This window comes from Archangium sp., from assembly GCF_045802675.1.
Taxonomy (GTDB): domain Bacteria; phylum Myxococcota; class Myxococcia; order Myxococcales; family Myxococcaceae; genus Archangium.
On sequence record NZ_JBJMQO010000137.1, the window covers coordinates 57,672 to 168,830 of the forward strand.

Here is a 111,159-nt window from a genome sequence, read left to right on the forward strand (position 1 = left end):
AGCGCTCGAACCCGGGGCTGAGCTTCCGCAGGTCCTCGAGCTGCTCGGGCTTGAGGGCCTTGATGCCCAGCCGCTGGGCCATGGCCTGGCCCGAGGGCAGTCCGAGGGCGAGGCTCCGCAGCAGGTTGCGCTGCGCGAGCGACTCGGGGTTGGCGAGCGTGCCCGAGCCCGGGCCGGGCTGCGTACCCGCTTCTCCTCCGGGCATCGTGAAGAGCGGAGGGGACAGCCGGGTGTCGATCTTCTTGCTTTGCTGGGGCCTGCCGGTCACGAGGGGTTGATCTGGATCGAGGCGGAAGAAGTGCTCCCACTCCACGAACCGTCGCTCGGCGCGCCTGCCGCCGCGCAGATCGTTCGGGTCCTGGGGCGAGCCCAATGGGGCGGGGGGAATGTTGAAGAAGCCCGCGGCGAAGCCCGCCACGGCCGGCGGATTGCCGTTGAGCCGGTAGCCCGGGCGCACCTGGCTGTGCCCGAAGCGGTAGGCCGCCACCGAGAACTCCACCGGGATGAAGGGCTCGTGCCTCCACTGGAAGAGCCGGTCATTGTGGTGCGTGCTCAGCACGTCCTTCACGACCGCCTCCCCGACGATCTTCGGGAGGAACTCGTTGAGGATGATCCACTGGTAGTGCCAGCGCACCATCCGCTGCGCCTGGGCGAAGACCTGCGAGTCGTCGATCTTGTCGGCGCGCAGCTTGTCGACGAGCGCGTTGTGGAACTTCAGGATCGCGACGTGGAACTGGGAGACGATGACATTCTCGTCGTTGCGCGGGTCGGCGATGAGCGCGGTGTTCTGGCTATTGCGCGGCATGTCGTCCTGCGAGCCCAGCCCATTGAGCTTCTCGACGAGGAACTTCGCCGGGTCGGTGACATCGTAGAGGTGGCGCGAGGCCCGCGGGCCGGAGCCATAGACGTTGTCCAGCTCGAGCGACGGGGTGCGGAAGTTCTCGATGGCCTCCGGGTCGTTCTGCCGCTCCAGGATGGAGGTCGGATCGAACGTCAGGTCGTGGTCGACGAACTGCCCGAAGAACGTGAAGCCCGCGGGGATGGTGTCGTTGTCGATATTGGTCGCGCCGGGGGCGCCACCATCCATCAGCCCGCCCTTGGCGCCGAGCTCGAAGAGCTTGCCGCGAATCACCGGGTTGTCGGGAGCGAACGCCGGCAGTCCCTGGAAGAGCCGGCCGAAGCGGCCCCGGTCGTGGAACTGCGACTGGGGCGGGTTGGTGCCGCGAATATGGGTTTCACCGTGCAACATAGGTTTGTTGCTCCTGGGCTGGGTGTTCTTCAGGAGGCCCGTGCTGCGGCCCCAGCCATGAAGAGGTCTGCCTCCTGCACTGCCGGGGTAGAGGGACGCGCGCTCCGTTGTGATTTCGCGGGCGGGACGTTCACGGCGCGAGGCCGCCTGGCTACTCTCCAGGCGGGCTCCAACGTCGGCCCTGGGACTCGAGCAGGTGGCTCGCGGCGGCCGGGCCCCACGAGCCCGCGGCGTAGGGGAGCAGCGGGCTCGAATCGTGCGCCGAACCCCACGTCTCCAGCACGGGCATGACGAGCTCCCAGCCACGCTCCACCAGGTCGTTGCGCACGTAGTGCGTGGAGACGCCGAGCATGCAGTCCAGCAGCAGACGCTCGTAGGCCTCGGCCAGGCGGGTGTCGAAGGCGGAGCCGTAGCGGAAGTCGAGCGCCACGTCATGGTGGCGCGTGGCGCGTCCGGGCGCCTTCGTGGCGAAGCGCAGGGCAATCCCCTCGTCGGGCTGGATGCGCAGGAGGAGCTGGTTGGGGGTGCCCCGCGCGAGCGGCCCGTCCTTGAACTGGACCACCACCTCGGTGACACGCCGGGCCAGCCGCTTGCCGGAGCGCACGTAGAAGGGCACACCCGCCCAGCGCGGGTTGTCGAAGCGCATGGTGAGCATCGCGAACGTCTCGGTGCGCGAGTCGGGAGCCACCCCCGGCTCCTGCCGGTAACCGGGCACGGGCTGGCCCGAGAGGACACCCGGGACGTACTGGCCGCGCAGGCACTCGGTGCGGATGCGCTCGGGCGTGAAGGCACGCGCCGCCGCCATCACCTGACTCTTCGCGTCGTGCACGGCCTGGGAAGACAGGTCCGAGGGCGCCTCCATGGTCAGCAGCGCGAGCAGTTGGAGGAGGTGGTTCTGCATCATGTCGCGCACCACGCCCGCCTTCTCGTAGTAGCCGCCGCGGCCCTCCACGCCCACCGTCTCGGCGTTGGTGATCTGCACGTGGTCGATGTGCCGGCGGTCCCACAGCGGCTCGAAGATGCGGTTGGCGAAGCGCAGCACGAGCAGGTTCTGCACCATCTCCTTCCCCAGGTAGTGGTCCATCCGGTACACGCTCGACTCGTCGAGGTAGCGGTGGAGGTGCTGGTTGAGCGAGCGCGCCGTCTCCAGGTCGGTGCCGAAGGGCTTCTCCACGACGAGCCGCACCCAGCCCGGCCCGTGCGAGCGCGTGAGCCCCGTTTCACCCAGGTGCCGCACGGTCTCGGCGTGCAGCGTGGGCGCGAGCGACAGGTAGAAGATGCGGTTGCCGCGCGTGCCGTGCTCGCGGTCCACGGTGTCGAGCACCCGGCCCAGGTGCTGGTAGTCCTCGGCGCTGGAGAGGTTCATGGGGACGTAGTGGAGCCGTCGCGAGAACGCGCGCCAGGCGGTCTCGTCCACAGGGCCCACCTCCGAGTGCGCGAGCGCCTCGCGCATGCTGGCGCGGAACTGCTCGGTGCTCAGCAAGGGGAGCGCCGCGCCGATGATGACGGACTCGGGGGGCAGGTAGCCCTCGGTGGCCAGGCGGTAGAGGGCGGGGAGGAGCTTGCGCCGCGCCAGGTCTCCGGAGGCGCCGAAGAGCACGAAGGCGCACGGCTCGGCGTGCAGGGAAGCACTGGCCTCCACGTGCGAGGAATCTTCCATCCGAAGGGCGGCGGACTGCATGACGTGTCACTCCAAGGGGCACTCCCGGAGGGGGGCCGGGGAAATGGGTCTTTATGGAGAGGGAGCCCGCCGGGCGCACTTGTCACGGACTGGTACGACCATCGGACCAGTTGCGGGAAAACGCGACCGGCGGGCCCGCCGGGTCTTCACCTGAGCGAGGGGGTGCCTCAGGCCGCGGGTTGATCGGCGGCCAGCTCGAGCACGCCGTCCACCTGCTGGCGGGACAGGGCCTCGTACAGCGCGGTGCGGTACTGCTCCTGGCGCTCGTCCAGGCGGCCCTGGGAGTGCAGCCAGTCGAGCCGGGCGAGCAGGGCGGCGGCACGGCCCAGGGGGCTGCGCGCGGCCTCGTCGCGGATGGCGAGGATGCGCGTGATGTTCTCCGGCTGGAAGGGGCCGTGGTAGCCGGTGCGCGAGTCCATGTAGCGCAGGATTTGAGCGCCGCCGATGCCCACGCCGTCCACGCCGGTGTAGACGGCCAGCGGGATGTGGGGGAAGCGGAAGCCGGCGGAGAAGTAGGTGCGCAGCCCGCGCTCGTGCGCGCGGTGGACGAGCTCCAGCGCCTCGGCGTGGGTGAGCTGCTCCATCACCGGGACACTGGGGTACGTGTCCGCCGAGCCGTCCCACGTCACCTTGTCGAAGCCGCCCTCCTTGACGAGCTCGATGCCGAGCAGGCCGAGCTCCTTGCGCGCCGCCACCACGCGCGAGCCGCCGTTGCGGTCATCCACGATGGGGGTGTTGAGGTTGAAGGCGGCGGAGAGAAGCTGTGTGCGCGCGTCGCGCAGGATGTTGCTGCGCAGGCTGCGCATGAACTCGACGATCTGCGAGGCCGTCATGCGATCCATGGCGACCTTGCACTCGGAGACACCGAGCTGGAACATGGCGGTGCAGGTGCCGGCCATGGTCTGCACCGTCTTCCACAGGTCCAGGTGGAACTTGCCGCTGTCGAACATGGGGCGGCCGATGAAGCTGGTGACGGGCGCGCGCCCGGCCACGTGCAGCCGCACCCTGGCCACGTTGAGGATGCGCGGAATCCGGTAGGACTCCACCGACTCGCGATCCTGGTGTCCGCGCTCCAGGTGCTCCACGTGGACGAGTACGCCGTGCATCCACTCGTCACGGGTGGTGGTGCCCGCGAGGTGGCCCTCGCCCGGATCGGTGATGGACATGTTCGTCTGCGTGTCGCCGAAGCCCGGGACGGGCAGGGGCTTGTAGGGCAGGTGCACGCGGGCGCCGTTGGCGAGCTCCTCGTGCGCCATGTGGATGGCGAGCTTCTCGCGGCGGGTGGGCTTGCGGCGCTCGCGGCGCAGGTCGTCGATGAGCAGGGCGACCTCCTCGAGCTGCGAGGGGTGCTGCAGGTCGGTGCGCAGGCCGTCGGCGTCCTCGTCCGCCACGTCGCCGAGCCACTGCTCCGAGGCGTCCATCACCGCGTCGTACATCTCGCGGGGGCTGGCGGTGGGCAGCTTTTGCAGCAGCGCGCGCATGGCTTCCGCGAAGTCGCGGAGCTGGCCGTGCTCGGCGACGAGCTTGTCCAGGTCCGCGTCCACCAGGGCCATCAGCTCCTGGAGCGTCTGGGGGCGGAAGACGGAGATGGGCTCCTGCTTGCGGAACTTCCCGGTGCTGGAGCGGATGGCGGACGTCCTCACACCGTCGATCAGCGACACCATCTGTCCGAGGATCAGTCGGCGCGTCTCGTCCTCGTTCCACTTCATCATCGTCATTCGGATGCTCCGTAGGTATGTGGGAAGTAATGAGCGGGCGGTGCGGTTTTGCGCTCCGCGCCACTCGCCCCACATGGAGTTTCCGGGCCGCCATTTGTGAGCGCGGCGCGTGACGTGATTTTTCTCGAGGCCGTATGCCTCCAGGGCAGCCGGCCTGGCGTGCATTCCGGGGCGTGCCCGCGCCCCATGCGGTGGGGGCTAACCGGCGGTGTGGCGCAGCACGAGGGCCTCAATCCGGCCCAGGGCCTTCTCCAGCACCTCCATGGAGGGTCCGAAGGACAGGCGCACGTAGCTGCGGAAGCGCGAGGGGCGGGCGCGGCGCTTGCCGGGGTTCACGTCGAAGAACTCGCCGGGCACGGTGATGATCTTCTGCTCGAGCGCGGCGCGGAAGAAGCCCATGCCGTCGTTGAGCGGCGCGGGCAGTCCGGCCACGTTGCCCCAGACGTAGAAGGTGCCATCGGGCGAGCGGTCCGTGCGGATACCCAGCCGCTCCAGGCGCGAGTGGAAGCGATCGCGTTTCTCGCGGAAGTGGTTGTTGATGGCGAGCGTCTCCTTCACCACGGTCTGCTCGTCGAGCAGCGGAATGGCGGCGCGCTGCAGGGGCCGGCTGCCACCGCCGTCGAGGAAGCTGCCCGCGCTGGACACGGCGTCAATCACCTGGCGGGGGCCCACGGTCCACGTCATGCGCCAGCCCGGGTAGCGCCAGTTCTTGGTGAGGCCGTCGAAGAGGACGATGGGGTCCTTGTTGACGTCCTCCACGTAGCGCGCGGCGCTCTCCACGGGCAACTGGCCGGGGCGGCCCGTCCAGACGTAGTGCGAGTAGAACTCGTCGATGAGCAGGGTGCACTCGAGCTCTCGGGCCACGGACACCCAGCGCGCCATTTCGTCGCCCTGCACGAGCTTGCCGGTGGGGTTGCATGGGTTGGAGAAGAGGAGGGCGGAGAGGCCGCGGCCCTGTACCTCGCGGCGCAGGTCCTCGTGGGTGAAGGCGTAACCGCGCTCGCCCTCGAGGAGGATGGGGATGGCGGTGAAGGCCTTGAAGACGTCGAGCAGCTCCTCGTACGCGGTGTAGTCCGGGAGGAAGTGGCCGAGGTTGACGGTGCCGAGGCTCGCCGCGGCGCGGGTGAGGGCCGCGCGGCCGCCGCCGGAGAGCGAGACGTTCTCGGCGCTGTACTGACTGGGCAGGCCGCGCCGGTAGAGGCGGTTGTAGAGGGAGGCGATGGCCTCGCGCACCTCCCAGAGGCCGGCCACGGGGGCGTACTCCAGGTCGTTCACGTCGATGGTGACGCTGCCGATGCGCGGCGGGGCGCCGGGCAGGTCGCCTGTCTCGGGCTGGCCCTGGCCGAGGTTGCACCACTCGGGGTCGCCGGCCCGGTAGCCCCGGCGCATGGCCTCGGCGGTGACGTAGATGACGCCCGTGCGAGGCACGGTACGGAACGCTGGCAGGGAAATGTCGTCGCTCACCCCCCTACGCTAGCGGAGGACGGGCTCCGCCTCACGAGGAAGCGGAGCCTTGCCCGCGGACCCGTCAGCCGCGCACCAGTGTGGCGAGGATGTCCTTCCAGTGGGAATAGAGGGCGAAGTGCCCTCCGCCCGTCAGGAAGTGGAGCACCGTGTTGGGGATGCGCGCGTGCAGGTAGCGCCCCATCTGCAGCGGCACGATGGAGTCCCCCTCCCAGTACCAGAGGTGCACCGGGCCGCGGATGTCCTCGAGCGGGAAGCCCCACGGCGAGGTGAGCAGCCTCGCTTCCTGAATCATCCCCTGCACGCCCTGGCGCGAGGCCTCGAAGCGGAAGCCCTTCACCTGCGCGGCGATCCTCGGATCCGACAGCACCGCCCGGTCATCCGCCGAGCACTCGCGCATCAGCGTCTCCAGCGCGCGCTCGGGCTTGCGGCGCACCGTCTGGTCGTGCAGGCGCATCACCGGGTCCAGCAGCCAGCCCGGCCACATGGCCATGTTGTAGGCGGCCCGGTAGTCCCGGTTGACACCTGCCATGGCCCCGCTGCGGTTGAAGGGCGCCGAGCCCGAGACGATGGCCGCTCCCGTGAGCCGCTCGCCCAGCCGGTACGCGCAGGCCGCCACGTAGGGGCCTCCCGCGGACACGCCCATCACCGCGAAGCGGCCCAGCCCCAGCTCGTTGGCCAGCTGCTCGATGTCCGCCGGCATGTCCAGCAGGGTGCGGCCCTTCTTGAAGTCCGACAGCCCGTAGCCCGGCCGGTCCGGGGCGATGAGCCGCACGCCCAGGCTCGCCGTGAGCGCGTCGTCCGGGTGCCGCATGAAGCGCGAGCCCGGGTTGCCGTGCAGGAAGACGACCGGCATGCCCTCGAGGTTGCCGGACTCGACGTAGGCCAGCTTGCGCCCATCGCGCAGCCGGATGGAGCCTTCCCGAGACAGCACCGTGCCCTCCTGTACTCGCGCCTCGTTCATGCGCCTTCCTCCATCGTCCGCGAGCGCTGTGCCATCCACGCGTCGATTTTCGGCCACACCTTCGTCGGGGACTTGCTGGACGCCGACAGGCCGATGTGGCCCACCGGGAAGCGCATCGTCTCGCGGTCCCGCGTGCCCACCAGCAGGCCCTGGAGTGGCTCGCTCATGGCTGGCGGGGCGATGTTGTCCTGCTCCGCGATGACGTTGAGCACGGGGCAGTGGATGCTGCCCAGGTCCACGCGCTCGCTGCCCACCTCCATGCGGTTCTGGCACAAGAGGTTCTGCTGGTAGCAGTCGCGGATGAATTGCCGGTAGACCTCGCCCGGGAAGGGCACGGCATCCGAGCCCCAGCGCTCCATCGCGAGGAAGGTGGTGACGAAGGCCGGATCGTCGATCTGCCGGCACAGCTCGAACCACTTGGTGATGCGCTGCACGGGGCCGGCCATGAAGAAGCCGCTCTCCAGCACGTACGGGGGCACGTTGCCGTAGGCGTCCACCAGCGAGTCCACGTCGAAGTGCCGCTCCTTCGTCCACAGCGAGTAGATGCCGCCGTGGCTGAAGTCCACCGGGGTGGCCTGCACCACCAGGTTGCGAATGCCCTCGGGGTGGAGCGCGGCATAGGCCAGTGACATGGTGCCGCCCATGCAGTAGCCGTAGAGCGTCACGTCCTCGCTGTCGCTCACCCGCTGCGTCCAGCGCACGGCGCTGCGCAGGTGCCCGCCGAGCAGCTCGCTCAGGGTGAGGTTCTGCTCGTCCACCCCGGCCAGGCCCCAGTCGATGGCGTAGACGTCATAGCCCTGGCGGGTGAGGTACTCGATGAGGCTGCGGCCGGGCAGGAAGTCGAGGATGTACCAGCGGTTGATGAGCGAATAGACGAAGAGGATGGGCGTGCGGTAGCGGCGCCGGGGCGCGGCGTAGCGCAGCAGGCGCATGGTGCCGCGCGTGTGCACCACCGTGTGCGGGGTGGGGCTGATGGGCGGCTCGCGGACTCCGGCGGCCTTCTCGAAGAGGGGCTTGAGGTACGGGTAGGGGTTGATGGAGCGGTCCTGCAGGGCCTGCGCGAGCGAGCGCGAGACGTCGACCTGGGACGAGACGAACGAGCGGATCCGCTGGAAGGCTTGGGCGGGCCGATTCACGATGGGGCTCCGGGAGACAGGTGCGCGCTACCATAGCGCGGCGCGGCCCGATTGGGGCCTCAGGGCTTGAAGAGCCTCAGCACGGTGCCGGCCGAGGGGAAGGGCGTGCCGCCCAGCTGGGGCAGCAGCTGGGTCAGCGCGAGCCCCTGGACGGTGGCCAGCAGGGTCCTCGCGAGCTCCGGGGCCGGCACGTCCACCACCTGGCCCGCCTGCTGTCCGGCCTCGAGCAGCTCCACCAACTGCTGGAAGAACCGGGTGCTGTAGCGGGCCAGGGCCTCCTCCACCGGGCCGGGGGCGCTCTCGCCGGCGTACGCCTGCACGAGGATGAGGGGCACCGAGGGCTCCTCCCGGACGCGCTCCAACAGCCGGGCGCACACCCCGTGGAGCTGCTCCCAGGGCGTGCCGGGCCCCTGCCGTGCCGCGGTGATGAGCTGGAGGCCCTCCTGCACGGCCTCCTCCACCAGTGCGGCGAACACGGACTCCTTGTCCGGGAAGTAGTGGTAGACGAGCCCGTAGCTGATGCCCGCGGCCGCCGCCAGGTCCGTCATCTTGCTGGCCGCCAGCCCCTTGCGAGCGAACACTTCGCGCGCGGCCTTCAGCAGCGCGCCGCGCCGCTCCTGCTTCAGGAGCTGGTTCTGTTGCGGCGTCCGGGGCATGGGGGACCCTTCAGGGGCGCCGCGCTCTCTACCGGACGGGGGAGGCCCGGCGGCGGCGGGGCGCGGGAGCGGAGGCCGGAGGGGCCTCGGAGGCGGTGGGGGCCTGGGGCTGCTCCTGGCGCTCGAGCAGCTCGACGACGTGCTCGAGCTGCGAGCCGAGCGCCTCCACCTGGTCGCCCATGCGGCGCAGTTGGCTGCGCAGGGCATCGACCTCGGAGGAGGTGGGCACGCGCAGCGAGTGCAGCGTCTTCTCCATCATCGAGGTGCGGCGGATCTGCTGGGTGAAGCCGCGGCGCATGAGGCCGCCGCTGACGCGCAGGAAGGAGGGGCTCTGGGCGAGGCGCGCGGCCACTTTCGTGAGACCCCGCTCGGCCTTGGCGAAGACCTTGCCCGAGCGGGTCTCGGGGTGGGTGAGCTCGCCGACCTTCTTGAGGGCGCGGGCGAGCAGACCACGGGAGGGGCGGGAATCGGGGGGATTCATGCCGCCGAATCTACCTCGGACCGCGTCAGCGCACGATGGGCACCGTCACCGGGGCCTTGTCGTCGATCTCCACCTCCACCTTGCCCAGGCGCCAGAGCACCTCGCTGAAGTCCACCTTCACCCGGCGGCCCTGGGCCGTCTCGATGAGGGCCTGGCCCTTCTTGGGCAGGAATTCGCCCACGGCGTACTGGAGCTCGGTGAAGGTGATGCGGTCGGTGCCCAGGGGCCCGGACACCTCGGCCGGCCCGTCGAACACGAGCGTGGTGCCGCCGATGATGGGCAGGCCATCGCGCAGGCCCACCCGCCCGTCCACGCTGTAGCTGCTCCCGGCCCGCTCCGGCAGAGCGCCCGAGGCCTCGGTCCAGAAGCGCTTCTCGTCGCCGCAGGTGCCGTAGCCCACCTTGGCCTGGAGCGTGTGGCCGTCCACCGTCAGCTTGTGCAGGTCGGCGAAGACGTCCATCCGCTCCTCACCGCCCTGGTAGAGGAAGGCCGTCTGGCCGGACACGGTGTGCCCGTTCACCGAGCAGCCGGACTCGGGGAAGGTGAGCTCCACTGCGTCCGAGGAGTCGTCTACTGCCTTGGAGGTGGCGGTGACGCAGGCCACCTTCGTCTGGGCGCCCTCGGTGGTGCGGCCCACGAAGGTGCGGCGCGGCTCGCCGCAGGTGTAGACGGGGAGGATGCCGAGCACCTCGAGCGCCACGCGCGCCTGGTGGGCCGCGTGCACGGCGAGGTCCACCCGGGACTTCGCGTCGTCGATCTCCTCCTGCGTGGGCAACTCCCGGCCGCAGGCGGTGGCGAGGAGGAGGAGGGCGAGGCTGGCGTGGATTTTCATGGGGGGCATTCTCCGCTGAGGGGCACCCGGCTGTACAAGGGCCCCGGACGGAGGCACGGAAGAGCAACCCGCGTGCCCGCGTGCAAACCCGCGAAGGAGCGAGGCCCGTGCCGCGAGTCCGTGCATGGGGTTGCACAGCGACGGGGCGGTGGCGTCGCGACGGTCCATCCATCACGGGGAGTGGCTGGAGGGCGGCTCGGGCGGTTGTACCGGAGGGCGTGAAGACGGCATGCTCCCGGCGCTCTCAACCGGGGGGATGAGCTCGACCGTTGTCGCGCGGGCCTTGCCCCTCCTCACCAGACTTCCGACATGGCCCCCTCCGATATCGCGCTGTACCAGTTCCCCATCTCCCATTACTGCGAGAAGACCCGCTGGAACCTCGATGCCAAGGGGCTCTCCTACCGCATCGAGAACCTGCTGCCCGGCCCGCATCGGCAGGTGACGAAGCGCCTGACGAAGGGCCAGCGCGGCACCGTGCCCGTGCTGGTGGACGGGGGCACCGTCGTCAGCGACTCCACGGACATCGCCCTGCACCTGGAGCAGGCGCATCCATCGACGCCCGCGCTGATTCCCGCCTCGGGGCCCGAGCGCGAGCGGGTGCTCGAGCTGGAGGCGTACTTCGACGAGGCGGGCAAGCACGTGCGCCGCTGGGTGTACTCGACGCTCTTCACCAGTGGCGCGGACGTCAAGCCGCTCATGTTCGGCGCGTTCCCGCTGCCGTTGCGGCTGTTCGGGCATGCGTTGTTCCCGCTCATCAAGTGGGGCATCCGGCGCCAGTACACGCTGACGCCTCACAAGGTGGAGGAGTCGCGGGTGAAGATCCTGGAGGGCCTGGACCGGCTGGAGCGCGAGATTCAGGGAGACCCGTCGCGCTACCTGGTGGGCGCGTCCCTGTCGATCGCGGACATCACGGCGGCGTCGCTCTTCAGTCCGCTGGTGGCGGCCGAGGGCTCGCCGTACGCGGTGCAGCCCGGAGAGGTGGTGCCGCCGGAGATCGCCGGGTTTCGCGCGGCCGTGCTGGCGAGGCCCGCGGGCCAGTGGTTGCTGCGGCGCTACCAGGAAGACCGCCGGCGCGTGGCCCGGGGTTTCAGCGCACGCGCGGAGGCCGCGAACGGCTGAGGCCGGGTGGGCTCAGCGCCGGGTCATCGCCTCGAAGCGGCGGCGCATCTCCTCGTCGCTGACGTCCTCCACGCGCGTGGAGATGAGCCACTCGTTGTCGAAGGGATCGATGATCCGGCCGGTGCGGTTGCCGTACCACTTCAGCGTCACCGGCTCCTTCAGCGTCGCGCCGGCTTCCACGGCGCGCTGAACCATCGCGTCGCAGTCCTCGACGAAGAGTTGCGCGTGGAGTTGCCGGGGCTGCGTGCCGGGCATCACCTCGCCGACCACGAAGTTCGAGTCACCGAGTTGCATGTCGGCCTGGATGAGCGTGCCATCCGGCAGGGTGAAGCGATGGCGCTCCTCCGCACCGAACGCGCGCTTGAAGAAGTCCACGGCCTTGTTCGCGCCGCGCACGCTCATTCCGGGAGTGAGGGTCCGGTAGCCCTCGGGGATCGGTCGCACCGTCATGTCTGCCTCCTCGCGCGCGAATCTTCCAACGCTGTCATCCCCGCGCCATCGCCCCCCGCTCCAGTCGGGCTTTCACTTATTGACATAGGAGGCTTGCACGCAGTGTGTTGGCGAGCCCAGCCTCTGGTGGCTGGCAATTCCCCCTGGAGTCGCTCATGTCGAAGAAGAGCCTGGTGGTGGTGGCCGTGTTCCTCGCGGGTCTGTTCGGTGGCGCCACGGCGGCGCGCGCGTTCACGAAGCCCGCAGCTCCCCCGGCCCCCTGCGCGGAGGACATGTGCTGGGATATCAACAACCACTGCGTCGTCTGTCCGTGGTAACGGCTCCGTGAGTCGCGGATGAAGGCGCCACGTCTCGCGCCGACGTGAGTGCGCGGTGAGGCGCTGGGAGCCCGGGACCTCGGGCTCCCCCTCACCCCACCAGCAGACCCACCGCCGCGCCACCGAGCACGAGCCACGCGGAGTTGACGCGGTAGCGGATGAGCAGCACGGCGCTGGCGAGCGCGAGCCCCACCGTCCACACGTCCACGAGCGCGGCGCGCCCGAGCTGCCAGGTGACGCTGGCCATGAGCGCGAGCGAGGCCACGTTGACGCCATCGAGGAAGGCCCCGGCCACCCACGAGCGGCGCATGCGAGGCACCAGGGGCCCGCTCACCGCGACGAAGAAGAAGGCGGGCAGGAAGATGCCCACGGTGGCCACCACCGCGCCCGAGGGCCCTCCCAGCACGTAGCCGATGAAGGTGGCCGTGGTGAAGACGGGCCCGGGCGTCACCTGGCCCACCGCCACCGCGTCGAGCAACTGTGCCTCGGAGAGCCAGCCCCAGCGCTCCACGAGGTCCGCGCGCAGGAAGGCCAGCAGCACGTAGCCGCTGCCGTAGAGGATGGAGCCCACCTTCAGGAAGAAGAGGAACAGGCCTCCGAGGTTGAACCCCGACGCCGCCGTCGCCGCCACCGCTCCGCCGCCCAGGGGCAGTCCCGGGAGCAGCATCATCGCCGGGGGCACTCCTCCGCCCGCGCGTCTCCGAGCCACCCTCCGCCACAGCGCCACGAAGCCGCCCGCGAGCAGCAGCAGGAGCAGCTCATTCACGCCCAGGAAGCCGAGCGCCACGCACGCCACGCCCACCGCCGCGAGCAGCCGCGTCTTCACCGCGCCGCGCGTCAGTCCCCAGATGGCCTGGAGCACCACGGCGATGATGACGGGCTTCACGCCGTAGAGCAGGTGCCCCACCTGCGGCAGCTGGCCGTAGCGCGTGTACACCCAGCCCATGGCGGACACGATGAGGAACGCGGGGAGGATGAAGCAGGTGCCCGCGACCACCAGCCCGCTCCAGCCCGCGCGCCGGTGGCCGATGTGGATGGCCAGCTCCGTCGAGTTCGGTCCGGGGATGAGGTTGGCGGCTCCGAGCAGATCCAGGAACTCCTCGCGCGTGAGCCACTGGCGGCGCCGGACGACCTCGTCCTCCATCAGCGCGATGTGGGCCGCCGGGCCACCGAAGGCCGTCGTCCCCAGCCGCAGGAAGAGCAGCGCCAACTCGCGCAGGGCGTTGGCCCGGGTGGCTGCCTCGTGCGGTGGCGGGTGCGTCGCCTCGGTCACGTTCGTCTCCGTGCGTCATGGGGAGCCGCCGAGGCCCCGCGCCGCTGCGTAGCAGGAAGCGGGCGCGGGGTGACATCAGAAGTCTGTCACGACGCTCCGTGTCGCGAGGGGGGCGCACTGGGGGAGGGTGGACGCTGCGCTCCCGGCTCGGGCAGCATTCGCGCCGCCGAAGGGAGGTGGAATCCGGCGCGTCTCGGGGAATGCCCCACCGCTCCCGGGGTTACCTGCCTTCGTCTCACCTGACTCAGCACAGCGAGAACGCATGAACAGCATGAAGTTCCTCCGTAATTCCTGGGCTGCCGGCACGCTCGGTGCCTGCCTCCTCCTGGGGTGCGCGGCCCGCACCGGCAACCTCTTCGACAATGACGAGGAGCGCGAGCGCGAGGAGCGCGAGGCCGCCGCTCGCAACATGGGCCCCGCGCTCGGCGTCGAGACGAAGAACTTCGACCCCAACGTGCGCCCGCAGGACGACTTCTTCCGCTACGTCAACGGCAAGTGGATCAAGACGACCCAGATTCCCGCGGACAAGGGCCGTTACGGCTCCTTCATCGAGCTGCGCGACAAGAGCGAGGCCGCGCTGCGCACCCTCATCGAGGAGGCCGCCGCCAAGGACAACAAGGCCGGCTCCGACGCGCAGAAGGTGGGCGACCTCTACCAGAGCTTCATGGACACGGCGCGCATCGAGTCGCTCGGCTTCTCGCCGGTGCGCCCGGAGCTCGACCGCGTCGCCGCGCTCAAGGACAAGCAGGAGCTGCCCGAGCTGTTCGCCGCCCTGGCCCGCCTGGGCGTGCAGACGCCCTTCGCCACCTACGTGGGCCAGGACGCGAAGCAGGCGGAGCGCTACATCGTCTACGCCAGCCAGAGCGGGCTCGGTCTGCCGGATCGCGACTACTACTCCAAGCAGGAGCCGCGCTTCGTCGAGACGCGCGCCGCGTACCTCACCTATATCGAGACGCTGCTGCGGCTCGCGGGTGACGAGGATCCGGCGGGCGGGGCCAAGGCGATTCTCGCGCTGGAGACCTCGCTGGCGGAGAAGCACTGGGACCGCGTGCGCAACCGCGACCGCGAGGCCACCTACAACCTCAAGAGCGTGGCCGAGCTGGACAAGCTCACGCCGGGCTTCTCGTGGAGCCGCTTCCTCAAGGCCGTGGGCGAGGACAAGACGTCGGCCGTCATCGTCCGCCAGCCGGACTACTTCCAGTCCCTGGACGCGCTGCTGGCCAGCACGCCGCTGCCCACGCTCAAGACGTACCTCACCTTCAAGGTGCTCGACGAGTACGCGCCCCTGCTGAGCAGCCCCTTCGAGCAGGCCCACTTCGTCTTCGAGGGCAAGACGCTCCAGGGCCTCGAGGAGAACCGCCCCCGCTGGAAGCGCGGCGTGGAGACGGTGGACCGCGCGCTGGGCGAGGTGCTCGGCAAGCTCTACGTGGAGCGCAACTTCTCCCCCGAGAGCAAGGCCCGCATGCAGCAGCTGGTGAAGAACCTGCGGGTGACGTTCGACAAGGGCATCGACCAGCTCGAGTGGATGAGCCCCGCCACCAAGGCGCAGGCCAAGGCCAAGCTGGCGAAGTTCAACGTGAAGATTGGCTACCCGGAGAAGTGGAAGGACTACTCCGCGCTCACCGTCGACAAGAGCGACCTGGTGGGCAACGTGAAGCGCTCCAGCGAGGTCGAGTTCCGCCGCATGGTGGACAAGCTCGGCAAGCCCATCGACCGGCTCGAGTGGGGCATGACGCCGCAGACGGTGAATGCCTACTACAGCTCGACGATGAACGAGATCGTCTTCCCGGCCGCCATCCTCCAGCCCCCGTTCTTCAATCCCGCGGCGGAGGATGCCGTGAACTACGGCGCCATCGGCGGCGTCATCGGCCACGAAATCAGCCACGGCTTCGACGACCAGGGCGCCCGCTCCGACGGCGATGGCAACCTGCGCGACTGGTGGACCGCCGACGACAAGGCGGCCTTCCAGCAGCGCACCGGCATGCTCGCCGACCAGTACAGCGCCTTCAGCCCGCTGCAGGGCCTCAACGTCAACGGCAAGCTGACGCTGGGCGAGAACATCGGCGACCTGAGCGGCCTCACCGTGGCCCTCAAGGCCTACAAGATGTCGCTCGGTGGCAAGGAGAGCCCCGTCATCGAGGGCTTCACCGCGGACCAGCGCTTCTTCCTCGGCTGGGCCCAGGTGTGGCGCACGCTCAACCGCGACGATGCGCTCCGTCAGCAGCTGCTCACGGATCCGCACTCGCCCGGCGAGTACCGCGTCAACGGCGTGGTGCGCAACCTGCCCGAGTGCTACTCGGCCTTCGGGGTGAAGGAAGGCGACGGCGCGTACCTGCCCCCCGACAAGCGCGTGAAGATCTGGTGAGCCTCTTCTGAGGGCGCGCACCCGGGGGCGCTTCCGACGCGGCGAGTCATGCCGCTTTTCGGAAATACGCCCCCGGGCTGGTAGGTTCGCGCGCCACCATGCGAATCCGCTCTCTGTCCGCCGCTGCGTGCGCCCTCTGGCTCACGCACTGCAGCCACGCTCCGGCGCAGCTGGAGGCCCAGGCCCCCAGCGCGTCGACCCAGGCTCCTGCTTCCGGGGCCACCGCTTCCACTCCCTCCCAGCCCCAGGCTCCCGCGCGCCTGGCCTACCCGGCCGCGCTCAAGGGCGACGTGGTGGAGGACTACCACGGCACCCAGGTGGCCGATCCCTACCGCTGGCTGGAGAACCCGGACTCCCCCGAGTCCCGCCAGTGGATCGACGCCGAGAACAAGCTCACCTTCGACTATCTGGAGAAGATTCCCGCCCGCGCTCAAATCAAGCAGCGGATGACGGAGCTGTGGGACTACGAGAAGTACGGCGTTCCCTGGCGCGAGGGCTCCCGCTACTTCTTCAACCGCAACAACGGCCTGCAGAACCAGTACGTGCTCTACACGGCCGACTCGCTCGAGGCCGAGCCCCGGGTGCTGTTGGATCCGAACACGCTGTCCACCGACGGCACGGTGGCGCTCTCCGGCACGGCCATTACCCAGGATGGCAACCTGCTGGCCTATGGCGTGGCCACCGCGGGCAGTGACTGGATGGAGTTCCGCGTGCGCGACGTGCGCACCGGCAAGGACCTGCCGGACGTCGTCAAGTGGGTGAAGTTCTCCGGCGCCTCGTGGACGCGCGACGGCAAGGGCTTCTTCTACAGCCGCTACGACGAGCCCAAGGCCGCCGAGGCGATGAGCGGCGCCAACTACTACCAGAAGCTCTATTTCCACAAGCTGGGCACCGCGCAGAGCGAGGACACCCTCGTCTACGAGCGCAAGGACCAGAAGGAGTGGGGCTTCGGGGGCTCGGTCACCGATGACGGGCGCTACCTCGTCATCAGCGTGACGCACGGCACCGAGCCGAAGAACCTCGTCTTCTACAAGGACCTCAAGGACCCCAAGGCCAAGGTCGTCGAGCTCATCAAGGACTGGGATGCGGAGTACGAGCTCATCGGCAACGACGGCACGACCTTCTGGTTCAAGACGGACCTGGACGCGCCGCGCGGCCGCATCCTGGCCGTCGACCTGCGCAAGCCGGAGCGCAAGAACTGGAAGGAGGTCATCCCCCAGGGCGAGGAGACCGTCTCCTCGGTGAGCCTCGTCAACGAGCAGTTCATCGTCAACGTGATGAAGGACGCGCACTCCCAGGTGCGCCTGTACTCGCGTGACGGCAAGCCCGTGGGCGAGGTGTCGCTGCCCGGCCTCGGCACCGTCTACGGCCTCGGTGGCAAGCGCGAGGACACGGAGACCTTCTACGCGTACACCAGCTACAACGCGCCGACCACGATCTACCGCTACGACCTGAAGAAGGCGCAGAGCCAGGTGTTCAAGGCGCCGAAGGTGAAGTTCGACGCGTCGCAGTACGAGACGAAGCAGGTCTTCTACACGAGCAAGGATGGCACCCGCGTCCCCATGTTCATCAGCCACAAGAAGGGGCTGAAGCTGGACGGGACGAACCCCACGCTGCTCTACGGCTACGGTGGCTTCAACGCCTCCATGACGCCGGCCTTCAGCGTGGCCAACCTGGTGTGGATGGAGCGGGGCGGCGTCTACGCCGTGGCCAACCTGCGCGGCGGTGGCGAGTACGGCCGCGAGTGGCACGAGGCCGGCACGAAGCTGCGCAAGCAGAACGTCTTCGACGACTTCATCTCCGCCGGCGAGTGGCTCATCTCCAACCAGTACACCTCCACCCCGCGCCTGGCCATCAGCGGCCGCTCCAACGGAGGCCTGCTGATTGGTGCGGCGGTGACGCAGCGTCCGGACCTGTTTGGCGTGGCCCTGCCGGGCGTGGGCGTGATGGACATGCTGCGCTTCCACAAGTTCACCATCGGCTGGGCGTGGACGAGCGACTACGGCTCCTCGGAGAACCCGGAGGAGTTCAAGGCGCTCTACGCCTACTCGCCGCTGCACAACCTGAAGCCGGCGCGCTACCCCGCGATGCTCGTCCACACCGCGGACCACGATGACCGCGTGGTGCCGGGCCACAGCTTCAAGTTCACCGCGGCCGCCCAGGCGGCGCAGACCGGCGAGGCCCCGGTGCTCATCCGCATCGAGACCAAGGCGGGCCACGGCGCGGGCAAGCCCACGAGCAAGATCATCGAGGAATACTCCGACCTCTGGGCCTTCTCGCTGCACCAGATGGGCCTGGACGGGGATCAGGCCATCGCGGGTGACCAGACCCGCTGAGTCCTGAGGATGCGAGCGGGTCTACGGGCCCATCCCCCGAGTACCCGCTCGCTCCCTTGCCCCGGACTGGAGGGCATCCCATCTGTCTAGAGAAGACCCGGACAAGGAGATGCCCCATGAAGACGCTTACCCTGCTGGCCGCTACCGCTGCACTCAGTCTCTGGGGTTGTATCCACGACGAGTCGGCGCAGGAAGGCGATGAGCCCTCCATGCAGTTCCTCGAGAACGAGGTGAAGCGGGCGCAGTTGGACCGGATGGATGCCCCCACCGTCTACATGGGCGAGGCCACCGGTGCCCCCGGCCGCGCGGTGATGACGGACGATGGGCAGATCTGGTCCCCCGAGGAAGCCCCGGGCAACACCGTGACGCGGACCGCCTCGGACGTGGAGCGGAGCATCAAGAGGGACTCCGACGAGCCGTATGGCATCGAGATGAATGGTAACTCCGAGGTCATCGACGAGGGGCCGACGAAGCAGGCGCCGGAGCAGTAGCCCCAGGGCGCACCCGTCCACCGTGAGGGGGCTCAGGCAGGCTCGCGGAGCTCCTCCAGGGCGGTGGTGAGCACGGAGGTGGAGTCGGTGAAACCCTCGGGGGGTGCATGGCCGGGGCGGACGACCTCGCCCTTCTTGCCCACCACGCCGAAGCGCGCGCCGGGGGCCTCGAAGTACCGGCCCCACCAGGCGTCCTGGATGAGCTGGGCCTGCTGCTCGGGGTTCATCTTCCGCCACGGCGTGCCCGCGCGCAGCGCCTTCACGTAGTCGTAGCCGTCGCCGAAGCCCTGGGCCCACAGCGCCTCGGCCACGTAGCCCCAGCCGCGGTGCTGGTACTGCCAGATGTGGGTGCACTCGTGGACGAGCAGCCACGCCCGCTCCCCGCGCCCCAGGGCGTCGTAGTCGGCGGTGGGGAGGTTGAGGGTGTTGCCCAGCACGAAGGCCCGGCTGCCGTTGATGCCGGCGATGATCTGCGCCATCCGCACCAGGCGCACGGGTCCGTAGGCGATGCCCTCGCCGAACACCCCGCGCAGCAGCTGCTTCTCCGCGTCGGTCAGCGAGCGCTTGTCTCCGCCCGGGGCCGCCTGTGCGTTCACCGCGCGCAGCTCCGAGGACTCGTGCCGCGGGCCCTCGGGTGGAACGTCCTGTGGGCGGGGTGAATCCTGGCCTCCCATGACATGGCTCCTCGCGTTCGACTCGTCACACGAAGGTTAGCCCGTCACGGGAAGGCAGGTCATCCCGGTGGGGGCAGCGCATCGCCCAGGCGACAGTGCCCCCGGGGGCGTGAGCCTCAGCTCTCGAGCGAGGCGCGCAGGAACCAGGCGTGCTTCTCGAACTCTGTGATGATGCCGGTGAGCAGGTCCACCGTGTCCGTGTCCTGGTGCTGCTCGGCCACCTTGCGGCCCTCGCGCACGCCGGTGAGGTACGTCTCGATGCGCTCGGCCAGCAGCCGCACGTGCTCCAGGTCCTTCGAGGTCTCCTGCGGGTAGTCCGGCAGGCGGCTCGTCTTGGCCACGTGGCGGGTGGTGCCGTACGCCCTGCCTCCCAGCGTCACGGCGCGCTCGGCCACCGAGTCGTTGTGGTTGGCCAGGCTCACCGCGAACGTCTCGAAGAGCGGGTGGAGCGCCGCGAACTGCGGGCCCTTGATGTTCCAGTGGGCGACCTTGATTTGACTGTGCAGATCCAACCCGTCGGCCAGGCGCTCGTTGAGCGTGGCGGAGACGGCGGTGCGGGTCTGCTCGGAGAGGGGGCTCGGGCTGCGGTACATGGCTGGGTTTCCTTTCTCTGTCGTGATGGAGAGTCGGATGCGCGGGTCCGGAAAGTGACGCGCCCCCCGGCGTTTCCACCGGAGGGCGCGTCTGAAGTCAGCGTGAAGCGCGACGACTACGACTCGAGACCCACCGCCGCGGCGTGGATGACCGCCGCGATGCGGATGGCGTCGTGCACCTGGTCCTCGGAGATACCGCCCTCGAGGACGACGCGCTCGTGCGACTGCACGCACGTCTCGCAGCCGTTGATGGCGCTCACCGCCAGGCAGATCAGCTCGAAGTCCACCTTGTTGGTGAGCACCTGCATCATCCGGTTCATCCGCAGGCCCGGCCGCTTGGTGGCGTAGGCCTCCTTCTCCACCATGTGGCGGAACCGGTAGTAGATGTTGTTCATCCCCATCAGCGAGGCCGCGGCGCGCGCGTCCTCGATGACGGCCTCGGCCGTGTTGCCCAGGGCCTCGCGGGCCTCGTGGAGGAGGGCCTGCTTGAGCCGCTCGTTGCGGGCCGCGAAGGCACAGCCCACCGCCACCCCCCAGCGCTGCTCGGGGTTGAGGCTCTCCACCTGGAGCACCGACTGAAGGTTCAGGCGGGTGTCCTTGTGGACCTCCGCCAGCTCACCTCGAATGTCCTCGAGCGTCGGCATGGCGTGTTACCCCGCCTTCGCCAGCTTCTTGGTGAGCGTCTCCTCGCCCTTCTGCCAGTTGCAGGGGCACAGCTCGTCCGTCTGGAACGCGTCCAGGGTGCGCAGGGTCTCGCTCACGTTGCGGCCCACCGACAGGTCGTTCACCGACACGTGGCGGATGATGCCCTGGGGGTCCACGATGAAGGTCGCGCGCAGCGCCACGCCCGCGTCCTTGTGCAGGATGCCCAGGCCCGCGCACAGCTCGCGCTTGATGTCCGCCAGCATCGGGAAGGGCAGGTTCTTGAGGTCCGGGTGGTGCGTGCGCCAGGCGTGGTGCACGTACTCGCTGTCGGTGCTCAGGCCGAGCACCTGCGCGTTGCGGTCGTGGAAGTCCTTGTTCTTCTTCCCGAACTCGGCGATCTCCGTCGGGCAGATGAAGGTGAAGTCCTTGGGCCAGGCGAAGATGACCAGCCACTTGCCCTTGTAGGTGTCCTGGTTGATCTCCTGGAACTCCTTGCCCTTCTCCAGGCTCACCACCGAGGTGAGGTTGAACGCGGGAAGCTTGTCGCCAACGGTCAGCATGTGATTCGACTCCTTGGGGGTTGAGGCCCGCTTGCTGGCGGACCGGACAGGGTGTCTTCGCGTACTACCGAGAGCAGCGTCCGTGCCAGGGAAACTCCACCTGTGATTCCGAAGGGTTGACTGCTGCCCATTCCCCGGACGGGGCTCCCATTTCGGTGCATACCGAAATATCGGTGCCCGGCGCCACTGACATTTCGGTGGCACTCCGGTTATTTAAACCGACGCATGGCGGATGACATCGTTGCGGTGACGCGGGCCGAATTGCGCGGGGAAGCTCGGGACCTGATCGAGCTGGCGGCCTCGGAGGAGGCGGTGGCGGAGCTGCTGCGCCGGGGGCTGGACTGGCTCACCCGGGTGGTGCGCTTCGACCTCGCCAACATCTTCTTGCTGCGAGAAGGCAAGCTGGTGTCGGTGGCGGCGCGCGGGCCGCTGGCCTCGGAGAAGGTGCGGCGCCACGAGCTGCGGCTGGCCGACTTCCCCACGCTGCGCCAGACGCTGGAAGCGCGCCGGGCCCGCGCCTTCACCGAGGAGGAGCACGCGCACGGGGAGGGGGACCCGTTCGACGGGGTGCTGGATTTGCCGCCGGGACACTCGTGCATGGTGGTGCCGCTGTGCGCGGGGGAGCGCTGCTACGGGCTGATGACGTTGGACCGCACCGAGTGCGAGACGTACCCGCAGGCGGTGGTGGACCTGGTGGAGGTGTACGGGCAGATGCTGGCCACGGCGCTCCAGCAGGCCGAGCAGAAGAGCACCTTCGAGCGGCTGCACCGGCGGGAGCACGAGCACGCGCGGCTGCTGGAGGCGCAGCTGGGCGGGGACGAGGTGGGGGTGCTGGAGACCTCGCGCAGCGCGGCGGTGCGCGAGCTGGCGAGGCGGGGGCGGCAGGTGGCGGAGACGGACACGCCGGTGCTGCTGCTGGGCGAGACGGGCACGGGCAAGGAGCGGCTGGCGCGGGCGGTGCACCGCTGGAGCGCCCGGGCCGAGGGGCCCTTCGTGACGCTCAACTGCGCGGCCATTCCCGCGGGGCTGCTGGAGAGCGAGCTGTTCGGCCACGTGAAGGGGGCCTTCACCGGGGCCACGAGGGACAGGGCCGGGCGCTTCCAGATGGCGCACGGGGGCACGCTCTTCCTCGACGAGGTGGGCGAGCTGCCCGTGGAATTGCAGGCCAAGCTGCTGCGCGCCCTGCAGGAGAAGACCTTCGAGCCGGTGGGCAGTGACAGGACGGTGCGCGCGGACGTGCGGATTCTCGCCGCCACGCACGTGGACCTTCAGCAGGCCATTGCCCAGCGGCGCTTCCGCGAGGACCTGTACTACCGGCTGAGTGTCTTCCCGCTGCGGCTGCCCCCGTTGCGCGAGCGGCTGGAGGACCTGCCGCTGCTGTGCGCGTTCCTCCTGGAGGAGCAGGCGAAGCGCACCGGGCGTCGGGGCATGAAGGTGACGCCCGAGGGCATCGCCCGGCTCGCGGCATACGACTGGCCGGGCAACATCCGCGAGCTGGCCAACGCGCTGGAGCGCGCCACCATCCTGTCGCGCAAGCCGGAGCTGGGCGCCGAGGCCTTCGACGTGCCCCTGCGCGTGCCGGGGACGAAGGCGGCCGTGGAGCCCCCGCCGCTGAGCGAGGGCGCGGTGGCCACGCTGGAGGAGGTGCAGCGTCAGCACATCCTCCGCGTGCTGACGCTCACGCAGGGGCGAATCTACGGCCCCGGCGGCGCCGCGGCGTTGTTGGGTCTCAAACCGTCCACGCTGCAGAGCCGGATGAAGAAGTTGGGTATCGCCCGGCTGGAGCAGTACGTGGCGAAATAGGAGGGGAGTCGAGCTGTTCCCCCCACGCAACCCCCTGGAGGAATCATGAGCGTCCCGCAGCCGCAGCAGCCTCAGCCTGGCGCGCCCCTCGGCGCCCCCCCGCCGCAGCCCGCTTCCTCGCGCAAGCCCGCGCTCATCGCCAGCATCGTCATCGCCGTGGTGGTGCTGGGCGTGGCCGCCTATCTGCTGATGGGGAGAAAGGAGCCTGCCCCGGCCGCGCCTCCCGGGCCGGAGACGGTCCGCGGTCCCAGCACCAGCGAGGCCTCCATCACCACCGCCCAGAAAATGCCGCCGCTCACGCAGAGCGATCCGCGCGTGCGCGAGCTGGTGGGCCTGCTGTCCCCGGAGCCCGAGCTGCAGAAGTGGCTCGCCGGCACCGAGGACCTGGCCCGGCGCTTCACCACCGCCGTCAACAACATCTCCGAGGGGGAGAGCCCCCGCGCCTCCCTGTCCTTCCTGGCGCCTCCGGGGGCCTTCCAGGCCGTCGAGCGCAAGGGCCATACCTTCATCGCCCCCGGCAGCTTCGCCCGCTATGACGCCGTGACGCGCGTGCTCACCTCGCTCGACACGCAGGCCAGCGTGCTGACGTACAGGGCCCTCAAGCCCCTCTTCGAGCAGGCCTACGCGGAGATCGGCCGCCCGGGCCAGACCTTCGATCAGACGTTCACCAAGGCCCTCCAGAAGATGCTCGACACGCCCGTGCCCGAGGGAGAGCTCGAGGTGGTGCCCGCCAAGGGCGCCCTCTTCGCCTACGCGGCGCCGGAGCTCGAGCAGCTCAGCCCCGCGCAGAAGCACCTGCTGCGCATGGGGCCGGAGCACGCCCGCGCCCTCCAGGCGAAGCTGCGCGAGTTCCAGGCCGCGCTCGCGCAGCCCGACCTCGGACACCACTGAGGGGGCGCTCCCCGCGGGGGCTCAGTGCTCCCGCGGGGGCGCCATGTAGAAGTGGAAGCGCGTCACGGGCCGGTAGCCCATGCGCTGGTACACCGGCAGCCCCGCGGGCGTGGCGTGCAGCACCGTGCGCTCCATGCCCCAGGCCTGCTTCGCCTCGGCGAGCGCGTGGCGCATGACGGCCTCGGCACAGCCGAGCTGCCGGTGCGCGGGCAGAGTGGCCACCATGGCGATGTAGGCCACCTCGCCCACCCGGATGATGGCCGCGCTGGTGGCGGCCTCCACGTGGCGGTAGCCGACGTAGCCCTTGCTGTCCCCGGAGAAGATGCCGGGCACGTCGAAGGCCTCGCGCCCCGTGGCGATCGGCACGTCGTAACAGAGCGAGTTGACGTCGGCGATGTCGCGGCGCCCCCGCGCGTCCTCCGCGTGGCGGATCTCCATCGCGGGCAGCGGACGCAGGGGCGGGGCGAGGCGCTCGGCCACCATGCCGGTGGCCACCAGGGACAGCTTCAGCCCATGGGGAGCGAACAGCTCACCCGCGCGCTCGCGCAACCGGGGCGGCACCCAATCCTCGCACAGGGCCAGCATCCACCCCCGGCCCCTGGGGACGAAGAAGCGGGCGGCGGCGGCGGCGGCCCGCTCCAGCGCCTCCTCCGTCTCCACCGGGGAGGGGAGGAAGGCCGTGTTCATCATCGCCCAGGAGACGTTGCTCGACGCGATGCTCACCTCGGGCAGCTCGAGCACTTCTCCGGCGGCGCTGTTCCTGGCGAAGAAGCGCCAGGAGTCATGGAACTGGGTATTGGACTCGTGGATTTCGTCGATGGACATGGCGGGCCCGGTGTGAGCCCGCGGGAGGCTCACCGTGAGCCCGCATTATTGGAGCCGCGCTCCCCGAAGGCCAGCGTGGTGAAGGAGCCCGAGGCATAGAGGAGCTGGTAGGCCGCGGCGCTGCCGAGCACGCGCTTGACGTACAGGCGCGTCTCCTCCACGGGAATCTGCTCCACCCACTCGTCCAGCTCGGCGTCGGGGTTGCGCGACAGCCAGCGGTCCACCGCGCCCGGGCCCGCGTTGTAGCTGGCCACCGCGTAGGCCGGGTTGCCCGCGAAGCGCCGCTGCAGGCTGCCCAGGTACGCCGAGCCCAGGCGGATGTTCTCCTGCGGCTCGAGCAGCGCGGCGGACGTGGCCAGCGGCACGTTGAGCTGGCGCGCCACCGCGAAGGCCGTGGCCGGCATGAGCTGCGCCAGGCCCAGCGCACCCGTGGGCGAGCGCGCGTTGGGATTGAAGGCGCTCTCCTCGCGGATGAGGGCCTGCATCAGGTCCGGGTTCACCCGCGCCGCCCGGCTGTGCTGCACCACCAGGTTGCGGAAGGAATGCGGGTAGGCCATGGAGTAGATGAGGCGCGTCTCGGCCTCGGTGGGCGCGGCCAGTCCCTCGCGGCGCAGTGCCCAGGCGATGCTGCGCGCATAGCCCTCGTAGCCCGAGGCGTGGAGGATGTGGAAGAGCAGGCGGATGGACTCCTCGCTGCGGCCCCGGCGGTCCACGGCCAGCAGCTCCGCGGGCGCCTCGCGGTGCTCGAGCTTGAGCAGCTCGAGGCCGGTGACGAAGTGGGGGTCCTGCGCGAGGTTGCCCGCGTCCAGTGGCCAGACGTTGGAGGCGCTGGCGGGGCTGCGCAGCCGCTCCAGCAGGGTACGGGCCCGCTCGGGCGCCTCACGCGTCAGGCGGGAGCGCGCCAGCAGCCCGTACCACGTGGCCGCTCCTTCCGCCGCCACCCGCTCCATGAGGGCGTGCGACTCCTCGGCGCGGCCCATGGACAGCAGCACGCGCGCGCGCCAGTAGCGGGCCCGCTGCACCGACTCGTGCGTGGAGCCCCGGCCCTTGAGCTCCTCAATCCGCGAGAGGGCCTCGAAGGCCGCGGTGCTGTTGCCCTCGGCGCGGTACACCATGAAGCGCTCGAAGAGGGCCTCGGAGGCGAAGTTGCCGTCCGGGTAGCGGGCGATGAGCTGATCCAGGTAACCCATGGCCGCCGCCTTGTTGCCGCGCTCCAGCGCCTTGTGCGCCGCGTAGAAGAGCGCGTCATCCGCGTACGGGTGCTCCGGGTAGTCCTGCGCGAGCTTCAGGTAGGTGGCGACGGCACTGTCCGGCTCCACCACGCCCTCCGAATAGCCCAGCACATAGAGGGCGCGGGCGCGCAGGTTGGCGTCCTGGCACTGCTCGATGACGGGCCGCAGCGCCTGGATGGCCAGCGAGTGCTTGCGCTCCTTGCGCAGCGCCGTGCCGTAGGCGAACTGCGCGCGGCAGGCGAGCTCGTCCGGCAGCTGCATCTTCGGCAGCAGCCGCTCGAGGAGGTCCATCGCCTCGCGGTTGTGGTGCAGCGAGAGCAGCGTCTCGGCGCGCGCCACCTTCCACTTGGGCACGTAGGGCAGGTCGCGCAGGCCCTTCACCGCCGCGGAGACCTCCTTGGAGAAGGGGTGGAGCGCCCAGACGGCCAGGTGCGCGCGGTGCTCGCCGTTGTAGTCGGCCTGGTAGCGCGCGAGCCGGGCGATGGTCAGCCATGCCTCGGACTGGGCGGGGTTGTTGGGCTTGGGCGAGTCCGACTGCACGAGCGGGGTGAGCGCCGCCACGGCCCCGGCGTAGTCGCGCTTCTTCTTCTCGAGGAGGTACGCCATGCCGAAGCGCGCATCCACGTAGCGCCGCGCCGTGGGGGACACGGCCCCGTACTGCTGGACGGCCTCCGTCCACTTGCGCATGCGCTCGTAGGCGCGCGCCGCCTCGAAGTGACAGTAGTCGCGCAGGGGCGGATGGGCCTCCGCCAGCGCCGCGAATTCCTCGGCCGCCGTGGCCCACTGGCCCAGGCGCAGCGCGCTCATGGCCTTCAGGTAGCGCACCGGCGGCGTGGCGTCCTGCGTCTCCAGCAACTGCCGCGCGACGCGGTAGCGGCCCCGGTCATATGCGGCCTTCGCCTTCGCCAGCTCGCCCTCGGCGAAGTAGGACTTGAGGTCCGAGAGCTCGAACTTGCGCACCCACTGGCGCTCGCCGGGGGCCACCGGCTCCGAAGGCCCGATGGTGAACTCGGGCGGCGCTTCCTCGCTCTCGCTGTCCAGCGAGGAGTCCAGCTGGTGCTTGGAGGAGGCGCTCTCGGCGAGATTCGAGATGTCGCCTTCCGGCTTGTCCTGTTGCTGCTCCTGCTGCTGCACCGTGCTCTTGGAGCCCGTCGCCGGTTGCTCGGCCCGTGCGGGCGCCACCCAGAGGGCGGCCACCAGCGGCCAGCTCATCAACGGACTCGCGGACCGCAGGATGCCTCGGAGCGTCGCATGTTCCAGTCCCACACCTTCCCCCTTGTTCGAGGCACGCACAGCGCGTGAGGGCCTAGAACTAGGAATGGCTGGCAGGCACGGGGAGTGTGGGAGCGTGGAGCTAAGAGCGCGTGCGTTGTCTCGTGCACGGCGCACATGCCCGCCAGGGGGCAGGCGAGCGAGCTACGCGACAGGGTCACCGCGTGGCTCGCTCCCTCTCAGAATGCGGGAGTGGAGGTTTCTCACGCCGCGTGAGCGTTCACGGCCGGCGCAGTGTTACCTCGGAGGCGTTGGCGCTCTCGGGCCAGCGAGAGAGGCGCAGCTCGCGCCCCGGCGCCTCGCACAGCTCCAGCCGCCGGCCACCGCCCGGGTGGAGGAAGTAGAGCGAGCGCGGCGCGCGGAAGGACGCGGACAGCCTCGGGTCCTTCCCGGGCTCGAGCCGCCGGCCCACGTGCCACTCGCGCACCACGGGCTTCTCGCGCAGGTGGTGGTGCACGGACACCACCACGTGGTCCACGCCCTCCATCGTCCAGTACAGCCCCAGCTGCGTCCCCGAGTACCGCCGCTCGTCGAGCAGCGGGAAGGCGCGGCCCCCCGCGTACGCCACGGCGTCCACCTTCGCGCCGCGCAGGTCCTCGAGGAAGTCGAGCACCAACTGGTGCGCGTCGCGAGGCACCTGGAAGCGGTAGGCCATGCGGCCGGGGTGCTCCGAGTCGGCGCCGATATACGCGGAGGCGTCCTGCTCGAAGAGGAGCGCGGGCTCGCCGGAGCGGAACTGGTCCACGTCCGCCGGGGCGGCGAGCGCCGGGGCGCCCTCGGGCAACACCACGCGCTTCCACCCGGCCATCTGGTCCGAGGGGACGAAGCAAGAGGGCTCGGGCGAGCCCGCGGCGAGCAGCATCACGAGTGCGGCGAGGGGGCCCATGTCACGCGCTCCGGGCCGTGCGGTGGGAGGACAGCCACGCGCCGCCGAGCATCAGCGCGCCGGCGCCCGCGAGGCCCGCGACGCGCAGCGTGCCACTGAGGTGCGTGGTGTCGTAGGCGAGCGCCTTGCCGAGGGCCATGGCGATGAAGGCGAAGCCCGCGTCGCGGATGACGGATGCGTCGCGCATGCGGCCGTACACCACGAGGCCCACGCCCGCGGCGAGCCAGCCGAGGGTGAGCACGAGGCGGCGGCCGATGTCGTCGGCGGCGAAGCCCAGGGTGAAGAAGTGGAAGTAGAAGGCCCACGAGGCCGCGAGCACCGCCACCGTCAGGCCGTACCAGAGGAGGACGCCCTGCACCCTGTCCTCACGCGCCTCGGCGCGGCGCCAGGTGCGCGCCACGGTGATGGCCGAGGTGAGGACGGTGAGGCCGAGGCCCACGAGCAGCAGCCCGGACTTGGAGGCCGCATACCAGAGGCCGCCGCAGAGGCCGGTGAGGAGCAGGGCGATGGGGCCGACGAGCGGACGGTGACGAGGCACATCGGCCAGCGCCACCGCCGAGGCCAGCACCGCGGCCACCGCGAGCAGCAGCTCCTGGGGCACCTGCAGGTCGCGCCAGAGGAAGACGCCCGCGAGCGTCATCATCCCCGCGCCCGCACCGGCCAGCACCCGCACATCCCACTTCGTCGACATCGTTGCATTCATGGATTTGGACCCTCCGGGGAGAGGGTCCAATGCATCGCGTGCGCCAGCCCTGGCGCCGTGCGTCATGCAGAGGGAAGAGCGCGGGCGCGTGCGCAACGGCTGTGCAACGGCGCGCACAGGTGCGGGGGCGAGTGTGCAGCGCGCGTCAGTCGAGGAATCGGCGCTCCCAGCGGCGCATGTCTGCTTCGGAGAAACCAGCCTCGATAGGGCGTTGCATGTACAACCAGGGTTCCAGCACGCGCGCCAGCTCGCGGTAGGCGGGCAGCGTGTGACCCTTCTCCGTGTCCCCTGCCTCTGGCCATTTACCCAGCGTCACCACCACTCGTTCTCCACCGAGTTCCTGCACGGTGGTGTCGGGCGAGTGCAGGCGCGCGCGCAGGCCCGCGGCGCCCCCCAGTTCCCCCAACACGGGCGGGCCCAGGAAGTTCAACCAGTGCACCCCATCCACCCGTGTACCGATATAGCTGGTGGCGAAGCGTGCTTCCGGAATGTCCAGACCGGGGTAGCGGAAGCACAGGTCTCGGATGGGGCGGGTGATACCGAGGAGAGCATCCGGGAAATGGAAGCAGAGACCCGCGTGGCCAGAGTTGAAGGGCAGTTCCGCCGCCAATTCCATCGCCAGTTCCCGGACTGGGCCCGGTCCGTGCTCCTCCAGATATTCCGAGGGGAGGAAGAAGGACACCTGGCTGGTGGGATCCCGCTTGTAGGCTTCGAGCAGAAGGCCGTCGTAAAGGAGTTCGTATCCCAGGGTTTCACTGGGGGACTCGCTCAGCCAGAGGTGGGCGTCGGGTTGCTCGAGCATGTAGCGCTGGACATGTGCCCAGCCCTTGTCATCGAGTTCATCCCAGTCTTCGTTATCGGGGTTCGCGTACCAACCAAGTGCCTGGGATTTCAACGCGCGGCGATACACGTCCAGGGCTCGCAGCACCTGGTGCACCACCTCCCGGTGGGAGCGCTTCATGTAGAAGGTAATGCTCACGCTCTCCCGGATTTGCAGGAGACGTTGTTGAGCGAAAAACGAGTCGATACGAATGCGCGGATAATGCTCGCTCATCATTGGACTCCCTTGGGAGTAACGCGCTGGGGCTTGCTCTCTCCTCCGAGGAGCGCGTCTTCATACATCTTGCCTTGATCCTTTGGGAAATGAGGTTGGTCCGGGGTGGAGGGCCTCCACGAAGGGCTGTTGGTCGAAGGGCAAGGGAACTTGAAGTCGTAGACGTTCTGGAGTTGGTTCGGATTTCCCGAGGCGTGAATCACGATGTCGGGCACCAGTGCTCCCCAGAGTGCGCTGGTCAGCCCGAACTGCAACCACTCCTTCACCTGCTCGGGATCGACCCATCGCCACAGTCCCGTCGTGGAATCCTTCTGGTAGGTGGGCTCCACGCTGACGTGCTGTGCGAAGCGTCCGGCCAAGGCCTCGCGGGCGCAGTTCAGGGCCTCCTCGTGCTTCTTGGCCCCCAGTTCCATGGCGCGCGTCACTTCCTTGTTCCCCTCCATGCGCACCACCTTCTTGCATTGCTCCCGGGTGGGCTCCTGTCCCTGGAGTTCCTCATCCTCGTTGTTGACCTTCTGGTTCGCCTTCTGGGCGCAATCGGCGAGGATCTGCTCGACGAGCTTGATGTCCGCGCCCTCCAGCAACCTGGCCAGGGTGATGGCGGCGTGCGCGGCGTCCTCGGCACGTGACAGCCAGGGGATGGTCGCTTCTTCGCCCGGCAGCTTCGTGTAGCAGGCGGGGTTGCGGAGGCAGCCGGCCGTCGCCGAGTCCGTCGTCTGTGCGTAATGGCCTGGTGCTCGGGGCCCTGAGCCGGGCGTGCGCGTCGCCGAGAGGTCCGTGGCGCATCCCGTCAGCAGCAGGGGAACGAGCAGGAGCGGTACGCCAGGCGCGGGCACACGGGTGGACATGCTCCGAGCGTAGTGGATTCCGGTGGGAGGGAGCCCGGCGTAAGGTGCGGCGCCATGGCCATCACCCAGTTGGAGGTCGCCGGGTACCGCTCGGTGCGCGGGCTCGTGCTGCCCGTGGGTCCCCTCACCGTCATCGTCGGGCCCAATGGCAGCGGGAAGACGAACCTCTACCGCTCGCTCTACCTGCTGTCCGCCGCCGCCGAGGGCCGGCTCGCCCAGGTGCTCGCGGAGGAGGGCGGCGTGCCCAGCGTGCTCTGGGCCGGCTCGCGCGAGAAGAAGCCCGTGCGCATGACGGTGGGCGTCACCCTCGATGACCTCGCGTACGAGCTGAGCATCGGCCCGGTGCCGCCCGCGGGCGGAAAGGACCGGTACTCCACGAGCCTCTTCAACCTGGACCCCGAGGTGAAGGAGGAGCACCTGTGGGCAGTGGAGGGCAAGCGGCGCGCGGTGCTGATGGAGCGCAAACACCGCTCGGCCTTCCTGCGCGACTCGGAGGGACAGCGCACCTCCTTCCCCGTGCAGCTCTGGGATGGCGAGTCGGTGATGCCCCAGCTCGTCGAGCCCCACCGCTTCCCGCGCCTGTCCGAGCTGCAGCGCACGCTGCGGATGTGGCGCTTCTACCACCACTTCCGCACGGACCCGGAGGCGCCCCAGCGCTCGCCGCAGGTGGGCGTGCGCACGCCCGTGCTGGCCCATGACGGACGAGACCTCGCCGCCGCGCTGCAGACCATCATCGAGATCGGCGACGAGAAGGGCCTCGAGCGCGCTGTCTCGGATGCCTTCCCGGGCTCGCGAGTGGAGGTGCAGGCCCCCCAGGGCCGCTTCAGCCTCTTCCTCCACCAGCCGGGGCTCCTGCGTCCGCTGGCCGCTCGCGAGCTGTCCGACGGCACGCTGCGCTACCTGTGCCTCCTGGCGGCGCTGCTCAGCCCGAGGCCTCCCGCGTTCCTCGCGCTCAACGAGCCGGAGACCAGCCTGCACCCGGAGCTGCTGGAGCCGCTCGGCCGGCTCATCGTGGACGCCTCGCTGCACAGCCAGGTCTGGGTGACGACCCACGCGGAGCCCCTGGCACGCGTCATCGCGGAGCGCTCCGGGGCCGAGCCGGTGCGGCTCACCAAGGAGATTGGGGCGACGGTGGTGGAGGGCCGGGCTCCGCCGGAGGAGCCCGAGGAGTAATCCCCGTTCATGGGCGGACGGTAGAGGCCAAACGATGGCGGCGGCGGATTGTCTCTGTGGAGCCCGGGCCCCTCACCCTCTAGCATCGGCCCCGCGGAAGGCAGACCGCTCACCAGACGGGCCCGAGCTGCCCTGGACACGAGGCCCGCCAAAGGATGGACATGGAACTCGACAATCCCCAGTTCGCGCGTGACGGCTTCGACGCCGCGAGCTTTCGAGAGCTGCTCGCCAGATACAAGCGGGGCGAGCTGACCGAGGCTCCGCCCCTCGCGGGCTCCCTCCAGCCGCTGAAGGAGGGCGACATCCGGCCCCTCCCGCTCGAGGGCACTCCCGAGTACGAGGCGTGCCGGGCTCGCGGTGAGGAGGCGTTCCGCCAGGGCCAGGTGGCCGCGCTCGTGGTGGCTGGTGGCGCCGGGACGCGCTTCGGTGGCGGGGTGAAGGGGCTCGTGCCGATCATCGGCGAGCGCACCTTCCTGGACATCAAGCTCGAGGAGGCGCGCGCGCTGGGCAAGCGCCTGGGCCGCCCGGTGCCCGTGACGCTGATGACCTCCTTCCTCACCCACGAGGCCATCGCCGAGCACCTCGAGCAGAAGGGGTTGAAGGAGAACGTGTACCTCTTCCGCCAGCGGATGCTCCCGCGGCTCACGCCCACCGGAGAGCTCTTCCACGAGGCGGATGGGAAGCTCTCGTTCGCCCCCTCGGGCCACGGGGACGTCTTCCGCGCGCTGCGCGAGAGCGGGGTGGGGGAGCAACTGCGCCAGCGCGGTGTGCGCTGCATCTACTTCTCCAACGTGGACAACCTGGCGGCGACGCTCGACCCGGTCGTCATCGGGATGCACCTGCGGCTGGGCAAGGCCATGACGGTGGAGGTGACGCCGCGCGCCAACCCGAGCGGGGCGCTCGACGCGGGCGCGGCGCCGGTGCGCCTCAACGGCCAGCTCCAGCTCGTGGAGAAGGTGGACCCCACCAAGCATGGCTTCATCTCCACCAACAACATCACCTTCGACCTGGACGCGATGGTCGCCAAGGAGGTCCCCATCCCCTACCGCGTCGTCTCCAAGAAGGTGGAGGACCAGCCCGTCCTGCAGTTCGAGCAGGTGACGGCGGAGGCCAGCAGCCTCACCCGGCCGGATGGCCAGCCGCTCATGCCGGTGGCCTTCGTCGAGGTGAGCCGCACGGATCCGGCGACCAGCCGCTTCGAGCCCGTGAAGGCGCCCGATGACCTGCCGCGCGTGGCGCAGCGGCTCCGACCGCGGTTCATGTCCTCCTGACCAATGTGCCCCTCCCCGGCGCCCGGCGCTCCGCCTGCCTATCTTTGGAGACGAGAGACCGGAGAGCGAAGCGCATGGCACGCACGGCGGGCAGGAGCAGACGAGCAGCGAAGAACGGACACAAGGGCAACGGCCAGCGCGAGAGCATCGCGCTGCGCCGGACCCAGACGGAGCGAGCGAGCGATGACACCCACCGCCCCTCGGGGCCGTCCGAGCAGCGGCGGCCGGTCGCCGGGCGCCTCGTCATCATCGGGGGCCATGAGGAGAAGGAGGGCGAGCGGCTCATCCTTCGCCAGGTATCCCGATGCGCGAAGGGAGGCCGGGTGGTGGTCTGCACGGTGGCGAGCGACGTGCCCGGCGAGGTCTGGAAGGACTACCAGCGCGCCTTCCGGGACATGGGGTGCAAGGACGTCGTCCACCTCGACATCGAACGGCGCGCGGACCTGTTGATAGAGCCGCCGCTGGACCTGCTCGAAGGGGCCGAGGTCTTCTTCTTCACGGGGGGCGCGCAGTTGAAGATCACCACGCGCTTCGCGGGCACCCGGCTGTGCGCCGCGGTGGAGGAGTTCTACCACCAGGGCGGCACCGTGGCGGGCACGTCGGCCGGCGCGTCCGTCATGGCCGACACGATGCTCGTGTCCGGCCCCGGCCGGGAGACGCACAAGATTGGCGAGACGCTGCAGATGGCCCCGGGGCTGGGTTTCCTCCGGGACGTCATCATCGACCAGCACTTCGCCGAGCGCGGGCGCATCGGCCGGCTGCTGGGCGCGGTGGCGCAGAACCCGCGCTTCCTCGGGCTGGGCATCGACGAGGACACGGCCATCGTCGTCGAGCGGGAGGAGGCCTTCACCGTCTACGGCTCGGGCGCCGTCTACGTCGCCGACGCCGAGAACGTGACGTACACCAACGTGGCGGAGGAGGAGGAGGCGCGCACCCTCTCCATCTTCAACGTCCGGCTCCACGTGCTGAGCCAGGGCGACAGCTTCGACCTGCGGAGCCGCCACCCGTCGCACGAGTTCGCCAAGACGGTGGAGCGCCAGCTCGACAAGTCCGAGCACGCCTCGAGCGGCGCGGCCGTGCACTGACGCGGGCTCGTGCAGCGCTCATGAAACGAAGGAGGGGAGCGCCAGGGCTCCCCTCCGTCAGTCCTCAATCGGGTGGCTCCAGGTAGCTGCCGTCGCCGTCCATGATGGTGTCCACGGCGCGCCCGGCGATCTGCTCCTCGGGCCCCGCGTTGGCCTTGCCTCCGGGGGAGGTGGGCACCGCGTCCGCGTCCGCCGAACGCCCTTCCTCCTGCTGGACGCCCTCGAGGGGATTCTCCGGGCCGGGGGGCGCCGCGGAGCCCCGTTCCTTCGCTGGCTCTTTCATGGTGTGGACCTCTCTGCGCGAGCACTCCTCCCAAGCTGTTCACGCCCGCACCTTCGAGGGGACGTGCAAGCCCGCTCGCTCCCCCTCCTCACGGGCCACCAGGCGCTCCGCGTCGTGGCTGGGACTCGCTGCGGCCCCGCTGCCCGCTTCTCAACTTCTCCGGGTGGCCGAGCTACCGGAAGGACTGAGCTATCAACCCGACTTCCTCTCCGAGGAGGAGGAGCGGGCCCTGGTGGACGAGCTCTCGCGGCTCGACTACCGGGAGATTCACATGCACGGGGTGGTGGCCCGGCGCACCGTCATTCATTACGGCTGGGACTACGGGTACGAGTCCTGGAAGCTCACGCCCGCGCCGCCGGTGCCTCGCTTCCTCGAGTCCGTGAGGGACCGGTGCGCCGCCGCCGTGGGGCTCGAACCCGAGGCGCTCGAGGAGGTGCTCGTCTCGCGCTACCCCCCGGGAGCGAGCATTGGCTGGCACCGGGATGCACCCATGTTTGGCCCACGCGTCATGGGCGTCTCCCTGCTGGGCGCGGCGCGGATGCGCTTCCGGCGCAAGGTGGGCGACACTTTCGAGACCACCGCGCTCGAGCTCGCGCCCCGCTCCCTCTATGTCCTGGCCGGAGCGTCGCGCTCGCAATGGCAGCACACGCTCTCGCCGGTGAAATCCCTGCGCTACTCGCTGAGCTTCCGGACCGTGAAGCATTCCCCGGGTCGCGTTGCTCCGTCGCTTGAGTGACAGAGGACATGTCGGTGCCCACCCTTCATTGAACCCCGGGCCAAGTGCCCGCCGCGAAGGGCAGGAATACCTCTAAAAGCAGGCACACGGGCATGCGGCTTGTGTGAATCACCTGCTGTCGTCTGGAATCACCTCGACCCGGAATCCTTCCCATGAACACCCATGGCGTGACGGTCCGTAGGGTCCAGGCCCTTCGTGGGCCCAACCTGTACGCATACAAAACGGTGCTGCGCATCGAGTTGGACATTGGTCCTCTCGAGACGCAGCCGAGCAACTCCTTTCCCGGCTTCGTCGAGCGGTTGACGAGCTGGGTACCGGGGCTGCACCGGCACGAGTGCAGCGTGGGCAGGCCCGGGGGCTTCGTGGAGCGGCTGCGGCGCGGCACCTACCTGGCGCACATCGCCGAGCACGTCACCCTCGCGCTGCAGAACGAGATGGGCTTCGACGTGGCCTATGGGCGCGCGCGGGGTACGGGCGAGACCGGGGTGTACAACGTCATCATCGCCTACCAGGAGGAGGAGCCCGCGCGCGAGGCCTTCAAGACGGCGCTGGAGCTGACGCTCGCCGCCATGTTCGACGAGCCCTTCGACATGGCCGCCGCCCGCGAGCGCCTGCAGGACCTCGCCGACGAGTACCGGCTCGGCCCGAGCACCAAGGCCATCGTCGACGCGGCGCGCCGCCGGAAGATTCCCGTGCGCCGGCTCACGCCCACCGGCAGCCTGGTGCAGCTGGGCTACGGCGTGCACCAGAAGCGCATTCTCGCCTCGCAGACCTCCGACACGTCCGCGCTCGCGGTGGAGATCTGCCAGGAGAAGCCCCTCACCAACCGCGTGCTGCGCAACGTGGGCATCTCCGTGCCCGAGGGCCAGACGGTGCGCTCGGCGGACGAGGCCTGGGAGGTGGCGCGGGAGTTGGGGCTGCCCGTCATCCTCAAGCCCGAGGCGGGCAACCAGGGCAAGGGCGTGATGGTCAACCTGCGCTCGGAGGCCGAGGTGCGTGCGGCCTACGAGGTCGCCAGCCAGTACCGCGGCGACGTGCTCGTGGAGAAGCACATCGAGGGCGAGGACTACCGCCTCCTGGTCGTCAACGGGAAGATGGTGGCCGCGGCGCGCAGGGACCCGGCGCAGGTCATTGGCGACGGGCGGCGCACGGTGGCGCAGTTGGTGGAGCTCGCCAATCAGGATCCCCGCCGGCGCCCGGGCCACAGCAGCTCGCTCACGCGCATCAAGCTGGACGAGGCGGCGCACGTGGTGCTCGGCCAGCAGGGCCTCACCGAGGAGTCGGTGCCGGAGGCGGGCCAGACCGTCAAGCTGCGCCAGAACTGCAACCTGTCCACCGGCGGCACCGCCACGGACGTGACGGACGAGGTGCACCCGGCCAACGCGCGCATGGCCGAGCTCGCCGCGCAGGTCCTCAACCTGGACGTCGCGGGCATCGACCTGTTGTGCAAGGACATCCGGCGGCCGCTCGGGGAGCAGGCCGGTGCCATCGTCGAGGTGAACGCCGCGCCGGGCCTGCGCATGCACCTGCAGCCCACGAATGGCCAGCCGCGCGACGTGGGCGTGCCCATTGTCGAGTCGCTCTACCCGGATGGGGCGCCCTCGCGCATTCCCATCATCGCGGTGACGGGCACCAACGGGAAGACGACCGTTACCCGGCTGGTGGCGCACATGTTCGAGACGGCGCGCTCGTGCGTGGGCATGACGAGCACCGACGGCACGTACATCCGCGGCGAGCGCATCCTCGAGGGGGACTGCTCGGGCCCGAGGAGCGCCCAGGCCGTGCTGCTGCACCCACGCGTGGAGGTGGCGGTGCTGGAGGTGGCGCGTGGCGGCATCCTGCGCGAGGGGCTCGGCTTCGATTGGTGCAGCGTGGGCATCGTCACCAACGTCAGCCCCGACCACCTGGGCATCAGCGGTGTCAACACGGTGGAGCAGCTGGCGCGGGTGAAGCAGGTCGTCATCGAGTCCGTGGCGGAGGACGGCTTCGGGGTGCTCAACGCGGAGGACCCGCTCGTGGCGGAGATGGCGGCGGCCTGCCGGGGCAAGGTCGTCTACTTCGCCCGCAACGCGGACAACCCCATCCTCCAGGCGCACCTGGCCCAGGGCGGCCGCGCCGTGTTCGTGGACAACGGCTCCATCGTCACGGCCCGGGACGGACGGCGCCAGCTCCTGGTGGACCTGGATAGGATCACCTTCACCGGAGGAGGCGCCATCCGCTTCCAGCTGGAGAACGCGCTGGCGGCCACCGCGGCGGCCTGGGCGCAGGGACTCAACCCCGCGCTCATCGTCCGGGCGCTCACCACCTTCCGCTCGGACCACCGCATGGCGCCGGGACGCTTCAACGTGCTCGGGATGGCGGGGCGGCAGGTCATCCTCGACTACGGGCACAACGCGGCAGCCATGCGCGCGCTCGCCGATGCGCTGCCCCACGACGGCTCCCGCCGCACGGTGATGGTGATTGGCCTGCCCGGAGACCGGCGCGACGAGGACCTCCTCGCCACCGTCCAGGCCTCGCTCCCCGTCGTGGACGAGTACGTGCTCCATGACCTGAAGAACCGCCGCGGGCGCGCGGAGCTGGAGGTTCCCCAGCTGATGCGCAGCTGCCTGGGCCCGGACACGCCCCACCACTTCACCGCGGATCAGCACGAGGGCATCATCCGCGGCTTCCAGCTCACCCGGCCCGGAGACCGGCTGGTCATCATCGCGGACGAGGTGGACGCGGCGCTGCGGGTTCTGGAGGCGCTCGCCGACGTGGAGGTGGGCGAGGCCGGCGCGTGCGAGGCCCCCGTGTCGCGCAGCTACGAATAGGAGGCGCGCACCCGGATGCTCACCCTCCTCCGCAACGGAGTGCTCCTCACGCCGGCACCGGCGGCGGACGCGTCGGTGCTGCTCGTGGGCGAGCGCGTGGGCCGGCTGGGGGACGTGGACGAGGCCGCGCTGGCCGCGCTCGGACTGCCCTACGCGGTGGTGGACGCCCGGGGCGGCTTCATCCTCCCCGGCCTGGTGGATCCGCACGAGCACCTCATCGGCGCGGGCGGGGAGAAGGGCTTCGCCACCCGCAGGCCCGAGGTAAGCGTCGAGCAGTTGCTGCTCGCGGGAATCACCACCGTGGTGGGCTGCCTGGGCACGGATGGCGTCACGCGGCACCTGGGCGCGCTGGTGGGCAAGGTGCAGCAGCTCGTGGCCGAGGGCGTGAGCGCCTTCCTGTACACGGGCGGCTTCCACGTGCCCCCGCTCACGCTCACCGGCTCGGTGACGGAGGACCTGGTGCTCATCGAGCGCGTGCTCGGCGTGGGCGAGCTGGCCATCTCCGACGTGCGCTCCAGCCACCCCACGCTGGACGAGCTCGCGCGCGTGGTGTCCTCGGCGATGGTGGGCGGGCGCACCGCGGGCAAGGCGGGCGTGACGCACTTCCACGTCGGGCCGGGCCGCGGCCTGCTCAAGCCGCTGCATGCGCTGCTCGACAACTATGAAATCGTGCCGGAGTGCCTCTACATCACCCACGCCAACCGCAGCGACGAGCTGATGGACGACGCCATCGCCCTGTCGCGCCGGGGCGGCTACGTGGACGTGGACACGGTGGACCCCGGGATTGGCCGGTGGATCCGCTACTACCTGGAACACGGAGGAGCGGCCGAGCGGCTCACCGTGTCCTCGGATGCTCACACGGCGGGCGCGGAGCCGGCCCGGCTGCACCAGGAGCTCGTCTCCATGGTGCGCGAGCACGGGCTCCCGTTGGAGCAGGTACTACCTTTCTTCACGGCCAATCCCGCGGCGGCGCTGAAGCTGCGCGGCAAGGGCCGGCTCGCACCGGGCCTGGACGGTGACGTGGTGGTGCTGGACAGGCACTCGCTGGAGGTCGTCCACGTCGTCGCGCGAGGACGGTGGCGGGTGAGGGATGGGCGGCTGCTCGCGGGAGGGCAAGGAGACGAGGCATGAAGAAGCAGCCGGGGGAACTGCTGATCATCGGAGGGAGCGAGGACAAGGAATCCAACGAGGAGCAGGCAATCCTGCGGCAGGCGGCGAAGAAGGCGATGGCGGAGGGGGACGGGCACATGGTCCTGCTCACCGTGGCCACCATGGAGCCCGAGCAGACGGCGGAGACCTACCGCAAGGCCTTCTCCCGTCTGGGCGTGCAGCGCATGGAGGTGGTCGACATCCGCAACCGCGACCAGGCGTATGAGCAGGCCAACGTGGACAAGCTCACGGGCGCCTCGGTGCTGTTCTTCTCGGGCGGCGACCAGTTGCGCATCACCAGCCAGATGGGCGGCACCCCATTGCTCGAGCGCATCTTCGCGCTGCACCAGGAGGGGGTGGCCATCGTCGGCACCTCGGCGGGGGCGGCGGCCATGTCCGGGACGATGCTCTTCGGCGGCCCCAGCGCCGTCGTCGATGGCCGCAATCCCAGTCTGTCTTCCCTGGCCATGGCCCCGGGGCTCGGGCTGCTCCGGAGCGCCATCGTGGACTCGCATTTCTCCGAGCGCGGCCGCTTCGCGCGGTTGATGGCCGCCGTCGCGCAGAATCCTCGCAACCTCGGCATCGGCCTCGACGAGGACACCGCCATCCTCGTGCGGAACAACGACGAGGAATTCACCGTGCTCGGCTCGGGCGGCGTCTATGTCATTGATGGCCTGGGCATCCGCTACACCAGCCTCTCGGACATGCACACGCAGGGCATCCTCACCGTCCACGATGCGCGCGTGCATGTGCTGGCTCGCAATGATCGCTTCAGCCTGAAGGAGCGCAGGCCCCTGCCTCCTCTCCCGCTACCACCTCACGTGTGAGGGTTCTCGCGGCCGTGGATTGTCCACAAGTCCAATGCTGCACCGCGTGACGGGTACCTACCCTCATGTAACCCCTCTCGCAGTGAGGAAAGAACACATGAGGCACATCAAGGCGGTGTTGGTTGGCGCGGTGTCCGCGGCTCTGCTCTTTGGCGCGGGGTGCAGGGGCGGAAATCAGGGCACGGGCGGCGCGGGCGATCAGGGCGGCTCCACCACCACCCAAGGTGGTGGCTCGATGGATACGGGGAGCAACTCGGGTGGAGGTGACACCGGGTCGACGGGTGGCTCGGGAGGCTCGGGCCTGAGTGGCAACGGGAGTGGCGGCTCCGGCGCTGGCGGCAGCATGGGCGGCAGCGGAAGCACGGGCGGCTCGGGCGGCGACCTGGGTGGCAGCGGAAGCACGGGCGGCACGGGCGGCGATCTGGGCGGCAGCGGCGGCTCGGGCAGCGACGTGGGCGGCTCGGGCGGCGATCTGGGCGGCAGCGGCGGCTCGGGCAGCGACGTGGGCGGCTCGGGCGGCGATCTGGGTGGCAGCGGCGGCTCGGGCAGCATGGGCGGTGACGTGGGCGGCTCCGGCTCCGGCGACATCGGTGGCAGCGGCTCGGGCTCCGGCATGGGCGGCACAGGCTCTACGGGTACCGACGTGGGCGGCGGCTCGGGCTCCCAGACGGGCTCGGGCGGCAGCACCGGCCGTTAGCGACAAGGACTGACGCGCGCATCGAAGAGGTCTCCGGGGACCACGAGCCTCGGGGGCCTCTTCTTTCTCCTGTTGACCGGCCCGGGTCTCCACGACAATTGAGAGCAGGGGTCCCCGTCGGGACCCAATGGCTGGACCATGCTCATCGACACCTTGCTGGGCGATCTTCCCCGCTCCGTCTTCCTCCAGGAGCACTACCTTCAGCAGCCGCTCGCGCGGCGCTCCACGGCTGAGTCCCTGCGCGAGCTGGCGACCTGGGCCACGGCCGAGCGCCTCATCGAGCAGACCGGGTGCGACCTGCTGCTGGTCCGCGATGGCAAGGTGTGGTCCGGCCCGAGGCTCACCAGCGCCCGCGAGGTGCGCGCGCTCCATGAACAGGGATACTCGCTCGCCCTGAGGAACGCGGACCGGCATGACGCCGGCCTCGCCGAGCTGGGACGCAAGCTCTCGGGCGAGCTGCAGGGCACGGTCAACCTTCAGCTCTATTACACCCCGGCGGGCCACGGCAGCTTCGGGTGGCACTGCGATCCGGAGGAGGTCTTCATCTTCCAGACCGGGGGCTCCAAGCGCTACCAGCTGCGGCAGAACACGCTCAACCCGACGCCGCTCCTCGAAACCATCACCGACGCGCCGGACGTCTCGCGCGAGCGGACGCCCGTGCAGGAGTGCCAGCTGGAGGCTGGGGACTGGCTCTACATTCCCGGGGGCTACTGGCACAACGTGACGGCGCCGGAGCACGACGCCATCTCCATCTCCGTGGGCCTCATGCCCGCGACGCCCATCGACGTGTTGGACTTCCTGCGCTCGCAACTGCTGCGCTCGCGCGACTGGCAGCGGCGGTTGCCCATGCTGGGGCATGCCTCGCCGCTAGCGGACGCGGAGAAGATGGAGGCCTACCAGACGTTGTTCCGCGAGCTCGGGGACGAGCTGAAGCGGATGATGGAGGACCCGAGGCAGGTGCTCCGCTTCATGGCCGCCAGTGCCACCGCGGGCATGCGCTACAAGCGCTGAGCGCGCGTGCCTCCAGGTCTCAGGCCGGGGTGCTGGCGAATTCGAGGACGGCCCGGGTGAACTCCCGTGAATCGGTGACGAGCCAGTCGTGGCTACCGGCGCCGATGTACAGCCGGGCCCGCGGCAGGAGCGTGAGCAGCCGCTCCGCGCAGGACAGCGGCATGGTGTGGTCCCTGTGTCCCCACGCGAGCAGGGTGGGCATGCGCACCCGGGGCGCGCGGTGGAGCAGCGCCGCCAGGCTCCCCACCTTCACCTGGTGGAAGAAGGAGCGCGGGTGGCGGAGCACGTTGTAGAGGATGTGCCACCAGGCGCGCAGGTCGAGCCCCAGCTCGAGCAGTCCGTCGAGCATCCGCGCCGCCACCACGCGGGGAATGGAGCGCTTCCTCCGGGCGCCGATGGTGTCGGCGAGCACGAGCCTGTCCACGCTCGCGCCGTACCGGGCCGCCATGAGCAGCGCCACGCCTCCGCTGTTGGAGTGCCCCACCAGCAGCACGCGCCCGAGCCGCAGCTGCTCCACGAAGCGCGCCGTCCACCGCGCATAGGCCGAGAGCGTCCACGGCCGCCGCACCCGTGCCGAGCGCCCGGAGCCCGGCAGCTCCACGGTGAGGACGCGAAAGTGCCTCGCCAGCCTCCGGATGAGGGGCAGGTAGGTACGGCCTCGCACCAGCATGCTCGCGAGCAGCAGCAGCACGGGTCCTTCTCCGGCCTCGAGCACCCGGGCGCGCACGCCCTCCACCTCCACCCATCGCGCGGTGACGAGCGGCTGTCCTGGCCGCTTCAGTGGATTTTCCCCTCGGAGCCTCGCGCCTCGGCGCCGCGGCCGGGCCGAGGTGGCCTGGGCGGGGCCGGTGGCGCGAAGGTCCATGCGCACAACGTGCGCGGTGCGGCGTCACGGTGGAAGGGGGGCCTGGCTGCCAGGCGAGGCCCGTCTCCCACGGCCGGAGTGGGACACCGCCGCGGAGGCCGTCACGTGCCCTGGATGTCGGGCTCGTTCATGGGGCCGGCCACGGGGGTGTCCTCGCCCGCCATCTTGTCGAGCTCCATGCGCAGCTCCTTGAGGAACATCTCCTGGTCGCGCGCGTCCATGGCGCCGAGCACCCGCGAGGCCATCATCCGCATCACGCTGAGCTGGGCCTGGAAGGGGAGCTGGAAGAGCTGGTCGATGATGCGCGTCATGGACTCGTCCATGCCCTGCTGGGGCATGTCCAGGTTCATCATGCCCATGGGCATGCCGGTGCCCGTGTGCCGCTTCTCCGTCCCGGTGCCGTTGCCAAAGCCGTGCACCGGTGTGCCGCGCATGCTGGTTTCGACCTCTTGCTGGGAGATTTCCAGCGCGGCGGCGTCGCGTACGCTCATCGAGCCCTTGCGCTTGTCGATGTGCGTGTCGGGGGTGGTGGTGGTGGGGTTGATCTGGATATCGCTGTCCTTGTCGTACCGGGCCATGGGGTCACTCCTCGGGGTGGGGCCGGGCAAGGTGGACTCGAGTCCAGCCCCTTCCGCTGAGCTATGCAGGACCAGGGTCCGCACCCAGTCACGAGAGAGCGGCGGGGCCCCTGGATGCCCGCTAGCATCGGGTGCCTCGCTGCCCCCCGGCCGCGGGGACACGTGCAACCCGCCTCGGAAGGATTCACCTTTAGACACGTTATGAGCGCACGCGACGCCCTGGCCGTTCCCGCTGACGATTTCCAACTTCTCGTGGGCACCCTCCCTGAGCCGTTGCAGGCCGCGGTCCGGCAGTTGCCCCCCGGCGAGGTCCTCGAGGTGGTGATGGACCTGGGGCGCCCGCCCGAGGCCCGGCTCACCGGACGGGTGATGCGCCTGTCCGACTCGCCCATCACCCGCAAGGACCTGGAGCACGTGCTGGCGCAGGTGGGCACGGTGAGCGAGGACAACCGCGCCGGCATCGAGCGCACCCTCCACCGCGTCTCCGCCATCCGCAACCGGCAGGGCAAGGTGGTGGGCCTCACGTTGCGCGTGGGCCGCGCCATCTTCGGCACCATCGACATGCTCAAGGACCTCATCGCCAGCGGGCTCAACATCCTGCTGCTCGGCCGGCCCGGCGTGGGCAAGACGACGAAGCTGCGCGAGGTGGCGCGCGTGCTCTCGGATGACATCGGCAAGCGCGTGATGGTGGTGGACACCTCCAACGAGATTGGCGGGGACGGAGACATCCCCCACCCGGGCATCGGCGGCGCGCGGCGCATGCAGGTGTCGCGGCCGGACCGCCAGCACGACGTGATGATCGAGGCGGTGGAGAACCACATGCCCGAGGCCATCATCGTCGATGAGATTGGCACCTCGGCCGAGGCCTCCGCGGCGCGCACCATCGCCGAGCGCGGCGTGCAGCTGGTGGCCACGGCCCACGGCAACACGCTGGAGAACCTGGTGCTCAACCCCACGCTGTCGGACCTCGTCGGCGGCGTGCACACCGTCACGCTCAGCGACGAGGAGGCGCGGCGGCGCCGCACCCAGAAGACGATCAGCGAGCGCCGGGCCCCGCCCACCTTCGACGTGGTGGTGGAGATGGTGAGCCGCGACGAGGTGCTGGTGCACCGCGACACGGCCCAGGCGGTGGACCGGCTGCTGGCGGGCGAGAACGTGGGCGGCGAGCGGCGCCAGCTCGTCGAGGGCCAGATGGAGGTGAAGGAGGAGCCGGAGTCGGTGGCCCCCCTGCCGACGACCCGTCCCAGCCGTCCCATTCGGCCGGGGCGGGCCACTCCGCCCGGCCGGGCCGAGGCACCTTCGCACGAGCCCGTGTCCGCGGCGGCCCGGCGCGAGCCCGGCCTGCGCCAGGGCACCACTCGCATCTACGCCCACGCGGCCAGCCGGGACTTGCTCGAGCGAGTGCTGCGCGACATCGGCGCGGACGCGCGCGTGGTGGGCCGCCTGGAGAACGCGGACGTCGTCCTCACGCTGCGCTCGCGCGCCAATGATCCGAAGCTGCGCAAAATCGCCGAGAAGACGGGAGCGCGCGTGCTGGCCATCAAGCGCAACAGCTCGTCGGAGATGCGGCGGGTGCTGCGCGACATCTTCCTCATCGCCGAGGGCGTGGACGAGGAGCAGGTGCGCGAGGCGGTGCTCGAGGCCGAGCACGCCATCCAGCGCGTGCTGAGCGAGAGCGTGGTGGTGCCCCTGGCCCCGAGGCCGCCGCGGTTGCGCAAGCTGCAGCACCGGCTCGTCTCGCGCTACCACCTGGAGACGGTGAGCCACGGCAGCGAGCCGCAGCGCCACCTCATCATCTACCCGCTCGGCGCGCTGGTGGACATGCCGCGGGGCCACGACCACGAGCTGGAAGCGGAAGAGGAAGGCGCGGGGGGCCTGGTCTGAGGCCGGCGCGCCCTCCGGGGTAGGACGGGCCGTCAGGAGCCCATGTGGGGCTGATCGCCCTTCTGCTCCTTCGGCCGCTCCTCGCGTGGCTGCGTGGACTCGCGAGCCGCCGGCCTGTCCTCCATGGGCCGCACGCGCACGCGGTTGTGGACGTCGTGCACCCCGCGCACCTGGGCGGCGATGTCCTCGATGGTGCGCTTCTCCCAGCGCTTCTCCACCGCGCCGCTCAGCGTCACCTCGCCATTGCTGACGGTGACCTCCACGTTGCCCACGTCGACGGGGCCGTCCATGAGGAGCTCGCACACCTCCTCGCGGATGCGGTCGTCCGAGCGCTGGTAGCCCCGCGGCGGCCGCCCAGGGCCCTGCCCGCGCCGGGCTTCCATCTGGTCCAGCTTCTCGTCGTAGCTGCGGATGCGCTCGCCGCGCTGGTAGGCGCCGAGCCCGGCGTAGCCGCCCTGGTTGTAGCCGCGCTCGACGCCGTACGGGCCAATGCCCGGACGGCCCGGCTCGCCCCGGCGGGTGCCCTCGTCACGCACCGGGCGCTCCATGCGGCGCGCGCGCACGGGGTAGCGGGACTGCTCGCCGTAGAGGTCTTCATCTCGCTGTGCCATTCGTGGACTCCTCTCCTGTCGGATGCGTGGAGCGCCGCCTCACTGCAGCGTCCGGCCCTGCTGCTGCGAGCCCCGGTCCTCGCCCCGCCGCTCCTCCTGCTGCTGCTCGCGGGCGACGCGGATTTCGTTGTGCACGTCCTTCACCCCGAGGACGTCCTCGCACAGGTCCTCGATGGCGCGCTTCTCGTCGCGGCTCTTCACTGTGCCCGAGAGGGTGACCTCGCCCTTCTCCACGCGTACGTCCACGTCGTCGGCGTCCATCCACGCGCGCATGAGCCGCTCGCAGATGTCCTCGCGCATGCGGTCATCCGAGCGCTGGTAGTTGCGCGGCCCGCGGCCTTGCTGACGGCGGGGCAGCTCGGGGGACTGCTCGTAGTAGGGATACATCCCCTGCATGCCGCCGCGGCCGGCGCCATGGCCCATGTCGCGGTCCATGTCGCGTGTGGGGCTGGTGGAGTAGCCGGTGCGCGGGCGCGCCTCGATGAACGAGGACTGCACGCGGGGCGGCTGGTAGTCGTCGGCGCCGTAGCCGCGCGTGCCGAACGCGGTGTCGCGGCCCTGGTCCTGGCTCCAGCCCTCGCCCCAGCCGTAGCGGCGCATGTCCTCGGGGTCCCCCGAGGCGCCCAGGCCGTATTGGCCCGAGTGCCAGCGATCGGTGTCATAGGGCTGGGTGCGCGGGGTGCCGCGGGCGCCGTAGCGATTGAAGTCGCCCCGGGTCCGCTCGTGCGCCACCTCGCTCCAGAAGCCCTCGCCGAACTCCTCACCGGGGCCACCGGCGCGGCGCACGCCCGGCGCGCCCCTCATCAGGCCGTAGCGGTGGTACTCCTCGTCGCTGTCCTGGTCGAAGCGGCCGCGATCCTCGTCACCGCCGTACTCGTAGCCCCGGCCGTAGCGGCCGGCCTCCTGGTCGTTGAAGCCGCTGCCGCGCATGCCTCCGCCCCCGCCGAAGCGGCCCCGGTCCCGGTCCTCCTCGCGGTAGCCGAGGCCCGGCCCCCGGTCCTCGCCGCGCGTGTCGCGCGTGCGGCCCATGTCCCGCCCGCGCTCCGTGACGTCACGCCGGGTGCCGCGCTCCGGGTCCTGGCCCAGTCCCTGCCGCTCAAGTCCATGCCGCCGCCTGTCCGCCATCGCCGCCTCCTTGGGGTGTGGATCGCCCAGAGGGTCGTACCGGCTCGCACCCACGGCAAGGGGGCGCGGAGGCGTGGTTGGCCGGTTCTCCCTCCTCGAAGTTGGAGGGCTCCGCCCACTGCCGGACGGCTTCCGCGCGGGATATGTCGGGAGGTGAAATCCGAGGCCACTGATTGCAAGCCTCTGGCCCCGTCGGGAGGTGCGGGGTGTCTGCCTGGCGCGTTGGCTCGTGCACGCAACGCGAGCGGCGGCGCGCCCGGGCCGGCTCAGCCCGCCGAGCCCGGGGCCGCCGGGGAGCCGCCCTCCGCCGGGGTGGGGCGATGCGCCGACAGCACGGCGAGCTCCTGGGCCAGGCGTTGGATCTGCTTGCGCTGCTCGGCCACCTGGAGGCTCAAGCGGAAGATGAGCCAGAGCAGTCCGCCGCACGCGAACAGGAAGAGCGCCGAGGGCGGGTAGTAGATGCCCATCGCGCTGGCGAGCGCGTCGATGCCATTGCGCCAGAGCGCGAGCGAGGCCGTCACCACGGAGACCAGCAGCCAGCTGAAGGTGTGGTGCTCGGACGTGCGCCGGCGGCGCGCCGACATCAGCACGGCCAGGGCGAACGCGGCCGAGAAGGCGAGGACGATGAGGCTCGAACGAATCATGCTCACACCGCCCGGAAGCGCTCCATGAAGAGCGCGAAGGACACCTTGGCCATGTAGAAGGTCGACCGCCAGGCGGTGAGGGTGCTCTGCCCCGCGCGCCGCGCGCGCATCTTCACGGGCACCTCGACGATGGGCAGGCGCTGCCGTGACGCCATCAGCACGCTCTCCGGTTCCGGGTAGTCATGGGGGAAGTGGGTGGAGAAGTAGCGCATGGCCCGGGGGCCGAAGCCGCGGAAGCCCGAGGTCGGATCCGTCATCCGCTGGCGGCACAGCGACGACAGCAGTCGGGAGATGAGCCCGCTGCCCAGCCGCCGCAGCCACGTGGAGCGGAAGCTGCTCATCCCGGCGAAGCGGCTGCCCACCACCAGCTCCGCGCCCTTCTCCAGCGCCTCGAGCAGCGCGGGGACGCTGTGCGGATCATGCTGTCCGTCCCCGTCCATGCGCAGCGCGCGCGAGTAGCCGTGGCGCAGCGCGTACAGCAGGCCGGTGGACTCGGCCGCCGCCACCCCGAGGTTGATGGGGTGACGGAGGACGTGGGCCCCCGCCTCCCGCGCTCGCTCGGAGGTCCGGTCGCGCGAGCCGTCGTCCACTACGGCCACGTCCACGCCGGGCAATTCCCGGTGCAGCTCCGTCACGACGTCCGCGATGCAGGCCTCTTCGTTGTAGGCCAGCAGGATGATGAGGGTCCCTGCCATGGCCCCCTTGTCGCCGAGAAATCCTCCTCGGGCAATAGAGGGAAGGAGCTCGGACGCTCGGACACTCTGTGCGTGAAGATGCGACACACCCTCCGCTCTGGTATACGGCGCGGCCGTTGGAAACCATCGACGCGAAGCCTCGAGGGCTCGGGGCGCTGTTGTTGCTCGTGCTCCTGTGGCTGCTGCCTGGAGCGCTGGCGGGCGTGCTGCGGGCGGCGCTGGGACTGCCCCTCTGGGTGGGAGCGCTCGTGGGAGCCGGGGCGGTGGCCGGTATCACGTGGCGGGTGGTGTCGCGTGAGCGGCCGTGGCCCACGCATGCGCCGCTCGCGCTGCTGCAGGGGCTCTACCTGGCGGCCGTGGCGGGCCTGACGTGGCGGATGCTGGGCATCCCGGCCATGGGAGGCCTGGTCTCGGTGGGAGGAGGGGACGCGGGCAACCACGCGGCGCTGCGGGCCGACTTCGTCTCCCATGTGCCCGGGGCCTACCAGGGCTTCACCTTCTTCCACACGGTGACGTACGGGCTGGAGCGGCTCCTCGGCCTGGACACCTTCACCAGCTTCCGCGCCGGCTTCTACCTCGTGCCCGCGGTGCTCGCGGTGGCGCTCGCCGCCGGCCTCGAGTGCGCCGCCGGGCGGCTGTGGCGCTCGGGCCGTGCGCTGGTGGCGGCGCAGGCGGGGTTGCTCGTGGCCACGGCCGCGGTGTGGCCCTTCCTGCTGCTGCGCTTACTGCACTACCACCAGGCGGATGGCTTCTATCCCCATCTCTTCGGGCTGGTGCCGCTCGTGCTGGCGTGGCTCGCCTATGGCCTGCCCCGGTCGGTGTGGAGCCGGTGCGCGGCGCTCGCCGTCTTCACGGTGTTCTACCGGTACACCTACGGGCTGAACCTCGCGGACTTCCTCGTCACCTGCGGGGTGCTCGTCGCGGTGGAGGGCACCCGCTTGTCCGGCCCGAGGTACCGCTGGGGAGCGTGGCTGGTGGGGCTGGGGCTGCTCGGTGCCGCCGCGTTCGCGTACTGGCGGCTGCTGCCCCTGGCGCACCTGTCCGGCGGTCTGGTGCCCCACTCGCACGAGCGCGCCCTGCGGGTGCAGGGCTGGACGGTGGTGGCGCTGCTCGCCGTGCGCTGGCTTTCCCCGCGCGAGGAGTCCGTGGAGCGGCGGTTGCTCGACTTCGCCGTGCTGTTCGGCGGCGTCAACGCGCTCGTCCAGTGGGCCTACCTGCGCGCGGGGCTGCCCATCGACTACTACTTCCTCAAGTACGGCCTGCACGGCGTGGTGCTGCTGCTGTGCGCCTTCCTGCTCGCCGCCAGCTGCCGCGTGGGCGCGCTCTTCCAGACGGGCCTGCCGCGCGCGCGGCGCTGGGACATGGCGCTGGCGGTGCTCGTCGCCCTCGGGCTCACCGAGGTGACGCGCGGGTGGGGCCGGGCCTACAAGGCCTACGAGCCGAGCTACTGGGAGCGCGTGAGGGGCGAGCCTCCCTTCCAGGGGATGGAGCCGCTGGAGGACCGGGGTGCCACCGCACTCATCCGCCAGGTGCTGCGCGACGGGGACAAGCACTTCGGGGGATTGTTGAGCCCCTCGTGGCCTCGGGTGAATTTCACCAACGTCGCGCTGGGCTGGGTGCCCGAGGACTGGGGCACCGCCAACGGGCACTGGCCCCTCTTCAGCCAGGGCAGGGTGCGTCAGGGCCCGGGCCTGTGCGTCTTCTGGGAAGCCTCGCCGGATGACTGGGCGCGTTACCAGCAGGTCTCCGCGGACAACCAGTCGCCCCTGGTGGACACCGTCCGCGCGCTCCAGGCCCGGCCCGACACGGTGTGCCGGGACTACGCCGCGCCCTGGGTGTCGAGCGGCTCGCGGACGCTCTGCTACCGCTGCGACTGACGCGCGAATCTTGCGTGCAACTCTGGGGGCGGGGACGTGCTTGCGAGCCGAGCCAGCTCGCGAACATCATCTCCCGCCATGTCCTCTCCTTCCTACGTCCACGGCACCAGCACCACCCCGCTGCTCGGGGAGACCATCGGTCAGAACCTGCGCCGCACCGTCGAGCGTTGTGGCGATCGCGAGGCGCTCGTCGTCGTCGCGCAGGGCTATCGCGCCACGTGGCGCCAGCTCTGGGAGCAGACGACGCGCGTGGCCCTGGGCCTGCTGGCCTTCGGCGTGGAGAAGGGGGACCGGGTGGGGCTCTGGTCCCCCAACCGCTTCGAGTGGGTGGTGGCCCAGTACGCCCTGGCCCGCATCGGCGCCATCCTGGTGAACCTCAACCCCGCCTACAAGACGGCCGAGCTGGAGTACTCGCTCCAGCAGTCCGGCACCAGCGTGCTGCTGCTCTCGCGCGGCTTCCGCCAGACGGACTACCGCAAGATGCTCGAGGAGGTGCGCCCGCGCTGCCCGGACCTGCGCGTGTCGCTGGTGCTCGACGAGGACTGGGAGCTGCTCTTGAAGAACGGCGCCCACGTGAGCGAGCGCACGCTCACGGACCGCGAGGCCTCGCTCCAGTTCGACGACGCCATCAACATCCAGTACACGTCCGGCACCACGGGCTTCCCCAAGGGCGCCACGCTCAGCCACCACAACGTCCTCAACAACGGCTTCTTCGTGGGCGAGGCGCTCAAGCTGGGCCAGGAGGACCGCGTCTGCATCCCCGTGCCCTTCTACCACTGCTTCGGCATGGTGATGGGCAACCTGGCCTGCACCTCGCACGGCTCGACGATGGTGATTCCGGGCGAGGCGTTCGAGCCGCTCGCGGTGATGCAGACGGTGGGTGCCGAGCGCTGCACCGCGCTCTACGGCGTGCCCACCATGTTCATCGCCGAGCTGGATCATCCGCGCTTCGGCGAGTTCGACTTCTCCTCGCTGCGCACCGGCATCATGGCCGGCTCGCCGTGCCCCACCGAGGTGATGAAGAAGGTGCAGTCGCGCATGAACATGCGTGAAGTCACCATCTGCTACGGGATGACGGAGACCTCGCCCGTGTCCACGCAGAGCTCGCTGGATGATCCGCTGGACAAGCGCGTGTCCACCGTGGGCCGGGTGCACCCGCATGTGGAGGTGAAGATTGTCGACCCGGGCACGGGCGCGGTGGTGCCGCGCGGCTCGCCCGGCGAGCTGTGCACGCGCGCCTACAGCGTGATGCTTGGCTACTGGAACAACCCCGAGGCCACGCGCAACTCCATCGACGCGGCCGGGTGGATGCACACCGGGGACCTCGCCACCATGGACGAGGACGGCTACGTGAAGATTGTCGGCCGCATCAAGGACATGATCATCCGCGGCGGCGAGAACGTGTACCCGCGCGAGATTGAAGAGTTCCTCCACACGCACCCGGCCGTCAGCGAGGCGCAGGTGATTGGGGTGCCCAGCGAGAAGTACGGCGAAGAGGTGATGGCCTGGGTGAAGACGAAGCCCGGCGCCCGCCTCACCCAGGAGGAGCTCGTCGCCTTCTGCACGGGCCGCATCTCCACCTTCAAGATTCCCCGCTACTGGAAGTTCGTGGAGGAGTTCCCGATGACGGTGACTGGAAAAATCCAGAAGTTCCGGATGCGGGAGGTGGCGGTGGTGGAGTTGGGATTGGAGGGCGCGGCGGCGATTCGCACGGCCTGAGGCGCGGGGCGGGGGTTTTGCTGTCTAATGACAATCCCCCCTTGTCCCGCGGGCAGGCGAGCCGCCGCCGGACATGTCCCCAGGAGCCTCCGCATGACTCCCTCCGCCGTGCCCGCCCCCGGGCTGGAGCAACTGCTGAGCTTCACCACCCCCATGGACACCTGCCGCGGCATGTTCTTCAACGGGCTGCTCGAAGCCGTGCGCACGCTCGGCGGTGACGAGGCCCGGGCGAAGTGCTTCACGGCCGCCGGGGAGAAGCGCTTCGTGGACTTCTTCAGCTACCCGGTGGCGGACTTCCTCCAGGGCGTCTTCACGGCCGCGGAGCTGCTCGGCCCGGAGCATGGGGGACGCGACGCCGTGCTGCGCCAGCTGGGGCGGCGCGCCACCGAGGACTTCCTCCACTCCACCGTGGGCAAGACGATGCTGGCGCTCGCGGGCCCGGAGCCCTTCCGGTTGCTGTCGAGCTTCCCCAGCGCGTACCGGGCCTCGTTGAGTTACGGCGAGCGCTCCGTGGCGCGGGTGGGCGAGCAGCGGGCGCGGCTGATGGTGCGCCGGGACTTCCTGCCCGTGGCGTACAACGAGGGCGTGCTGATCGCCGCGATGGAGCAGTCCACGGCCCGGGAGCTCCACGTGGAGGGGCACCGCCTGGCGCCGCTCGACGTGGACTACGAGCTCCGCTGGGCCTGAAGCCCCGCGTCGCACGGGCCGGAAGGGGAGGCAGCGCCCGCCGGACTCCTCGCTCGTGGCCAGCACCCCATATCGGTTGCCTGCCTGCCCCCCGCCGTGGAGACATAATCGACCCGCCTCACCCGTTGCGTGGAGATGGAGCCCCAGCTCGAGGGAGGGGAGGAGAGGATGCGATGGGAGTGAAGCTGGTGCTGGCGGGGTGGTACGGAGGCGAGTCGCTCTTCTCGGCGCCCGAGGCCCCCCGGCCGTGGCTGCGGCGGGTGGAGGGCTGGGTGCGAGAGGCCGCGGAGGAGTTGCTGGAGAGCTCGCGCACGGTGGAGGGCCCGCAGGGTCCCATCCTGTTCCTGCGCCTGCACCCGGCCGCCGAGGAGGTGGCGGTGGTCGCCGCCGGGCAGGGGCGTGTGGTGGTGCTCGGCAATACCTCCATGGTGGGGCCCGGCTATCACCGCTACCTGTGCGATCTGCTCCATGCGCTGGGCGACGCGCTCCAGGTGGACTGGGCGGACCCGGCGCTCACCGTGGCGGGAGTGGGGGACCCCACGGGGTATTTCCACACGGGAGATCCGAGCGGCATCGCCCCGAGCATGCTCGCCTGGCTGAAGGAGATGGCGGGCCGGGTGCTGGACTTCCGCAAGCAGGGCCACTCGGGGGCGACGCTCTCGATGCGGGTGGGGCACGGCTTCCAGTACCCGGGCGCGCTGCTGACGCCGCTGGGCCCGCGGGACGAGTCGTGGCTGCGCGCGGTGCACGAGGAGCCACGGCGGGGCCAGGACATCTTCCCGTGGTGGGAGCCGGGATTGGGGGCCGCGACGAAGCTGGGCCGGGCGCTCAGCCGCATCTGGACGGAGATGGTGTGGCGGCCGCCGCTGCTCGAGGAGGAGCGTCACCTGTTCCGGGACGTGGCGAGGCTGCTGGAGACGGCGTGGCGGGAGCAGCCGGAGCTGGCCTATCCGTGGCGCGAGTGGCAGCAGGTATTGGGTTACCTGGGCGTGGGGGGCACGTTGGCGGAGGAGGTGTCGCGGCGCGCGGTGGAGGCGCCGTCGGGGCCGCTGCTCGGCTACCGGCGCGGGGAGGTGCAGGTGACGCTGCCGGAGGGATGGGAGATCCGGATTCCCGGCTCGCTGGCGGAGACACAGCTGGCGGACGGGACTTGGGTGGCGAGGGACCACCGGCGCAGCGTGCGTTTCGTGCCATTGCAGGACGTGAGAGGGATTGCGCCGGGGCCCGACGAGGAGATGCCGTACGAGTTCCAGTACCAGGGCGAGCGGGTGAGTGGACGGGCGACGCTGCACGTGGAGCCGGGGGAGTGCCGGCTCACGGCGCTGTGCGAGTCCGGGACGCACCGGGCGCTGTGCGTGGTGAGCTTCGATGACCCGGAGGAGCAGGACTGGGCGCTGGGGACGTGGCGCTCGCTGGACCACGCCGCCGCGGCGTGACGGTGCTGAGGGTCATTCCGGAAGATCACCTCCGTGTACCTTGGCTACGCGGGCGGGCTGTGGCACACCACGGCCACATCCATGCTCACCGGCGAACTTCGCAACCAAATTGAACGCATCTGGGACGCCTTCTGGTCCGGCGGCATCTCCAATCCCCTCGAAATCATCGAGCAGATCACCTACCTGCTCTTCCTGCGCCGGCTGGACGACCTGCAGACGCTGGAGGAGAACAAGGTCGCCCGCCTCAAGCGCCCCTTGGAGCGCCGTTACTTTACCGGTGAGTTGCGTACGGTCGCTCAGCCGACCCTGAATATCAAGCAGTTGTCCGAGACGCCTGTTGTGCTGCCGCCGATTGAGCTGCAGCGCGAGTTCGAACGCCGCGTCGCGGCTGTGGAGAAGTTGAAATCGGCTCAGCGAGCTTCGTTGGTAGAGATGGATGTACTCTTTGCCGTCCTCCAACACCGTGCCTTTCGGGGAGAGTTGTGACCGCACTCCCTCCAACAGTGCTTCACTCCAAGAAAGGCTGCACGTCTGGCTATAGCCTGCTTGCGCCAGTCCTTGTCCTTTTGCTGTTGGCCTGCGGGAGTACGCGCTACGTCACTCCCCCTCACGCCGAGGAACTCCCCGACTTCGTGCTCCTCATAAGGCAAGAACCGGATGGCCGAGTGAGCCACTCTTGGCAGCGTGCTACCGAACTCGATTTCTCGCCGGATGTCCATTCATTCAGTAATGGCAGCGAGGCTGGACGCATCGTGCTCGCTTCACGTCGTCCCAGGGATTGCGACCAGGAGCAGATCGAGTGCGTCCAGGACTGCATGAAGCGCAGGCTCCCTTCCCATCAGAGTCACATCACACGTGCGGACGGCAGCAAGAAGAGATTCTGCGAGAGAGAATGCTTGGATGAATACCAGGATTGCTTGGAGCTGCAGAAGGCGCGTGGCCTGCAATTCACCGCGGTGGATGACGCGGTCGAATGGCTCAAGCGGAACCGCGAGCAGCTCCTCGTTGGCACGATCGTCGTCATCGCTGGCGTCGCATTCGTGACCATTTCCGCAGGTGCGGGAGCCGTCGTCCTGGCACCCGTGGTGCTCGTCGCAGGTTGAAAGAGGGGCGCGCCCTTCGGCGCGCCGGAGTACATGATGAACCCCGATCTCATCACGAGCACCCTGAGCCAGCTTCATGCGGTGGAGCGGTATGCATCCACCTCGGAGCAACACGCCGCGCTCGAGAATTCCAGGCTCACACTCCACTTCATCATGGGAAGAGGGGACACAGGTGCGTTCTCGGATTATCTCAAGAACTTCAACACGCATCTGCCTCCCGTTCTCTCTTTCGCGACGAAGGAAGAAGCCGATACCTGGCTGCGCAATCACCCCGCCCCGCCCCACGGAGCCACCATCGGGGCAGCGGGTGCTCGCTACTCTCTCTCGTATTTGCGCGAGCTCGACCACCGGAAGTTGCTTCGTCTTCCCTCGGAAGAAGAGTATGCGCGAATGGAGGAGGCCGGGGAGGAGACTGAAGAAGAGGCGGCAGAGGAAGTGTTGAGCCCTCCCCATCCGAGCCACGGCACGCGGTTCAGCTTCTTCGACTTCTTCAATTGGACCTGCTTCCACCTCTACGAGATGGAGAAGCGTATGTCGTCCCCCGAGGAACTCGAGGCCATGAGGGCCGCCAAGATCGCCTTTAATTTCGTGATGGAGGTGGGCGAGTACCATGGCTTCGAAGAGTACCGGGAGACCGTCCACTCCTCCCGGACCTCGAGCCCCCTCCAGTCCTTCGCGAACCAGGGAGAGGCGGATGCATGGCTGGCGAAGCAACCCGAGCCCCCGCCTCCGGAGGTGGTCGCCATCGGTAACGAGCTCTACTCCGTGGGGTACAATCGTTTGAGGGCTCTGCGCGTGCTGATCCGCATCCCTACGCCACAGGAATTGAACACCGGAGCGCCGTGACATGAGCCACTTCGCCTTTCTCCAGTCCGAATGGCCCGCGTGGGCTTGCCCCGGTTACGTGGACAGTAGGGTTATGCTGCCAACTTTTGCGGTAAGGCCGCAAGCTCAAAATCCACGGGACTGACGTAGCCCAGCGAAGAGTGCCGCCGCTGGCGGTTGTAGAAGACCTCGATGTATTCGAAGAGGGCCAGCCGGGCCTGTTCGTGCGTGGCGAAGTCGGTGGTGTAGACGAGAGTGCCCCCTGACTCGTAAGCTGGGCCTGGGAGGCACTACTTGCCCGGGCTCTCCAGCGTGCGAGGAAGTGGCGAAGTGAGATGGACTGCGGTGATGACGGCCGTGGCAATGGCGTGTGCCGGGTGTACCCACGTGCAACGGCCAGAGTCTAGAATCTATGTCATTTCCGAGAGTACGGAGGGTGTCGGCACCTCGCTCGCGAGTGGGGGCTCTGGTCATGATTGCCAGAAAGAGCACGAGGAGTGTGTGGGAAGGTGCTGGAACAAAAAGAACTGGCCCTACCCCCACAACAAAGAACAAAGCGGATGGTACCTCGAGCGCTGCGAGCATGATTGCAGCCAGGAATTCGCAAAATGCGAAGAGGAACAGGAGGAAGCGGCGCGCAGCAGAGGAAAGAAGCTCGAGTTCTCGGGCATGAGTGAGGCGGCTGCGTGGATCCGGGAGCACAAGGCCGAGGTGGCGATTGGAACCGTAGTCGTTGTCGCCGGAGTCTCCTTCGTCCTCGCGACGGGTGGTGCTGGTGCGCTGGTTCTGGCTCCTCTTGCCCTTTAGTCTGGATACGACAATGAAATACAATCCGAACTTCGACGTCGACTCCGTGCTCGACCTCCTGCGCACCGTGAACGAGAAGTACCCAGAAGGCTCTCCGGAAGACGAAGCGCTCCGGATTGCGGCGGTGGCGCTGTTCTACGTCCGTGAAAAGCAGCGGCTGGAGGATTACCGCGAATTCTTTCGCTCGTTCTATACCCCCGCCATTGATTACATCGTCGTCGCTCAGACGTTCGCGACGAGAGAAGAGGCGGACGGCTGGCTTGCAAGTGGCAAGGCCCAAGAGGGCGAGCGGGTCAGGATCGCTGGCGAGGGCTTTCGAGTCATTCCCGAGCGCAAGGGGCCAGGATTGAGGTTTCTCCGGAGCCCCCTGCCGGAAGAGTTGATGAAGAAATATCCCCCAGAATCAGAGTGAGATGCTCCACGCCTCCTACCGCCTTCAGCCACCCGTGGCGGGCAGTTTCTCCGGGTGGAGCAGCGGCGAGGCGGGTGGTGTCCAGCGGCCCGTCGAGGCGTTCGTCCCGGCCGCCTCTCCGAGGAAGGTGTCCAGGAAGCTCGTGGTCGCCGCGGCCATGGCATCCCAGGCGGCCGCGGTGCGCGAGTCCGCGGAGGTCCTCTCGGCGAGGGCCGGGAGGCTCCGGACGGCGATGCCCAGGCTCGTGAAGTGCACGTGGCGCATCCCATCCACCTTGACGAGCCAGCGGTTGGCGCGGTCGAGCGAGCGGATCAACTCGTGGTCGGGCACCATGAACCGGTCTCCCACTTCATACAGGTGGAGCAGGGGAAGCTTCGCCTTCGCGGGGTTGAAGCTTTTCATGCGCTCGAGCTGGCCCTTGCCGGCCTTGCCTCCGATTCCCCCATCGAGGCTGACGAGCGCGGCGGCATCGGGATCCTTCATGGCCAGCAGCAGGGCCGAGCGCGCGCCGAAGCTGTGCGCGACGAGCCCATATTTCCCGGAGGCGCGCACCTGCGGCTGGGAGCGGAGCGCGCGCAGGGCGAAGGCGAGGTCCGCGGCCTGTTGCGTCGCCTGCGTGGGGATGTCCTGTTCGCCCTGCATGACACCGTCGAGCCTCGATTGAGAGGGGACGGTCGCGACCACGTAGCCGTGTGCGGCGAGGGCTTCAGCGAGGAAGGCCTGGTCATGCGCGGACTGGCCATTGCCCTGGGCCAGCAGGACGAGCGGGAAGCGTCCGGGAAGCGGGGCCGCGTTGAGCGAGGCGCGCATCTTCGTGGACAGGAAGGACGCGACCTCGTCGGGCTTCACGCCCGCGGCGAGGAAGGGAGAGGTGAACTCCGCGAGCGCCTCGCGCTCCATGGCCGGTTCCGCGGGCGCGAAGGCGAGCTCTCGGGTGGAGAGCAGGAAGTAGTCGCGGTACGTGAGCGGGGCGGTGCTGGACGCGGCCGGGTACCAGAGGGCGATCTGCAGGGGCCGCCCCTGGGGGAAGCGCGGGGAGGTACGTGAGGCGTCGGTGCGCTCGAGGACGCGGAACCCGACGGAGGCGCCGGGCTTCTCGGCCGCAGGAGCGGCGGCGCTGGCGGGGGCGGTGGCGAGCGCGCACACGAGCGCGAGGAGGACTGCACGGAGGCGCGAAGGGAAGCTCGTCATGCCGGCAGTGTATCTCGGCGCCAACGGCCAGGACGGGCGGGAGCGTGTTGAAGGCGCGCGAGCTCTCCTTCGAGTAGCCGCGCCGTCAGGGATGCGGCGGCACGGGGTTGGGGGGCTCCAGGGGGGCGCCCACCAGCTCCGGGTACTTCGCTCCCGTGGCGATGGGCCCCTGGTGCTTGAGCAGCTCCAGGGCCGCCTCCTGGAAGGCGCGCTCGTTGGGGGCCCTGGGCTGCCGCTTCGTCGGGAGCGGCGGGCCCGCGGGGATGGCGAGGGGCTCGCGTTGGGGAACGGGCCGCTGTGCCGGTGCGTCGGCGAGTGCCTCGGACAGGCTGCGGATGCCCTGGGCCCTGCGGTGCGACACCGAGGCCGAGTACCCATCCGGTCCCGTCCCGAACTTCTCGGCGAGCAGCTGCAGCCAGGACGTGTGGTCGACGTTGCCGTGGAAGGCCTTTCCCGGCTGCACCCAGGGCGAGACGAGCAACCCGGGAACGCGGGGCCCGGTCGTCTTGAAGCCTTCCGTGAACCTCGCGCCGGTGGGCACGGGGTTCTCGATGGGCAGGGGCGGCACGTGGTCGAAGAAGCCGCCGTGCTCGTCGTAGGTGTGGATGAACAGCGTCCGCGCCCACTTCTCCGGGTTGCTCGTGAGCGTCCTGTACACGTCGTACAGGAGCCGCTCGCCCTGGGCGACGCGGGCGAGCGGGTGGTTGCAGTTGGGCTGCGCGTCCGACCAGAAGAAGTCGAAGTAGCGCGGCTCGATGAAGATGACCTGGGGGGCCTCGTCCGCGGGTTCGGTCTGGAGATCGTGCTCGAGCTGGCTGAAGGGGCGGTACTTCATCCCCACCAGCTCCTGGAAGCGGCCGAACAGCAGGAAGAAGGGCGGCCCGTGGGTGTAGACGCGCCAGCGGACGTTGTGGGCGTTGAGCCAATCGAAGACATGCTCCCGGTGGGGGATGAGCCGCGAGCCCGTGTCGTCGATGAGCGTGGTGCCCGTGAAGGCCATGCAGCGGTTGGGCTGCGTGTCCGAGGGCAGTGGGCAGAACCAGCGATCACACACGGCGTATTGCCGGGCCAGGAAGGACGTCATCCAGGCCCCGTTCGAGTCGAAGTACCCCATGGGCGGTGGCTGCTCGGCGCGGTGCTGGGTGTAGTCGACGTAGGCCTCGACGAAGCCCGACATGCGGAACTTCTTGCCGCTCGGGCTCCGCGCGAGCTGCATGTTCACGTGGTGCCGGCTGTGCGGTGGGTCCCGGATGGCCGACGCCTCGTCCTCGATGAGGAAGGGCCGGTAGAAGCGCTGCTCGAAGAAGTTGGCGTAGCGCGGATTGGCGTCGGGCTCGCGCAGCCCGTCCACATCCCACTCGGGGTGCTCCAGCGACAGGTGCCCGAGCATGTGGTCGAAGGACCTGTTCTCCAGCATCAGGAAGACGATCGTCCGGATCTCATCGAGCGCGGCCATGGTGTTACCTCCGGCGGGTTACCTCGGGCATGAGAGCTGGAACTTGATGATCAACCGTCCATCCACCGCCTCGAGCGCGTCCTCGCAGCTCTCGCCCTCGTCGAGCGGGACGCGCAGCTTCCAGAGTCCCTGGGCGGGCTGTCCCTCGAAGCCCGGGGCACTGGCGAGCTCCCCTACCGTCTCGGAGACCTCGCCCTTGGTGATGACCAATGAGCGCGCGTTCATGTTCCGCACCTGCCCGATGCGCACGTTGGACGAGAGGTGGTTTTCATCGAGCTGGAAGGAGGACTCCAGGGCCCCCATCTGCGCCGAGCACGTGAAGTGGCTCTGTTGTCCGGCATCGACGATGCCGTACTCGAGCTCCTTGGGCGGGGAGAGCACCTCGTTCTCGGTGAGTTCCTTCTTGAGGCCGAAGACGCGGTAGGTCTCGATGTGGAAGCGCGTGGGCCCGCTGATGGTGACCTTCTGCGTGCCCGAGAGGCCCTTGGTGCCGAGAGACGGCACCAAGGGCGTGGACTGGATGTGGACGGGCCCGTTCGTCTCCCAGCGCAGGGTGACCTCGTCGCCAGGGCAGGCCACCGCGGGCGTCGCGGTGAATTGATAGATTTTCGGTTTGGGCAGGCAGCCGCTCGACAGCGTGGCGAGCAGCAGGCACACCAGCAGCCCCAACGGGCGCTTCTGGAGCCGGCTCCGGGGAACCTGTCTCGATGCCGCGCTCATACCTCTCCCTGGGCACATTGGAAAAACCAGGCGCCCCCCAGCATGAGCGAGCAGGCCCCCGGTTGTGACGAGGCACCGCCTCCAAGTCTCCTGTACCTGACAGGAGAGCGGCCGGGCCCATGCACCCCGGCTACCGGGCCGCGGTGGGCGGGGTGCGCTTCCACACCACGGTGCCGCCGCAAGTGACGCTGGAGTAGCAGCCGGCGCGAATCACATGGGTGCCGCCCCGGCCCGCGGGCACGGTGTACTTGAAGTAGGACGACAGGCCGCCGCAGGAGTCATCGTTGGAGGCGACCTGGGCGCCCGAGCCGTCATTCAGGCGCAGGTACGTGTCTCCATTGGCGCTGGCGCCGGTGAGGTTGCACGTGCCCACCTCGACCACGTCGCCCGCGTTGAGGGCGATGCTCTTGTTCACCGTGTTCTGCTGGGCGCTGCTGGTGTTGGTGGCGCTGTAGGTGAAGGCGTTGGCCGAGGGAGGAGGCGGGGGCGGCGGGGCCTTCGCGCCAAAGGGATCCGGGCACGCGTCGCTGCGCAGGGCGCACTGCGGGAGGCTGCTGCCCAGGTGGGCGATGATCTCCTGGATGGGCACGCCCCGGTTGGGACAGTTGGAGCAGTGGTGCAGCGACACCACCTGATGGTCGGTGTAGGCGAGCACCGGCGAGCCCGAGGAGCCTCCCTGCGTGTCCGCGTAGTAGCCCACGTCGTTGGGACCGCCGCTCAAACAGGCCGGCTCGTTGAGGCTGTACACCTCGGCGTAGCCCGAGGCATCGGCCGCGGCGCCCGAGGTGACGGCGATCTTCTTCCCCCACGCCACCGGGTGCTGGGGCACGTAGATGCGCTCGTCCACCACCGCGCCCGTGGGCCGCAGCTGGAGGAAGCCATAGGTGGGAGTGGGGTTGGTGGGCAGCCGCACCAGCGTGTAGTCCCTCGGGCCGTCCGTCTTCACCAGCGTGGCCCCCGTGGCCACCACCGTGCCCGGACATGCGCCCCACGAGCCGCAGCTCGTCGTGCACGTGGCGCCCTCGGCCATGAATTCGTAGGTGGTGTTGCGTGCGTCCGTATCCGTGGCGATGCAGTGGTTGTTCGTCAGCAGGTGGCCCTGGTTGCCCACGAGCCAGCCGGTGCACGCGCTGGTGCCGTTGATGAGCAGGCGCGCCACGGCCCGGCTGTGATTGTAGATGAGCGGCTCGCTCGTCTCGTAGCACCGCGCCTGGCCCGAGTCGTCTCCCCCGCACAGGGCCTCGGTCCGTAGGCCGGCGGCTCCCGGTTCCTGTTCGCCATGGCCGCGCGCGTACTTGTCGATGCGGTAGCCGTACTTGTCGAGCACGCCCTGGCGCTCGGCCATCGGGCTGTGCAGCTCGATGACGGCGGTGTCTCCGGGGATGGGGATGCCCCAGAAACCCTCGCGCGCGCCCGGGTGCGAGTTGTCATAGCGCCAGGAGCGTGCGCCATCCGGGGAGCGGACCAGCACGTAGTCCCCCTCCTCCAGCTCGAGCGTGGCGAAGTGGGGAGCGATGTACGAGGCCCCCGGGTGGTGGAGGCTTTCGGTGTGGAGCGCTCCATAGTGGGTGCGTGGCTCCCCCGTCGCATACGGATGGGGCGACTCGAGGCGGCGCTCCACCTCCTCGCCCACCTTCCCGAGCGCCTGCGAGGCGGGCCTCGCCGCGCATACCGGTCCGCGCTCCGCCACCGCATCCCTCGCGGTGGTCCCGAGCGCGAGGCTCACGGTGAGAGCTGCCAGTCGGAGGGAGGTCATCGGGCCTCACCCGGAGATGTCGAAGCTCTTCACCAGGCGGACCTCCTCGACGGTGATGGAGCCCCGGCCGACCCACGCGCCCGCCGTGGCCGAGCCGCTGGCACCCTGGCTGGTGACGGTGATGCGCGCCTGCACGCGCAGGTCGTGCGTGCCGGTGTCGATGTCGTCCAGGGCGAAGGAGACCGCGTGCAGGGCGAGCGCTCGCAGCAGGCGCCGCTGCTCCTCCCCGGTGAAGATGCACTCCTCGGCGACCACGGTGCCGTCACCGTCGTTGTCCGAGCAGCTCGTGGCGAGCATGTCGCCGTAGCGCGTCATCGCCTCCTGGGCGCTCTCGGTGAGCACGAGGGGCCCGGGGGCCACCGCGTTGCCGTCCACGAGCAGACGCAGCTCCAGCGTTCCCCGGGCCGGCGAGCCCTCCGCGGGGGTGCCGCGAGGGCGCGCGGGGGCGGGGGCTGTCGTATGCAGACCGGCCTCGAGTGCCACCACCATCACCAGGTTCTTGCGCTGCGGTGTCGTCAGGGAGGTGTGGAGCAGGTCCTTCCATTCGCCGCTGGCGGTCTGGTTGGTGGTGAGGGTGGACACGGGGGGCATCAGCACCAGCTCGCTGAGCCGCACGGTGTGCTTGGCGGATTGGGCCTGGCACACCCCGCTGGCGAGCAGGGCGCCCGTGGCCACCAGGGCGAGGAGCGACTTCATGGGGGACCTCGGTACAGGGTGGGAGTCGGCTGGAAGTTAGGAACGGGCAGGCAGGCGTCCAGCCCTCCCGGGAGTACAGGGAGTGCGTGTCTGCCATGACGGCCGCTGGATGGTTTTAAAGTGGGCGCCACGATGCCGGATGCGTTCACTCTCGCGGAATGGGGCCTGCCGGGGCTCTTCCTGGTGGCGGCGGTGGCCGGCTCGATTCTCCCCGCGCCCTCCGAGGCGGTGCTGGCGGCGCTCGTCTATGGCGGGGTGGCTCCGGCGCCGGCCGTGGCGGTGGCCACCGTGGGCAATGTGCTGGGAGCCCTCACGGTCTATGCGATGGGCCGGTGGGTGGCGCGCGGGGGGGGAGGCGCGGTGGGCCGCTGGGTGCAACGCCGCGCCGCCAGCGAGGGCCCCCGCCTGGCTCGGGCCCAGGAGCGGCTGGCCAGGTGGGGCTCCCCCCTGCTCGCACTCGCGTGGGTGCCCGTGGTGGGGGACGTGTTTGTGCTCGCCGCCGGCTTCGTGGGCGTGCGCTGGGCCCCCTTCGTCGGCTTCGTCACACTGGGGAAGGGGCTGCGCTACCTCTTCGTCGCATGGTCGGCCGCCGCCGCGGCCCATGCTGGAATTTCACCGTGAGGCTGCGAGACGGCGAGGGGCTTCCTGGACGAGAATGGGGCCGCCGTATCCCCCAATCGCCCGCCCGTCGCGGGCAGGAAGTCGCAGATGGAACAGTCCCCCTGCTTCAAGCGTGCCGGCCTCGGCTCCTGGCTGATGGCCCCGCTGCTGTCTCTCGTCCTCGCCGCCTGCGGTGAGGGCACTCCCGCGGACTCGCAGCAGCTCGCGGACGAAGACGTGTCCACCACGAGCGCCCCGCTCACCGACGTCCGGGTGCGGCTGATGGCCGCCAACATCACCAGCGGCAACGGCCAGAGCTACGATCCGGGTGAAGGCACCCGCATCTTCCAGGGCACGAAGCCGGACATCGTGATGATCCAGGAGTTCAACTTCGGCAACAACTCGGCGAGCGCCATCCGCGGCTTCGTCGACACCGCCTTCGGCACGAACTTCTATTACTACCGCGAGGGCGGGGCGCAGATTCCGAACGGCATCATCAGCCGCTACCCCATCCTCGCCGCGGGAGAGTGGGACGACACGCAGGTGACCAACCGGGACTTCGCCTGGGCGCGCATCGACATCCCTGGCCCCAAGGATCTCTGGGTGGTGAGCGTGCACCTGCTCACCTCGGGCAGCGGCGTGCGCAGCACCGAGGCCACCAACCTCACCAACCTCATCAAGGCCAACGTGCCCGCGGGGGACTACGTGGCCATCGGTGGCGACTTCAACTCCGACACCCGCACCGAGCCGCTCTTCAGCGCCTTCAGCCAGGTGGTGACCACGAGCGGCCCGTACCCGGCGGACCGGAACGGCAACGTCAACACCAACGCGGGCCGCAGCAAGCCGTACGACCACGTGCTGGTGAGCTCGGGGCTGCGCGCCTACCAGACGGCCACGGTCATCGGCGCCAGCTCGTTCAGCGCGGGCCTGGTGGTGGACACGCGCGTGTACTCGCCCATCTCGGAGATTTCTCCCGCGCAGTCGAGCGACAGCGGGGCGACGAACATGCAGCACATGGGCATCATCAAGGACTTCCTCATCCCCGATGACGGCACGACGCCCCCCCCCACGCCCTCGGGCAACGTGACGGTGGTGGCGCCCAATGGCGGCGAGGTCTGGGCGGCCGGCAGCACCCAGAACATCACCTGGACGGCGAGCAACACGAGCAACGTGAAGCTCGAGTACACGCTGGATGGGAGCACCTGGAACGTCATCTCCGCGAGCACTCCGGCGCTGGCGGGTGGCTACACGTGGACGGTGCCGTCCACGGCCAGCAGCACGGTGGCGAAGGTGCGGGTGAGCGACGCGGCCAACGCGACGAGCACCGACTCCAGCGACGCGGCCTTCTCCATCACCACCTCCACGCCCACGGACACGACGCCCGCCATCACCAAGGAGACGGAGAACAACGACACCGCGGCCACCGCCAACGCGCGGGTGGGGGAGAACCTCGCCGTGAGCGGCGGCCTCTCCTCGAGCACGGACGTGGACTGGTTCAAGTTCACGGTGACCACGCCCGGCACCGTCACGGTGTCGGTGACGATGCCCGGGACGGCGGACCTGGACTGGTACCTCTACACCTCGTCGGACGTGAACCAGTACGCGGCGCGCGGCTACACCGCGTCCAACCCGGAGGTGGGCTCCTACCAAGCCCCCGCCGCGGGCACCTACTACGTGAAGGTGGTGGGCTACGCGGGCGCGATGAGCAGCTACACGCTCAAGGTGACCGGCGCCGGCGTCGTCCAGCCGTAAGGCCCACGCAGGAGGCAGGAGCGCCCCCGCTGAGCACAGGGGGTCAGTGGGGGTGCTCCTCCACCTCGCCGTGGGTGTGCAGCTCGGAGGGCTCGAACTCCTCGCCCTCGGCCAGGGTGGGCTGGGCGGGGACGGCCCGCGTCTCCGGCGGCGTGGCCGGGTCACCCGGGCGGGGCGAGGGCCGGCCGTAGTCGCGCTCGTAGATGCGCACCACGGTGAGGAAGAAGGCGACGATGAGCGGCCCCAGCAGCAGGCCGATGGCGCCGAAGACGGCCAGGCCGCCGAGCAGCGAGAAGAAGACGATGGCGCCGTGCATCTGCATGCCGCGCTTGGCCAGCAGCGGCTTGACGACGTTGTCGGAGAGCCCCACCACGATGATGCCCCAGAGCGCCAGGAAGAGGGCGAAGCCGGGGTGGCCGGTGGCCAGCAGCAGCAGGGCGGCGGCGATGCACACCACGGCGGCGCCCACCGCGGGGATGAGGGCGAAGAAGAACGTCACCGCCGCGAAGAAGACGGGCACCGGCACCCGGGCGATGAGGTAGCCCGCGAAGGCCGCCAGCGCCTGCACGCCCGCGGTGAGGATGGTGGACACCAGCACCGACTTGGTGACGCGGCGGAACTCGGTGAACAGCTCCGTCGTCTGCCCGCGCTTGAGGGGGGACACGCTCTCCACCCACGTGACGAGCCGCTGGCCCTCCCTCAGCAGGAAGTAGAGCGCGATGAGCATCATCGCCGTCTGGAACACCGCCGTGCCCGTGGTGGCCACCACCCCGCCCACCGTCTGGGCCGCGCTGGCGCCCCGGGTGCTCAACTGCTCCTGCAGCGTCTGCCACACCCCGGCGCTCTCCGACTGGAAGCGGTCCAACATCCGCCCCGCGGGCCCCTGCAGCGGGCCGGGGACGTAGGCCAGCAGCCCCTGCAGCCCGCGCTGCTCCACGATGTTGGAGATGACGTTCACCCCCTCGATGACCTCCGAGACGATGAAGGCGGTGAGGGCGGCGAGCGGTGCCAGCAGGGCCAGGACGGTGCCCACGCAGATGAGGCCCGCCGACACCCCGTCATGCCCCCGGACGCGCCGTGTCAACCAGCGGTGCAGGCCCTGGAAGGCCCCGGCCAGCACCGCCGCCAGGAAGAAGGCCTCGAAGAAGGGCGAGGCAACCACCAGCACCAGGGCGATGGAGACGAGGATGAGCCCGACGAGGGTCCGCCGGGCGCTTTTCTCAGTGGCCATGGGGGCAGGATGTGGGTGCCCCCCGGAGGTCGGAAGGGGTGGGGGTTGCCTGCTCGACTGTGCTGCCCGAGTGCTCGGTTCTTGGGGAAGCAGGCAGGCCGGGTAGAGTGCGCGCCCCATGTCGCCCTTCGACTCGCCCCTCTTCCCCCTCTTCGTCGTCCAGGCGCTGTGCGCCCTCTTCCTCGCCATCACCTTCCTCCAGTCCGGCCTGGACAAGGTGCTCGACTGGAAGGGCAACCTGGGGTGGCTCACCGGACACTTCGCCAAGAGCCCCCTGCGCGGGGTGGTGCCGCTGATGCTGGCCTCCCTCACGGTGCTGGAGCTGGCCTCGGGCGCGGTGAGCGCCGTGGGGCTGGTGACCCTGGTGCTCACGGGCGGCGCGCGGGTGGCCATGTGGGGCGCGGCCCTCTCGGGGCTGTCCTTCGTGGCCCTCTTCTTCGGCCAGCGCATGGCCAAGGACTACGCGGGCGCCGGGGGCCTGGTGCCCTACTTCCTCGTGAGCCTCGTGGGCCTGCTCACCATGCGCGGCTGAGGGGGTCCGCCGGTGGGCACTCGCCCCGGACGCTGACGGGATACCCGGGGGCGCGGGCCGTAGTAGGCTTTCGCCCCGCCCATGGAACGCCTGCGCTTCTTCCTCAATGATCAGCCCGTCGAGGAGACGGGGCTCCCGCCCACCACCACCCTGCTGCGCTACCTGCGCGAGCGGGCGCACCTGACCGGCACGAAGGAGGGCTGCGCCGAGGGCGATTGCGGCGCCTGCTCCGTCGCGGTGCTGGAGCACGACGGCCAGGGGGCACCGGCCCTGCGCGCGGTGAACGCGTGCCTGGTGCTGCTGCCCATGGTGCAGGGCAAGCGCGTGTACACGGTGGAGGCACTCAAGGAGGGCGGGAAGTACCACGTCGTCCAGGAGACGCTGGCGCGCGAGCTGGGCTCGCAGTGCGGCTACTGCACCCCGGGCGTCACCATGGCGATGCTCGAGGCCTGCCACCGCCGCGACCTGGACGAGCCCTGGAAGCTGGACGCGCAGATGTGCGGCAACCTCTGCCGCTGCACCGGCTACCGGCCCATCCGCGAGGCCGCGAGCCAGGTGGCCGGCCTGCGTCCCCCGGACCGCTTCGCCCGCGCCCTCCAGGAGACGCAGCCCGAGCCCATGGACCTGGCCTACGAGGCCGGGGCCCAGCGCTTCTTCACCCCCGGCTCGCTCGAGGCCCTCTGGGACGTGCTGGACAAGCACCCCGAGGCGCGCTTCGTGGTGGGCGGCACGGACCTGTCGCTGGAGGTGACGAAGCGCTACGCCGAGCCGCCGCTGCTCGTGTCGCTGGAGGCGCTCTCCGCGCTGCGCGTGTTGGAGCCGCGCGGCGGAGGGCACCGCATCGGCGCCACGGTGTGGCTGACGGACCTGGAGGACTACTCGCGCGCCACGTGCCCGCCCCTGGAGCGGATGCTGCGCTACTTCGGCTCGCGGCAGATCAAGAACCGCGCGACGGTGGGCGGCAACCTGTGCACGGCCTCGCCCATTGGAGACATGGCGCCGGTGCTGCTCGCGCTGGGGGCCGAGGCGGTGCTGCGCTCGCGCGCGGGCGAGCGCCGGATGCCGCTGGAGGACTTCTTCCAGGGCTACCGGCGCACGGCGCTCGGGCGCGGCGAGGTGCTGGCGTACGTGGACATTCCGGCGCAGCCCCAGGGCGCTCGGGCGCTCTCGTACAAGGTGTCCAAGCGGCGCGAGCTGGACATCAGCGCCGTGTCCGCGGGCTTCCGCGTGGTGGTGGACGGGGAGGGGAAGGTGACGGAGGCACGGCTGGCCTACGGCGGCATGGCGGCGACGCCCGCGAGGGCCCGGCACACGGAGGCCGCGCTGGTGGGCCGGCCCTGGACGGAGGCCACGGTGGAGGAGGCCCTGGCCCGGCTGGACGAGGACTTCAAGCCGCTGTCCGACCATAGGGGCTCGGCCTGGTACCGCGCGCGGGTGGCGAAGAATCTCCTGCGCGGTTTCTTCCAAGAGACGCTCTCGGAGCCGAGGCCCCGGCTTACGCAGGGCCACACGGCCACGGTGCAGGTGAGGTAACCCGGATGAGCACGCTTCCTTCTACTTCCAATAGCACGCGCGCCTGGCAGCCCGCCGAGCCGGCTCGCACACCCCTGCACGCCCCGTCCCCGCACGAGAGCGGCCTCAAGCACACCAGCGGCGAGGCCCGCTACGTGGACGACCTGCCCGAGCCGCCGGGGATGTTGACGGGGCACCTCGTCACCTCGCCGCACGCGCACGCGCGCCTGGTGCGCAAGGACGCCTCGCGCGCCCGCGCCCTGCCGGGAGTCCACGCGGTGCTCTTCGCCGAGGACATTCCCGGGGAGAACCAGGTGGGCCCCGTCATCCACGACGAGCCGCTGATGGCCGAGGGCGAGGTGCACTTCCTCGGGCAGACGGTGGCGCTGGTGCTGGCGGAGAACGCCACGGTGGCCCGCAAGGCCGCCGCGCTGGTGGAGGTGGAGTACGAGCCGCTGCCCGCGCTGCTGTCGCTGAAGGCGGCGGTGGAGGCCGGCTCGTTCCTCACCGCGCCGCACGTCATCGGCCGGGGAGACGCGGACGCCGCGCTCGCCGCCGCGCCGCTGCGCCTCACGGGTGAGTGCTCGACGGGGGCGCAGGACCACTTCTACCTGGAGACGCAGGTGTCGCTGGCGGTGCCCGGCGAGGACGGCGCGGTGCACCTGTGGAGCTCCACGCAGCACCCGTCCGAGGTGCAGGCGATTGTCGCCGGGGTGCTGGGCGTGGGGCGGCACCAGGTGGTGGTGGAGGTGCCGCGCATGGGAGGCGGCTTCGGCGGCAAGGAGACGCAGGCGGCGCCCTTCGCGGCCATGGCGGCCCTGGGCGCGCACAAGCTGGGGCGGCCGGTGAAGGTGTGGCTCAACCGCGACCAGGACATGGCCTTCACGGGCAAGCGCCACCCCTTCTGGGGCCGCTACGAGGCCGGCTTCGACACCGAGGGGCGGCTGCTCGGGTTGAAGGTGGAGCTCGTCTCCGATGGCGGGTGGAGCACGGACCTGTCGCACGCCATCCTGGACCGGGCGCTCTTCCACCTGGACAACGCGTACTTCATCCCGGCCCTGCGCTTCTCCGGCCGGGTGGCGCGGACGAACCTGCCCTCGAATACGGCCTTCCGCGGCTTCGGCGGGCCCCAGGGCATGTACGTGATGGAGGAGGTGCTCAACCACGCCGCCGAGCGGCTCGGGTTGGACCCGGCCGTGGTGCGCGAGCGCAACTACTACCAGGACGCTCCGGCGAACCTCACCCCGTACGGGCAGGCCGTGGAGGGCAACCGCCTGCCGCGCATCCACGCGGAGCTGATGGCCTCCAGCGACTACGCCCGGCGCCGCGCGGAGATTGACGCCTTCAACGCCTCGTCGCGGTGGACGAAGCGGGGCCTGGGCTTCCAGCCGGTGAAGTTCGGCATCTCGTTCACCACGAGCTTCCTCAACCAGGCCGGCGCGCTGGTGGTGGTGTACACGGACGGCAGCGTGCAGCTCAATCACGGTGGCACCGAGATGGGGCAGGGCCTGCACACGAAGATGCGGGCCGTGTGCGCGCACGAGCTGGGCGTGCCTGCCGAGCGCGTGCGGGTGATGCACACCGCCACGGACAAGGTGCCGAACACCTCGGCGACGGCGGCCTCGAGCGGCTCGGACCTCAACGGCCAGGCGGTGAAGCATGCGTGCGAGGTGCTCCGGGACCGCTTGCGTCCGGTGGCCGCGCGGCTGCTGCAGCTCGAGCGCGGCGGAGAGGCGGACTCACTCGCCTTCACCGGGGGCCGGGTGTTCCTGCCCGCGCGTCCGGAGCGCTCGGTGACCTTCGCCGAGGTGGTGCATGCGGCCTACCTGGCGCAGGTGTCGCTGTCGGCCACGGGCTACTACCGCACGCCGGACATCTCGTACGACCGGGTGGCGGGGCGCGGCAAGCCCTTCCACTACTACGCGTTTGGCGCGGCCGTGGTGGAGGTGGAGGTGAGTGGCCTCACCGGGGAGCACCGGGTGCGCCGCGTGGACATCCTCCACGACGTGGGCACCTCGCTCGTGCCGAGCATCGACGTGGGTCAGGTGGAGGGCGGCTTCATCCAGGGCCTGGGGTGGCTCACGTGCGAGGAGGTGCTGTTCGACGCGAAGGGGCGGCTCCTCACGCACTCGCCGGACACGTACAAGATTCCGGCGGTGGGGGACGCGCCCGAGGACTTCCGCGTGGCCCTGCTGGAGCGCGCGCCGCAGGACAACTCCATCCACGGCAGCAAGGCGGTGGGAGAGCCGCCGCTCATGCTGGCCATCGGCGCGGTGACGGCGCTGCGGCACGCGGTGAGCGCCTTCGGGCCGCCGCGCGCGCCGGTGGAGCTGGCCTCGCCCGCCACGCCGGAGGCGATTCTGCGCGCGGTGGAGCTGGCCCGGGCCGCGCCGCGCTGAGGTGCCTCAGAACACCTTGCGCGGCTGGAAGAGGGCGTTGGAGAAGAGCAGCCCGGCGACGAGGGCCACGGCCACCATGAGCATGGAGAAGGCCGTGTCCACGCCGGCGAGTACGTCCCGGGCGAGCAGGGACTCCATGCTGCGGAACCCGATGCTCCCGGGCACCAGCAGCATGATGGCGGGCACCAGGGTGATGACGGCCGGGCGGTTGCGCACGCGGGAGATGAGGTTGGTGACGAGCCCCACGCTCAACGCTCCGAGGAACGCGCCGAGCTGCGGCCCCAGGACCTGGGTGCCCAGGCGCGAGCCCTCGTAGGCGAGCGTCCCGGCGACGGCGATCCACCCCCAGTCGCGGGGCCGGGCGCGGAAGAGCACGCTCACGGCGAACATCATCAGCACCAGCCCGAGGGGCTCCGTCCACCCGGGCAGCGCCGGAAGCGGACCGTGCCGGGCGGGCAGGGGGAACCACTCCGTCAGCCGGGTGCCGAGCGCCACGCCGAAACCGAGCTCCAGGAACACCAGCGCCGCGCCGGTGAGCCGGGAGGTGCCGGAGATGAGGTTGCGCGTGGCGAGCTCGTTGATGGCCAGCGTGAGGCTCAATCCGGGCAGCAGGACGATGAGGCCCGCGAGCGTGACGACCTGGATGGACAGGGGGCCCACGAGGCTCGCCGCCACCACCGCCAGGGCCGAGGAGAGCAGGGCCGCCACCGGCTCGAGCACCCAGACTGTCGAGGGCTGCCGCCGCGTCCACACATCCAACCCGCCGATGAGGAGGCTGATGAGCGCGGCCACGCCCATCTCCCGAAGGCCGCCGCCGAAGAGCCGCGCGCCTCCCGTGGCGGCCAGGGCCCAGCACAGCAGGTGCAGACCGTTGCCGTAGCGAGGGGGCTCGGCGAGGACGGCCTCCACGCGCTCGGCACCTTCCTCTGGGGAGAGCTCGCCGCGGATGACCGAGTCCGCCAGCGCATCGAGGCTCGCCAGGCGGCCGAGATCCATCTCCCCGGGCTCCACGCGGATGAGACAGGTCTGAAGGGCCTCGGGAGGGCCGAAGGAGGCGAAGATGGAGGTGGGCGTGGAGAAGAAGCGGGCCTCGAGCCCCAGCCGCTCGGACACGCGCCGCATCTGCTCCTCCAGCCAGTGGGCGGGAGTGCCATAGCGGTGCAGCGCCTGTCCGAGGCGCAGCGTGAACGCCACCGCCGGGCCAGGAGGCGGCGGCTGGAGCGCGACGAGCTGTTCTGCCGGGAGCACGAGGCGCACATGGCAGAGCCCCCCGGGCGAGTCAAACGAAGCCTTTGTCACTCCTGCTGCCCGCTCGCTTCATCTCCCGCGTCCCGGCAGGAGACCGACCGTCTCGGCCACGAGTCACGGTCCATGCGTCGAGGGGCACGAGTTCTCTCGGGGAGCCCGACTGGCGAGCAGCTTGCAGTCCGCCCGGAGAGCAGGCGGGCGCAGTTGCGGTTTCTCCAATAGTTGGTATTTTCCCAATGAGTGACGTTACATGTCCCCTCCGGGCAGGTGACGCGAAAAAGCGGATCCGGTTCATTCTGAACGAGGGATGGTTTCGCTTCAGCAAGCATGCTGAAGGCGAGATGGAGAAGGACGAACTCTCACCGGCAGATGTGGAGAACGTGCTCCGCGGAGGTGTGGTGCGAGAGCCGGAGTGGGAGAACGGGAGTTGGCGCTACCACGTCGAGACTTCGAAGATTCGCGTGGTCATCGCCTTTCGCGACGAGAGCACGCTCGTCGTGGTGACCGCAATGAGGAGGAACCGGTGAACGACAAGTGTCTGACGTGCGGCACGCCCATGAAGGGGACTCGGGAGAACATCAAGGACCACCTCCTTGGGCTCGACGGTGTCACTTTGAAAGGGGTGATGGTCTACCGGTGCCCCAAATGCGGCGAGCGTGAAGTGGAGATCTACAAAATCGCGGAGCTGCACCGCCGCCTGGCCATGACGGTGGCCCGGCGCCGGGAGAAGCTCGGCCCGAAGGAGATCCGCTTCCTGCGGAAGTACCTCGGGCTCTCCAGCAAGGACTTCGCGGACAAGATGGGCGTGGACAAGACGACCGTCTCCAAGTGGGAGCGCGTCGATGCTCCCGCCCCCATGGGGCAGCCCGCGGAGAGGCTCCTGCGCCTCATGGTGATGGTGGACAAGCCCATCGAGGAGTACCCGCTCGAGGAGACGGGGGTCGTCGAGGCGAAACCCGTCCGGATGGTCGCCGAGGGAAGCACGGGCCCCCAAGCATGGCGGATCCTTCCTGCCTCTTGACGAAAGCGCCGCTTCGCCATCGTCTTGCCCCCCATGAGTGACACCGCGCAGGGATTCATCGTGTTGGGGGCCGCCCGCACCAAGGTGCAGCGCTGGCTCGGGTCGCGCCGGTTGCCGGCCTTCCTCGCCGCCGGTCCGGGCAAGGCGCTGCGGCTGTGGCCCCAGATCGAGGGCGAGGCCGCCGAGGAGGCCGCGACGGCCCTCTCCCGCGAGCTGCCCAAGAGCCGCGTCCTCGTCGTCTCCTCGGGTCCGGACACCCTGCGGGTCAGCGTCCACGTGGACGGCACCTGTCCCGCGCGCGAGGAGGTCGCCCTGCGGATGCGCACCGCGAAGCAACTCTCCCAGGCCCACGCCGCCCTCCAGCGCGTGTCCACCGCGCTCGACTTCAAGGGCCACCGGCCCACGTTGCTGCGGGATGGGGACAGCCGCCCTGGTTTCCTCGCGCTCGCTGGCGTGAAGGAAGAGGACATCTCCGGCCTGTCGCATGCGCGGCTCGCGGAGGCCCGCCAGCACCCGGAGGCTCCCGAGGCCTCGCGCTTCCAGGATTTCGCCTTCGTGGACGAGCAGGGGAAGGCCACCTCCTTCTTCCCTGGCGCCTCGGGCCCGGAGTCCTGACCCCCCGGTCCGGGCGAACGGTGGATAGAGCAAGGCCGGGCGAGGCGTTCGTGCGCCCCGTCCGGCCTCGTGCGCTCCGTTCCAGGCCCCCGCTCAGGGGGCGCTTGGCTCAGTGGACGGAGGTGTAGTCATTGAGCGGCGGCAGCGGCGGGATGGTGCCCCGCTCGTTCTCGCTCTCGGAGGAGGCGGAGGCCTGGAACTCCTCGTCCTGGCCGCTCACGTCCTCGTCGTGGCCCGACAGCTTGCTCTCGAGCTGATCCCCGAGCGTGGAGATCTGCTCGCGCACCTTGCTCTTGGCGGGCTCGATGAGCTGGCGCTCGCGCTCGGTCACCGGGATGAGGCTGGCGAACAGCGCGCCGATCGCCAGGCCGCCGATGGCCAGCAGCACCGGGTTCTCGGACACCGTGCCGTACCAGTCCGTGGCCTTGTGGGTGATGACGTCGCGGTCCGGAATGCGCTCACGCAGCCCGTGGGTCTTGTCCATGGCCCGGTCCACCAGCCCGCTGGCGCGATCCTTCAGCTCCGCGGCCTTGTCCTTCGCCATGTCCATGACGTCCGAGGCGCGCTCCTTCAGGTGGGTGTCCCCGGCGCTCACGCCCACGTCCGTGCTGGTGCGCACGCCGACGTCACTGCTCATGCCCCGGATATCCCCGGTGGGCCGCATCAGGCCGCCATCGGGCGCCGGCACGAGCGGCGGGGCCTCCAGGTCATACTCGCTGTACATCCGGCCGCGCGGGCCCGAGGCCAGACTCGACCGCTCGCGCACGTCGAAGGCCTTGCGCATCAGCAGCGAGCCCACGCCCGCGCCGAGGATGGCCCCCAGCATGCTCCAGCCCTTGGGCGTATCCGCCCGCTCCGTGACTTCATGAGTCCTGCGCATCACCGCCTCCTTGGCTTGTGTCTTGAGTTCGTCTGCCTTTTCCGTGACCCGTTCCCGGGCCTGCTCCTTGAGCTCCGTGACCTTCTCCGAGGCGAGCGCCTTGATGTGCTCTGGCTCCATGCGGCGGGCCAGCTCATCGGCGAGCTCGCTCATGCGTGCCCGTGCATCTGAGATTTCACGGATTGGAACGTCCTGCTCGCCCATTGCCCGTCCTCCTTGAGGGTTTGAATCGTCTTGGTGGGTGCGTGGAACTCCTTGATGCGTTTGATGCCCGCGAAGGCCACGCCCGCGCCGATCGCCAGGAACAGCACCGTGACGATGAGCGCCGCGGCCCAGAAGGGCATCACCAGCGCCAGCGCGGCACAGGCGAAGAGCATGAAGGCGATGCCGCCGATGAGCAGCAGCACGCCGCCCACGCCCACCATGGCGCCGCCGGCCTTGAACTTCGTCATCTCCTGGCTCAGCTCGGTCTTCGCCAGGGTGATCTCCGCGCTGATGAGCCGTTTGCCCTGGTCGAAGAACTCGCCCAGGAGCGAGCCGAACGCACGGTCCGGCATGCCGTCGCCGGGGACGGTGCGGCCTTCGTAGTCATAACCGCCGCGAGTGTTGGGATTGCCCGGTTGCATCGTGTCCTCCCTATTCCTTCAGGATACGGGCGGCGAGGAACCCCAGGGCGACGCAGCCAGCGAAGAACGGCGCGGGCTTCTCGCGGATGAACTGCCTGGCGTCCTGCATCAGCTCCTCGGTGGAGCCGTTCTCGATGCGGTCCGAGACCTTGCGGATGTAGCCCACGGCGCCGTTGAGCACCTGCTGCGAGAAGCCATCCGAGTTCTGCGAGGCGTTCTCGAGCGTGGAGACGAAGCCCTGCAGGCCCTTGATGAGGTCGTCCTTGCGCGAGTCCACCTGGTGGTAGACGCGATCCCGCGTCACGCTGGTGACGCGCTTCACCTGCTCCTTGCCCTGGGCCGCGAAGCCGGTGTCCGAGCCCTGTGTCGAAACATCACTCGTTCCGATATTGGGACTGGCGCCGGTAAAGCTGGAACCCTGGATTCCTCCTTCAGTAACAGTTGCCATGTGGTCTCCTCCGAAGTGGGTTGGAAACGTCGTGCTAGGAAACAAGCTAGGCACGCTCAGGCAGGCGCCAGGAATGCAGTGGGAATCGCTCGTGAAGCAGGCGGCGGAAAGAGGAATTCGCGCGTGGGGAATGGGAATAAAGGCAGGAAACAGAAAACCCCCAGGTGGTTGGAGGCCGCGCGCCGACGCCAGGCGCCGGTGCCGGAGGGGAGCCGCGCGGACTGGTTGGTGCGGGCGCTCGGGCGTGCGGGGGTGCTGCCCCGGGCAGAGGCCGAGCGGGCCGTGCGCGAGGGGCGTGTGGAGGTGGACGGGCGCGTGGAGACGGAGCCCTTCGCGCCGGTGCTCGCGGGCAGCGCGGTGCGCGTGGACGGACAACCCTGCTCCCTGGAGGCGCGGACGCGGGCGTTGATGTTCCACAAGCCCCCTGGCGTGGTGGTGCACGGGAGCGATCCCGAGGGCCTCGGCACCGTCTTCGAGCGGCTGCGCGCGGTGCTCACCCCGGAGCTGCGCGGCTACGAGTGGTTGGCGGTGGGGCGGTTGGACCGGGACACCACGGGCCTGTTGCTCTTCACCAATGAGGAGCGGCTGGTGGCGCACGCGACGGCGCCGCGGACGCACCTGCCCAAGCGGTACGTGGCGGACGTCGAGGGGAGTCCCTCGGTGGAGGCCCTGCGGCAACTGCGAGAGGGCATCGTCCTGGAGGACGGACCGACGCGGCCGGCGGGGGCCCGGTTGCTCGCTCCCAGCCGGGTCGAGCTGGTGCTCACCGAAGGGCGGCACCACCAGGTGAAACGGATGCTGGCGGCGGTGGGGCACCCGGTGCTCACGCTGCACCGCGAGGCCGTGGGCACGCTGTCCCTGGATGTGCCCGAGGGCGCCTGGAGGCTGCTCTCGGACGCCGAGGTGGAACAGGGCCTCGGCTTCCGCGCCTGAAGACACGAAGGCCCCTCCTGGCGAAATCTCCAGAAGGGGCCTCGGGGGGGACCTACCTTGGATTACGGCACGAGGTAGGTCTGCCGGATGGGGTAGATGCCGCCACCGCCGCAGCCGCGGCCACCGTAAACGCTCGTCACTGCCTGCAGACCACCCCGGACCGTCGTCTTGATCTTCATCTGTGTGCTCCCTGTTCGTGCTGCGTTTCACTCCTATGGAGCGAAGGGATATTTGTTTGTGATTCGAGCCGCGTCCGATCCTCCGTATTTTCGATGACGAGGCCCAGCTCCTCCCGGAACACGTCCAGCAGGTAGGGCAACACGCCGGGGGTTCCCACGCGCAGGCGGTGATGGAGCGCGAGGTCCGCGCTGGAGAACTTCCGAGCCGGGTGGGGGCGCTGGAGCAACGCGTTGACCTGGCGCTGGACCTCTTCCAGGGCGCGCAGCGCCGGGCGCTCGATGGCGAGGTACTCCGCGGTGGCGTCCGCCACGGCATCCAGGGCATCTCCCCAGGCCCCCGAGGGCGAACCCGCACGCGAGTGGAGCAACTCCCGCAGCCGCAGGTGGGCCTGCTCGTCCACCTCGTCGCGCGCCGGGGTGAATGCGTCCCGCAGGGGCAGCAGCGCCTCCTCCCGGAAACCTCTCAGGCCCCGCTGGGCGCGCTCGTACATCTCGATATAACGGGCCTCGGCCCAGTCCCGCTGGGTGGCGTCGTGCAGCCGGGTGGGAAGGATGAGCTCCCAATCGCGCTCGATGCGCTCGCGCAACCGGCCGTGGATCCCCCCCGGCTCGTCCTCCAGCTCGAGCAGCGCCGCGCGAATCACTTCGTAGGCGCGGCACATGTGGCTCCACAGGTTGAACTGGAGGCAATAGAGCTGGAGCCCGCGCAGCGCATAGTCCACCGCGGCGGGAATTTCGGCGTGCCACTCTGGCTGGGACGGCGAGGGAGCGCCCGCCACGGGCCTGCCCTCCATCAACGTCGCGAAGAGCTCTTCCACCATGGGGGGAGGGCCAGCGCAGACGCCCCGGTTCGAGAGGAAGTAGCCGTCATGCTCGACAGCGCGGAACAGCTCGGCCGCCGACAGGGGCGTGTCGTACGTCATGGGCCGCTCGGGGAGGAAGAGCATGTAGGCCATCGCCATGCGCACGCCATCCGTCACCCGGAACATGGAGGACAGCACCGGATCCAACCCGCCGCTGGAGACGGGCTCGTTCGCTCGCATCAGCAGCAGGGTCGGCAGGGCCAACACGCTACAAGCCACGGCGTGGAGATCTCCCATCCGCCAGCGGCCGTCCGGGAGCAGGGAATAGCGGTGGAGGAATTCCTCGCTGACCGCGCCTACCCCCCTCAACACGGGCTTCCAATACTGAGACATCGCCTTGAGCGCCGTGATGTTCATCATCGCGTCGTTGCGATAGCGGCTGCCCGGGTAGAGGCACATGCGCCATTCGGTCTGACGCTTCATGCGCATGGCCTCGGGGAAGACATTGCTCTCGCCGACGTGGCGTCCCTCCGCGTCGAGCGCCGGGTGGGCCAGGCGATGGACCGGGACCACCGCCTCGACGAAGCCCAGCTCCAGCGGCCGTCCCGCCAATCGCTCCATGACTCGGGGGCAGTCCGGGTTCCACCACAGGGGCTCGGTGGGGGCCTCCCGCAGGGCTTCGTCCTCCAGCATCCGGCGATGAAACCCACTCTCGGATGAGAGCCGCGGCGCCTCGCGCGAGAGGATCTCCTCGGCCAGCAGCGCCTCGAGCAGCCGGCGGATGCGCTCCCAGGAGTGGGGCTCGCCCGCGCTCCACGTGGTGGCGCTGCCCGCCATGAACTGGTCCTGTTTGACCAGCATCTCTCCGAAGGGCAGCAGCTCCGGCTCGTCGAGGGTGATCTCCTTGAAGCCGTAATAGATGTGCAGCTCCCGGACGCCCTCGGGCGTGGTCTCGTACTCGGTGCTGAAGCGGCGCCGCATGGGCACGTACAGCGTCTCGTGCGGCTCAATCGGTACGGCTTCCTGACTCATGTGAGCGCTCCTCGGAGCAGGCCCGGGAGTTTCAGGCGCGCGGGGAACTGCTCCCATGGGGTTTTCCGGGACGGACTGAGCAGGGGGTGGGGCCCTTGTGATTCGAGTCACGCCGCGAATGCCCGCCCGGGGGCCGAGCGGGCTGCTCGCGGTGGCCGTGGCCCTCACGACAAACCCGCCGGGAGTCCTCCATCTCCGACGAGCGCGCAGCCAAGGGGGTACTTCCAATGAAGGGTGAGGGGCTGTTCCCACGCACCATGCGAGCGCTGGTGCGCGGGCGGGGGCGGCCGGCGTTCTGGCTGCTGCCGGTGGGACTGCTGGCCGCCTGGGGAGTCTGGTTCCTCCTGGCGCACGTCACCGTCTACGAGCGCAGCGCGCAGTCGCGGCTGGAGCTCCATCGCGAGGTGTACGCCATTGATGTGCCCGTGGAGGGGCAGGTGGTGAGCACGCAGGTGGAGCTTCACCGGGCGGTGCATGCGGGGGACGTGCTCGTCGAGCTGGCCCATGAGCCCGAGGAGCGCCGGGTGGCGGAGGCGGAGGCCGTGCTCCAGGGACTGGGGCCGCAGCTCGAGGCTGCGCGCGCGGAGCTCCAGGCCGAGCAGAGCACGTTGGTGGAGCAGAGGGGGCAGGGGGCCGCGGGCGTGGAGGAGGCGAAGGCCCGGCTCACCGACGCGGAGGTGGTGGCGCAGCGGGCCCAGGAGGAGGAGGCGAGCACCCAAGGGCTCTGGAAGCGGGGCGTGTTGAGCGAGATGGAGTGGCGCAGGTCTCGCACGGCGCTGGAGCGCTCGCTGGCCGCGAGGGATGCCGCGCGTGCGGCGCTGGCGCGGGTGGGCTCGGAAGGCACGGTGCAGTCCTCCGAGCGGCGCTCGCGCATCGCCGCGCTGCGGGGGGAGATTGCCCGGCTGGAGTCGAGCCAGAGCGTCGCGCGCGCCAACGTGGCCCGCCTGCGCGAGGAATTGGAGCGCCACATCATTCGAGCGCCCGCGGAGGGAGTCATTGGAGAGACGAGCTCCCCACGGGTGGGCGCGCAGGTGAAGGCGGGAGACCCCCTCGCGACGGTCGTCGCGGGAGGCCCGGTGCGCATCGTGGCGCAGTTCTCCCCCGAGGCCCTGGGGCGCATCCGCGAGGGACAGCGGGCGCGCATGCGGTTGGAGGGTTTCTCCTGGACCGAGTTCGGCATGCTGGAGGCCACCGTGGTGGCGGTGGCGAGCGAGGCCCGTGATGGCCTGGTGCGCGTCGAGCTCTCGGTGGATGAGCTGCCCCGGGGCATCCCGCTCGAGCACGGCCTGCCTGGCGCCGTCGACATCGCGGTGGAGCAGTCCACGCCGTCGCGGCTCGTGCTGCGTGCCTTCGGCGAGGAGCTGGATGCACCGGCACGCGCGGAACCACCCAAGGGCGGGAGCTGAGCGCATGGCGGGTACACCACGTTTCCTCATCCCGGAGGTCATCCAGACCTCGGCCATGGATTGCGGTCCGGCGGCCCTCAAGGCCCTGCTCGGTGGCTTCGGAGTACCGGTCAGCTATGGCCGGCTCCGCGAGGCCTGCCAGACCGATGTCGATGGCACGTCCGTCGATGTGCTCGAGGAGCTGGCCTCCAAGATGGGGCTGGAAGCCGAGCAGTCCATGCTCCCGCGTGATCATCTGCTCTTCGACGAGACCCGGGCGCTGCCGGCCCTCATGGTGGTGCGGCGCGCGAATGGCAACCTGCACTTCGTGGTGGTGTGGAGGAAGTGGGGCCGCTTCATCCAAATCATGGATCCAGCGGTGGGACGGCAGTGGATCTCCGAGGCCAGCCTGCTCGACCAGCTCTTCGTGCACGCGACGCCCGTGCCAGCCGAGGCGTTCCGCGAGTGGGCTGGCACGGAGGAGTTCCTCGTGGGGCTGCGCCGCAGGTTGTCCGCGCTCGTGGAGGAGCCGGTGTCGGAGCGGCTCGCCGCCGAGGCGCTGGAGGACTCCACCTGGAAGGGCCTGGCCTGCCTGGATGCGACGGTGCGCCTGGTGGAGACGCTCGTGGAGGGCGGAGGCGTCCAGCGGGGCGAATCGGCGGTGGGGTTCATCGAGCAACTGCTGCGCGAGGTGCTCACGGCCGTGGACGAGGGCCGCGCCGAGGAGCTCATTCCCTCCGCCTACTGGACGGCGGTGGGCGGGCCGGAGGCCGAGACGCTCACCCTGCGCGGAGTCGTGTGCGTCCATGCCAGGGGCCTGCGCGGCGAGCGCCAGGCGGATGAATCGCCGCTGCCGCCCGGGCTCGAGGCCTCGTTGCGAGAGCCGCCCACCCGGCCGCTGCGTGAGCTCGTGGCCCTGTTGCGCCGGGACGGAGTGCTCACCCCGTTGGTGCTCGCCGCCATCGGAGTGGTCGCGGCGGTGGGTGGCTTCCTGGAAGCGCTGCTCCTGCGCGGGGTCATCGACGCGGGGCGCTATCTCACGACGGCCGAGCAGCGGATTGGCGGGGTCATGACGCTGCTCGCCCTGCTGGGCCTGTTGCTGACGCTCGAGCTGCCCCTCTCGCTCGGGACGCTCCAGCTGGGGCGGCGGTTGGAGCTGCGTCTGCGGCTCGCGTTCCTCGACAAGATTCCGCGCCTGGGAGACCGCTACTTCCGCAGCCGGCTCGTCTCGGACATGGCGCAGCGCTGTCATGGCATCCACATGGTGCGCACCGTGCCTGGCCTCGCCGCCCTGGTGTTGCGCGCCGGTGCCGAGCTGCTCGTGACGCTCGCGGGGTTGATGTGGTTGGCACCGCGAAGCGCGCCGCTGATCCTCCTGGTGGGGGCGATGGCGCTCGCCATTCCCCTGGTGGCGCAGCGCTCGCTGCTCGAGACGGATCGCCGGTTGCGCGACTTCGATGGGGTGCTCTCGGGCTTCTACCTCGATGCGTTGCGCGGGGCGGTGGCACTGCGGGCACACCGCGCCGAGCTGACGCTTCGCCGGGCCCAGGAAGAGCCTCTGCGCGAGTACATCTCCGCGGCCCGTACGTTGCTGCGCCGTGGCGTCACCGTCGATACGGTTTCCTCTTTCGTCGCCACCGGGGGCGCGGTGGTGATCGTCCTGCACGCGCTCTCGCGAGGGGTCCGGCCGGGGGCTGTCCTGCTGCTCGTCTACTGGGCGCTGGCCCTGGTGACGTTGGGCCGGCAGCTCGCCGAGGCGTTGCGTCAGTACCCCGCGGCCTCGTCGTTCACCGCCCGCTTGATGGAGCCGCTGCTCGCCCCCGACGAGGTGGCCACGAAGGCCGCGCTGGCCCCGCTGGCGCGGACGCGAACGGAGCGGCCGGCGGAAGGCGCCCGGGGCGTCTCGTTCTCGCTGCACCAGGTGGAGGTGAGGGCCGCGGGCCATACGCTGCTGCAAGGGATTGACCTCTCGGTTCGAGCCGGAGAGCACATCGCCATCGTGGGCCCCTCGGGCGCCGGGAAGTCGTCGCTGGTCGGAGTCCTGCTGGGCTGGCACCGGGCCTCGGGCGGCAGGGTGGAGGTGGACGGCGAGCCGCTGGAGGGAGAGGTGCTGTCCCGGCTGAGGCGGGAGACGGCGTGGGTGGATCCCGAGGTGACGCTCTGGAACAAGCCGCTGGTGGACAACCTCGCCTATGGCGCCGACGCGGACGCGGTGCTGCCCCGGGTGGGCCAGGTGCTGCACGGGGCCGACCTCATCGAGTTGCTCGACAAGCTGCCCCAGGGTCTCCAGACCCGCCTGGGCGAGGGGGGCGCCTTGCTGTCGGGCGGAGAGGGGCAGCGGGTGCGGCTGGGCCGGGCATTGCTGCGGCCCGGGGTGCGGCTGGCCATCTTCGACGAGCCCTTCCGGGGACTCGAGCGGGACCGGCGCACGGCGCTGCTGGAGCGGGCCCGGCAATCCTTCGAGGGGGCCACGCTGCTGTGCATCATGCATGACCTCGCCGAGACGCTCTCGTTCGACCGCGTGCTCGTCATCCACGGCGGCAGGCTGGTCGAGGATGGCGCTCCCCGGACGCTCGCGGCGCGCGAGGATTCCCTCTATCGCGCCTTGCTGGAGGAGGAGTCGGTGGTGCGGCGGGAGCTCTCCAGGCGCGAGGGGTGGAGGCGCCTCGTCCTGGATCGCGGCGTGCTCTCCGAGAAGCTGGTGGAGGAGGGCTCATGACGGGTGAGCTGGACGCGGTGGTCTGGCCGATGAATCGCGCGGGAGAGGCCATGGAAGCGTTGGCCCGTGCGGCGAGGTTGCCGCTCCCCCATCCGCTTCCGGCCCTCTCGCGAGCGGTGCCCGAGGACCCGAGGCGCGTGGATATGTGGTTGGACACGGCGGCCCATGCCTTGGGGCTCGAGTTGGACCCGCTCTACACGCGCCACGGAGAGGTCGACAAGGTCCTGGCCCAGGCCGCCCCGGCGCTCGTGGAGCTGAAGAGCGCCCAGGGGCCCTCGGTCATCGCCCTGCTCGGTGTGTCTTCCTCGGGGGGCCTCGTGCGGGTGCTCGCGCCCGACGACACGCGGCACTCGGTCTCCTTCTCCACGCTGGCCGACGCGGTGCGGGAGCGCGTCGAGAGCCGCCAGGGACCCGTGGCCGAGCGTGTGTTGGAGCGGGCCGGACTGCGGGAGCCCGAGCGGACCCAGGCGCGGAAGGCGTTGTTGGCGGTCCAGCTCTCCAACATCCACCTCTTCGCCGCGCGCAGGCTCCGGCTGCCACCGGGAGCCCGCCTGCGCGGTCACCTGCGGGCGATGCGGGTCGGGCGGCGGCTGCTCCTGCTCCTGCTGCTGTCGGCGGTCATCCAGGTGTGCATGCTCTCCAGCTGGTGGTTGATCGGGCGGGGCGCCTTCGAGGGACGGCTGGACCGGGGATGGCTCTGGGCCTGGGCCCTCATGGGGTTGACGATGGTGCCGCTCCAGGCGGTGCTGGCCTGGTCGCAGGGCGCCCTGGTGCTGGACTTCTCCGCGCTGTTGCGCAGGCAATTGCTGGCGGGAGCGCTCGCGCTGCCCGTGGACGAGGCCCGCCGCGGTGGCATTGGCGAGTACGTCGGGAGGACCTTCGAGAGCGCGGGGATGGAGCAGATGGCGCTGGCGGGCGGCTTCTCCAGTCTGCTCGCGGTGCTCGACCTGGTGCTGGCGGCGAGCGTGATGGTGTCGGGCCCCGCGGGCGGCTTCGGACTGGTGGCACTGGGCGCCTTCTGCGGCGCGCTGGCGGTGCTCGTCGTCCGCCAGGCCTCGCGCTTCCGCCAGTGGACGGATGCGCGAGTCACCATGACGCATGCGCTCATCGAGCGGATGATCGGCCACCGGACGCGGCTCGCGCAGGAAAAGCCCGAGCGCTGGCACGAAGAGGAGGACCACGAGCTGGCACGCTATGCCGAGGCCTCCGAGCATTGGGACGCGGCAACGGCGCGGGTCATGACGCTCGCCCGGCGGGGACTGCTCCCGGTGGCGATTCTCGCGACGCTCCCCGGTGTGCTCGCGGGAGCCTCGACGGCGAGGATCGCGGTGGGCGTGGGAGCGGCGCTGCTGGCGGCGCGTGCCGTGACGACGCTGACCACCGGAGTCCTGGCCCTCAATGGGGCGCGAGTGTTGTTTCGCGGAGTCCGTCCCATCCTCGCGGCCGCGAGTCAGGCCACCGCCGCGAAGGGCGCGGCGAGTCCGCTGCCTCCCGACGCGGAGCTCCCGAGGACCCAGGCCGTGCTCGAGGTGCGCGATCTGGTCTTCAAACACGCGCAGGCTCCCCGAGCGGTGCTCGATCGGGCCTCGATGGTGGTGCGCACGGGCGAGCGCGTGCTGCTCGAGGGGCCCTCGGGCTCGGGCAAGTCGACGCTGGCGTCCATCCTGATGGGACTGCGGGGCAAGGGCTCGGGGCTGATGCTGCTGGGGGGCCTGGACATGGCCACCTGGTCCATGGACGGGTGGGGCGCGCAGATCGCTGGCGCCCCCCAGTTCCACGAGAACCACGTGGTGTCCGGCACGTTGGCCATGAACCTGCTCCTGGGGCGTAGCTGGCCTCCCACCGCCGAGGACATGAGCCTCGCCAAGGTGCTCTGCGAGGAGCTGGGGCTGGGCGAGCTGCTGGAGCGAATGCCCTCGGGATTGATGGAGCAGGTGGGCGAGCGCGGCTGGCAGCTCTCGCATGGGGAGCAGAGCCGCGTCTTCGTGGCGCGGGCGCTGTTGCAGCGGGGGGCCCGCGTCGTGGTGCTCGACGAGGCCTTCGGTGCGTTGGATCCCGTCACCATGCGCAAGGTGATGGCGTGCGTCGAGGCTCGGGCGCCCACGCTCATCGTCATCGCGCATCCCTGAGAGCCGGGGCGCCTTCCGCCTGGGGCCCTATCCCTCGCGCCGCGCGTGCTCCCACACCACGGCGCGGGCCTGCTCGGCGAGCGCGTGGCTCTCGGGAAGCTCCCGCCCGAGCAGGCGCGGGACGGCCAGTGCGAGCCCCACGGAGTTGGTGAGGACACAGCCGCGCACGGCCTCGAGTCCCGCGCGCTTCACCGGGCGCTCCACGATGGGCCTTCCCCCGAGCCGCCCTTCCTCCAGCAGCACGGCGCGGATGATGCCCGGGAGGCAGGGGGCCTCCAGCGGTGGCGTCACCACCGCGTCCTCCACGAGGAAGAACAGGTTTCCATTCGCCACCTCGCACAGCTCCCCGGCCTCGTTGGCGAAGGCGGTTCCCCGCCCGAGGTGCGCGTACTGCCGGAGGTACGAGACGCTCTTGTGATTCAGGGTGGGGTCTCCCCGGCGGTAGCAGCGGTCCTCCAGCGCGTCGAGCACCACTCCCTCTCGCTGGGTGCGCTCGTGCTGGGGCGCGAGGGCCCGGAAGGACAGCAGCAGCCGCTCGTCTCCCGCCACCAGCTTGCCCACGCCGGTGAAGCGCGGCCCGAGGCGGGTATCCGCCTCCAGGCACCGGCGCAGCGAGTCCCTCACGGCACTGGCGGTGAGCACTTCCGGCGGAGGCGCGCGCACGCACCCCGCATGGGCCACGAGGCTCGACCGCAGCCGAGCGAGGTGCCGCTCGAGGAACATCGGCGTGCCGTCGGTGACGAGGAATGTCTCGAAGAAGCCCGCGCCGAAGAAGAAGGACTGGAGGAAGTCCTGGAGCCGCAGCTCCTCCAGCCGCCGCACCTCGCCGTTCACCGCCACCGTGTCCGTCATCCGATGCGCGCCTCCAGGAACCGGGCGAGCAACGGGTTGCCGTGCGGCGTGAGGAAGGACTCGGGATGGAACTGGATGCCCTCGAGCCACGGGTGCGCGCGGTGGCGCAGGCCCATGACGAGGTCCCCACACCACGCCGACACCTCCAGGCAGTCCGGGAGGCTCGCGCGGTCCACCACCAGCGAGTGGTAGCGCGCGGCGACGAACGGGTTGGGTAGTCCCCGGAAGACGCCCCGGCCATCGTGGTGGATGTCGCCCGTCTTCCCGTGCACGGGCACCGGGGCCCGCACGACGCGCCCGCCGAACACCTGCCCGAGCGACTGGTGGCCCAGGCACACCCCGAGGATGGGCACCCGGCCCGCGAAGGCGCGGATGATGTCCAGGGAGATGCCGGCCTCGTTCGGCGTGCAGGGGCCCGGGGAGATGACGATGTGGTCCGGCCGCAGCGCCTCCGCCTCGGCGAGCGTGAGGGCGTCGTTGCGCACCACCTTCAGCTCCGCCCCGAGCCCGCCCAGCGCCTGCACGAGGTTGAAGGTGAAGGAGTCGAAGTTGTCGATGAGCAGCATCATGACGCGTCTCCCGCCGGGCGCGCCGACAGCGCGAGCAGCTGCGAGCGTGCCTTGTGCAGCGTCTCCTGGTACTCGCGCCTCGGCTCCGAGTCGTGGACGATGCCCGCGCCCACCTGCACCCAGGCCCTGCCGCCCTCGAGCACCATCGTGCGGATGACGATGTTCAGGTCCAGCTCGCCCGTGAAGCTCAGGTACCCGAGCGAGCCCGTGTAGAGGCCCCGCGCGTGCGGCTCCAGCTCGGTGATGATCTGCATGGTGCGGATCTTGGGCACGCCGGTGATGGTGCCTCCCGGGAACACCGCCGCCACCACGTCGAGCGGCTCCACTCCGGGAGCCAGCCGACCCACCACCTCGGACTCGATGTGGATGACGTGGGCGTACTCGATGATCTCCATCAGCTTCGCCACCTGGACGCTGCCGTAGGCACAGACCCGCCCCAGGTCGTTGCGCTCCAGGTCCACCAGCATCGCGTGCTCGGCGCGCTCCTTCTCGTTGGTGCGCAGCTCGTGGACGAAGCGGGCGTTCTCCTCGGGCGTGCCCTTGCGGCGCGTGCCCGCGATGGGACGGGTGATGGCCCGCCCGTCCTCCACCCGCACCAGCCGCTCGGGCGAGGCGCTCACCACCTCGAAGCCGTCCACCTCCAGGTAGCTGGCGAAGTGCACGGGGTTGAGCGTGGACAGCGCCTCGTACAGCTCCAGCGCCGGGAGTCCGGGCTCCACCTCCAGCCGCTGCGAGAGGTTCACCTGGTAGGTGTCTCCCGCGCGGATGTACTCGCGCACGCGCTCCACCGAGCGCTGATAGTCCTCCTGCGTGAAGTTGGAGCGCCACGCCACGTCCGGCGTCTGTGCGTCCCCGAGCCGCCATGCGGGCGCAGCGGGTCCGCGGCTCTCTACTTCCCGCACCACGCGCTCCAGCTCCGAAATCCGGCGGGCGCAGTCGTCGTAGTCGCTGCCCGTGGCCACGAGTAGTGCGCGGTTCTCCTGGTGGTCCACCGCCACGAAGGTGTCCACGAAGTTCAACGCGATGTCCGGCACGCCCAGGTCATCGTTCGCGTGGCGCGGCAGGGACTCGAAGTAGTGCGCGGCCTCGTAGGCGAAGAAGCCCACCGCGCCACCGCAGAACAGCGGCATCCCCGGCAGCCGGATGCCCTTCCAGCGCTTCAGCAGGTTGCGCAGGGTGCTCAGGGGGGCGCCCGGCTGCGGCTCGCCGTTCACCTCGCACCGCTCGCCCTTGGCCCGGAAGGTGAGGAAGGGGCGCGCTCCCACGAAGGAGTACCGGCCTTCACTGGAGGTGCGCGTGCTCTCCAATAGGAAGCGGTGTCCCTGGGGCAGGGCCCGCAACAGGTCCAGCGGCTTCAGGCCCTGGAGCTCCACCACCCGGAGGAGTGGGACCTGATCGAAGCCCTCGGCTACGAGGGCGTCGAAGCGCTCGCGGTCGAGTGTGGGCGGGAGGGGGGATGCGGGCGACATGGGCGGGGCCTTCTATCAAAGGGGCCGAGTGCGTGCGCAGTGTCCCCCTTCCGCTCACTCTGCATGGCGCCCGCCCGCCCGCGCTCCGGGCGGGAGGAATGGCGCCCGGGTGCCTCCCAAACACGGTACGCTTCCCAGCCCATATGCGAGCACCTGCATCCGCTATCTCTCTGAGCCTGGGCCCTCACGGGGCGGAGGAGCTGGTGGTCAACCGCTTCGCGGGCTCCGAGGGGCTGAGCCGCCTCTACGAGTTCCAGGTGGAGTTCCACTCCGCGTCCGAGGCGCCGCTGGAGACGGCGGAGCTGCTGGGCACCGAGGCCGTGCTGACGCTGAAGGTGCCCGGGGCCGAGCCCCGGTACGTGCATGGCCAGGTGCGCACGGTGGATGCGCTGGGGCTGCGCGGTGGGCACTGGCGCTACCGGGTGTGCGTGGTGCCGAAGCTGTGGTGGCTCACCCGCGTGCGCAAGAGCCGCATCTTCCAGGGCAAGGCGGTGCTGGACATCGTCAAGGCGGTGCTGGGCGAGGCCGGGGTGAAGGTGCGCTGGGCGCTGAGCGGCAGCTACGAGGCGCGCGAGTACTGCACGCAATACCGGGAGACGGACTTCACCTTCGTCAGCCGGCTGATGGAGTGGGAGGGTCTCTTCTACTTCTTCGAGCACACGCAGGACGGGCACACGCTGGTGGTGGGCGACAAGCCCACGGTGCACGAGGCCCTGCTGGGAGGAGCGAAGCTGTCCCTGCTCGAGCATGACGGGCGGGCGGCGGAGGGCGAGTACCTCACCTCGCTGGAGCGGGCCCACCGGCTGCGTCCCGGCAAGGTGCACCTCAAGGACTTCGACTTCGAGAAGCCGATGCTGGATGTGTCGGGCAAGGTGCAGGACGCCTCTAATGGCCAGGACGCGCTGGAGGTGTACGACTACCCGGGGGAGTACGTGGCACCGGGCGTGGGTCAGCAGGCCGCCCGGGTGCGCCTGGAGGAGGCAGTGCAGGCGGCGCGCACGCTTCAGGGGGAGAGCGTGGCTCCGCGCCTGACCGCGGGCTACCGCTTGGAGGTGGAGGACGACGGGACGCACGCGGGCGAGTACACCCTGGTGGAAGTGAGCCACATGGGGGTGCAGCCGGAGACGCCGGGCGGCCGTGAGGCGCTGGGCGGGCTGTACCGCAACCAGTTTCGGTGCATGCCGGCCCGGGTGGCCTTCCGTCCGAGGCGTCTGACCCCCACGCCCGTCATCTCCGGAGTGCAGACGGCCACGGTGGTGGGCTCCTCCGGCGAGGAGATCCACACCGATGACCATGGGCGCATCAAGGTGCGGTTCCACTGGGACCGGGAGGGGAAGCGGGACGACAAGGCCTCGTGCTGGGTGCGCGTGGGCCAGACCTGGGGCGGTCCAGCCTGGGGCGCGCTGTACCTGCCACGTATTGGCCAGGAGGTGGTGGTGCGCTTCCTGGAGGGCAACCCGGATCGGCCGCTGATCGCCGGCACCGTCTACAACGGAAGCAACCCGACGCCCTACGCCCTGCCGGACGACAAGACGAAGTCCACGCTGAAGAGTGCCTCCAGCCTGGGCAGCGATGGCTTCAACGAGTTCCGCGTCGAGGACTCCGCCGGTCAGGAGGAAATCTTCGTCCACGGACAGAAGGACGAGGACCTCGTCACCGAGAACGACAAGGACCAGCAGGTGCTCGGCTACGAGGAGCTCCTGGTGAAGAAGGACCGCCAGCGCACGGTGGAGGACAACCAGTCCCTCTCCGTCGCCCTCGATGACGACAGCCTGGTGAAGGGCAACCAGACGCTCCAGGTGCGAGGCAACCGCACCACGGCCACGGTGGGCAGCCACTCCGAGGCGGTGGAGGGCAACCAGTCCATCACCGTGGCGAAGAACTTCACGGCCTCCATCTCGATGGCGGCCTCGGAGTCGGTGGGGGCGGCCAAGGCGCTCACCATCGGCGCGGGCTATGCAATCAACGTCGCCCTGGCGATGAACGAGGCCGTCGGTGGCCTCAAGTCCAACCAGGTGGGCGCGGCCTACGAGGAGCTCGTCGAGGGCAGCCGCCAGGAGATCATCGCCAAGGACAAGCAGGCGAAGGTCAACCGGGATTGGAATTCGGAAGTCAGCGGGTCGGTCAACGTGACGGTGGGCACGGACTCCCAGGAGAACAGCAAGACGTCGCGGCTGCAGATCCAGGAACCGGCGAGCTGGCTGGCCAAGAGCTTCGAGCTGAAGGCCGACAAGTTCTCGCTGATCGTCAACGGCCGGCGGGTGCTCCAGGTCGAGAAGTCCGGCAAGGTGGAGTTCAAGGCGACGAGCTTCACGCTGGACGGCTCGAACATCACCGTGAAGGGCAGCAAGATCCAGAAGCTCGCGGCGTCTCCTCCCCCCTCGGCTCAAGTCCAGGCGCTCCGCCTCGCCGCCATCGAGGGCACTCCCTTCTGCGAGGAATGTGAGAAGAAGAAGCGGCAGGCCCGATGAGCACCGCCCCAGGAAGAGACATGCCGGCGAAAAGCCCCCACTCGCGCGGCGAGGAGGCACTCGAAACGCTCGGGGCGCTCCCGGGTCCGTTGTTCGCGGTGCTCGACGCGGCGCGGGACGAGCGGGCGCTGGCACTGCTCCGGCGAGCCGGAGTGCCCTACCGCTCCCTCTACGAGGGACCCGAGGCCGAAGAGCTGGAGTCCGTCGCCCCCTATCTGGTGGAGCTGACGGGGGCGCGGGCCGTGCTCGAGCGCCTTGTGGGTGCGGGGTGGGGCAGGAACTGGGGCATCTTCCTCACCGGCCCCCGGCCCTTCGACGAGCTCCGCAGACACCTGCGCAAGTTCCTGATGGTTCGCGAGGAAGAGACGGGCAAGCGGCTCTACTTCCGGTTCTATGATCCGCGCGTCCTCCGGGTCTTCCTCCCTTCCTGCTCACCCCCACAACAAGCGGCGCTCTACGCGGAAGTCGACTGCTTCTTCGCCGAAGCCGAAGATGGCAGGCTGCTCCGTTTCGCCCGGCCCGCGGGCCTCGCGCGTCCCGCCCCCTGACCCACCTCCGATGCTCACCATCACCCCGCAGCAGGTGCAGCAGTTCCAGAGTGCACTCGAGCGGCAGTTCGTCGGCCGCGTCGTCGAGTTCCTCTCCCAGCAGCTCCCCGAAGCCGTTGCCAATCTCGAGAGAAAGGCGCTCGAGCAGCGGGTGGCCGCGGACCTCCAGGTGGCCAGGTCCTATGGCATCCAACGCGATGCAGACCTCGCCAAGTGGTGCTTCATCGCCTTCGTCTGTGGTCCGGGGTTCCATGAGTCCGAGGATGTCCACGGCTTGCTCAAGGAGCCCCTCATGACAGTGGATACCAAGATGGATTTCCTCATGCGCTCCCTGGCCCATTCGGTGGCCAGGAAGGAACAGAAGGACTGAGTCATGGCGACCCTGGCTCCCACCGCTCCCCTCCTCGCGTTCGGCCCACCCGGCTGGCTCGCCTACGGCGTGCTCGCCATTGGCGCCACGGCGGCCACCATCTACATGGCGAACGAGGCGGCCGAGCACACCTTCAGCCGCAGCAAGGCCGAGGCGGATACCCGGACCCGGACGAAATGCCCCGAGGACCACCGGGGCCGCTTTCAAGCGCAAGGCGGTGGGTTGGAGAAGTCCATCCCCTGGATGCAACCCCTGCCGCCCCCTGTGGCCGAGGGACTCGCGCTGGCCACCGCCCTCTATTCGAGCCTGTCCCGGGCGGAGCAGAAGGAGCGCGCCACGGGATACGCCCAGCTCACCCGGTGGGTCGCCTCCCGGCCTCCCGCGGGGGTCGCCGCCGTCGTCAAGATGAGCTTCCCCAAACCCGCGCTCCGCGGAGGCATCCGGATGGATGTCGAGGTCCTCGCGGGGATGGCCTTCAAGACCTGACCTCCCCATGGATGCCCTGACCGCCCTCAAGAAGCATCGGAAGTTCCCCTTCTCCGGCTACCGGGAGGACGAGGAACAGTACCTGATGTCCCAGATGTACTGGCTCGAGCTCTTCAAGTCCGTGACCCGGGAGACGCAGGACACGTGGGAGGGCTGGATGTCCCCCCCGCCCGACCGGGACGGCTCGCTCATTTTCAGCGCCGTCTGCCCCGCGCAGGGCAGGGGCGTCATCGTCAATCAGTACGCCCCCACGGAGGACGACGTCCCGCACGACCAGGGCGGCACCTACCATCCCTTCGTCGCGTGGGTGGACGTGCTGGGCGACGCACAGGCGGGCCCGGTCATCGAGCACCTGACGCTCAACAGTGAGATCTCCGCCCGGTGCGAGCCCCACTGCCTGCGCTTGTTGACGCTGTACGTCGTGGAAAAGCGCTCGCGGCGGGAGATGGAGGAGGAGATCCGCACGCTGGAGGACCAGCTGTACGGTCCCGTGAAGAAGCAACCCTGAGCGCGCTCGCGCTCAGGGGGAAGTGCCCCCAGGGGAGGGGCACTCAGTGGTAGTGACCGGCCGCTTGCGGCTGGTAGGTCACCGAGACGATGCGCAGGCGCTTGTGCCTGCCTCCGGGCTGCTGCCACTCGATGTCCTGCCCCACCGAGAGCCCGAGCAGCGCCGCTCCCACGGGCGCCAGCACGGATATCCGCCCCTGCTCCAGGGACGCGTCCTTGGGATAGGAGAGCGTCACCTCGCGCGTCTCCCCCGTGTCCTCGTCCCGGTACACGACCCGGCTGTTCATGGTGACGACGTCTGGCGGCACCAGGGAGGGCTCGACGACCTCCGCGCGCAACAGTTCCGCATCGAGCGTGTCCGCGAGGTCTCCCGCGGTCGTGTCGATAAGGGTCCGTAGCCGCTCCATGTCCGTCGACGTGACCATGATCCTCGGCTCTTGCGTGCTCATGACAAATCAATCCTTTGACCATGCGTGTGGCCGGTCAACCAAGCTTGCTTGGGATCGTGCCTGCATGGCGGCAGGGCGTCGGAAAGCAGACGTCCGAGCGAGCCCAGCCCTGACGGCCCGTCAGGGATTGAGCGGCCCGGCGAAATGCAGACGCAGGGCGTCGAGCACCGCGGGCTCCCGCTCGCCGTTGAAATGGCGGGCGCCGGGCACGAGCACCACCTCGGCGCCGAGGCGTTCGCGCCAGAGCCGGCCGTTCTCGCGGTGGTCCGAAGTGAACGGGTCGTTGTCGGACAGGAGCACGACGAAGCGGCGCGAGGCCGCGCGCACCCGAGTGACATCCACCGGCGTGTCCAACCACGGGCGCAGGCTGTCCCAGGGCTTGTCCACGTTCCACCAGCCGGCCACGAGCAGCACGCCGTCCACCGTGTTTCCCGGAGGCAGGGCCGCCAGGTAGCGCATTACGGCCTGACATCCCACGCTGTGCCCCATCAGGACGGTGCCGGGCGCGGGGGCCGTTCCGAGGGCGGTGGTGAGCGCGGAGACCCACGCCTCGAGGGTGGGCTGTTTCGGGTCCGGCATCTCGAGTGCGCGCACGGTGTCGAAGCCCGGGGGCCGTTCGCTCGCGAGCCAGGGATAGAAGTCCGAGTCGGCATGGCCGGCCCAGCGAGGGACGAGGGTGAGGGTGCGCGTCATGGAGTGCATCCTATGCCTTCGGCGCCTGCTCCCGGAGGAGGGGATCCAACCGGCGCAGAAGCACGAACTCGGAATGCATCCCACGGTATGCTCGCGGCGGCTATCGTGCGCGGTGCGGAAACACTCCAAGGAGCTTCTCATGAGCCAGACTTCCAAGATTGCGATCATCGGCGCGGGCAACGTCGGCGCCAGCCTCGGCATCAATCTCTCCCGCCACGGGTATCCCGTTCGTTTTGGTGTGCGGGAGGGCTCGGACGTGAAGGAGCTGCTCGCGAAGTGCGAGGGCCGGGCGGAAGCGGCGAGCGTATCCGCCGCGGCGCAGTGGGCGGATGTCATCTTCCTCGCGGTGCCGGCCAACGCCGCCGAGGAGGCCGTGCGCTCGCTGGGCGACGTGAAGGGCAAGGTGGTGGTGGATTGCACCAACCCCGTGGCGTGGGGCGGTGACGGCCCGAGGCTGGCGCCCACGCCCGAGGGCTCGGTGGCGGCCACGCTGGCGAAGGCGTTTCCGGGGCTGCGCGTGGTGAAGGGGTTCTCCACCTTTGGCGCCGAGTTCCACCTGGACCCGCGCGTGGGGGACACGTCGGTGGACGTGCAACTCGCGAGTGATGATGCGGAGGCCAAGGCGCTGGTGTCGGCCATCGCCACGAAGGCGGGCTTCACGCCGGTCGACGTGGGACCGCTGCGCAACGCCGCGCTGCTGGAGAGCCTCGCCGTCCTGTGGATACATCTGGCGATGAAGGGTGGACAGGGCCGTCACGTGGCCTTCAAGCTGCTCAAGCGCGGCTGAGCTGTCTCCCCCCGGCCGTTCGAGGTTCGGCCCATGTCTCGTCGGAAGTCGAGTCCCTCGGGCGCGCGGCGATTCTCACGCGCGGGAGCGCTGGCCCTGGCGGCTCTCCTGGTTCTCAGCGCGTGTGCTACGGGGGCGCCGTCCAGTGGGATTGGTTTGCGCTTGGACGGCGCGGCGGTTGGGGTCGACCGGATCATTGTGTCCACGAATGAGGGAACACTCCGCGCCGTCGTACCCATGAACGCCATGGCCATGGCTGCCCGGAATGGAGGGGGTGGGTCCTCTGGGAGCGGGGCAGGCGGGATTCCAAAGGAAGGCAAGCTTCTTCCAAATGGGCACCGTGCATTCAAGTCGTTCGATGACTTCAAGGACTTCATGGGCTCTGCGGGTGAGGGCAAGCAATGGCACCACATCGTCGAACAGCGGAAGGTCAATGTTGAACGCTTCGGCGCGGAAGCCATTCACAACACCGAGAATGTTATCGCAGTAGACAAGAGCGTGCATGAGCAGATCAGCGCGATCTACTCGACGAAGTCCCGGGCCAAGGGGGGATTGGTGGTCCGCGAATGGCTTCGCACGCAGTCTTATGAGACGCAACGTGCTTTCGGTTTGAACATCCTGAGGCAGTTTGGTGTCATCCAATGAAGAAGGCGCAGCTCAAGAAGCTCTCAACGGAAGAGCTGGTCGAAAAGACCAGAAGCCTCTCCGCCGAGAGGGCGCGTGCCATAAAGGATTGCAGGCCCAGGGATGGCAATCGCATGTTCGATATTCTTGTTGCGATTGAACGGGAACTACGAGCAAGAGGGGTGGAGGCCCAGCGCCAATTGTTGAAATTGCTCGATGATCCAAACCCCGCAACCCGTTGTTGGGTCGCCGCATCCGTATTGGAGTTCGCTCCAGCCGAGGGCGAGCGAGTCCTGACCGAGCTCGCCAGTGTTCCCAGTGGTTTCGTGAGTTGGTCCGCGGGAATGGCTTTGGAACAGTGGAAGGCCGGTACCTACAAACCCTTGTAGAGGAGCACCATGGAACTGAACCTCCAGTCCACAGTGAAGCTGAACAATGGTGTGGAAATCCCCCGGCTCGGTCTGGGCGTCTTCCGGGCGCCCCGGGGCGAGGTGACGCGCCAGGCGGTGCTCTCGGCGCTCGAGGCCGGTTACCGGCACATCGACACGGCCCGCATCTACGGCAACGAGCGCGACGTCGGCGCCGCGGTCCGTGAGAGCGGTCTGCCCCGAAAGGACCTCTTCGTTACCACCAAGCTGTGGAACGAGGACCAGGGCTATGAATCCGCCCTGCGCGCCTGCGAGCGCAGCCTCAAGGACCTGGGGCTCGAGTACGTGGACCTCTACCTGATTCACTGGCCCGTGCCCGGCCGGCGCCTGGAGTCCTGGCGGGCCCTGGAGAAGCTGCTCGCCGAGGGGAAGTGCCGCGCCATCGGCGTGAGCAACTTCCTCGAGAACCACCTCGACCAGTTGCTCGCGCACTCCAAGGTGGTCCCCGCCGTCAACCAGGTGGAGCAGCACCCCTTCCTCCATCAGCCCTCGCTGCTGCGCTACTGCGCCGGCAAGGGCATCGCCGTGGAGGCCTACAGCCCGCTCACCAAGGGGCTCCGGCTCGGGGACCCTCGCGTCGTGGAGCTCGCCCGGAAGTACGGCAAGTCCCCCGCCCAGGTGCTCATCCGCTGGTGCCTCCAGCATGACCTCGTGGTCATCCCCAAGTCCGTCCACGCCGAGCGCATCCGCGAGAACGCCAGCGTCTTCGACTTCTCCCTCTCTCCCGAGGACCTGCGGAAGCTCGATGGGTTGAACGAGGACCTGTACACCGGGTGGGATCCGACGGACGTGCCGTGAGGCTCGCCGGAGTCCTTCGGAATCGGCCAGAATGCCGGCCCGAATGAACGCGCCGACAGAGCCCATCTACCTGGACCACAACGCCACCACGCCGCTGCTGCCCGGGGTGGTCGACGCCATGGTGCCGTACCTGCGCGAGCACTTCGGCAATCCGTCGAGCTCCCACGTCTACGGGCGCCGGGCTCGCGAGGCCGTCGACCGGGCTCGGGCCCAGGTGGCGGCGCTGATTGGCGCGGCGCCGGAGGAGATCCTCTTCGTCGCGCATGGCACCGAGGCCAACAACCTCGCCATCCGCGGCGTGGCCGAGGCGCTCCCGGAGAAGTGGGACGTGGTGACCTCCGTCATCGATCACCCCGCCACCACCGAGACGTGCCGTGCGCTGGAGAATCACGGCTGGCGAGTGCGGTGGCTCCCGGTGGACGACACGGGCCGCGTCCGTGTCTCCGATGTGGTGACCCTGCTGCGCAGCTACACGGCGCTCGTCACCCTCATGCACGCCAACAACGAGACGGGCGTGTTGCAGCCCATCGCGGAGATCGCCCGCGAGGTCCGGGCGCGGGGCGGGCTCATGCACACCGATGCGGCCCAGTCCGTGGGCAAGCTGCCCGTGTCCGTCGAGGCGCTCGGGGTGGACCTGCTCACCGTGGTGGGCCACAAGTTCGGCGCGCCCAAGGGGGTGGGGGCGCTGTACGTGCGCAAGGGCACCCCGCTGCGCCCCGTGCTGCGCGGCGCGGGGCATGAGCGCGGCCTGCGTCCGGGGACGGAGAATGTCGCCTCCATCGTGGGGCTCGGGGTCGCCTGCGAGGTGGCGCTGCGCACCGTGGCGGCGGAGGCGGCGCGGGTGCGGGGGCTCCGCGACGAGCTGTGGGAGCGGCTGCGGGCCCGTGTCCCGGGGCTGGCGCTCAATGGGCACCCCGTGGAGCGCCTGCCCAATACGCTCAACGTCCGCTTCCCCGGCGTGCCCGGTTCGGCCCTGCTGGCGGCCGCTCCCGAGGTGGCCGCGTCCACGGGCTCGGCGTGCCACGCGGGCGAGGAGTCCGCTTCCTCCGTCATCACCGCCATGGGCGTGGAGCCCTCCGAGGCGCTCGGCTCGGTGCGTCTGTCCCTGGGCCGGACCACGACGCACGAGGACGTGGTGGCCGCCGCGGACGCGCTCGCCGCCGCATGGAAGAGATTGGCCCCCACCCCCAGGTGAAAGTCCGGGCCCACCTGGGCCATACTCCGGCTCCCCCCACCGACGAGGAGTCCGTCTTGGCGGAGTCTTCCCCCGCATCCTCCCAGACCGCGTTCGTCCAACAACTCAACTTCTGGGCTCGCGACGCCAGCAACGAGTCCGCCGCGCTCCTGGGCGCCTTCGCGCTCGGCCTGTTCGAGCACCTCCCGGACGAGGGCTCCGCCGCGCCCGTGTCCCTGGAGGCGCTCGCCCAGCGCATCGGCGGCACCGTGCGCGGCACCCGCTCCGTCATCGAGCCGCTGGTGGGGCTCGGCTTCGTCCGTTTCGACGAGGGCAGGGGGTACTCGCTCCCGGCCTCGAGCTCCTTCCTGCGTGACGCCGGTTTCACCGCCCGTATGCATGAGGCCCGGAGTTGGTGGCTCGTGTCCGCGAAGCTGCCCGAAGCCGTCCGCTCCGGTGCTCCCGTGGAGTGGCAGGGGCAGTCCCGCGACCTGCTCGGGTGGTTCCGGAAGGCCTTCCTGGAGCCCCGCGCGCCCACGCTCAGCCCTTCCGCCGCGGACTACGAGGACCGCGCCGCTCGCGGCTTCCTGCGGACCCAGGCGCTCGTGACGAGCGGGGAGGTGGGCCTGCTGGACGCGCTCGTGTCCGGTCCCCGGCCGCTCGCCGAGCTGGCGAAGGCCACCGGCTCCCAGCCCGAGGCGCTGCGCGTCCTGCTCGGGGTGCTCGAGTCCATGGGCCTCGTGCGGCGCGAGGGCGAGGCCTTCGGCTTCAGCGAGCTGGCCGGCCGCTCCCTCGACGCGAGCAGCCTGCCGTACTTCCAGCGCGCCTTCCCGGCCACCATGGACTACTGGGAGGCCTTCGGGCACGTGGACGAGGCCGTCACCCAGGCCCGGTTCCGCCTGGATCTGCGCGACCCCGAAGCGGCGAAGCGCATCTACCAGCGCAATGCCTCGCGCATCACCGGCATCTTCGCCTCGCACGTGAAGCTGGGCCGCAAGGCCGCCGAGCTCGTCGCCTCCATGCGTCCGCTCGACAATGCGCGCGTGCTCGACGTGGGCACCGGCTCGGGCGTCTGGGGCGCCGCCTTCGCGCTCACCGGCCCCACCGTGCACGTCACCTACCTGGACTCCGAGCACGTCCTCGAGCAGGTGAAGCCCAACATCGCGAAGCTCAAGCTGGACGGGCGCGCGCGTTATTGGGCCGGCGACTGCCTCTCCGTGGACTACGGCGAGTCCCAGTACGACGTCATCCTCCTGCCCCAGGTCATCCCCGCGCTGCCTCCCGAGGAGCTGCCGCGCCTCTTCGAGAAGCTCGCCCGCGCGCTGCGTCCCCAGGGGTTGCTCGTCATCTCGGGCTACCTGCTGACCGACCGGCGTGACGGTCCCCTGGACGCGCTCTACTTCTCGCTGCGCCGCTACGTGTCCAACGAGGGCGACGTGCTCTCCATGCCCGACTTCCGGCGGCTGCTCGAGCCCGTGGGCCTCACGTCCTCGCGCGGCTTCGAGATGCCCATCCAGCAGGTCGTCATCGCCTCGCGCGGCGACGTCTCCTGGCCGGACGCCGCTCCCTCCCGCTGACTCCCTCTTCCCGACCTTCTTCGCTTCCGCTTCTGGAGAGACATGGAACTGCTCCGCTCGTTCTTCATGGAGGACTACCTCGAGCGCTCGCGCTTCACCGCGCGCTACAACCTCGGGGAGTCCGGTGCCCGGCCCCGTACCGTGGGCGAGCTGCTCACCGGCTCCGGTGTCAGCCACCTGCAGGCCATGGACACGTTCCTCTCCACCTCGCTGCGCGACAGTCCCAACTGGGGCCGCGCGGACCTGAGAGACCTGGTGGCCGCCATGCACCCCGGCGCCACCCGCGACAACGTCCTCATCACCACCGGCACCAGCGAGGCCCTGCTGCTGCTCTTCCGCCAGCTCAAACCTCGCAAGGTGGCCCTCGCCTGGCCCGCCTTCCAGCTCCTCTATGAGCTGCCCATGCAGCAGGGCGCGGAGATCGTCCGCCTCCCCATGCGCTGGGACTCGCGCGGCGTTCCCTCCGTCGACGCGGACGAGTGGCTCTCCCTGCTGGAGCGCGAGTCCCCGGACGCCGTCGTCATCAACAACCCCCACAACCCGAGCGGGCTGGTGCTGGACCCGGCGTTGCTCGAGCGCGTCCTGCGCTGGACGGAGCAGTCCGGCGCCACGCTCGTGGGGGACGAGCACTACCGCTTCCTCTCCTCGGAGAGCGCGGTGCTCGGTGACACCGTGTACCGCCCCGGCGCCCGCACCTTCGTCACCGGCTCCTTCATCAAGTGCCTGGGCTGCCCTGGCCTGCGCATCGGCTGGTGCGTGGGCGACACGGCCATGCTCTCGCGCATGCAGAACGAGAAGAACTACACCACGCACACCGTCAACCCGGTGAGCGAGTGGATCTCCTACGAGGTGCTCAAGGACCTCGGCAGCCCCGCGTTGAGCCAGGCCCGCGAGGAGTGGAAGCGCAACCGGCACATCCTCTCCTCCTTCCTGGAGCGCTCGCAGGGCGTGTACGGCGTGGCCCCGGCCGGGGGCCTCGTCACCTGCATCGGCGTGCGCGGCGCCGCGGGCCCCAAGGAGTTCGAGGCGAAGCTGAAGGCGCTCGACGAGGCCGGCGTGTTCGTCCTGCCGCTCAGCTCCATGGAGCATGGCGACCCCTCGGGCAGCCACCCGCTGGAGCGCGGCCACGGCTTCCGCCTGGGCCTGGGCATGTCTTCGGAGCGCTTCCCCGATGCGCTCGGGGCCATCGAGCGCGTCACCCGCGGCTAGGTCCGCCGCCCAGGGGTGTTCGAGGATTGCGATCGGTCGTTTAGAAACGATAGTTGAAGATGATCCAGAGATTGTTTCCGCGAACGATGTCGTGGGCCGCGAACTCCCAGTGTGCTCGAACCCGAAGCGTGAGCGGATCGAAGAGCGACAGACTGGCTTCGGGTCCGACTCCGAAGAGCCGGTAGCGGTCGTCATCAGTCCCAGGAGGCCCGCCTTCCTGTGCTGTGATTTGCCACACCCCGAAACCAGAAAGACCGACGTCGAGTTGATGATCGGCCACGCGAAACATTCGACCAGCGCCCCAGTCGACGACGAGGTCGGCGCCCGGTTTGATCCCGGAGCCGCGCTGCTCGAAGTTCTGCTCGATGCGCGCGACGGCAGAGATGCTCCACGCAGCTCGGTCTCCGCCCGGGTAATAGACCCCACCCAGGGAATAGACGAGCGCCCAGAAGCCAGTGCCGCGGTTACTGGCCGACCCCGGCGAGAACCTTCCCGATGGCGTCCATACCGTGAACTGGAGCTGGTAGTCGAACGAGGTGCTTTTGCCATAGAGGGAAATCGGCGTGAGCAGGATGTCTCCAAGGCCGAATCCGGACTCGCCCGCCGGTGAGGAAAGGTCGCCGGTCGCGAACGGGATTCCGGCGAGCGCTCCGTATCGGAATCCGAGGAACTCCCAGTCCGTCGTCCACGTGAACATGCTGATGTTGGCGTAGCGCAGTTCATCAATGTCCTGCACCGGTGTGCCGGATGCCCCGACGAGCTGGAGGTTGGTGAAAAACCGGCTGAAGTTCGTGTACGCGAACCCCGGGTCGGGCGTACTTGCGCCCCGAAGGCCCGACTGCCCCGGAGGGTAGTGTCCGGTGACCGGCGTCTGCATCTGCGCGAGAGCCTCGGGCCCGACACACACGAGCAGGAACAGGAACAGGAGTTGCCCCGAAGCTCCTCTTCGAAGAGAACGCAGTAACATCTGCACTCCTTCTTCTTGAACCAAACCAACGGGTAACCGCTCTCCCGCCAGCACGCCCAAATGAGGGAATGCCTCGGGCCGCGGTCCCATCAGGCTGTCAAATAGCCAGGCGGGTGCTGGGCCGCTGCTTTCCACTCGTCCCGTCCAAGATGCCATCGACCTCCGAGAGCCAACCCTTGCCAGCGGGCTCCACCAAACCTAACCCTCCGATATGGAGATCAAACCTTCGACACGGAATTCGACAAGTACACCGAGGACGCCGTCGTCCTGTTCCGGAAGGCAGGCCTCGACACCGCCTTCGAGAACCTCGAAGGGTTTCCGATGGACTGGAAGACGAACACGCCCGCGTTCATCAAGTTCCTTCGGGACCACCAGTGCCCCAGCTTCCTGGAATACGGGGAGTATCCCTATTTCACGAGCGACGAGATCAAGAAGGCCCTGAAGATCAAGGCCGCCCTCTCCGAGATGCTCGAGCAGATGCAGTAGAGGCCGCCATGGGCGAAGTGACGACTGCACGGACGTACAACCAGGACCACAAGGCTCGGAAGTATGCCAAGGGCCGCCGGCGCGTCAGCGTCTACATCGCCTGGAGCTATCCCGGAGAGGCCAATCGAGACCTGACGGTGCTCGACAACCGCTTCTCGACGATGACCGAGGTGCGGCGGGTGTTCTGGCCCGATTACGAGGCGCCTCAGTGGGCAGACCCGTTGAGGTTCCAACAGGGGATCGCCGGTTCACTCGAGCTGTTCTTCTGGGCGTGGGTGAAGTTCCAGCGCGTCGTCGAAGAGGTCACGGGGCACGCAGTCCCCATGTTCCAGCGCGTCGACCAGGCGGGCTTCACCCTTCCCCTCGACGAGCGAGTCCTCGCCGACACGGACACGCTGTTCGTCTTCGGTCTGGATCACATGGTCACCGAGCAGGTGCCCGCTCCTGAGGAGCTCGAGGCCGTTCGCGAGTTCCTCGAGCGCGAGGGAACCTGCCTCGTCATCGGTCCGCACCACGATGTCGGGCACTCGCCGGTCATGAAGGAACGCGACATGGAATACCTTCACCACGGCGATGGGCTGGTGCCGAGACAGCAACGCTTCGGTGGGTACACGCGTGCGCTGATGAAGGGACTTGGGATTCCCGTCGAGAATCAGTGGGGACTTCGCCCCGCGGTCATCACCGCCAGGACCGCGCCGTCGACCGCCGCGAGTGACCTGGAGAAGTCCGGCTGGATATCGGGGACCACCGCGACGGCCAGTCGAATCGCTCCGTTGACCATCGTGAAGGACCTGGACGAGCGCGGCTGGCTCACCGGAGTCCGCAACTTCAACTTCCACATGCACCTGCCGCACTACGCGCTGACGACAGAAGACACGCGCTCCATCCACGTCCTGGCCCGGCAGCCGATCGACCTGTCGAGGCCGCATCCCTTCACGAACGCGGGAAACAAGGAGTTCAACGCGCTGGTCTGGATGCCGCCGGGGCCTGGTAGGGCCGGCGACGTGCTGGTGGTCGACTCCACGGTCTTCAGCACGTTGTTCGGCAGCGACGAGAGCCTGGAGCGTTTCTGGAAGAACATCGCCACGGCCCAATGACATGCTCGCACTGGACGACATCCAGAGTGGAGTCCTGCGCCCCCGGCCCGCGCCGTACGCGGCGACCTACATCCTGCTCCGCATCGACGACCCACGCGCAGGACGGGAATTGATGGGGCGCCTCGGAAGCGTCGTGGCCTCGGCCGCCCACCCCACGAGCCCGGCGGCCAACACGTGGGTCAGCGTCTCGCTCACCTACCAGGGCCTCAGGGCGCTGGGCGCTCCGCGGGACTCGCTCGACAGCTTCGCCTGGGAGTTCCAGCAGGGGATGGCCGCCCGCGCGAAGGCGCTCGGAGACACCGGGGAGAGCAGCCCCGAGCACTGGGAACGCCCACTGGGGACGGGCGACGTCCACGTCGTTCTCACGGCCCTTTCGCCGGACCCGGAGCAGCTCGAAGCCGCGCTCGAACGCGCCCGCGAGACCTTCCGGGACCTTCCAGGCATCCAGGCGCTCTGGCGCCAGGACTGCCATGCGCTGTCCACCGGCAGGGAGCCCTTCGGATTCAGGGATGGGATCGGGTATCCCGCCGTCGAAGGGAGCGGTATTCCCGGCGGCAATTCCCATGAGCAGCCTTTCAAGGCGGGCGAGTTCGTCCTCGGTTACCTCGACGAGACAGGCGGCTACCCCCCCATGCCTCGCCCCGACGTCCTGGGCCGCAATGGCACCTACGTCGTATTCCGCAAGCTCCACCAGCGCGTGGCGGCGTTCCGCCAGTACTTGAAGGAGAATGCGAGCAGCCACGACGAAGAGGAGCTTCTGGCGGCCAAGATGATGGGGCGATGGCGCAGCGGCGCCCCCCTGGCGCTCTGTCCTTTCCATGATGACCCGGAGCTGGGCGCCGATCGGCATCGCAACAACGACTTCGTGTTCGCGGACGACGCGACGGGCTACAAGACGCCGCCCGCGTCGCACATCCGGCGAGCGAATCCGCGCGATGCTTCCGTGGCCGGTGTCGTCAGGCTCCACCGGATGATCCGCCGCGGGACGGCGTACGGGCCCGAGCTGCCCGAGGGCGTCCTCGAGGACGACGGAGTCGAGCGTGGCTTGATGTTCGCCTTCGTCGGAGCGCACCTGGGGCGGCAGTTCGAGTTCGTGCAATCCGAGTGGGTCAACGGCGGTGACTTCCTCGGCCTGGGCGATGTGAAGGACCCGATCGCGGGTTCCCATGAGGGGACCGGCGCGTATTCCATCCCGAGGAGGCCGATTCCAAAGCGCTTGCGAGGACTGCCGCGGTTCGTCGTCACACGGGGTGGCGAGTACTGCTTCATGCCCGGACTGCGCGCTCTGCGCTGGCTCGCCGAGCTTCGGACATGAAGCCCGCGACGGTGGACGTCCTGGCGTAGAGGAAGGAGAGAGGCCGTGTTGAGGGGCATGCCAGTCCAGGCCGCCCTCCCATGAACCTGCCGTGGGCAGTCCCAGGTGCTCCAAAATCGCGCGCACCCCTCCCGCTTGCTTCATGTACGCCAGCACCCGCCGCCTGCCTCCACACCTGACGCAGGCGAACACGTCCCCCGCGACTGTCCTGCGCAGCAGCCCCGCGAAAGTCTCCTGGCGGCGTCCTCTCCTTCCTCCGCTCCTGCCTCGCCCCTGCCTCTGGCGCCACGCTCGCCTCCTCTGCTCCTCCCTGGGGGCGCGTCACGCGCCTCTCCTCCTCACCTGCTTGGGGGAGTGGCACCGGCCCAACGACATGACGCTCACCATCCTGGACACGCCGAAGCGCGCGCTGCGCATGCGCATCTGGTGCGTGCCAGTGGATGCGACGCACACGCGGATGATGCTGGCGAGCTCGCGCGACTTCCTGCGCTACAACCCGTTCGCGCCGCTGCTCAACCGCTTCAACAAGGTCATCGTGAGGGAGGACAAGGCGGGGGTGGAGTCGAGCTACCCGGTGGAGGTGCCTCCGGCGGGCGAGGAGCGCGGCGTGGCGACGGACCGGGCGACGCTGGCCTTCCGCCGCTGGTACCTGGAGCGCAAGAAGGGGGGTGGGCGAGAGGCCTCCAGGACCGAGACAGCGCCGCTCGCGGGCTGACTCCCCTCCATTGGAGCTCAGCCACCAGGGGAGAGGGCACCGCTCCCCGCGGAGCCGCACATGCACTGCCTCCTCTGGAAGCCAATCCCACTCACTTATTGCGCCTATTGGCGACGACCTCGTTCCTCGCGTCGGTGCTTTGCGTGTGCTGGGTCTTCCGAATGCCTTCCTGGATCTTCCGTTTTTGGGCCTCCGCAGATTCTTGAGTCGCCGTATTCGAAGCCTTGACGCTTCGCGGGACAGAGGGGGCATTCCGTCTGCCCTGGCTGAGGCTCCCCTTATTCCAATTGGTAGAATTGGTAGAACCTGGTTTGGCTTGAGGGATGGTTGTTGGAGGCGGTTCAAACGCTCTCCAGTGGCATCCTTTCTCCTCCTTCGTCTCATCCTCGCTGTCGGAAGGAAAGCTGTCGACCCCCTGAAAATCTCGCCTGTTGTCGTTACTGTACTTGTCAACACCCGTCAGGAGGCCGCCCTCCTCAAGATATTGATTGAACTCAGCCATGCCAGGCGGCCGACACCAGCCACGCTTATCCGGTGCAAAGGTGTGGTGCCCGCGCACGAGCACATTGCACCGCCTGCCCTTCCAGGCGTTGTATTTCTGGATGTACCACCAACATTTCACGCAGGCCAACTTGTTGTTTCCGAGATAGTAGTCAGGGACTTGACTCGAGTCCGAGTCCGAGTCCGAGTCCGAGTCCGAGTTCGAGTTCGAGTTCGAGTTCGAGTTCGAGTTCGAGTTCGAGTTCGAGTTCGAGTTCGAGTTCGAGTTCGAGAGGCTTTCATGCAAGAAGGTCAGGATCAACAACTCCACATGAACACACCGATTGGCGCCCTGGCCATTTGAACTTAGATAGACGATCCGACTACTCTGTAGCGTCGGTAGCTCGTCTCCACTCAATGTACAGTTCTTGATGTGCTGAAGAAGGGGGTCATTGTCATCATGCCTATTGAACAATTTAAAGATGGTTCGCTCGCTGTATTTCACCAGCAGCTTGGAGGCATCCGGCCAGAAACCATTTCTATTTTTTTTATGTTCCTCGATCACCTTCCGGATTTCCGCGAAGTGCTCCTTGGTAGATTTGGCTGTGTCTGCTGTTGCTCCTTTCCATTTGATGGCTTTCCCCATCTGGTTCAGCTCGTTGAACGTCTCATCATTGATGACATCGAAGCTGCTAATGATCACCAGGCGATCCCCAAAGAGGGCGGTCGCAACGCAAATGGGATAACTTCCCTTGAGGGACCAGTGCGCGGCCGACAATGCCATCGCGAGTCCGTCCAGCTTGCGGCCGGCATTCCATCCGACGTTCACTACCTCCGGCGCAGCACTGTACCCATCCATGTCTTTGGCGACCGGATTGACATACGGGGTACCTCTACCCAACGGCGGGGCCACGTTGTTGTTCGACGCGTTTGATACTTGGCTCGTGGTCTTTTGTTTAAAGTTATAGTAGCTGGATCTGGGGCTGGAGCTGGGGCTACGGTATCTGCGTGAGGCACACTCCTTCTCATGACCTTTTATGTCATGGCCGCAGAAGGATTTTTCACATTCCTCACATCTACGGGAGTGGTCGTAGCAGGTATATTCATTGCATTTATAGCACTTGTATCTGCCATTGTCGTAGTGATGACGACAAATCGAGTACTTCGAGTACGACTCCCGGCATTGATGACAAGAATGACGAGCGTACGTGCCGGGTTGGCTCTCTCTGTTGCAGAAGTCGCACGACATGATGTTTCCTTCTCTCTGAATGCATCAACAACCAGGGAACCTCGCCATCCACCCAGAAACCCCAGGCTGCTCGGCCTCACCACCGGCGCACGACACCTGTTCCAGGTAAACGCTTGCCTCGCCTCGTGAGCAGCGCGAGCGCACTCAACACCCCGAGCAGCGCCGTGCCATGTCCCCCACCCATTCCACTGCTGTCGCAGCTCAGCCCGCTTCCGGTGCCGGTGAGCGGGACTCGCAAGGTCCACGAGTACTCCGCGGGGCTCTTGTCCACGTTGCCCGCCACATCCCGGGCAACCACGCGCAGCCGGTGGGCACCAGCGCCCAGTCCCTCGAGGGTGAGCGGGCTGGCGCAGGCGGTGAAGTCCGCGCCATCCAGGCCGCACGCGAAGGAGCTCCGGGGCTCCGTCGACGAGAAGGTGAAGGTGGCCTCCCCCTTGTCCGTCCTCCGCGAGGAGGGCCCACTGTCGATAGCGGTCTCCGGTGCGGTGGTGTCGACGGTGAAGGCCCGCTCGGGCGAGGCCGGACTGCTGCGAGCGCTGGAATTGGTGGCGGTCGCGCTCAGCCTGTGGGCGCCCTCCTGGAGCGGGGCCGCGGGCTCGAGGCTCCAGCGGCCCGTCTCCTCCACTCGCGTGGTGCCCAGGAGCTTGTCATCGGCGAAGACAGACACGGTGGTGCCAGGCTGGGCCGAGCCCTTGAAGGTGGGAATCCCCGTGGCCAGCACGTCGTCGTGGGCCGGTTGTTCCACCACGGGGGCGAGCGGCGCGGGGGTGATGCTGAAGGTAGACACGGCGGGAGTGGCATCCGCGTTGCCAGCTTCGTCCACCGCACGCACGGAGAAGGAGTGGGCGCCGTCCGGCAGGTTGGAGTACGTGACCGGATTCGTCTCGCAGGGGGCGTAATCCTCCTCATCCAGCTTGCACTGGAAGCGCGCCCCCAGCGCGGAGGTGAAGCCAAAGGTCGCGAAGGGGCTGCCAATCACCGGAGGGGGCTGGGAGACCAGGGTGGTCTCCGGCGCCTGCGTATCCACCGTGAAGGAGCAGGTGGCCGGGGTCCGGTCGATGTTGCCCGCCTTGTCCACGGCGCGGGCGGCCAGGGTGTGGAAGCCATCCTCCAGGGGCTCCCGGGTGGGAGGACACGGGATGAAGTCCGCGCCATCCAGGCCGCACTCGTAGCGGGCCCCCGGCTCGGAAGGGGCGAAGGCGAACTCGAGGGTCGCCTGGCGGGTCAGCGGGTCCGGGCACCGGCTGAAGGTGGTCTCCGGCGCCACGGTGTCCACCACCCAGGTGTGGGAGGCGGGGGTGTTGTCCACGCGCCCCCCCAGGTCGGTGGCGTACACGAGGAAGGTGTGCGTGCCGTCGGTGAGGCCGGTGAGCGCACGCGGGCTGGTGCAGTCAGCGAGCGGGGTACCGTCCAGGGTGCACTTGAAGGCGGAGACCGGCTTGTTGGCGGAGAAGACGAAGGTGGCCTCGGTGAGGCGCGTCAACGGCCCCGGGCTCTGGTAGTCAATCCGCGTCTCCAGCTCCGAGGAGTTGACCGTCCAGGAGTGGGTGGCCGGAGGACCGACGTTGCTCGCCTTGTCGATGGCCCGGACGGCGAAGGTGTGGGAGGTATCCGACAGCGCCGGATAGGATTTGGGGTTGTTGCAAGGCTCGTAGGACGTGTTGTCGAGGCGGCACTCGAAGCGGGCGCCCAGCTCGTTCGCCTCGAAGTGGAACGTGGCCGAGGTGGAGTCGGGGGACGTGGGAGGGGGGTCCGTTTCAATCCGGGTGCTGGGCGCGGTGGTGTCCACCTTCCACTGGTACTGAGCGGTCCTGGTGGTGTTGCCCGCGAGGTCGGTGACCCTCACGTGGAAGAGGTGCTCGCCCTCGGCCAGCTCGTCCCCGGGCGTATTGCCCACGGCGAAGGGGGCCGTGCACTGGACGTATTTCCAATCACTCTCGCTGCCATCGAGGCTGCACTCGAAGTAGCGCACATCCGCGGCGCGTGAGCTGAAGCTGAAGGTGGCACTGGTCTGATTGGTGGATGGCAGGGGATGCGAGTTGAGTTGGACGTCCGGCGGGGTGATGTCCACCTTCCACTGGTATCGGGCCGGGGAGGAGTCGGCGTTGCGGGCCCTGTCCACGGCGCGGACCTCGAAGACGTGGGAGCCATCCGTCAGCGTCTCGAGGTGCGGGCTGACACAGGCCCCATAGGCATTGCTATCCAGACTGCACTCGAAGGCGGAGCCTGGCTCGGAGGAGAAGACGAATCTGGCACTGAGCGAGTTGGTCAGCTCGGGGGGAAACTCGTTCAGGTGGGTCTCTGGCTCCTGGGTGTCCACCGTCCACGAGAAGAAGGCGGGAGAGAGGTCCTTGCGCTTGCCCGCATCCACGGAGAACACGCGGAAGATGTGCTCCCCGTCGGTGAGCGCGGGAGAGGAGCGCGGGGTCTCACAGCCAGCGAAGGGGGCGTTGTCCAGGCTGCACTCGAAGGAGCAATCTCCCTTGGTGCAGCCAAAGGAGAAGAGGGCGGCGTTGGAACGCGTCACCAGCTCGGGGTGGGACACGATGAGGGTGTCGGGTGCGGTGAGGTCCACCTCCCACGAATACGGAGTCGTGGCGGGGCCGACATTGCCGGCCCGGTCGATGGCGCGGACGGCGAAGGAATGGCTCCCCGCGGCGAGATTGTCGTAGGAGACGCCCGTGGTGCCACACGGGCTGAAGGGCTTCTCATCCAGACCGCACTCGAAGGTGACCTGCTCGTTCGACGAGAAGGAGAAGCTGGCGCGGGTGTCGATCGTGGACGCGCCGTTGAGGAAGGCCTGGGGCGCCGTGGTGTCCACCCACCATTCGTGGAAGGCGGGGGTGAGGTCCAGGTTGCCGGCCCCATCTCCCGCGCGGACGGAGAAGGAATGAAGGCCCTCGAGCAGGTTGGCGCAGGTCTTGGGAGGGGAATTGGAGCAGCGCTCGAAAGGCGCGTTGTCACACTTGCACTCGAAGAAGACATCCGCTTCGCGAGAGGAGAACTGGAAGCTGGCCGAGGTCTTGTTGGTCAGCGCGGGCGGCTTCAGGTCCAGGAGGGTGTCTGGCGCCGTGGTGTCCACCCTCCAGGAGGAGATGGCCGGAGAGGAGTCCACGCGCCCGAGCTCGTCGATGGCTCGCACGGCGAAGAGGTGCTGCCCATCGAGGAGCTCGTTGTAGAACTTGGGGGTCTCGCAGGGGCTGAAGCTCTCGGTGTCGAGCTGGCACTCGAAGCGGGCGTTCAGCGTGTTCGAGGAGAAGGAGAAGGTGGCGGAGGAGACCCGCGTCACCGGCGCTGGAGTCGAGCCGAGGGTGGTGTCTGGCGACGTATCCACCACCCAGTGGTCGGTCGCCAGCGCGGAGACATTGCCAGCGCCATCGGTGGCGCGGACGAAGAAGTCGTGTGCCCCCTCGGACAGGCCGAAATAGCTCGTGGAGCCCTTCCGGGAGTTGGCACTGGCGCAGGCGGAGAAGTCCGCGCTGTCGAGCTTGCACTCGAAGGAACCCAGCTCGTCGGAGGAGAACTCGAAGGTGGCGTTGTTGGCGTTCTTGAGGCGCGTGTTGATGGTGACCACGGGCGCGGTGGTATCCACGGTCCAGGAGTACGTGGCCGGACTGGGATCCTCATTGGCGGCCAGGTCCACGGCACGGACCTCGAAGGTGTAGCCGCGGTCGGAGAGGTCGGAGTAGGTCTGGGGAGTGCGGCAGGAGGTGAACTCCTGGCCCGTGAGCCTGCACTCGAAGGACCCGCCGCCTTCCGTCGAGGAGAAGGTGAAGGTGGCGGTGGTCTCCTGGGTTCGGAGGGCTGGGGACGAGTCGATGCGGGTGTCCGGCGGCGTGGTGTCGGTACCGGCGTCGGTACCCGCGTCGGCGTCGGCCAGCGGGAGCCCCCAGTGCACCTGGCTGTCATTGGCTTCCAATCCCCCCTCGTGAGAGGACTCGGCGCAGCCCGACTGCAGCAGCACGAGCAGCAAGCAGGGCAATGGTGTCCACGTCCCATGGCGGTATTTCATGCGCAACCTCCCCGTTCCTGCCACGAACGTGCGTGGGCAGGCCCTCTCTGGATGCAATGACAGTCAGGCCAGCGGTGCTTCGTCAGACGCTCCAGCTCCTGCCGGTTGCGCGGCTCGAAGAACCCGCACGTCGACGGCCTTGAAGCGGCGCGCGGCGCCCCCCATGGCCAGGGTGAGCGGTCCCACGAACCGGACTCCCTCGTGAGGACCGAGGCACCGCTGTCGATGCCCGCTGACCCGTGGGCCAGCGCCCTCCTGCCTCTTCAAGAGCCGGGCCAGCGAGTGTCCGGGCGGTGCCAGGCGGCTGCCTGCCCGCTCTCCCTTGTCAAAGTCCACTCCGGACGTGGTTACATCCCCACGCGACGGCGCTTCGACGCGTCGAAAACCAGGGCTCGACGCGTCGGCCTACCGGGGTCCGTCGAAACCAGGGGGGAAACGGGATGAGCCAGCAACACGCCGAGGAACTGCGCATGGCGCTCGCCGAGGGAATCCTCCACACGCAGGAGGTGGAGGCCCTTCGCGAGGAGGCGCTGCGCCTGGAGCGGAGCCCCCTGGAATTGCTCGTGGAGCGGGGGCGGCTCTCCCCGGAGAGCCTCGCCTCGCTGCGGAGGGCGCCGCCGGGTGAGGCGCTCCCAGCCCCTGGGGAGCCCGAGGACCTCCCCACGCCCACGGCCTCGCCGCCCCAGCGGGGGCGCGGCTCGGAGACCCCCGCCTTCCCGGTGGCCGGCTGGGACCGCTACCGGTGCGTGCGGTTCCTCGGCCAGGGCGGCATGGGGCGGGTGTTCCTCGCCTATGACCCGCGGCTGCGCCGCAACGTGGCCCTCAAGTTCGTCCGGGAAGACGACCCGGAGCTCACCCGCCGCTTCATCTCCGAGGCCCGGGCCCAGGCCCGCGTGGACCACGAGCGCGTGTGCAAGGTGTACGAGGTGGGCGAGGTCCAGGGCAGGGCCTACATCGCCATGCAGTACGTCGACGGGCAGCCGCTGAACCTGCTCGGAAAGCAGCTCACCCTCGAGCAGAAGGTGATGGTGCTCCGGGAGGCCGCCGAGGGGCTGCACGAGGCCCACCGCGCCGGTCTCATCCACCGGGACGTCAAGCCCTCCAACATCCTGGTGGCACGCACGGAGGACGGCCGC

General features: G+C 69.3%; 102 protein-coding genes and 1 pseudogene (2 of these 103 running past the window's edge). 55 read left to right on the forward strand and 48 right to left on the reverse strand.

The genetic code is table 11. From position 1 onward, the window contains the following. The 9 genes from ACJ8AN_RS37775 to ACJ8AN_RS37815 form a co-directional block, all read right to left on the reverse strand. Positions 1–1,249, reverse strand: partial view of a peroxidase family protein gene (locus ACJ8AN_RS37775; protein ID WP_407760460.1) — the 5' portion only. 281 nt of this gene lie to the left of the window's left edge; 1,249 of the gene's 1,530 nt are visible here — the first part of the coding sequence; its start codon is at positions 1,247–1,249; its stop codon lies off the left edge, out of view. Positions 1,250–1,400: 151 nt separating this feature from the next. After that, positions 1,401–2,930: a glucose-6-phosphate dehydrogenase gene (gene zwf / locus ACJ8AN_RS37780; RefSeq protein WP_407760461.1), complete on the reverse strand. Its 1,530-nt coding sequence runs from the start codon at positions 2,928–2,930 to the stop codon at positions 1,401–1,403. A gap of 167 nt (positions 2,931–3,097) precedes the next feature. After that, a complete protein-coding gene (locus ACJ8AN_RS37785) occupies positions 3,098–4,648 on the reverse strand; it encodes a hypothetical protein (protein ID WP_407760462.1) in 1,551 nt (516 codons plus the stop codon). 198 nt (positions 4,649–4,846) lie between these two features. Continuing rightward, positions 4,847–6,112 carry a pyridoxal phosphate-dependent aminotransferase gene (locus tag ACJ8AN_RS37790; RefSeq protein ID WP_407760463.1) on the reverse strand — a complete coding sequence of 422 codons (1,266 nt, stop codon included), beginning with the start codon at positions 6,110–6,112 and terminating at the stop codon, positions 4,847–4,849. 64 nt (positions 6,113–6,176) lie between these two features. Continuing rightward, positions 6,177–7,076 (reverse strand): alpha/beta fold hydrolase, encoded by a 900-nt coding sequence (locus ACJ8AN_RS37795; RefSeq protein WP_407760464.1) that lies wholly within the window; start codon positions 7,074–7,076, stop codon positions 6,177–6,179. Then, the gene (locus tag ACJ8AN_RS37800) at positions 7,073–8,212 is read right to left on the reverse strand and encodes an alpha/beta fold hydrolase (protein WP_407760465.1); all 1,140 of its coding nucleotides are present in this window, start codon (positions 8,210–8,212) and stop codon (positions 7,073–7,075) included. Before ACJ8AN_RS37800 ends, ACJ8AN_RS37795 begins: the two co-directional genes overlap by 4 nt. A gap of 59 nt (positions 8,213–8,271) precedes the next feature. Further along, positions 8,272–8,868 carry a TetR/AcrR family transcriptional regulator gene (locus ACJ8AN_RS37805; protein ID WP_407760466.1) on the reverse strand — a complete coding sequence of 199 codons (597 nt, stop codon included), beginning with the start codon at positions 8,866–8,868 and terminating at the stop codon, positions 8,272–8,274. A 28-nt stretch (positions 8,869–8,896) separates the two neighbouring features. Beyond that, the gene (locus ACJ8AN_RS37810) at positions 8,897–9,349 is read right to left on the reverse strand and encodes a hypothetical protein (RefSeq protein WP_407760467.1); all 453 of its coding nucleotides are present in this window, start codon (positions 9,347–9,349) and stop codon (positions 8,897–8,899) included. A gap of 25 nt (positions 9,350–9,374) precedes the next feature. Then, positions 9,375–10,181: a hypothetical protein gene (locus tag ACJ8AN_RS37815; RefSeq protein WP_407760468.1), complete on the reverse strand. Its 807-nt coding sequence runs from the start codon at positions 10,179–10,181 to the stop codon at positions 9,375–9,377. A 309-nt stretch (positions 10,182–10,490) separates the two neighbouring features. On the opposite strand from ACJ8AN_RS37815, the gene ACJ8AN_RS37820 reads away from it, so the two are divergent. After that, positions 10,491–11,300 carry a glutathione S-transferase family protein gene (locus ACJ8AN_RS37820; protein ID WP_407760469.1) on the forward strand — a complete coding sequence of 270 codons (810 nt, stop codon included), beginning with the start codon at positions 10,491–10,493 and terminating at the stop codon, positions 11,298–11,300. 12 nt (positions 11,301–11,312) lie between these two features. On the opposite strand, the gene ACJ8AN_RS37825 is transcribed toward ACJ8AN_RS37820, so the two are convergent. Then, positions 11,313–11,750, reverse strand: a complete 438-nt coding sequence (locus ACJ8AN_RS37825; RefSeq protein ID WP_407760470.1) for a VOC family protein — start codon at positions 11,748–11,750, stop codon at positions 11,313–11,315. 155 nt (positions 11,751–11,905) lie between these two features. Between ACJ8AN_RS37825 and ACJ8AN_RS37830 the strand changes: the two genes are divergently transcribed. Continuing rightward, positions 11,906–12,067, forward strand: a complete 162-nt coding sequence (locus tag ACJ8AN_RS37830; protein WP_407760471.1) for a hypothetical protein — start codon at positions 11,906–11,908, stop codon at positions 12,065–12,067. A 91-nt stretch (positions 12,068–12,158) separates the two neighbouring features. Here ACJ8AN_RS37830 and chrA read toward each other — a convergent pair whose 3' ends face one another. Further along, entirely contained in the window at positions 12,159–13,340 is a 1,182-nt protein-coding gene (chrA, locus tag ACJ8AN_RS37835) for a chromate efflux transporter (RefSeq protein ID WP_407760472.1), read from the reverse strand. 262 nt (positions 13,341–13,602) lie between these two features. Between chrA and ACJ8AN_RS37840 the strand changes: the two genes are divergently transcribed. The 3 genes from ACJ8AN_RS37840 (at position 13,603) to ACJ8AN_RS37850 (ending at position 18,532) form a co-directional block, all read left to right on the forward strand. Then, positions 13,603–15,705, forward strand: a complete 2,103-nt coding sequence (locus tag ACJ8AN_RS37840) for a M13 family metallopeptidase (protein WP_407760473.1) — start codon at positions 13,603–13,605, stop codon at positions 15,703–15,705. Between the two features lie 98 nt (positions 15,706–15,803). Further along, complete coding sequence (locus tag ACJ8AN_RS37845; protein ID WP_407760474.1) at positions 15,804–18,041, forward strand: prolyl oligopeptidase family serine peptidase; 2,238 nt, start codon at positions 15,804–15,806, stop codon at positions 18,039–18,041. 116 nt (positions 18,042–18,157) lie between these two features. Continuing rightward, positions 18,158–18,532, forward strand: coding sequence for a hypothetical protein (locus ACJ8AN_RS37850; RefSeq protein WP_407760475.1), 375 nt, complete (start codon positions 18,158–18,160; stop codon positions 18,530–18,532). A gap of 32 nt (positions 18,533–18,564) precedes the next feature. Here the strand turns inward: ACJ8AN_RS37850 and ACJ8AN_RS37855 are convergent, their stop codons facing one another. The 4 genes from ACJ8AN_RS37855 to ACJ8AN_RS37870 all read right to left on the reverse strand — a co-directional run bounded on the left by ACJ8AN_RS37855 (position 18,565) and on the right by ACJ8AN_RS37870 (position 21,004). Then, on the reverse strand, positions 18,565–19,206 hold the full coding sequence (locus tag ACJ8AN_RS37855; protein ID WP_407760476.1) for a hypothetical protein: 642 nt from the start codon (positions 19,204–19,206) through the stop codon (positions 18,565–18,567). A gap of 116 nt (positions 19,207–19,322) precedes the next feature. Then, positions 19,323–19,799 (reverse strand): DNA starvation/stationary phase protection protein Dps, encoded by a 477-nt coding sequence (gene dps, locus ACJ8AN_RS37860; RefSeq protein WP_407760477.1) that lies wholly within the window; start codon positions 19,797–19,799, stop codon positions 19,323–19,325. A 116-nt stretch (positions 19,800–19,915) separates the two neighbouring features. Further along, positions 19,916–20,443: a carboxymuconolactone decarboxylase family protein gene (locus tag ACJ8AN_RS37865; protein ID WP_407760478.1), complete on the reverse strand. Its 528-nt coding sequence runs from the start codon at positions 20,441–20,443 to the stop codon at positions 19,916–19,918. A gap of 6 nt (positions 20,444–20,449) precedes the next feature. After that, on the reverse strand, positions 20,450–21,004 hold the full coding sequence (locus ACJ8AN_RS37870) for a peroxiredoxin (protein ID WP_407760479.1): 555 nt from the start codon (positions 21,002–21,004) through the stop codon (positions 20,450–20,452). A 225-nt stretch (positions 21,005–21,229) separates the two neighbouring features. On the opposite strand from ACJ8AN_RS37870, the gene ACJ8AN_RS37875 reads away from it, so the two are divergent. After that, a complete protein-coding gene (locus ACJ8AN_RS37875; RefSeq protein WP_407760480.1) occupies positions 21,230–22,807 on the forward strand; it encodes a sigma 54-interacting transcriptional regulator in 1,578 nt (525 codons plus the stop codon). Positions 22,808–22,852: 45 nt separating this feature from the next. After that, a complete protein-coding gene (locus tag ACJ8AN_RS37880; RefSeq protein ID WP_407760481.1) occupies positions 22,853–23,698 on the forward strand; it encodes a DUF3014 domain-containing protein in 846 nt (281 codons plus the stop codon). Between the two features lie 21 nt (positions 23,699–23,719). Here ACJ8AN_RS37880 and ACJ8AN_RS37885 read toward each other — a convergent pair whose 3' ends face one another. The 6 genes from ACJ8AN_RS37885 to ACJ8AN_RS37910 all read right to left on the reverse strand — a co-directional run bounded on the left by ACJ8AN_RS37885 (position 23,720) and on the right by ACJ8AN_RS37910 (position 30,518). Next, positions 23,720–24,523, reverse strand: coding sequence for a GNAT family N-acetyltransferase (locus ACJ8AN_RS37885; RefSeq protein ID WP_407760482.1), 804 nt, complete (start codon positions 24,521–24,523; stop codon positions 23,720–23,722). Positions 24,524–24,552: 29 nt separating this feature from the next. Beyond that, positions 24,553–26,967 (reverse strand): transglycosylase SLT domain-containing protein, encoded by a 2,415-nt coding sequence (locus ACJ8AN_RS37890; protein ID WP_407760483.1) that lies wholly within the window; start codon positions 26,965–26,967, stop codon positions 24,553–24,555. Positions 26,968–27,247: 280 nt separating this feature from the next. Further along, the gene (locus tag ACJ8AN_RS37895) at positions 27,248–27,913 is read right to left on the reverse strand and encodes a hypothetical protein (RefSeq protein WP_407760484.1); all 666 of its coding nucleotides are present in this window, start codon (positions 27,911–27,913) and stop codon (positions 27,248–27,250) included. Position 27,914: 1 nt separating this feature from the next. Next, entirely contained in the window at positions 27,915–28,616 is a 702-nt protein-coding gene (locus ACJ8AN_RS37900) for a DUF2339 domain-containing protein (RefSeq protein ID WP_407760485.1), read from the reverse strand. Between the two features lie 145 nt (positions 28,617–28,761). Further along, positions 28,762–29,670 (reverse strand): DUF3396 domain-containing protein, encoded by a 909-nt coding sequence (locus tag ACJ8AN_RS37905; RefSeq protein WP_407760486.1) that lies wholly within the window; start codon positions 29,668–29,670, stop codon positions 28,762–28,764. Beyond that, positions 29,670–30,518, reverse strand: coding sequence for a hypothetical protein (locus tag ACJ8AN_RS37910; protein ID WP_407760487.1), 849 nt, complete (start codon positions 30,516–30,518; stop codon positions 29,670–29,672). Before ACJ8AN_RS37910 ends, ACJ8AN_RS37905 begins: the two co-directional genes overlap by 1 nt. Positions 30,519–30,572: 54 nt before the next feature. On the opposite strand from ACJ8AN_RS37910, the gene ACJ8AN_RS37915 reads away from it, so the two are divergent. From ACJ8AN_RS37915 to ACJ8AN_RS37925, 3 genes are all read left to right on the forward strand, one after another. Further along, positions 30,573–31,691, forward strand: a complete 1,119-nt coding sequence (locus tag ACJ8AN_RS37915) for an AAA family ATPase (protein ID WP_407760488.1) — start codon at positions 30,573–30,575, stop codon at positions 31,689–31,691. 161 nt (positions 31,692–31,852) lie between these two features. Beyond that, positions 31,853–32,962 carry a UTP--glucose-1-phosphate uridylyltransferase gene (locus ACJ8AN_RS37920; RefSeq protein WP_407760489.1) on the forward strand — a complete coding sequence of 370 codons (1,110 nt, stop codon included), beginning with the start codon at positions 31,853–31,855 and terminating at the stop codon, positions 32,960–32,962. Between the two features lie 74 nt (positions 32,963–33,036). Then, complete coding sequence (locus ACJ8AN_RS37925; protein WP_407760490.1) at positions 33,037–34,047, forward strand: cyanophycinase; 1,011 nt, start codon at positions 33,037–33,039, stop codon at positions 34,045–34,047. Between the two features lie 64 nt (positions 34,048–34,111). Here ACJ8AN_RS37925 and ACJ8AN_RS37930 read toward each other — a convergent pair whose 3' ends face one another. Further along, positions 34,112–34,330, reverse strand: coding sequence for a hypothetical protein (locus tag ACJ8AN_RS37930; RefSeq protein WP_407760491.1), 219 nt, complete (start codon positions 34,328–34,330; stop codon positions 34,112–34,114). A 163-nt stretch (positions 34,331–34,493) separates the two neighbouring features. Here ACJ8AN_RS37930 and ACJ8AN_RS37935 point away from each other — a divergent pair, with 163 nt between their 5' ends. The 6 genes from ACJ8AN_RS37935 (at position 34,494) to ACJ8AN_RS37960 (ending at position 41,560) form a co-directional block, all read left to right on the forward strand. Continuing rightward, a complete protein-coding gene (locus ACJ8AN_RS37935; RefSeq protein ID WP_407760492.1) occupies positions 34,494–35,066 on the forward strand; it encodes an alpha-ketoglutarate-dependent dioxygenase AlkB in 573 nt (190 codons plus the stop codon). Positions 35,067–35,218: 152 nt separating this feature from the next. Further along, on the forward strand, positions 35,219–37,876 hold the full coding sequence (gene cphA, locus ACJ8AN_RS37940) for a cyanophycin synthetase (protein ID WP_407760493.1): 2,658 nt from the start codon (positions 35,219–35,221) through the stop codon (positions 37,874–37,876). A gap of 15 nt (positions 37,877–37,891) precedes the next feature. Next, positions 37,892–39,007 (forward strand): amidohydrolase family protein, encoded by a 1,116-nt coding sequence (locus tag ACJ8AN_RS37945; protein ID WP_407760494.1) that lies wholly within the window; start codon positions 37,892–37,894, stop codon positions 39,005–39,007. Beyond that, positions 39,004–39,852: a cyanophycinase gene (locus ACJ8AN_RS37950; RefSeq protein ID WP_407760495.1), complete on the forward strand. Its 849-nt coding sequence runs from the start codon at positions 39,004–39,006 to the stop codon at positions 39,850–39,852. The genes ACJ8AN_RS37945 and ACJ8AN_RS37950 overlap by 4 nt, the downstream gene beginning before the upstream one ends. A gap of 97 nt (positions 39,853–39,949) precedes the next feature. Next, positions 39,950–40,549 (forward strand): hypothetical protein, encoded by a 600-nt coding sequence (locus ACJ8AN_RS37955; RefSeq protein ID WP_407760496.1) that lies wholly within the window; start codon positions 39,950–39,952, stop codon positions 40,547–40,549. A gap of 138 nt (positions 40,550–40,687) precedes the next feature. After that, complete coding sequence (locus ACJ8AN_RS37960; protein WP_407760497.1) at positions 40,688–41,560, forward strand: JmjC domain-containing protein; 873 nt, start codon at positions 40,688–40,690, stop codon at positions 41,558–41,560. A gap of 19 nt (positions 41,561–41,579) precedes the next feature. Here the strand turns inward: ACJ8AN_RS37960 and ACJ8AN_RS37965 are convergent, their stop codons facing one another. Further along, entirely contained in the window at positions 41,580–42,425 is an 846-nt protein-coding gene (locus tag ACJ8AN_RS37965) for an alpha/beta fold hydrolase (RefSeq protein ID WP_407760498.1), read from the reverse strand. A 101-nt stretch (positions 42,426–42,526) separates the two neighbouring features. After that, on the reverse strand, positions 42,527–43,003 hold the full coding sequence (locus ACJ8AN_RS37970; protein WP_407760499.1) for a hypothetical protein: 477 nt from the start codon (positions 43,001–43,003) through the stop codon (positions 42,527–42,529). Positions 43,004–43,204: 201 nt separating this feature from the next. On the opposite strand from ACJ8AN_RS37970, the gene ACJ8AN_RS37975 reads away from it, so the two are divergent. Then, positions 43,205–44,887, forward strand: a complete 1,683-nt coding sequence (locus tag ACJ8AN_RS37975) for a R3H domain-containing nucleic acid-binding protein (protein WP_407760500.1) — start codon at positions 43,205–43,207, stop codon at positions 44,885–44,887. A gap of 32 nt (positions 44,888–44,919) precedes the next feature. Here the strand turns inward: ACJ8AN_RS37975 and ACJ8AN_RS37980 are convergent, their stop codons facing one another. From ACJ8AN_RS37980 to ACJ8AN_RS37995, 4 genes are all read right to left on the reverse strand, one after another. Then, positions 44,920–45,498, reverse strand: coding sequence for a BON domain-containing protein (locus ACJ8AN_RS37980; RefSeq protein ID WP_407760501.1), 579 nt, complete (start codon positions 45,496–45,498; stop codon positions 44,920–44,922). A 39-nt stretch (positions 45,499–45,537) separates the two neighbouring features. Next, on the reverse strand, positions 45,538–46,623 hold the full coding sequence (locus ACJ8AN_RS37985; protein WP_407760502.1) for a BON domain-containing protein: 1,086 nt from the start codon (positions 46,621–46,623) through the stop codon (positions 45,538–45,540). Positions 46,624–46,889: 266 nt separating this feature from the next. Continuing rightward, entirely contained in the window at positions 46,890–47,267 is a 378-nt protein-coding gene (locus tag ACJ8AN_RS37990; protein WP_407760503.1) for a DUF2304 domain-containing protein, read from the reverse strand. Between the two features lie 2 nt (positions 47,268–47,269). Next, entirely contained in the window at positions 47,270–47,962 is a 693-nt protein-coding gene (locus tag ACJ8AN_RS37995; RefSeq protein WP_407760504.1) for a glycosyltransferase family 2 protein, read from the reverse strand. A gap of 116 nt (positions 47,963–48,078) precedes the next feature. Here ACJ8AN_RS37995 and ACJ8AN_RS38000 point away from each other — a divergent pair, with 116 nt between their 5' ends. The 7 genes from ACJ8AN_RS38000 (at position 48,079) to ACJ8AN_RS38030 (ending at position 55,630) form a co-directional block, all read left to right on the forward strand. Continuing rightward, positions 48,079–49,839: a hypothetical protein gene (locus tag ACJ8AN_RS38000; RefSeq protein WP_407760505.1), complete on the forward strand. Its 1,761-nt coding sequence runs from the start codon at positions 48,079–48,081 to the stop codon at positions 49,837–49,839. A gap of 78 nt (positions 49,840–49,917) precedes the next feature. Continuing rightward, on the forward strand, positions 49,918–51,558 hold the full coding sequence (locus ACJ8AN_RS38005) for an AMP-binding protein (protein ID WP_407760506.1): 1,641 nt from the start codon (positions 49,918–49,920) through the stop codon (positions 51,556–51,558). 93 nt (positions 51,559–51,651) lie between these two features. Next, positions 51,652–52,245, forward strand: coding sequence for a DUF2378 family protein (locus ACJ8AN_RS38010; RefSeq protein ID WP_407760507.1), 594 nt, complete (start codon positions 51,652–51,654; stop codon positions 52,243–52,245). Between the two features lie 173 nt (positions 52,246–52,418). Next, positions 52,419–53,681 (forward strand): hypothetical protein, encoded by a 1,263-nt coding sequence (locus ACJ8AN_RS38015; RefSeq protein WP_407760508.1) that lies wholly within the window; start codon positions 52,419–52,421, stop codon positions 53,679–53,681. A gap of 33 nt (positions 53,682–53,714) precedes the next feature. Continuing rightward, complete coding sequence (locus ACJ8AN_RS38020; RefSeq protein ID WP_407760509.1) at positions 53,715–54,167, forward strand: type I restriction-modification system subunit M N-terminal domain-containing protein; 453 nt, start codon at positions 53,715–53,717, stop codon at positions 54,165–54,167. A 179-nt stretch (positions 54,168–54,346) separates the two neighbouring features. Beyond that, a complete protein-coding gene (locus ACJ8AN_RS38025; protein WP_407760510.1) occupies positions 54,347–54,784 on the forward strand; it encodes a hypothetical protein in 438 nt (145 codons plus the stop codon). A 36-nt stretch (positions 54,785–54,820) separates the two neighbouring features. Then, positions 54,821–55,630: a hypothetical protein gene (locus ACJ8AN_RS38030; RefSeq protein WP_407760511.1), complete on the forward strand. Its 810-nt coding sequence runs from the start codon at positions 54,821–54,823 to the stop codon at positions 55,628–55,630. 71 nt (positions 55,631–55,701) lie between these two features. Here the strand turns inward: ACJ8AN_RS38030 and ACJ8AN_RS38035 are convergent. Further along, positions 55,702–55,863, reverse strand: a pseudogene (locus ACJ8AN_RS38035) (IS3 family transposase); the annotation flags it as partial. 94 nt (positions 55,864–55,957) lie between these two features. Between ACJ8AN_RS38035 and ACJ8AN_RS38040 the strand changes: the two are divergent. Further along, the gene (locus ACJ8AN_RS38040) at positions 55,958–56,416 is read left to right on the forward strand and encodes a hypothetical protein (protein WP_407760512.1); all 459 of its coding nucleotides are present in this window, start codon (positions 55,958–55,960) and stop codon (positions 56,414–56,416) included. A gap of 13 nt (positions 56,417–56,429) precedes the next feature. Beyond that, entirely contained in the window at positions 56,430–56,828 is a 399-nt protein-coding gene (locus ACJ8AN_RS38045; RefSeq protein WP_407760513.1) for a hypothetical protein, read from the forward strand. Positions 56,829–56,852: 24 nt separating this feature from the next. Here ACJ8AN_RS38045 and ACJ8AN_RS38050 read toward each other — a convergent pair whose 3' ends face one another. The 5 genes from ACJ8AN_RS38050 to ACJ8AN_RS38070 form a co-directional block, all read right to left on the reverse strand. After that, on the reverse strand, positions 56,853–58,019 hold the full coding sequence (locus ACJ8AN_RS38050; RefSeq protein WP_407760514.1) for a dienelactone hydrolase family protein: 1,167 nt from the start codon (positions 58,017–58,019) through the stop codon (positions 56,853–56,855). 85 nt (positions 58,020–58,104) lie between these two features. Next, a complete protein-coding gene (locus ACJ8AN_RS38055) occupies positions 58,105–59,475 on the reverse strand; it encodes an alkaline phosphatase family protein (protein ID WP_407760515.1) in 1,371 nt (456 codons plus the stop codon). An 18-nt stretch (positions 59,476–59,493) separates the two neighbouring features. Beyond that, positions 59,494–60,195 (reverse strand): hypothetical protein, encoded by a 702-nt coding sequence (locus ACJ8AN_RS38060; protein ID WP_407760516.1) that lies wholly within the window; start codon positions 60,193–60,195, stop codon positions 59,494–59,496. Between the two features lie 130 nt (positions 60,196–60,325). After that, a complete protein-coding gene (locus ACJ8AN_RS38065) occupies positions 60,326–61,951 on the reverse strand; it encodes a trypsin-like serine peptidase (protein WP_407760517.1) in 1,626 nt (541 codons plus the stop codon). 6 nt (positions 61,952–61,957) lie between these two features. Then, complete coding sequence (locus ACJ8AN_RS38070; protein WP_407760518.1) at positions 61,958–62,647, reverse strand: hypothetical protein; 690 nt, start codon at positions 62,645–62,647, stop codon at positions 61,958–61,960. A 132-nt stretch (positions 62,648–62,779) separates the two neighbouring features. On the opposite strand from ACJ8AN_RS38070, the gene ACJ8AN_RS38075 reads away from it, so the two are divergent. Next, positions 62,780–63,268, forward strand: coding sequence for a YqaA family protein (locus ACJ8AN_RS38075; protein ID WP_407760519.1), 489 nt, complete (start codon positions 62,780–62,782; stop codon positions 63,266–63,268). An 87-nt stretch (positions 63,269–63,355) separates the two neighbouring features. After that, positions 63,356–64,999, forward strand: a complete 1,644-nt coding sequence (locus tag ACJ8AN_RS38080; RefSeq protein WP_407760520.1) for a pre-peptidase C-terminal domain-containing protein — start codon at positions 63,356–63,358, stop codon at positions 64,997–64,999. A gap of 43 nt (positions 65,000–65,042) precedes the next feature. Here the strand turns inward: ACJ8AN_RS38080 and ACJ8AN_RS38085 are convergent, their stop codons facing one another. Beyond that, complete coding sequence (locus ACJ8AN_RS38085; RefSeq protein WP_407760521.1) at positions 65,043–66,230, reverse strand: AI-2E family transporter; 1,188 nt, start codon at positions 66,228–66,230, stop codon at positions 65,043–65,045. 118 nt (positions 66,231–66,348) lie between these two features. Between ACJ8AN_RS38085 and ACJ8AN_RS38090 the strand changes: the two genes are divergently transcribed. From ACJ8AN_RS38090 to xdhB, 3 genes are all read left to right on the forward strand, one after another. Next, entirely contained in the window at positions 66,349–66,762 is a 414-nt protein-coding gene (locus ACJ8AN_RS38090; RefSeq protein WP_407760522.1) for a DoxX family protein, read from the forward strand. An 81-nt stretch (positions 66,763–66,843) separates the two neighbouring features. Next, the gene (gene xdhA, locus ACJ8AN_RS38095; RefSeq protein ID WP_407760523.1) at positions 66,844–68,295 is read left to right on the forward strand and encodes a xanthine dehydrogenase small subunit; all 1,452 of its coding nucleotides are present in this window, start codon (positions 66,844–66,846) and stop codon (positions 68,293–68,295) included. Positions 68,296–68,300: 5 nt separating this feature from the next. Then, entirely contained in the window at positions 68,301–70,673 is a 2,373-nt protein-coding gene (xdhB, locus tag ACJ8AN_RS38100) for a xanthine dehydrogenase molybdopterin binding subunit (RefSeq protein WP_407760524.1), read from the forward strand. A 6-nt stretch (positions 70,674–70,679) separates the two neighbouring features. Here xdhB and ACJ8AN_RS38105 read toward each other — a convergent pair whose 3' ends face one another. Continuing rightward, entirely contained in the window at positions 70,680–71,921 is a 1,242-nt protein-coding gene (locus ACJ8AN_RS38105) for a threonine/serine exporter ThrE family protein (RefSeq protein ID WP_407760525.1), read from the reverse strand. 236 nt (positions 71,922–72,157) lie between these two features. Between ACJ8AN_RS38105 and ACJ8AN_RS38110 the strand changes: the two genes are divergently transcribed. From ACJ8AN_RS38110 to ACJ8AN_RS38120, 3 genes are read left to right on the forward strand one after another with little or no spacing between them, the layout of a single operon-like run. Beyond that, positions 72,158–72,448 (forward strand): DUF4258 domain-containing protein, encoded by a 291-nt coding sequence (locus tag ACJ8AN_RS38110; RefSeq protein ID WP_407760526.1) that lies wholly within the window; start codon positions 72,158–72,160, stop codon positions 72,446–72,448. Further along, positions 72,445–72,942: a type II TA system antitoxin MqsA family protein gene (locus tag ACJ8AN_RS38115; protein ID WP_407760527.1), complete on the forward strand. Its 498-nt coding sequence runs from the start codon at positions 72,445–72,447 to the stop codon at positions 72,940–72,942. Before ACJ8AN_RS38110 ends, ACJ8AN_RS38115 begins: the two co-directional genes overlap by 4 nt. A 33-nt stretch (positions 72,943–72,975) precedes the next feature. Continuing rightward, positions 72,976–73,557, forward strand: a complete 582-nt coding sequence (locus ACJ8AN_RS38120; RefSeq protein WP_407760528.1) for a hypothetical protein — start codon at positions 72,976–72,978, stop codon at positions 73,555–73,557. 109 nt (positions 73,558–73,666) lie between these two features. Here the strand turns inward: ACJ8AN_RS38120 and ACJ8AN_RS38125 are convergent, their stop codons facing one another. Genes ACJ8AN_RS38125 through ACJ8AN_RS38135 form a run of 3 tightly spaced genes read right to left on the reverse strand, consistent with a single transcriptional unit; the run spans position 73,667 to position 75,511 of the window. Continuing rightward, the gene (locus ACJ8AN_RS38125) at positions 73,667–74,590 is read right to left on the reverse strand and encodes a hypothetical protein (protein ID WP_407760529.1); all 924 of its coding nucleotides are present in this window, start codon (positions 74,588–74,590) and stop codon (positions 73,667–73,669) included. Continuing rightward, the gene (locus ACJ8AN_RS38130) at positions 74,587–75,063 is read right to left on the reverse strand and encodes a phage holin family protein (protein WP_407760530.1); all 477 of its coding nucleotides are present in this window, start codon (positions 75,061–75,063) and stop codon (positions 74,587–74,589) included. The genes ACJ8AN_RS38125 and ACJ8AN_RS38130 overlap by 4 nt, the downstream gene beginning before the upstream one ends. Positions 75,064–75,073: 10 nt before the next feature. Then, positions 75,074–75,511, reverse strand: coding sequence for a hypothetical protein (locus ACJ8AN_RS38135; RefSeq protein ID WP_407760531.1), 438 nt, complete (start codon positions 75,509–75,511; stop codon positions 75,074–75,076). 168 nt (positions 75,512–75,679) lie between these two features. Here ACJ8AN_RS38135 and ACJ8AN_RS38140 point away from each other — a divergent pair, with 168 nt between their 5' ends. Next, entirely contained in the window at positions 75,680–76,444 is a 765-nt protein-coding gene (locus ACJ8AN_RS38140) for a pseudouridine synthase (protein ID WP_407760532.1), read from the forward strand. Positions 76,445–76,619: 175 nt separating this feature from the next. On the opposite strand, the gene ACJ8AN_RS38145 is transcribed toward ACJ8AN_RS38140, so the two are convergent. Further along, positions 76,620–78,458 (reverse strand): hypothetical protein, encoded by a 1,839-nt coding sequence (locus ACJ8AN_RS38145; RefSeq protein WP_407760533.1) that lies wholly within the window; start codon positions 78,456–78,458, stop codon positions 76,620–76,622. A gap of 257 nt (positions 78,459–78,715) precedes the next feature. On the opposite strand from ACJ8AN_RS38145, the gene ACJ8AN_RS38150 reads away from it, so the two are divergent. The 3 genes from ACJ8AN_RS38150 to ACJ8AN_RS38160 are packed head-to-tail and all read left to right on the forward strand — an operon-like array spanning position 78,716 to position 84,691. Continuing rightward, on the forward strand, positions 78,716–79,864 hold the full coding sequence (locus ACJ8AN_RS38150) for an HlyD family secretion protein (protein WP_407760534.1): 1,149 nt from the start codon (positions 78,716–78,718) through the stop codon (positions 79,862–79,864). A 4-nt stretch (positions 79,865–79,868) separates the two neighbouring features. After that, a complete protein-coding gene (locus ACJ8AN_RS38155) occupies positions 79,869–82,562 on the forward strand; it encodes an ATP-binding cassette domain-containing protein (RefSeq protein ID WP_407760535.1) in 2,694 nt (897 codons plus the stop codon). Further along, positions 82,559–84,691 (forward strand): ATP-binding cassette domain-containing protein, encoded by a 2,133-nt coding sequence (locus ACJ8AN_RS38160; RefSeq protein WP_407760536.1) that lies wholly within the window; start codon positions 82,559–82,561, stop codon positions 84,689–84,691. Before ACJ8AN_RS38155 ends, ACJ8AN_RS38160 begins: the two co-directional genes overlap by 4 nt. 27 nt (positions 84,692–84,718) lie before the next feature. On the opposite strand, the gene ACJ8AN_RS38165 is transcribed toward ACJ8AN_RS38160, so the two are convergent. From ACJ8AN_RS38165 to ACJ8AN_RS38175, 3 genes are read right to left on the reverse strand one after another with little or no spacing between them, the layout of a single operon-like run. Further along, on the reverse strand, positions 84,719–85,543 hold the full coding sequence (locus ACJ8AN_RS38165; RefSeq protein ID WP_407760537.1) for an aminotransferase class IV: 825 nt from the start codon (positions 85,541–85,543) through the stop codon (positions 84,719–84,721). Continuing rightward, a complete protein-coding gene (locus ACJ8AN_RS38170; RefSeq protein WP_407760538.1) occupies positions 85,540–86,112 on the reverse strand; it encodes an anthranilate synthase component II in 573 nt (190 codons plus the stop codon). The genes ACJ8AN_RS38165 and ACJ8AN_RS38170 overlap by 4 nt, the downstream gene beginning before the upstream one ends. Continuing rightward, positions 86,109–87,581 (reverse strand): anthranilate synthase component I family protein, encoded by a 1,473-nt coding sequence (locus ACJ8AN_RS38175; RefSeq protein ID WP_407760539.1) that lies wholly within the window; start codon positions 87,579–87,581, stop codon positions 86,109–86,111. Before ACJ8AN_RS38175 ends, ACJ8AN_RS38170 begins: the two co-directional genes overlap by 4 nt. A 143-nt stretch (positions 87,582–87,724) precedes the next feature. Between ACJ8AN_RS38175 and ACJ8AN_RS38180 the strand changes: the two genes are divergently transcribed. Genes ACJ8AN_RS38180 through ACJ8AN_RS38200 form a run of 5 tightly spaced genes read left to right on the forward strand, consistent with a single transcriptional unit; the run spans position 87,725 to position 91,964 of the window. Further along, positions 87,725–90,052, forward strand: a complete 2,328-nt coding sequence (locus tag ACJ8AN_RS38180) for a type VI secretion system Vgr family protein (protein WP_407760540.1) — start codon at positions 87,725–87,727, stop codon at positions 90,050–90,052. Between the two features lie 20 nt (positions 90,053–90,072). Further along, the gene (locus ACJ8AN_RS38185) at positions 90,073–90,600 is read left to right on the forward strand and encodes a DUF4123 domain-containing protein (RefSeq protein WP_407760541.1); all 528 of its coding nucleotides are present in this window, start codon (positions 90,073–90,075) and stop codon (positions 90,598–90,600) included. Positions 90,601–90,610: 10 nt separating this feature from the next. Beyond that, complete coding sequence (locus ACJ8AN_RS38190) at positions 90,611–90,970, forward strand: hypothetical protein (RefSeq protein ID WP_407760542.1); 360 nt, start codon at positions 90,611–90,613, stop codon at positions 90,968–90,970. A gap of 3 nt (positions 90,971–90,973) precedes the next feature. Then, positions 90,974–91,456, forward strand: a complete 483-nt coding sequence (locus ACJ8AN_RS38195; RefSeq protein WP_407760543.1) for a hypothetical protein — start codon at positions 90,974–90,976, stop codon at positions 91,454–91,456. A gap of 7 nt (positions 91,457–91,463) precedes the next feature. Beyond that, on the forward strand, positions 91,464–91,964 hold the full coding sequence (locus ACJ8AN_RS38200) for a hypothetical protein (protein WP_407760544.1): 501 nt from the start codon (positions 91,464–91,466) through the stop codon (positions 91,962–91,964). 43 nt (positions 91,965–92,007) lie between these two features. Here ACJ8AN_RS38200 and rnk read toward each other — a convergent pair whose 3' ends face one another. Further along, the gene (gene rnk, locus ACJ8AN_RS38205; RefSeq protein WP_407760545.1) at positions 92,008–92,412 is read right to left on the reverse strand and encodes a nucleoside diphosphate kinase regulator; all 405 of its coding nucleotides are present in this window, start codon (positions 92,410–92,412) and stop codon (positions 92,008–92,010) included. A gap of 120 nt (positions 92,413–92,532) precedes the next feature. After that, positions 92,533–93,105: an RBBP9/YdeN family alpha/beta hydrolase gene (locus ACJ8AN_RS38210; RefSeq protein WP_407760546.1), complete on the reverse strand. Its 573-nt coding sequence runs from the start codon at positions 93,103–93,105 to the stop codon at positions 92,533–92,535. A gap of 139 nt (positions 93,106–93,244) precedes the next feature. On the opposite strand from ACJ8AN_RS38210, the gene ACJ8AN_RS38215 reads away from it, so the two are divergent. The 7 genes from ACJ8AN_RS38215 (at position 93,245) to ACJ8AN_RS38245 (ending at position 99,702) form a co-directional block, all read left to right on the forward strand. Further along, the gene (locus tag ACJ8AN_RS38215; RefSeq protein ID WP_407760547.1) at positions 93,245–93,892 is read left to right on the forward strand and encodes an NADPH-dependent F420 reductase; all 648 of its coding nucleotides are present in this window, start codon (positions 93,245–93,247) and stop codon (positions 93,890–93,892) included. A 162-nt stretch (positions 93,893–94,054) separates the two neighbouring features. Continuing rightward, on the forward strand, positions 94,055–94,537 hold the full coding sequence (locus tag ACJ8AN_RS38220; protein WP_407760548.1) for a hypothetical protein: 483 nt from the start codon (positions 94,055–94,057) through the stop codon (positions 94,535–94,537). After that, the gene (locus ACJ8AN_RS38225) at positions 94,534–94,905 is read left to right on the forward strand and encodes a DUF2019 domain-containing protein (protein WP_407760549.1); all 372 of its coding nucleotides are present in this window, start codon (positions 94,534–94,536) and stop codon (positions 94,903–94,905) included. The genes ACJ8AN_RS38220 and ACJ8AN_RS38225 overlap by 4 nt, the downstream gene beginning before the upstream one ends. A 9-nt stretch (positions 94,906–94,914) precedes the next feature. Beyond that, positions 94,915–95,742, forward strand: coding sequence for an aldo/keto reductase (locus tag ACJ8AN_RS38230; protein WP_407760550.1), 828 nt, complete (start codon positions 94,915–94,917; stop codon positions 95,740–95,742). Between the two features lie 43 nt (positions 95,743–95,785). Then, positions 95,786–96,937, forward strand: coding sequence for a cysteine desulfurase family protein (locus tag ACJ8AN_RS38235; RefSeq protein WP_407760551.1), 1,152 nt, complete (start codon positions 95,786–95,788; stop codon positions 96,935–96,937). Positions 96,938–96,993: 56 nt separating this feature from the next. Then, positions 96,994–98,493: a class I SAM-dependent methyltransferase gene (locus ACJ8AN_RS38240; RefSeq protein ID WP_407760552.1), complete on the forward strand. Its 1,500-nt coding sequence runs from the start codon at positions 96,994–96,996 to the stop codon at positions 98,491–98,493. 42 nt (positions 98,494–98,535) lie between these two features. Then, entirely contained in the window at positions 98,536–99,702 is a 1,167-nt protein-coding gene (locus tag ACJ8AN_RS38245) for an aminotransferase class I/II-fold pyridoxal phosphate-dependent enzyme (RefSeq protein ID WP_407760553.1), read from the forward strand. Between the two features lie 40 nt (positions 99,703–99,742). Here the strand turns inward: ACJ8AN_RS38245 and ACJ8AN_RS38250 are convergent, their stop codons facing one another. Then, positions 99,743–100,669 (reverse strand): transporter, encoded by a 927-nt coding sequence (locus tag ACJ8AN_RS38250; protein WP_407760554.1) that lies wholly within the window; start codon positions 100,667–100,669, stop codon positions 99,743–99,745. 321 nt (positions 100,670–100,990) lie between these two features. Between ACJ8AN_RS38250 and ACJ8AN_RS38255 the strand changes: the two genes are divergently transcribed. The 4 genes from ACJ8AN_RS38255 to ACJ8AN_RS38270 all read left to right on the forward strand — a co-directional run bounded on the left by ACJ8AN_RS38255 (position 100,991) and on the right by ACJ8AN_RS38270 (position 104,282). Beyond that, the gene (locus tag ACJ8AN_RS38255) at positions 100,991–101,155 is read left to right on the forward strand and encodes a hypothetical protein (protein ID WP_407760555.1); all 165 of its coding nucleotides are present in this window, start codon (positions 100,991–100,993) and stop codon (positions 101,153–101,155) included. A gap of 8 nt (positions 101,156–101,163) precedes the next feature. Further along, entirely contained in the window at positions 101,164–102,252 is a 1,089-nt protein-coding gene (locus tag ACJ8AN_RS38260) for a hypothetical protein (RefSeq protein ID WP_407760556.1), read from the forward strand. A gap of 133 nt (positions 102,253–102,385) precedes the next feature. Beyond that, positions 102,386–103,567, forward strand: a complete 1,182-nt coding sequence (locus ACJ8AN_RS38265) for a Dyp-type peroxidase (protein WP_407760557.1) — start codon at positions 102,386–102,388, stop codon at positions 103,565–103,567. A gap of 142 nt (positions 103,568–103,709) precedes the next feature. Next, positions 103,710–104,282: a hypothetical protein gene (locus ACJ8AN_RS38270; RefSeq protein ID WP_407760561.1), complete on the forward strand. Its 573-nt coding sequence runs from the start codon at positions 103,710–103,712 to the stop codon at positions 104,280–104,282. A gap of 91 nt (positions 104,283–104,373) precedes the next feature. On the opposite strand, the gene ACJ8AN_RS38275 is transcribed toward ACJ8AN_RS38270, so the two are convergent. Both ACJ8AN_RS38275 and ACJ8AN_RS38280 read right to left on the reverse strand, forming a co-directional pair. Beyond that, complete coding sequence (locus ACJ8AN_RS38275; RefSeq protein WP_407760558.1) at positions 104,374–105,675, reverse strand: hypothetical protein; 1,302 nt, start codon at positions 105,673–105,675, stop codon at positions 104,374–104,376. A 412-nt stretch (positions 105,676–106,087) separates the two neighbouring features. Continuing rightward, positions 106,088–110,023 carry an Ig-like domain-containing protein gene (locus tag ACJ8AN_RS38280; RefSeq protein WP_407760559.1) on the reverse strand — a complete coding sequence of 1,312 codons (3,936 nt, stop codon included), beginning with the start codon at positions 110,021–110,023 and terminating at the stop codon, positions 106,088–106,090. A gap of 440 nt (positions 110,024–110,463) precedes the next feature. Between ACJ8AN_RS38280 and ACJ8AN_RS38285 the strand changes: the two genes are divergently transcribed. Further along, on the forward strand, positions 110,464–111,159 hold part of the coding region annotated (locus ACJ8AN_RS38285; protein WP_407760560.1) for a protein kinase domain-containing protein (this coding region is incomplete at its 3' end). The annotated region continues 2,434 nt past the right edge of the window; 696 of 3,130 annotated nt are visible.

Bases quoted from the DNA above. Each gene is read 5' to 3' on its own strand.
- zwf (WP_407760461.1), bottom strand. From the start codon at position 2,930: ATGCAGTCCGCCGCCCTTCGGATGGAAGATTCCTCGCACGTGGAGGCC.
- ACJ8AN_RS37785 (WP_407760462.1), bottom strand. From the start codon at position 4,648: ATGACGATGATGAAGTGGAACGAGGACGAGACGCGCCGACTGATCCTC.
- ACJ8AN_RS37795 (WP_407760464.1), bottom strand. From the start codon at position 7,076: ATGAACGAGGCGCGAGTACAGGAGGGCACGGTGCTGTCTCGGGAAGGC.
- ACJ8AN_RS37805 (WP_407760466.1), bottom strand. From the start codon at position 8,868: ATGCCCCGGACGCCGCAACAGAACCAGCTCCTGAAGCAGGAGCGGCGC.
- ACJ8AN_RS37810 (WP_407760467.1), bottom strand. From the start codon at position 9,349: ATGAATCCCCCCGATTCCCGCCCCTCCCGTGGTCTGCTCGCCCGCGCC.
- ACJ8AN_RS37815 (WP_407760468.1), bottom strand. From the start codon at position 10,181: ATGAAAATCCACGCCAGCCTCGCCCTCCTCCTCCTCGCCACCGCCTGC.
- ACJ8AN_RS37820 (WP_407760469.1), top strand. From the start codon at position 10,491: ATGGCCCCCTCCGATATCGCGCTGTACCAGTTCCCCATCTCCCATTAC.
- ACJ8AN_RS37825 (WP_407760470.1), bottom strand. From the start codon at position 11,750: ATGACGGTGCGACCGATCCCCGAGGGCTACCGGACCCTCACTCCCGGA.
- ACJ8AN_RS37830 (WP_407760471.1), top strand. From the start codon at position 11,906: ATGTCGAAGAAGAGCCTGGTGGTGGTGGCCGTGTTCCTCGCGGGTCTG.
- ACJ8AN_RS37840 (WP_407760473.1), top strand. From the start codon at position 13,603: ATGAACAGCATGAAGTTCCTCCGTAATTCCTGGGCTGCCGGCACGCTC.
- ACJ8AN_RS37845 (WP_407760474.1), top strand. From the start codon at position 15,804: ATGCGAATCCGCTCTCTGTCCGCCGCTGCGTGCGCCCTCTGGCTCACG.
- ACJ8AN_RS37850 (WP_407760475.1), top strand. From the start codon at position 18,158: ATGAAGACGCTTACCCTGCTGGCCGCTACCGCTGCACTCAGTCTCTGG.
- ACJ8AN_RS37855 (WP_407760476.1), bottom strand. From the start codon at position 19,206: ATGGGAGGCCAGGATTCACCCCGCCCACAGGACGTTCCACCCGAGGGC.
- dps (WP_407760477.1), bottom strand. From the start codon at position 19,799: ATGTACCGCAGCCCGAGCCCCCTCTCCGAGCAGACCCGCACCGCCGTC.
- ACJ8AN_RS37865 (WP_407760478.1), bottom strand. From the start codon at position 20,443: ATGCCGACGCTCGAGGACATTCGAGGTGAGCTGGCGGAGGTCCACAAG.
- ACJ8AN_RS37870 (WP_407760479.1), bottom strand. From the start codon at position 21,004: ATGCTGACCGTTGGCGACAAGCTTCCCGCGTTCAACCTCACCTCGGTG.
- ACJ8AN_RS37875 (WP_407760480.1), top strand. From the start codon at position 21,230: ATGGCGGATGACATCGTTGCGGTGACGCGGGCCGAATTGCGCGGGGAA.
- ACJ8AN_RS37880 (WP_407760481.1), top strand. From the start codon at position 22,853: ATGAGCGTCCCGCAGCCGCAGCAGCCTCAGCCTGGCGCGCCCCTCGGC.
- ACJ8AN_RS37885 (WP_407760482.1), bottom strand. From the start codon at position 24,523: ATGTCCATCGACGAAATCCACGAGTCCAATACCCAGTTCCATGACTCC.
- ACJ8AN_RS37890 (WP_407760483.1), bottom strand. From the start codon at position 26,967: ATGAGCTGGCCGCTGGTGGCCGCCCTCTGGGTGGCGCCCGCACGGGCC.
- ACJ8AN_RS37895 (WP_407760484.1), bottom strand. From the start codon at position 27,913: ATGGGCCCCCTCGCCGCACTCGTGATGCTGCTCGCCGCGGGCTCGCCC.
- ACJ8AN_RS37900 (WP_407760485.1), bottom strand. From the start codon at position 28,616: ATGAATGCAACGATGTCGACGAAGTGGGATGTGCGGGTGCTGGCCGGT.
- ACJ8AN_RS37905 (WP_407760486.1), bottom strand. From the start codon at position 29,670: ATGAGCGAGCATTATCCGCGCATTCGTATCGACTCGTTTTTCGCTCAA.
- ACJ8AN_RS37910 (WP_407760487.1), bottom strand. From the start codon at position 30,518: ATGTCCACCCGTGTGCCCGCGCCTGGCGTACCGCTCCTGCTCGTTCCC.
- ACJ8AN_RS37915 (WP_407760488.1), top strand. From the start codon at position 30,573: ATGGCCATCACCCAGTTGGAGGTCGCCGGGTACCGCTCGGTGCGCGGG.
- ACJ8AN_RS37920 (WP_407760489.1), top strand. From the start codon at position 31,853: ATGGAACTCGACAATCCCCAGTTCGCGCGTGACGGCTTCGACGCCGCG.
- ACJ8AN_RS37925 (WP_407760490.1), top strand. From the start codon at position 33,037: ATGGCACGCACGGCGGGCAGGAGCAGACGAGCAGCGAAGAACGGACAC.
- ACJ8AN_RS37930 (WP_407760491.1), bottom strand. From the start codon at position 34,330: ATGAAAGAGCCAGCGAAGGAACGGGGCTCCGCGGCGCCCCCCGGCCCG.
- cphA (WP_407760493.1), top strand. From the start codon at position 35,219: ATGAACACCCATGGCGTGACGGTCCGTAGGGTCCAGGCCCTTCGTGGG.
- ACJ8AN_RS37945 (WP_407760494.1), top strand. From the start codon at position 37,892: ATGCTCACCCTCCTCCGCAACGGAGTGCTCCTCACGCCGGCACCGGCG.
- ACJ8AN_RS37950 (WP_407760495.1), top strand. From the start codon at position 39,004: ATGAAGAAGCAGCCGGGGGAACTGCTGATCATCGGAGGGAGCGAGGAC.
- ACJ8AN_RS37955 (WP_407760496.1), top strand. From the start codon at position 39,950: ATGAGGCACATCAAGGCGGTGTTGGTTGGCGCGGTGTCCGCGGCTCTG.
- ACJ8AN_RS37960 (WP_407760497.1), top strand. From the start codon at position 40,688: ATGCTCATCGACACCTTGCTGGGCGATCTTCCCCGCTCCGTCTTCCTC.
- ACJ8AN_RS37965 (WP_407760498.1), bottom strand. From the start codon at position 42,425: ATGGACCTTCGCGCCACCGGCCCCGCCCAGGCCACCTCGGCCCGGCCG.
- ACJ8AN_RS37970 (WP_407760499.1), bottom strand. From the start codon at position 43,003: ATGGCCCGGTACGACAAGGACAGCGATATCCAGATCAACCCCACCACC.
- ACJ8AN_RS37975 (WP_407760500.1), top strand. From the start codon at position 43,205: ATGAGCGCACGCGACGCCCTGGCCGTTCCCGCTGACGATTTCCAACTT.
- ACJ8AN_RS37980 (WP_407760501.1), bottom strand. From the start codon at position 45,498: ATGGCACAGCGAGATGAAGACCTCTACGGCGAGCAGTCCCGCTACCCC.
- ACJ8AN_RS37985 (WP_407760502.1), bottom strand. From the start codon at position 46,623: ATGGCGGACAGGCGGCGGCATGGACTTGAGCGGCAGGGACTGGGCCAG.
- ACJ8AN_RS37990 (WP_407760503.1), bottom strand. From the start codon at position 47,267: ATGATTCGTTCGAGCCTCATCGTCCTCGCCTTCTCGGCCGCGTTCGCC.
- ACJ8AN_RS37995 (WP_407760504.1), bottom strand. From the start codon at position 47,962: ATGGCAGGGACCCTCATCATCCTGCTGGCCTACAACGAAGAGGCCTGC.
- ACJ8AN_RS38005 (WP_407760506.1), top strand. From the start codon at position 49,918: ATGTCCTCTCCTTCCTACGTCCACGGCACCAGCACCACCCCGCTGCTC.
- ACJ8AN_RS38010 (WP_407760507.1), top strand. From the start codon at position 51,652: ATGACTCCCTCCGCCGTGCCCGCCCCCGGGCTGGAGCAACTGCTGAGC.
- ACJ8AN_RS38015 (WP_407760508.1), top strand. From the start codon at position 52,419: ATGGGAGTGAAGCTGGTGCTGGCGGGGTGGTACGGAGGCGAGTCGCTC.
- ACJ8AN_RS38030 (WP_407760511.1), top strand. From the start codon at position 54,821: ATGAACCCCGATCTCATCACGAGCACCCTGAGCCAGCTTCATGCGGTG.
- ACJ8AN_RS38040 (WP_407760512.1), top strand. From the start codon at position 55,958: ATGACGGCCGTGGCAATGGCGTGTGCCGGGTGTACCCACGTGCAACGG.
- ACJ8AN_RS38045 (WP_407760513.1), top strand. From the start codon at position 56,430: ATGAAATACAATCCGAACTTCGACGTCGACTCCGTGCTCGACCTCCTG.
- ACJ8AN_RS38050 (WP_407760514.1), bottom strand. From the start codon at position 58,019: ATGACGAGCTTCCCTTCGCGCCTCCGTGCAGTCCTCCTCGCGCTCGTG.
- ACJ8AN_RS38055 (WP_407760515.1), bottom strand. From the start codon at position 59,475: ATGGCCGCGCTCGATGAGATCCGGACGATCGTCTTCCTGATGCTGGAG.
- ACJ8AN_RS38060 (WP_407760516.1), bottom strand. From the start codon at position 60,195: ATGAGCGCGGCATCGAGACAGGTTCCCCGGAGCCGGCTCCAGAAGCGC.
- ACJ8AN_RS38065 (WP_407760517.1), bottom strand. From the start codon at position 61,951: ATGACCTCCCTCCGACTGGCAGCTCTCACCGTGAGCCTCGCGCTCGGG.
- ACJ8AN_RS38070 (WP_407760518.1), bottom strand. From the start codon at position 62,647: ATGAAGTCGCTCCTCGCCCTGGTGGCCACGGGCGCCCTGCTCGCCAGC.
- ACJ8AN_RS38075 (WP_407760519.1), top strand. From the start codon at position 62,780: ATGCCGGATGCGTTCACTCTCGCGGAATGGGGCCTGCCGGGGCTCTTC.
- ACJ8AN_RS38080 (WP_407760520.1), top strand. From the start codon at position 63,356: ATGGAACAGTCCCCCTGCTTCAAGCGTGCCGGCCTCGGCTCCTGGCTG.
- ACJ8AN_RS38085 (WP_407760521.1), bottom strand. From the start codon at position 66,230: ATGGCCACTGAGAAAAGCGCCCGGCGGACCCTCGTCGGGCTCATCCTC.
- ACJ8AN_RS38090 (WP_407760522.1), top strand. From the start codon at position 66,349: ATGTCGCCCTTCGACTCGCCCCTCTTCCCCCTCTTCGTCGTCCAGGCG.
- xdhA (WP_407760523.1), top strand. From the start codon at position 66,844: ATGGAACGCCTGCGCTTCTTCCTCAATGATCAGCCCGTCGAGGAGACG.
- xdhB (WP_407760524.1), top strand. From the start codon at position 68,301: ATGAGCACGCTTCCTTCTACTTCCAATAGCACGCGCGCCTGGCAGCCC.
- ACJ8AN_RS38110 (WP_407760526.1), top strand. From the start codon at position 72,158: ATGAGTGACGTTACATGTCCCCTCCGGGCAGGTGACGCGAAAAAGCGG.
- ACJ8AN_RS38120 (WP_407760528.1), top strand. From the start codon at position 72,976: ATGAGTGACACCGCGCAGGGATTCATCGTGTTGGGGGCCGCCCGCACC.
- ACJ8AN_RS38125 (WP_407760529.1), bottom strand. From the start codon at position 74,590: ATGAGCGAGCTCGCCGATGAGCTGGCCCGCCGCATGGAGCCAGAGCAC.
- ACJ8AN_RS38130 (WP_407760530.1), bottom strand. From the start codon at position 75,063: ATGCAACCGGGCAATCCCAACACTCGCGGCGGTTATGACTACGAAGGC.
- ACJ8AN_RS38135 (WP_407760531.1), bottom strand. From the start codon at position 75,511: ATGGCAACTGTTACTGAAGGAGGAATCCAGGGTTCCAGCTTTACCGGC.
- ACJ8AN_RS38145 (WP_407760533.1), bottom strand. From the start codon at position 78,458: ATGAGTCAGGAAGCCGTACCGATTGAGCCGCACGAGACGCTGTACGTG.
- ACJ8AN_RS38150 (WP_407760534.1), top strand. From the start codon at position 78,716: ATGCGAGCGCTGGTGCGCGGGCGGGGGCGGCCGGCGTTCTGGCTGCTG.
- ACJ8AN_RS38155 (WP_407760535.1), top strand. From the start codon at position 79,869: ATGGCGGGTACACCACGTTTCCTCATCCCGGAGGTCATCCAGACCTCG.
- ACJ8AN_RS38160 (WP_407760536.1), top strand. From the start codon at position 82,559: ATGACGGGTGAGCTGGACGCGGTGGTCTGGCCGATGAATCGCGCGGGA.
- ACJ8AN_RS38165 (WP_407760537.1), bottom strand. From the start codon at position 85,543: ATGACGGACACGGTGGCGGTGAACGGCGAGGTGCGGCGGCTGGAGGAG.
- ACJ8AN_RS38170 (WP_407760538.1), bottom strand. From the start codon at position 86,112: ATGATGCTGCTCATCGACAACTTCGACTCCTTCACCTTCAACCTCGTG.
- ACJ8AN_RS38175 (WP_407760539.1), bottom strand. From the start codon at position 87,581: ATGTCGCCCGCATCCCCCCTCCCGCCCACACTCGACCGCGAGCGCTTC.
- ACJ8AN_RS38180 (WP_407760540.1), top strand. From the start codon at position 87,725: ATGCGAGCACCTGCATCCGCTATCTCTCTGAGCCTGGGCCCTCACGGG.
- ACJ8AN_RS38185 (WP_407760541.1), top strand. From the start codon at position 90,073: ATGCCGGCGAAAAGCCCCCACTCGCGCGGCGAGGAGGCACTCGAAACG.
- ACJ8AN_RS38190 (WP_407760542.1), top strand. From the start codon at position 90,611: ATGCTCACCATCACCCCGCAGCAGGTGCAGCAGTTCCAGAGTGCACTC.
- ACJ8AN_RS38195 (WP_407760543.1), top strand. From the start codon at position 90,974: ATGGCGACCCTGGCTCCCACCGCTCCCCTCCTCGCGTTCGGCCCACCC.
- ACJ8AN_RS38200 (WP_407760544.1), top strand. From the start codon at position 91,464: ATGGATGCCCTGACCGCCCTCAAGAAGCATCGGAAGTTCCCCTTCTCC.
- rnk (WP_407760545.1), bottom strand. From the start codon at position 92,412: ATGAGCACGCAAGAGCCGAGGATCATGGTCACGTCGACGGACATGGAG.
- ACJ8AN_RS38210 (WP_407760546.1), bottom strand. From the start codon at position 93,105: ATGACGCGCACCCTCACCCTCGTCCCTCGCTGGGCCGGCCATGCCGAC.
- ACJ8AN_RS38215 (WP_407760547.1), top strand. From the start codon at position 93,245: ATGAGCCAGACTTCCAAGATTGCGATCATCGGCGCGGGCAACGTCGGC.
- ACJ8AN_RS38225 (WP_407760549.1), top strand. From the start codon at position 94,534: ATGAAGAAGGCGCAGCTCAAGAAGCTCTCAACGGAAGAGCTGGTCGAA.
- ACJ8AN_RS38230 (WP_407760550.1), top strand. From the start codon at position 94,915: ATGGAACTGAACCTCCAGTCCACAGTGAAGCTGAACAATGGTGTGGAA.
- ACJ8AN_RS38235 (WP_407760551.1), top strand. From the start codon at position 95,786: ATGAACGCGCCGACAGAGCCCATCTACCTGGACCACAACGCCACCACG.
- ACJ8AN_RS38245 (WP_407760553.1), top strand. From the start codon at position 98,536: ATGGAACTGCTCCGCTCGTTCTTCATGGAGGACTACCTCGAGCGCTCG.
- ACJ8AN_RS38250 (WP_407760554.1), bottom strand. From the start codon at position 100,669: ATGTTACTGCGTTCTCTTCGAAGAGGAGCTTCGGGGCAACTCCTGTTC.
- ACJ8AN_RS38255 (WP_407760555.1), top strand. From the start codon at position 100,991: ATGGACTGGAAGACGAACACGCCCGCGTTCATCAAGTTCCTTCGGGAC.
- ACJ8AN_RS38260 (WP_407760556.1), top strand. From the start codon at position 101,164: ATGGGCGAAGTGACGACTGCACGGACGTACAACCAGGACCACAAGGCT.
- ACJ8AN_RS38270 (WP_407760561.1), top strand. From the start codon at position 103,710: ATGTACGCCAGCACCCGCCGCCTGCCTCCACACCTGACGCAGGCGAAC.
- ACJ8AN_RS38280 (WP_407760559.1), bottom strand. From the start codon at position 110,023: ATGAAATACCGCCATGGGACGTGGACACCATTGCCCTGCTTGCTGCTC.